109 protein-coding genes, 1 tRNA gene and 1 pseudogene (2 of these 111 cut by a window edge) are annotated in these 111390 nt (G+C 64.5%); 54 read left to right on the top strand and 57 right to left on the bottom strand.

All coding sequences use genetic code 11. The annotated features are described in order from the left end of the window. The 3 genes in view from I2H36_RS11000 to I2H36_RS10990 are tightly spaced (at most 3 nt apart) and all read left to right on the top strand, a layout consistent with a single transcriptional unit that may run on beyond the window. Positions 1–963: the 3' portion of an efflux RND transporter periplasmic adaptor subunit gene (locus tag I2H36_RS11000; RefSeq protein WP_196263916.1), read on the top strand. 33 nt of this gene lie to the left of the window's left edge; only the last 963 of its 996 coding nucleotides appear in the window; its start codon lies beyond the left edge, outside the window; its stop codon occupies positions 961–963. A 3-nt stretch (positions 964–966) separates the two neighbouring features. Further along, positions 967–2214, top strand: coding sequence for an ABC transporter permease (locus I2H36_RS10995; protein WP_196263915.1), 1248 nt, complete (start codon positions 967–969; stop codon positions 2212–2214). Continuing rightward, entirely contained in the window at positions 2211–2912 is a 702-nt protein-coding gene (locus I2H36_RS10990) for an ABC transporter ATP-binding protein (RefSeq protein ID WP_196263914.1), read from the top strand. The genes I2H36_RS10995 and I2H36_RS10990 overlap by 4 nt, the downstream gene beginning before the upstream one ends. A gap of 2 nt (positions 2913–2914) precedes the next feature. Here the strand turns inward: I2H36_RS10990 and trmB are convergent, their stop codons facing one another. The 10 genes from trmB to I2H36_RS10940 all read right to left on the bottom strand — a co-directional run bounded on the left by trmB (position 2915) and on the right by I2H36_RS10940 (position 12310). Beyond that, positions 2915–3598, bottom strand: coding sequence for a tRNA (guanine(46)-N(7))-methyltransferase TrmB (gene trmB / locus I2H36_RS10985; protein WP_196263913.1), 684 nt, complete (start codon positions 3596–3598; stop codon positions 2915–2917). 154 nt (positions 3599–3752) lie between these two features. Then, a complete protein-coding gene (metK, locus tag I2H36_RS10980; protein ID WP_196263912.1) occupies positions 3753–4931 on the bottom strand; it encodes a methionine adenosyltransferase in 1179 nt (392 codons plus the stop codon). Positions 4932–5037: 106 nt separating this feature from the next. Next, positions 5038–5451 carry a helix-turn-helix domain-containing protein gene (locus tag I2H36_RS10975; RefSeq protein ID WP_196263911.1) on the bottom strand — a complete coding sequence of 138 codons (414 nt, stop codon included), beginning with the start codon at positions 5449–5451 and terminating at the stop codon, positions 5038–5040. A gap of 50 nt (positions 5452–5501) precedes the next feature. Next, positions 5502–7100, bottom strand: a complete 1599-nt coding sequence (gene lnt, locus I2H36_RS10970) for an apolipoprotein N-acyltransferase (RefSeq protein ID WP_196263910.1) — start codon at positions 7098–7100, stop codon at positions 5502–5504. Beyond that, positions 7097–8131, bottom strand: a complete 1035-nt coding sequence (locus I2H36_RS10965; RefSeq protein ID WP_196263909.1) for a hemolysin family protein — start codon at positions 8129–8131, stop codon at positions 7097–7099. The genes lnt and I2H36_RS10965 overlap by 4 nt, the downstream gene beginning before the upstream one ends. A 20-nt stretch (positions 8132–8151) precedes the next feature. Next, positions 8152–8610, bottom strand: coding sequence for an rRNA maturation RNase YbeY (gene ybeY / locus I2H36_RS10960; RefSeq protein WP_196263980.1), 459 nt, complete (start codon positions 8608–8610; stop codon positions 8152–8154). 14 nt (positions 8611–8624) lie between these two features. Further along, on the bottom strand, positions 8625–9722 hold the full coding sequence (locus tag I2H36_RS10955; RefSeq protein ID WP_196263908.1) for a PhoH family protein: 1098 nt from the start codon (positions 9720–9722) through the stop codon (positions 8625–8627). A gap of 69 nt (positions 9723–9791) precedes the next feature. Next, positions 9792–11150, bottom strand: a complete 1359-nt coding sequence (miaB, locus tag I2H36_RS10950) for a tRNA (N6-isopentenyl adenosine(37)-C2)-methylthiotransferase MiaB (protein ID WP_196263907.1) — start codon at positions 11148–11150, stop codon at positions 9792–9794. Positions 11151–11365: 215 nt separating this feature from the next. Further along, on the bottom strand, positions 11366–12049 hold the full coding sequence (locus tag I2H36_RS10945; RefSeq protein ID WP_196263906.1) for a glutathione S-transferase family protein: 684 nt from the start codon (positions 12047–12049) through the stop codon (positions 11366–11368). Positions 12050–12070: 21 nt separating this feature from the next. After that, a complete protein-coding gene (locus tag I2H36_RS10940; protein WP_196263905.1) occupies positions 12071–12310 on the bottom strand; it encodes a DUF1127 domain-containing protein in 240 nt (79 codons plus the stop codon). A 124-nt stretch (positions 12311–12434) separates the two neighbouring features. Here I2H36_RS10940 and gcvA point away from each other — a divergent pair, with 124 nt between their 5' ends. After that, positions 12435–13367 (top strand): transcriptional regulator GcvA, encoded by a 933-nt coding sequence (gene gcvA / locus I2H36_RS10935; protein WP_196263904.1) that lies wholly within the window; start codon positions 12435–12437, stop codon positions 13365–13367. 6 nt (positions 13368–13373) lie between these two features. On the opposite strand, the gene I2H36_RS10930 is transcribed toward gcvA, so the two are convergent. The 9 genes from I2H36_RS10930 to I2H36_RS10890 all read right to left on the bottom strand — a co-directional run bounded on the left by I2H36_RS10930 (position 13374) and on the right by I2H36_RS10890 (position 20934). Then, on the bottom strand, positions 13374–14144 hold the full coding sequence (locus I2H36_RS10930; RefSeq protein WP_196263903.1) for a 1-acyl-sn-glycerol-3-phosphate acyltransferase: 771 nt from the start codon (positions 14142–14144) through the stop codon (positions 13374–13376). Next, positions 14141–14515: a Fur family transcriptional regulator gene (locus I2H36_RS10925; protein WP_196263979.1), complete on the bottom strand. Its 375-nt coding sequence runs from the start codon at positions 14513–14515 to the stop codon at positions 14141–14143. The genes I2H36_RS10930 and I2H36_RS10925 overlap by 4 nt, the downstream gene beginning before the upstream one ends. Before the next feature lie 129 nt (positions 14516–14644). After that, positions 14645–15130, bottom strand: coding sequence for a GNAT family N-acetyltransferase (locus I2H36_RS10920; RefSeq protein WP_196263902.1), 486 nt, complete (start codon positions 15128–15130; stop codon positions 14645–14647). Positions 15131–15140: 10 nt separating this feature from the next. Then, the gene (tsaB, locus tag I2H36_RS10915) at positions 15141–15824 is read right to left on the bottom strand and encodes a tRNA (adenosine(37)-N6)-threonylcarbamoyltransferase complex dimerization subunit type 1 TsaB (RefSeq protein WP_196263901.1); all 684 of its coding nucleotides are present in this window, start codon (positions 15822–15824) and stop codon (positions 15141–15143) included. A 167-nt stretch (positions 15825–15991) separates the two neighbouring features. Continuing rightward, positions 15992–16552, bottom strand: a complete 561-nt coding sequence (locus tag I2H36_RS10910) for a NifU family protein (protein ID WP_196263900.1) — start codon at positions 16550–16552, stop codon at positions 15992–15994. 235 nt (positions 16553–16787) lie between these two features. After that, the gene (locus I2H36_RS10905; protein ID WP_196263899.1) at positions 16788–17285 is read right to left on the bottom strand and encodes a universal stress protein; all 498 of its coding nucleotides are present in this window, start codon (positions 17283–17285) and stop codon (positions 16788–16790) included. A gap of 90 nt (positions 17286–17375) precedes the next feature. After that, the gene (gene trpS, locus I2H36_RS10900; protein WP_196263978.1) at positions 17376–18416 is read right to left on the bottom strand and encodes a tryptophan--tRNA ligase; all 1041 of its coding nucleotides are present in this window, start codon (positions 18414–18416) and stop codon (positions 17376–17378) included. Between the two features lie 131 nt (positions 18417–18547). Next, on the bottom strand, positions 18548–20104 hold the full coding sequence (gene murJ, locus I2H36_RS10895) for a murein biosynthesis integral membrane protein MurJ (RefSeq protein WP_196263898.1): 1557 nt from the start codon (positions 20102–20104) through the stop codon (positions 18548–18550). Positions 20105–20307: 203 nt separating this feature from the next. After that, complete coding sequence (locus I2H36_RS10890; RefSeq protein ID WP_196263897.1) at positions 20308–20934, bottom strand: thioredoxin domain-containing protein; 627 nt, start codon at positions 20932–20934, stop codon at positions 20308–20310. 169 nt (positions 20935–21103) lie between these two features. Here I2H36_RS10890 and I2H36_RS10885 point away from each other — a divergent pair, with 169 nt between their 5' ends. Next, positions 21104–22003: a protein-L-isoaspartate O-methyltransferase family protein gene (locus I2H36_RS10885; RefSeq protein ID WP_210331028.1), complete on the top strand. Its 900-nt coding sequence runs from the start codon at positions 21104–21106 to the stop codon at positions 22001–22003. A gap of 64 nt (positions 22004–22067) precedes the next feature. Here the strand turns inward: I2H36_RS10885 and I2H36_RS10880 are convergent, their stop codons facing one another. The 4 genes from I2H36_RS10880 to fabA form a co-directional block, all read right to left on the bottom strand. Continuing rightward, positions 22068–24707 (bottom strand): bifunctional diguanylate cyclase/phosphodiesterase, encoded by a 2640-nt coding sequence (locus I2H36_RS10880; protein ID WP_196263896.1) that lies wholly within the window; start codon positions 24705–24707, stop codon positions 22068–22070. Positions 24708–25008: 301 nt separating this feature from the next. Further along, positions 25009–25839, bottom strand: a complete 831-nt coding sequence (gene fabI / locus I2H36_RS10875) for an enoyl-ACP reductase FabI (protein ID WP_343234438.1) — start codon at positions 25837–25839, stop codon at positions 25009–25011. 159 nt (positions 25840–25998) lie between these two features. Beyond that, positions 25999–27222, bottom strand: a complete 1224-nt coding sequence (fabB, locus tag I2H36_RS10870; RefSeq protein WP_196263895.1) for a beta-ketoacyl-ACP synthase I — start codon at positions 27220–27222, stop codon at positions 25999–26001. A 189-nt stretch (positions 27223–27411) separates the two neighbouring features. Continuing rightward, on the bottom strand, positions 27412–27933 hold the full coding sequence (gene fabA, locus I2H36_RS10865) for a 3-hydroxyacyl-[acyl-carrier-protein] dehydratase FabA (RefSeq protein ID WP_036354479.1): 522 nt from the start codon (positions 27931–27933) through the stop codon (positions 27412–27414). Between the two features lie 262 nt (positions 27934–28195). On the opposite strand from fabA, the gene irrA reads away from it, so the two are divergent. The 3 genes from irrA (at position 28196) to I2H36_RS10850 (ending at position 30250) form a co-directional block, all read left to right on the top strand. Continuing rightward, entirely contained in the window at positions 28196–28666 is a 471-nt protein-coding gene (gene irrA / locus I2H36_RS10860) for an iron response transcriptional regulator IrrA (protein ID WP_246718748.1), read from the top strand. Positions 28667–28834: 168 nt separating this feature from the next. Then, positions 28835–29716, top strand: a complete 882-nt coding sequence (locus tag I2H36_RS10855; protein WP_196263894.1) for an EamA family transporter — start codon at positions 28835–28837, stop codon at positions 29714–29716. Between the two features lie 126 nt (positions 29717–29842). Then, a complete protein-coding gene (locus I2H36_RS10850; protein WP_196263893.1) occupies positions 29843–30250 on the top strand; it encodes a hypothetical protein in 408 nt (135 codons plus the stop codon). A gap of 21 nt (positions 30251–30271) precedes the next feature. Here I2H36_RS10850 and I2H36_RS10845 read toward each other — a convergent pair whose 3' ends face one another. Next, positions 30272–30421 carry a DUF3096 domain-containing protein gene (locus I2H36_RS10845; RefSeq protein ID WP_009490575.1) on the bottom strand — a complete coding sequence of 50 codons (150 nt, stop codon included), beginning with the start codon at positions 30419–30421 and terminating at the stop codon, positions 30272–30274. A gap of 72 nt (positions 30422–30493) precedes the next feature. Beyond that, positions 30494–31042, bottom strand: a complete 549-nt coding sequence (locus I2H36_RS10840) for an SH3 domain-containing protein (protein WP_425523299.1) — start codon at positions 31040–31042, stop codon at positions 30494–30496. A gap of 150 nt (positions 31043–31192) precedes the next feature. Here I2H36_RS10840 and I2H36_RS10835 point away from each other — a divergent pair, with 150 nt between their 5' ends. From I2H36_RS10835 to I2H36_RS10820, 4 genes are all read left to right on the top strand, one after another. Next, entirely contained in the window at positions 31193–32185 is a 993-nt protein-coding gene (locus tag I2H36_RS10835; RefSeq protein ID WP_196263892.1) for a 2-hydroxyacid dehydrogenase, read from the top strand. Positions 32186–32362: 177 nt separating this feature from the next. Continuing rightward, positions 32363–32740, top strand: coding sequence for a response regulator (locus tag I2H36_RS10830; RefSeq protein ID WP_196263891.1), 378 nt, complete (start codon positions 32363–32365; stop codon positions 32738–32740). Positions 32741–32927: 187 nt separating this feature from the next. Then, the gene (locus I2H36_RS10825; protein ID WP_196263890.1) at positions 32928–33647 is read left to right on the top strand and encodes a Crp/Fnr family transcriptional regulator; all 720 of its coding nucleotides are present in this window, start codon (positions 32928–32930) and stop codon (positions 33645–33647) included. A gap of 20 nt (positions 33648–33667) precedes the next feature. Continuing rightward, positions 33668–33946, top strand: coding sequence for a hypothetical protein (locus I2H36_RS10820; protein ID WP_246718747.1), 279 nt, complete (start codon positions 33668–33670; stop codon positions 33944–33946). 3 nt (positions 33947–33949) lie between these two features. Here I2H36_RS10820 and I2H36_RS10815 read toward each other — a convergent pair whose 3' ends face one another. After that, the gene (locus I2H36_RS10815; protein ID WP_196263889.1) at positions 33950–35251 is read right to left on the bottom strand and encodes a flavin monoamine oxidase family protein; all 1302 of its coding nucleotides are present in this window, start codon (positions 35249–35251) and stop codon (positions 33950–33952) included. 60 nt (positions 35252–35311) lie between these two features. Between I2H36_RS10815 and I2H36_RS10810 the strand changes: the two genes are divergently transcribed. Then, on the top strand, positions 35312–36040 hold the full coding sequence (locus tag I2H36_RS10810; protein ID WP_196263888.1) for a sulfate transporter family protein: 729 nt from the start codon (positions 35312–35314) through the stop codon (positions 36038–36040). Positions 36041–36050: 10 nt separating this feature from the next. Here the strand turns inward: I2H36_RS10810 and I2H36_RS10805 are convergent, their stop codons facing one another. Next, positions 36051–37154, bottom strand: coding sequence for a complex I NDUFA9 subunit family protein (locus I2H36_RS10805; RefSeq protein ID WP_196263887.1), 1104 nt, complete (start codon positions 37152–37154; stop codon positions 36051–36053). A 180-nt stretch (positions 37155–37334) separates the two neighbouring features. Here I2H36_RS10805 and I2H36_RS10800 point away from each other — a divergent pair. After that, positions 37335–37419, top strand: a tRNA-Leu gene (locus I2H36_RS10800). 89 nt (positions 37420–37508) lie between these two features. After that, positions 37509–38265: pseudogene (locus I2H36_RS10795) on the top strand (IS5 family transposase). Positions 38266–38436: 171 nt separating this feature from the next. Here the strand turns inward: I2H36_RS10795 and I2H36_RS10790 are convergent. Genes I2H36_RS10790 through hemP form a run of 4 tightly spaced genes read right to left on the bottom strand, consistent with a single transcriptional unit; the run spans position 38437 to position 41366 of the window. Then, positions 38437–39243, bottom strand: coding sequence for a heme ABC transporter ATP-binding protein (locus I2H36_RS10790; RefSeq protein WP_196263886.1), 807 nt, complete (start codon positions 39241–39243; stop codon positions 38437–38439). Then, complete coding sequence (locus I2H36_RS10785) at positions 39240–40322, bottom strand: FecCD family ABC transporter permease (protein WP_196263885.1); 1083 nt, start codon at positions 40320–40322, stop codon at positions 39240–39242. The genes I2H36_RS10790 and I2H36_RS10785 overlap by 4 nt, the downstream gene beginning before the upstream one ends. After that, positions 40319–41182, bottom strand: coding sequence for a heme/hemin ABC transporter substrate-binding protein (locus I2H36_RS10780; RefSeq protein ID WP_196263884.1), 864 nt, complete (start codon positions 41180–41182; stop codon positions 40319–40321). Before I2H36_RS10780 ends, I2H36_RS10785 begins: the two co-directional genes overlap by 4 nt. Positions 41183–41195: 13 nt before the next feature. After that, positions 41196–41366, bottom strand: coding sequence for a hemin uptake protein HemP (hemP, locus tag I2H36_RS20425; protein WP_343234434.1), 171 nt, complete (start codon positions 41364–41366; stop codon positions 41196–41198). A gap of 243 nt (positions 41367–41609) precedes the next feature. Between hemP and I2H36_RS10770 the strand changes: the two genes are divergently transcribed. From I2H36_RS10770 to I2H36_RS10750, 5 genes are all read left to right on the top strand, one after another. Beyond that, positions 41610–43877 carry a TonB-dependent hemoglobin/transferrin/lactoferrin family receptor gene (locus I2H36_RS10770; protein WP_196263883.1) on the top strand — a complete coding sequence of 756 codons (2268 nt, stop codon included), beginning with the start codon at positions 41610–41612 and terminating at the stop codon, positions 43875–43877. Positions 43878–43941: 64 nt separating this feature from the next. Then, on the top strand, positions 43942–44280 hold the full coding sequence (gene hmuQ / locus I2H36_RS10765; protein WP_196263882.1) for a heme-degrading protein HmuQ: 339 nt from the start codon (positions 43942–43944) through the stop codon (positions 44278–44280). A gap of 16 nt (positions 44281–44296) precedes the next feature. Continuing rightward, the gene (hutX, locus tag I2H36_RS10760) at positions 44297–44794 is read left to right on the top strand and encodes a heme utilization cystosolic carrier protein HutX (protein WP_343234433.1); all 498 of its coding nucleotides are present in this window, start codon (positions 44297–44299) and stop codon (positions 44792–44794) included. Between the two features lie 27 nt (positions 44795–44821). Beyond that, on the top strand, positions 44822–45577 hold the full coding sequence (locus tag I2H36_RS10755) for a HugZ family pyridoxamine 5'-phosphate oxidase (protein ID WP_196263880.1): 756 nt from the start codon (positions 44822–44824) through the stop codon (positions 45575–45577). An 82-nt stretch (positions 45578–45659) separates the two neighbouring features. Next, on the top strand, positions 45660–46601 hold the full coding sequence (locus tag I2H36_RS10750) for a YihY/virulence factor BrkB family protein (RefSeq protein WP_246718746.1): 942 nt from the start codon (positions 45660–45662) through the stop codon (positions 46599–46601). Here I2H36_RS10750 and I2H36_RS10745 read toward each other — a convergent pair. After that, complete coding sequence (locus tag I2H36_RS10745; protein WP_196263879.1) at positions 46598–46759, bottom strand: hypothetical protein; 162 nt, start codon at positions 46757–46759, stop codon at positions 46598–46600. The two genes, I2H36_RS10750 and I2H36_RS10745, sit on opposite strands and share 4 nt — an antisense overlap. Before the next feature lie 221 nt (positions 46760–46980). Between I2H36_RS10745 and I2H36_RS10740 the strand changes: the two genes are divergently transcribed. The 9 genes from I2H36_RS10740 (at position 46981) to I2H36_RS10700 (ending at position 55493) form a co-directional block, all read left to right on the top strand. Continuing rightward, positions 46981–47469 (top strand): Hsp20 family protein, encoded by a 489-nt coding sequence (locus I2H36_RS10740; RefSeq protein WP_196263878.1) that lies wholly within the window; start codon positions 46981–46983, stop codon positions 47467–47469. A 201-nt stretch (positions 47470–47670) separates the two neighbouring features. Continuing rightward, a complete protein-coding gene (locus I2H36_RS10735; RefSeq protein WP_196263877.1) occupies positions 47671–48285 on the top strand; it encodes a ribonuclease D in 615 nt (204 codons plus the stop codon). Between the two features lie 103 nt (positions 48286–48388). After that, the gene (lptC, locus tag I2H36_RS10730; RefSeq protein ID WP_196263876.1) at positions 48389–49141 is read left to right on the top strand and encodes an LPS export ABC transporter periplasmic protein LptC; all 753 of its coding nucleotides are present in this window, start codon (positions 48389–48391) and stop codon (positions 49139–49141) included. Then, on the top strand, positions 49138–49779 hold the full coding sequence (locus tag I2H36_RS10725) for an LptA/OstA family protein (protein ID WP_246718745.1): 642 nt from the start codon (positions 49138–49140) through the stop codon (positions 49777–49779). The genes lptC and I2H36_RS10725 overlap by 4 nt, the downstream gene beginning before the upstream one ends. A gap of 102 nt (positions 49780–49881) precedes the next feature. Next, entirely contained in the window at positions 49882–50679 is a 798-nt protein-coding gene (gene lptB, locus I2H36_RS10720; protein ID WP_246718744.1) for an LPS export ABC transporter ATP-binding protein, read from the top strand. A gap of 82 nt (positions 50680–50761) precedes the next feature. Beyond that, positions 50762–52180, top strand: a complete 1419-nt coding sequence (gene rpoN / locus I2H36_RS10715; RefSeq protein WP_196263875.1) for an RNA polymerase factor sigma-54 — start codon at positions 50762–50764, stop codon at positions 52178–52180. Between the two features lie 113 nt (positions 52181–52293). Next, on the top strand, positions 52294–52866 hold the full coding sequence (hpf, locus tag I2H36_RS10710) for a ribosome hibernation-promoting factor, HPF/YfiA family (RefSeq protein WP_196263874.1): 573 nt from the start codon (positions 52294–52296) through the stop codon (positions 52864–52866). An 82-nt stretch (positions 52867–52948) separates the two neighbouring features. After that, positions 52949–53407, top strand: coding sequence for a PTS IIA-like nitrogen regulatory protein PtsN (gene ptsN, locus I2H36_RS10705; RefSeq protein WP_196263873.1), 459 nt, complete (start codon positions 52949–52951; stop codon positions 53405–53407). 94 nt (positions 53408–53501) lie between these two features. Beyond that, positions 53502–55493, top strand: coding sequence for a methyl-accepting chemotaxis protein (locus I2H36_RS10700; protein ID WP_196263872.1), 1992 nt, complete (start codon positions 53502–53504; stop codon positions 55491–55493). 22 nt (positions 55494–55515) lie between these two features. Here I2H36_RS10700 and I2H36_RS10695 read toward each other — a convergent pair whose 3' ends face one another. The 3 genes from I2H36_RS10695 to I2H36_RS10685 all read right to left on the bottom strand — a co-directional run bounded on the left by I2H36_RS10695 (position 55516) and on the right by I2H36_RS10685 (position 58781). Then, positions 55516–56235, bottom strand: coding sequence for an SIMPL domain-containing protein (locus I2H36_RS10695; protein ID WP_196263871.1), 720 nt, complete (start codon positions 56233–56235; stop codon positions 55516–55518). A gap of 202 nt (positions 56236–56437) precedes the next feature. Beyond that, positions 56438–57526, bottom strand: coding sequence for a polyamine ABC transporter substrate-binding protein (locus tag I2H36_RS10690; protein ID WP_196263870.1), 1089 nt, complete (start codon positions 57524–57526; stop codon positions 56438–56440). A gap of 100 nt (positions 57527–57626) precedes the next feature. After that, entirely contained in the window at positions 57627–58781 is a 1155-nt protein-coding gene (locus tag I2H36_RS10685) for an aminotransferase (protein WP_196263869.1), read from the bottom strand. Between the two features lie 1225 nt (positions 58782–60006). Here I2H36_RS10685 and I2H36_RS10680 point away from each other — a divergent pair. The 3 genes from I2H36_RS10680 to I2H36_RS10670 all read left to right on the top strand — a co-directional run bounded on the left by I2H36_RS10680 (position 60007) and on the right by I2H36_RS10670 (position 63848). Further along, a complete protein-coding gene (locus tag I2H36_RS10680; protein ID WP_196263868.1) occupies positions 60007–61011 on the top strand; it encodes a FecCD family ABC transporter permease in 1005 nt (334 codons plus the stop codon). Continuing rightward, positions 61008–61790, top strand: coding sequence for an ABC transporter ATP-binding protein (locus tag I2H36_RS10675; protein ID WP_196263867.1), 783 nt, complete (start codon positions 61008–61010; stop codon positions 61788–61790). Before I2H36_RS10680 ends, I2H36_RS10675 begins: the two co-directional genes overlap by 4 nt. A gap of 93 nt (positions 61791–61883) precedes the next feature. Next, positions 61884–63848 (top strand): nucleoside-diphosphate sugar epimerase/dehydratase, encoded by a 1965-nt coding sequence (locus tag I2H36_RS10670; RefSeq protein ID WP_196263866.1) that lies wholly within the window; start codon positions 61884–61886, stop codon positions 63846–63848. On the opposite strand, the gene I2H36_RS10665 is transcribed toward I2H36_RS10670, so the two are convergent. The 6 genes from I2H36_RS10665 to I2H36_RS10640 all read right to left on the bottom strand — a co-directional run bounded on the left by I2H36_RS10665 (position 63781) and on the right by I2H36_RS10640 (position 72765). Beyond that, positions 63781–64722, bottom strand: a complete 942-nt coding sequence (locus I2H36_RS10665; RefSeq protein WP_196263865.1) for an NAD-dependent epimerase/dehydratase family protein — start codon at positions 64720–64722, stop codon at positions 63781–63783. The genes I2H36_RS10670 and I2H36_RS10665 overlap by 68 nt on opposite strands. After that, positions 64719–65780 (bottom strand): MraY family glycosyltransferase, encoded by a 1062-nt coding sequence (locus I2H36_RS10660; protein ID WP_196263968.1) that lies wholly within the window; start codon positions 65778–65780, stop codon positions 64719–64721. Before I2H36_RS10660 ends, I2H36_RS10665 begins: the two co-directional genes overlap by 4 nt. Positions 65781–65799: 19 nt before the next feature. Then, positions 65800–66807 carry an NAD-dependent epimerase/dehydratase family protein gene (locus I2H36_RS10655; protein WP_196263864.1) on the bottom strand — a complete coding sequence of 336 codons (1008 nt, stop codon included), beginning with the start codon at positions 66805–66807 and terminating at the stop codon, positions 65800–65802. Between the two features lie 105 nt (positions 66808–66912). Then, a complete protein-coding gene (locus I2H36_RS10650) occupies positions 66913–68853 on the bottom strand; it encodes a hypothetical protein (RefSeq protein WP_196263863.1) in 1941 nt (646 codons plus the stop codon). Positions 68854–69097: 244 nt separating this feature from the next. Next, positions 69098–70009, bottom strand: coding sequence for an MBL fold metallo-hydrolase (locus tag I2H36_RS10645; protein WP_196263862.1), 912 nt, complete (start codon positions 70007–70009; stop codon positions 69098–69100). 209 nt (positions 70010–70218) lie between these two features. Further along, positions 70219–72765 (bottom strand): ABC transporter ATP-binding protein, encoded by a 2547-nt coding sequence (locus I2H36_RS10640; protein ID WP_196263861.1) that lies wholly within the window; start codon positions 72763–72765, stop codon positions 70219–70221. A gap of 331 nt (positions 72766–73096) precedes the next feature. On the opposite strand from I2H36_RS10640, the gene I2H36_RS10635 reads away from it, so the two are divergent. The 3 genes from I2H36_RS10635 (at position 73097) to I2H36_RS10625 (ending at position 75264) form a co-directional block, all read left to right on the top strand. Continuing rightward, positions 73097–73663, top strand: a complete 567-nt coding sequence (locus I2H36_RS10635; RefSeq protein ID WP_196263860.1) for a tetratricopeptide repeat protein — start codon at positions 73097–73099, stop codon at positions 73661–73663. 128 nt (positions 73664–73791) lie between these two features. Next, on the top strand, positions 73792–74688 hold the full coding sequence (locus I2H36_RS10630; RefSeq protein ID WP_196263859.1) for a DMT family transporter: 897 nt from the start codon (positions 73792–73794) through the stop codon (positions 74686–74688). 78 nt (positions 74689–74766) lie between these two features. After that, complete coding sequence (locus tag I2H36_RS10625; RefSeq protein ID WP_196263858.1) at positions 74767–75264, top strand: MmcB family DNA repair protein; 498 nt, start codon at positions 74767–74769, stop codon at positions 75262–75264. Positions 75265–75271: 7 nt separating this feature from the next. Here the strand turns inward: I2H36_RS10625 and I2H36_RS10620 are convergent, their stop codons facing one another. Continuing rightward, a complete protein-coding gene (locus I2H36_RS10620) occupies positions 75272–75829 on the bottom strand; it encodes an ActR/PrrA/RegA family redox response regulator transcription factor (protein WP_196263857.1) in 558 nt (185 codons plus the stop codon). An 81-nt stretch (positions 75830–75910) separates the two neighbouring features. Beyond that, a complete protein-coding gene (locus tag I2H36_RS10615) occupies positions 75911–77266 on the bottom strand; it encodes an ActS/PrrB/RegB family redox-sensitive histidine kinase (protein WP_196263856.1) in 1356 nt (451 codons plus the stop codon). Between the two features lie 249 nt (positions 77267–77515). Between I2H36_RS10615 and I2H36_RS10610 the strand changes: the two genes are divergently transcribed. From I2H36_RS10610 to I2H36_RS10600, 3 genes are all read left to right on the top strand, one after another. Continuing rightward, positions 77516–78778 (top strand): polyhydroxyalkanoate depolymerase, encoded by a 1263-nt coding sequence (locus tag I2H36_RS10610; RefSeq protein ID WP_196263855.1) that lies wholly within the window; start codon positions 77516–77518, stop codon positions 78776–78778. 76 nt (positions 78779–78854) lie between these two features. After that, positions 78855–79598, top strand: a complete 744-nt coding sequence (locus I2H36_RS10605; protein WP_196263854.1) for a M48 family metallopeptidase — start codon at positions 78855–78857, stop codon at positions 79596–79598. A 178-nt stretch (positions 79599–79776) separates the two neighbouring features. Next, positions 79777–80976 (top strand): multidrug effflux MFS transporter, encoded by a 1200-nt coding sequence (locus tag I2H36_RS10600; RefSeq protein ID WP_196263853.1) that lies wholly within the window; start codon positions 79777–79779, stop codon positions 80974–80976. On the opposite strand, the gene I2H36_RS10595 is transcribed toward I2H36_RS10600, so the two are convergent. Next, a complete protein-coding gene (locus I2H36_RS10595; RefSeq protein ID WP_196263852.1) occupies positions 80961–81308 on the bottom strand; it encodes a DUF1330 domain-containing protein in 348 nt (115 codons plus the stop codon). The two genes, I2H36_RS10600 and I2H36_RS10595, sit on opposite strands and share 16 nt — an antisense overlap. Before the next feature lie 266 nt (positions 81309–81574). Further along, on the bottom strand, positions 81575–83692 hold the full coding sequence (locus I2H36_RS10590) for a PBP1A family penicillin-binding protein (RefSeq protein ID WP_196263851.1): 2118 nt from the start codon (positions 83690–83692) through the stop codon (positions 81575–81577). A 148-nt stretch (positions 83693–83840) separates the two neighbouring features. Between I2H36_RS10590 and I2H36_RS10585 the strand changes: the two genes are divergently transcribed. After that, a complete protein-coding gene (locus I2H36_RS10585) occupies positions 83841–85082 on the top strand; it encodes a cation:proton antiporter (protein ID WP_196263850.1) in 1242 nt (413 codons plus the stop codon). Between the two features lie 162 nt (positions 85083–85244). Here I2H36_RS10585 and I2H36_RS10580 read toward each other — a convergent pair whose 3' ends face one another. From I2H36_RS10580 to I2H36_RS10570, 3 genes are all read right to left on the bottom strand, one after another. Continuing rightward, positions 85245–85541, bottom strand: coding sequence for a DUF4242 domain-containing protein (locus I2H36_RS10580; protein WP_196263849.1), 297 nt, complete (start codon positions 85539–85541; stop codon positions 85245–85247). Between the two features lie 132 nt (positions 85542–85673). Beyond that, positions 85674–87113 (bottom strand): UdgX family uracil-DNA binding protein, encoded by a 1440-nt coding sequence (locus I2H36_RS10575; protein ID WP_196263848.1) that lies wholly within the window; start codon positions 87111–87113, stop codon positions 85674–85676. 127 nt (positions 87114–87240) lie between these two features. Further along, positions 87241–88455, bottom strand: a complete 1215-nt coding sequence (locus I2H36_RS10570) for a putative DNA modification/repair radical SAM protein (protein WP_196263847.1) — start codon at positions 88453–88455, stop codon at positions 87241–87243. Between the two features lie 253 nt (positions 88456–88708). On the opposite strand from I2H36_RS10570, the gene I2H36_RS10565 reads away from it, so the two are divergent. Beyond that, positions 88709–89080 (top strand): ComEA family DNA-binding protein, encoded by a 372-nt coding sequence (locus I2H36_RS10565; protein WP_196263846.1) that lies wholly within the window; start codon positions 88709–88711, stop codon positions 89078–89080. Between the two features lie 53 nt (positions 89081–89133). Here I2H36_RS10565 and I2H36_RS10560 read toward each other — a convergent pair whose 3' ends face one another. Continuing rightward, on the bottom strand, positions 89134–89715 hold the full coding sequence (locus I2H36_RS10560; protein ID WP_196263845.1) for a PRC-barrel domain-containing protein: 582 nt from the start codon (positions 89713–89715) through the stop codon (positions 89134–89136). 204 nt (positions 89716–89919) lie between these two features. On the opposite strand from I2H36_RS10560, the gene I2H36_RS10555 reads away from it, so the two are divergent. Genes I2H36_RS10555 through I2H36_RS10545 form a run of 3 tightly spaced genes read left to right on the top strand, consistent with a single transcriptional unit; the run spans position 89920 to position 92794 of the window. Further along, positions 89920–90465, top strand: a complete 546-nt coding sequence (locus tag I2H36_RS10555; RefSeq protein ID WP_196263844.1) for a TRAP transporter small permease — start codon at positions 89920–89922, stop codon at positions 90463–90465. Positions 90466–90471: 6 nt separating this feature from the next. Then, positions 90472–91779, top strand: coding sequence for a TRAP transporter large permease (locus I2H36_RS10550; protein ID WP_196263843.1), 1308 nt, complete (start codon positions 90472–90474; stop codon positions 91777–91779). 31 nt (positions 91780–91810) lie between these two features. Beyond that, entirely contained in the window at positions 91811–92794 is a 984-nt protein-coding gene (locus I2H36_RS10545) for a TRAP transporter substrate-binding protein (RefSeq protein WP_196263842.1), read from the top strand. A gap of 222 nt (positions 92795–93016) precedes the next feature. On the opposite strand, the gene I2H36_RS10540 is transcribed toward I2H36_RS10545, so the two are convergent. Then, positions 93017–93439, bottom strand: a complete 423-nt coding sequence (locus I2H36_RS10540; RefSeq protein WP_196263841.1) for an OsmC family protein — start codon at positions 93437–93439, stop codon at positions 93017–93019. A gap of 92 nt (positions 93440–93531) precedes the next feature. Between I2H36_RS10540 and I2H36_RS10535 the strand changes: the two genes are divergently transcribed. From I2H36_RS10535 to I2H36_RS10515, 5 genes are all read left to right on the top strand, one after another. Next, positions 93532–94176: a DUF1345 domain-containing protein gene (locus I2H36_RS10535; protein ID WP_196263840.1), complete on the top strand. Its 645-nt coding sequence runs from the start codon at positions 93532–93534 to the stop codon at positions 94174–94176. A 209-nt stretch (positions 94177–94385) separates the two neighbouring features. Beyond that, on the top strand, positions 94386–95627 hold the full coding sequence (locus I2H36_RS10530; protein ID WP_196263839.1) for a glycosyltransferase family 2 protein: 1242 nt from the start codon (positions 94386–94388) through the stop codon (positions 95625–95627). A 10-nt stretch (positions 95628–95637) separates the two neighbouring features. Further along, on the top strand, positions 95638–96687 hold the full coding sequence (locus I2H36_RS10525; protein WP_196263838.1) for an HlyD family secretion protein: 1050 nt from the start codon (positions 95638–95640) through the stop codon (positions 96685–96687). Between the two features lie 9 nt (positions 96688–96696). Then, positions 96697–96948, top strand: a complete 252-nt coding sequence (locus I2H36_RS10520; RefSeq protein WP_196263837.1) for a TackOD1 domain-containing metal-binding protein — start codon at positions 96697–96699, stop codon at positions 96946–96948. A gap of 22 nt (positions 96949–96970) precedes the next feature. Continuing rightward, positions 96971–97516: a GNAT family N-acetyltransferase gene (locus tag I2H36_RS10515; protein WP_196263836.1), complete on the top strand. Its 546-nt coding sequence runs from the start codon at positions 96971–96973 to the stop codon at positions 97514–97516. A 9-nt stretch (positions 97517–97525) separates the two neighbouring features. On the opposite strand, the gene I2H36_RS10510 is transcribed toward I2H36_RS10515, so the two are convergent. The 5 genes from I2H36_RS10510 to I2H36_RS10490 all read right to left on the bottom strand — a co-directional run bounded on the left by I2H36_RS10510 (position 97526) and on the right by I2H36_RS10490 (position 100720). Further along, positions 97526–98104: a DUF2239 family protein gene (locus I2H36_RS10510; RefSeq protein WP_196263835.1), complete on the bottom strand. Its 579-nt coding sequence runs from the start codon at positions 98102–98104 to the stop codon at positions 97526–97528. Between the two features lie 87 nt (positions 98105–98191). Then, positions 98192–98743 (bottom strand): regulatory protein RecX, encoded by a 552-nt coding sequence (locus I2H36_RS10505; protein WP_196263834.1) that lies wholly within the window; start codon positions 98741–98743, stop codon positions 98192–98194. Beyond that, a complete protein-coding gene (locus I2H36_RS10500) occupies positions 98740–99492 on the bottom strand; it encodes a phosphatase PAP2 family protein (RefSeq protein WP_196263833.1) in 753 nt (250 codons plus the stop codon). Before I2H36_RS10500 ends, I2H36_RS10505 begins: the two co-directional genes overlap by 4 nt. A gap of 44 nt (positions 99493–99536) precedes the next feature. Beyond that, positions 99537–100178 (bottom strand): NrsF family protein, encoded by a 642-nt coding sequence (locus I2H36_RS10495; RefSeq protein ID WP_196263832.1) that lies wholly within the window; start codon positions 100176–100178, stop codon positions 99537–99539. After that, positions 100175–100720: a sigma-70 family RNA polymerase sigma factor gene (locus I2H36_RS10490; RefSeq protein WP_343234432.1), complete on the bottom strand. Its 546-nt coding sequence runs from the start codon at positions 100718–100720 to the stop codon at positions 100175–100177. The genes I2H36_RS10495 and I2H36_RS10490 overlap by 4 nt, the downstream gene beginning before the upstream one ends. 215 nt (positions 100721–100935) lie before the next feature. Between I2H36_RS10490 and I2H36_RS10485 the strand changes: the two genes are divergently transcribed. Further along, on the top strand, positions 100936–101676 hold the full coding sequence (locus tag I2H36_RS10485; protein WP_196263830.1) for a spondin domain-containing protein: 741 nt from the start codon (positions 100936–100938) through the stop codon (positions 101674–101676). A 44-nt stretch (positions 101677–101720) separates the two neighbouring features. Here I2H36_RS10485 and I2H36_RS10480 read toward each other — a convergent pair whose 3' ends face one another. Further along, positions 101721–102911, bottom strand: a complete 1191-nt coding sequence (locus tag I2H36_RS10480) for a winged helix-turn-helix domain-containing protein (protein WP_196263829.1) — start codon at positions 102909–102911, stop codon at positions 101721–101723. Between the two features lie 189 nt (positions 102912–103100). Between I2H36_RS10480 and I2H36_RS10475 the strand changes: the two genes are divergently transcribed. Continuing rightward, on the top strand, positions 103101–104612 hold the full coding sequence (locus I2H36_RS10475; protein ID WP_196263828.1) for an MDR family MFS transporter: 1512 nt from the start codon (positions 103101–103103) through the stop codon (positions 104610–104612). Here I2H36_RS10475 and I2H36_RS10470 read toward each other — a convergent pair whose 3' ends face one another. After that, on the bottom strand, positions 104613–104831 hold the full coding sequence (locus I2H36_RS10470) for a hypothetical protein (protein WP_196263827.1): 219 nt from the start codon (positions 104829–104831) through the stop codon (positions 104613–104615). Between the two features lie 191 nt (positions 104832–105022). On the opposite strand from I2H36_RS10470, the gene I2H36_RS10465 reads away from it, so the two are divergent. The 4 genes from I2H36_RS10465 to I2H36_RS10450 all read left to right on the top strand — a co-directional run. Beyond that, a complete protein-coding gene (locus tag I2H36_RS10465) occupies positions 105023–106567 on the top strand; it encodes a helicase HerA domain-containing protein (protein ID WP_196263826.1) in 1545 nt (514 codons plus the stop codon). A gap of 185 nt (positions 106568–106752) precedes the next feature. Further along, entirely contained in the window at positions 106753–108606 is a 1854-nt protein-coding gene (locus I2H36_RS10460; RefSeq protein WP_196263825.1) for an ABC transporter ATP-binding protein, read from the top strand. Positions 108607–108815: 209 nt separating this feature from the next. Beyond that, positions 108816–110252: a M20 family metallopeptidase gene (locus I2H36_RS10455; RefSeq protein WP_196263824.1), complete on the top strand. Its 1437-nt coding sequence runs from the start codon at positions 108816–108818 to the stop codon at positions 110250–110252. A gap of 243 nt (positions 110253–110495) precedes the next feature. Continuing rightward, positions 110496–111390 carry the 5' portion of a ring-cleaving dioxygenase gene (locus tag I2H36_RS10450; protein WP_196263823.1) on the top strand. 44 nt of this gene lie beyond the right edge of the window, so the window shows 895 of its 939 coding nt (coding positions 1–895); its start codon is at positions 110496–110498; its stop codon lies beyond the right edge, outside the window.

Here is a 111390-nt window from a genome sequence, read left to right as displayed (position 1 = left end):
TTGCTCGTTGCAGCGGGAGCGGCTTATTGGCGCTTCAGCCGGCCGCAGGAGGTCGCTCTCGTGCAGCCTAAGCGCGGCGAGGCCGCCGAGATCGTCTATGCCACGGGCATCGTCGAGCCCCGCACCTGGGCCAAGGTGACGCCCCTGTTGCGGGAGCGGATCGTCGAGCTGTGCAATTGCGAGGGCGAGGCGGTGGAGCGCGGGGCCGTGCTGGCACGCCTCGACAGCCGGCAGCCTGAGGCGACTCTGGCCGAGCTGCGGGCGCGCCAGAAGCTGCATTCCGCCGATTACGAGCGGATTGCCGCTCTTGTGGAGCGCCGCGTCGCCAGCGATCAAGCCCTCGACCGGGCCCGCAGCGAACTCGGGCAGATCCAGGCTCTCATCGCCGGCCAGGAGACACGGCTCGAATCCTATGCCTTGAGGGCGCCGGTGAGCGGCGTCGTCCTGCGCCAGGACGGGGAGGTCGGCGAGGTGGCCGAGCCCGGAACAGTCCTCTTCTGGGTCGGCGAGCCCAAGCCCCTGCAGGTGGAGGCCGAGGTGAACGAGGAGGATATTCCCCGCGTCTCGGTCGGTCAGCGCGCCGTCCTCAAGGCCGACGCCTTTCCCGATCAGGTGCTGGAGGCGAAGGTGGATTCGATCACCCCGAAGGGCGATCCGGTGGCCAAGACCTACCGGATCCATCTGGTCCTCCCGGAGAATACCCCCTTGCGGATCGGCATGACCGTGGAGGTGAACGTGATCGCCCGCGTGGCATCCGACGCTCTCCTCGTCCCGACCAACGCCCTTCGCGGCGGCAGCCTCTTCGTGACGGAGGGCGATGTGGCGCGACGTCGCGACGTGAAGGTGGGCATCCGTGGAACCGGCAACACGCAAATTCTGGAGGGGGTGAGCGAGAGCGACCGGGTCATTGCTCCCTTCCCGGACGATCTCACGGATGGGGCTAAGATTGCGGAGAAGAGGTGAGACATGCGCCTCATCCTTGAGCTCGCCCTCACCCACATTGCCGGACGCGGCCGCCAGACCGTCGTGGCGATCCTCGGCGTGGCGCTGGGCGTCGGCTTCTCCATCGCCATGGCGGCCCTGATGCAGGGTACCGAGAAGGATTTCATCGCCCAGCTCGTCGACACCATGCCGCATGTGCAGATTACCGACGAGCGCCGCACGGCGCGCCGGCAGCCCGCGGAAGACCTGTTCTCCGCCGCCCAGTTCGAGGGCCTGCGGCCGAAGGAGGACCGGCGCGGCATCCTCAACCCGGCCGCCGCTTTCGCCTCGTTGCGGTCCTGGGTGCCGGGCCGCATGGCTCAGAGCCTGCGCACGCAGGGCGTGGTCCGTTATGCAGGACGCGACGTGGGTGTGGCCGTCATCGGCATCGAGCCGGAGACGGAGGCTCGGGTCTCGTCGGTGGCCGGCGACTTCGTCGAGGGCAGCTTCGATTCCCTGCGCGCCGGGGGCAACAACATCGTGGTCGGCGACAGCCTCGCGCGCCGGATCGGCGCCTCGACGGGCACCACGATCCAGGTGGTCGCGCCCACTGGGCAGTCCCGCGGCTTTCGCATCGTCGGGCTCTTCCACACCGGTAACAATGCCAGGGACGAGGGCGAGACCTATGTGCTCTTGAAAAGCGCCCAGATCCTGTCCGAGCGGCCCAACGCCATCAACGATATCCGCCTGCGTCTCGACGACCCGGAGGCAGCGCCCCGCGTTGCCCGTCAGGCGGAGGCCGAGCTCGGCTACAAGGCCGTGCCCTGGCAGGAGGCGAACGAGTCGCTTCTGGAGGCCCTCGTGGTGCGGAACGTGGTCATGTACACGGTGGTGGGCGCGATCCTGCTGGTAGCGGGCTTCGGCATCTTCAACATCATCTCCACCATCACCCACGAGAAGGCGCGCGACATCGCCATCCTCAAATCGCTCGGCTTCACGCAAGGAAACATGCGCCGGCTGTTCCTGATCGAGGGACTGGCTTTAGGGATGGCGGGCTCGCTGGTGGGCTGGCTCATCGGCTTTCTCCTGTGCCTTGCCCTTTCCCAGGTGGATTTCAAGGTTTCGGGTGCCGCCATCGGGCGCGAGATGACGCGCCTACCGCTGTTCTGGAGCCCCTGGCACTATGCCATCGCGTCGGCCTTCGCCCTCATCTCGTCCGGCGTGGCGGGCTATCTCCCGGCCCGCCAGGCGGCGCGGCTCAATCCGGTCGACATCATCCGGGGGGCCACATGAACCTTCTTATCGAAGCCGACCATCTCACCCGCATCCTGCCCGCCACCGTACCGATAACTTTGGTCCGCGATGTGTCGCTCACCGTGGGCGAGCATGAGTTCATCGCCATTACCGGACCTTCCGGCTCCGGCAAGTCATCGCTTTTGTATCTTCTCGGTCTCCTCGACCGGCCGACAAGCGGGACTTTGCGGATTGCCGGTCAGGATACGTCGTCGCTGAACGACGATGCTCTTGCCCGCCTGCGGCTCGAGATGCTGGGCTTCGTGTTCCAGTTCCACTTTCTGCTGCCGGAATTCACGGTGCTGGAAAACGTGAAGCTGCCGATGCGCAAGGCCGGGCGTCTGTCATCGACAGAGATGCGCGGGCGGGCTGCAAGCCTGCTGGAGGAGCTCGGCCTCGCGGGGCATCTCGACAAGCGGCCCGATCAGCTCTCGGGCGGCCAGCGCCAGCGCGTGGCCGTGGCACGGGCGCTTGCCAACGATCCCAGTGTGGTGCTCGCCGACGAGCCGACCGGCAGCCTCGACAGCAAGAGCTCGGAACAGGTTTTTCAGATCCTGCAGGATCTGGTGAAGAAGCGCGGCAAGACGGTGATCGCCGTCACGCACGACATGGACATCGCAGGCCGTGTCGACCGTCGCATTCATCTCGTGGATGGCGCGGTGGTGAGCGACGAGCGTGTGACTCAGCCGGTGGCCTGACGTCAGACCCGCACGAAGGTGAGATAGCTCGGCACGCGGCCTTCGCGGATGGCCTTGGCCTCGTAGCGGGTGCCCGGCCAGCCGTCATAGGGTTTGCGCCAATCGTGGGCGCGGGTGGCCGTCCAGCGGAAGGCCTGAGAGCGCAGCGCGCGGGCAAGCACCCAGCCGATGTAATCGTCGATGTCGCTGGCAAAGCGCAGCTCGGCGCCCGGCTTCATCACGCGCGCGAGCATCTCCAGATTCTCGTCCGAAACGAGGCGGCGCTTGCGCTGCCGGCGCTTGGGCCAGGGATCGGGGTAAAGGATGTAGACCCGGTCGAAAGTGGCATCCGGCAGGGTCGGAAGCAGGTCGGTGACGTCGTCGTCCCAGACCCGGACATTGTCGAGATGCTCTTGTTCGATCACGGCCAAAAGCTTGGCCATGCCGTTCACGAAGGGCTCGCAGCCGACGATGTTGACGTCGCGATGGGTGCGGGCTTGAGCTGCGAGATGTTCGCCGCCGCCGAAGCCGATCTCGAGCCAGGTTTCGCGTGCCTGGCGGTTCGGGAAATGGCCGGGAATATCGCTTCCCGGAATCATACGGATCGCAGGCAGCATGTTCTGGACGAGGTCATCCTGTCCGGCACGAAGCTTCTTGCCTTTCCGGCGTCCGAAGAAGGCACCGGCGCGTTCGGAGGCTTCGCTCATGGGACAGATGCTCCTGAAGTGGGCATGACTGGCTCGAAGAGCCGGTGCTCATCGCGTCGGGTGATGCATTTAGAGCCGGCTCTCCTCGCGGGGAACCGGCTCTGTATGGTGAGGCTCAATGGGGCCGAAGGGCTTCGGCCTGCCGGAACAGCTGTTAGCGGAACGCCGCCTTGAGCCGGTCGGCGAGGTCCGTGCGCTCCCAGGAGAAGCCGCCGTCGGCATCCGGCTTGCGGCCAAAATGGCCATAGGCCGAGGTGCGGGCATAGATCGGCCGGTTCAGGCCGAGATGCGTACGAATGCCGCGGGGCGAGAGGTCCATGGCGTCCATGAGCACCGCCTCGAGCTTGCCTTCGTCTACCTTGCCGGTGCCGTGCAGATCCACATAGATCGACAGGGGCTTGGCCACGCCGATGGCGTAGGAGAGCTGCAGGGTGCAGTTATCGGCAAGACCTGCAGCGACCACGTTCTTGGCGAGATAGCGGGCAGCGTAAGCGGCCGAACGGTCCACCTTGGTCGGGTCCTTGCCGGAGAAGGCGCCGCCGCCGTGCGGGGCCGCACCGCCATAGGTGTCGACGATGATCTTGCGGCCGGTGAGACCGCAATCGCCGTCTGGGCCGCCGATCACGAACTTGCCGGTGGGGTTCACGTGCCAGATGGTATCGGGCGAGATCCAGCCCTCGGGCAGGGTCTGGCGGATATGCGGCTCGACGATGGCGCGCACGTCCTCGGAGGAGAGATTCTCATCGAGGTGCTGGGTCGAAAGAACGATCTGCGTGGCCGTAACCGGCTTGCCGTTCTCGTAACGCAGAGTGACTTGGCTCTTGGCATCGGGGCCGAGCTTGGCGGCGTCGCCAACCTTGCCCTTGCGGGCAGCCGTCAGGTTCTCGAGAATTTTGTGGGCGTAGTAGATCGGCGCCGGCATGAGGTCGGGCGTTTCGGTGCAGGCATAACCGAACATGATGCCCTGGTCGCCCGCGCCTTCGTCCTTGTTGCCGGAGGCATCGACGCCTTGGGCGATGTGGGCCGACTGGGCGTGCAGGTAAACGTCGATCTCGGCATTCCTCCAGTGGAAGCCGTCCTGCTCGTAGCCGATATCCTTGATGGCATCGCGGGCGAGGCCGATCACCGTATCCTTGGTGATGGAATCGGGGCCGCGCACTTCGCCGGCGATAACGACGCGGTTCGTGGTCGCGAGCGTCTCGCAGGCCACGCGGGCCTCGGGCTCGGCGGACAGATAGGCATCGACGACGGCATCGGAGATCCGGTCGCAAACCTTGTCCGGATGCCCCTCGGACACAGATTCACTGGTGAAAAGATAGCTCGAACGCCGCACGACGGAATTCCTTCAGGCAATGGAAAAGCGGGGCCTGCGGATTCCCCGCAGGCTTGAAACCATGCTCATGCCGCAGGCTTGCGGAAAGGTCAAGCGAACGTGTTCGTTATGACGAACGCTCTACCTCTTCTTGGGAGGCAAGCGAGGCGACAAGCTGGACGATGCTTTTGCGGACCTTGGGATTCTTGATGCCGGTGAAGTTCCGGACGAGCTGCAGACCTTCCGGAGTGGACATCATGTCGGCCACGTAAGTGGGCGGTTTCTCTTCCGCAAAACCAGGAGCGGCTTTGGCGCTGGTGACGCCATCGAGAAAGAAGTGAACGTCGACGCCGAGGATCTTGGTGATCTCGATCAGGCGAGCCACGCTGATCCGGTTCATGCCCTTTTCGTATTTCTGAACCTGCTGAAAGGTCAGCCCGAGCATGTCGCCAAGCTTCTCCTGGCTCATGCCGATGGACATGCGACGCATGCGCACGCGGCTTCCGACTTCCTTATCGATAGAGCCCGTCGACTTCTTCATATGGCCCCACTTCCTTACAGGATTTATTGTAACGCAAGGTCATGGATTACTTAAGGAAAAGTTGAGTGTTGCCCACGACGTACAACCAAGAGCATTAAGCAGATTACAAGCGTAACCGTCAAAGAAAACTTGCCCCATTTGCTGTAGAGGGAATCAGGTTCCGCAACTGGAAGAGTTGCATCAATAATAGTCTCAACTGAGAGTGGAGCCCTCTCCACTATACGGCCGAAAGGATCGACAACCGCGGAGATCCCAGTATTAGCGGCCCGCACCAGCGGCAGGCCTTCTTCGACGGCACGCAGCCGCGCCTGCGCGAAATGCTGATAGGGGCCCGGAGTCTCACCGAACCACGCATCGTTGGTCACATTCAGGATGAGATTGGGCCGGGGGCCGTCGCCCACGATCTCGCCTGGAAAGATGGCCTCGTAGCAGATCGTCGCCGCAACCGGCGGCAGGCCCGGAATGGCAAGGGCCATACGACTCTCGGCCGGCTCGAAACCGCCGGGGATATGCACGAACTGGCGCAAGCCCACCGCACGGATCAGGGCATCGAAAAGTTTCGGCACGAATTCGCCGAACGGCACCAGATGAACCTTGTCGTAGGAGCCGAGGATCGTGCCCCGGTCGTCGATGACCTGGATGGCGTTGTAGAACTTGCCGACAGCCTCGCCGGGCAGCGGTTCGTCCATGCGGGCCGCGCCCGTGACCAGGACGGAGCCGGGCTCCAGCAAGGCTGCGATCTGCGCCAGCGATCCCGCATCCCGGTGCAGCAGGAACGGAAAGGCCGATTCGGGCCAGATGATGTGCGTCGGTGCAGCCCCGTTCTGATTCGGTCTGGCGCTCAGAGACAGATAGCGCCGCATGATGGCGTCGCGGTTGCGCGGGTTGAACTTGGCATCCTGGGGCAGATTGGGCTGCATGATGCGCAGGCGCACGTCGGGAACCGTGGCGGATGCTTCCGCCGGCACGCGCCAGAAGCCGAAGCCCGCGAGACCAACAAGTGCCGCCGCCGCTAGAGCCGGCGCGGTCCAACGGGCGCGAGTCGACCGCCCGGTGAGCAGGACGGCCGGTGCGGCGCCGATGCAGAGGCTCAAGAATGTCAGGCCGTAGAGACCGACCAGCGAGGCGGACTGCATCAGCCAGAGATTCTGGCCGAGCGCCATGCCGGGGCTGTTCCAGGGAAAACCAGTGAAAAGGTGGCCCCGCAACCACTCGGCGATGGTGAGCGCAAACGTGAAAGCGAGGATACGCCGGGCGTCAGGGAGCCAGAGCAGGCGGGCGAGCGCAAAGCCGAAGGCCGGGAAGAAGGCAAGGAGCGCCGGCAGGCCCAGAACCCCGAACGGCATGGCCCAGGCGAACTGATCGGCTTCCACCAGGAAAGCGGCGCCAAGCCACCATAGCCCAGCGACGAAATAGCCGAAGCCCCAGAACCAGCCGAGAAAGGCAGCGGTTTTTAGAGGCGCCCAGCGTGAGGCGCCAGCCCCAGTCGTGCCGTCGAGAAGCCAGATCGCCGGTACCAGGGATACGACGAGCGCCGGCAGAAACCCGAAAGGCGGCATAGCGAGGGCGCCGACGGACCCGGCCATGAACGCCGCAAGCCAGCGGCGCCAGCCTCGCAGGAGGCTGGTGCGCTTTGCCAGAAGGATCATTCGGCGGCAGCGCTTTCGGGCCGCGGGGCGGCCGGTTGGCCTTCCGTGATTTCCACTTCTGTCGAGGCCACGGTTCGGCGATGGATGCGAAGCCGCTTCACGCGCCGGGGATCGGCGTCCAGAACCTCGAATTCAAGGCCGGCCGGACCGACGATGACCTCGCTGCGGGACGGCACCCGGCCGGCAAGGGTTACGATGAAGCCGCCGATCGTGTCGATGTCCTCGGCGCCCTCCTCCTCGGTCAGGTCGACGCCGAGCATCTCCTTCACCTCGTCGAGGCTCGCGCGGGCATCGGCGATATACGTGCCGTCGGCCGCCTGCGTGACCGTGAGGGTCGCGTCTTCGTCGTGCTCGTCTTCGATGTCGCCCACCACCATCTCGACGAGATCCTCGATGGACACGAGGCCGTCGGTGCCGCCGTATTCGTCGATCACCAGGGCCATGTGGGTGCGCGTCGCCTGCATCCGCACCAGAAGGTCGATGGCCGGCATGGAGCGCGGCACGAACAGGACGGGGCGCAGGATATTGGCAGAGGCCAGAGTCATCGACAGGTCGATCTGGCCGAGGCTTGGCGGAGACGTCTCGTCGCCAGCGCCTGCTTCGGAAGCGCCGCCATCGGCCCGCATGGCGATGAAGTCGAGGAAGTCCCGGATGTGGACCATGCCTTTTGGATCGTCCAGCGTCTCGCCATAGACCGGCAGACGGGAGTGGCCGGCGGTGCGGAAGAGGTTCAGGAGCTCGCCGAGATTGGTCTCGGCCGCTACCGCCACGATATCCGCGCGCGGCACCATCACGTCCTCCACCCGAATGCGGTGGAAGGAGAGCACGTTCTTGAGCATCGCCCGCTCCTGGGGCGAAAAGTCCGTGTCTTCAACGGTTTCCGCGAGAACGTCCTCCAGATCGTGGCGGATGGATTCGCGGGGTTTCAGGCCGAGACGGGTCAGAACCCGGTCGTACCAGTGGTCGCGTGTATCGTCTGTCTCGGTGAGGGTTCGGACAGGGCGTTCGCTACGACTTCGATCTTCGTTCATTGCCGTGGGTTGTCAGCGCTTCAAGCTGCCATATCGCGATAGGGGTCGGCGATGCCAAGGGTGGCGAGCGCCTTGACCTCGAGAGCTTCCATGATGTCCGCCTCCGCCTCGACCTCGTGGTCGTAGCCGAGGAGATGAAGAACGCCATGAACGATCAAATGGGCGAAATGATGCGCAAGCTCCTTGGATTCCTCCTCGGATTCACGCACCAGCGTTTCGTACGCTAGAGCAATATCTCCCAAATGGCGAGGGCCCTCTACGCCTGGCTGCTCCGGCGCCGGGAAGGACAGCACGTTCGTGGGCTTGTCCTTGTTGCGCCAGGTGCGGTTCAACTCCCGGATCTGGGCATCGTCCGTGAGCATGACGCTCGCCTCGAACGCGCCGTCCGCCTCATAGGTGACAGCCAAGGCTGCCTCAGCGGCCTTCTGGGCCAGGGCCTCTACGTCCTCGAGGCGGCCCCAATCACCCGCCTCGATCATGATGTCGAGGGTGATCACGGCCTGCGGTCCCGGTAATCCTGGCGCGGCGGTTCCGGCGGCGCCTCGCGGGCCGCCTTGTCGTAGGCGGTCACGATGCGGCGCACGAGGTCGTGGCGGACCACGTCCGCTTCCTTGAAGGTCACGCGGGTGATGCCTTCCACGCCGTCGAGGATGCGCACGGCCTCGACAAGGCCCGACTTCTGGCCCGGCGGCAGGTCGATCTGCGACGGGTCTCCGGTGATGATCATCCGCGAGCCCTCGCCGAGACGGGTCAAAAACATCTTCATCTGCATCGTCGTGGTGTTCTGGGCCTCGTCCAGCAGCACCAGGGCATTGGTCAGCGTGCGGCCGCGCATGAAGGCCAGCGGCGCGATCTCGATCATGCCGGTCTGCAGGCCCCGGTCCACGTGCCGGGCCTCCATGAAGTCGTAGAGCGCGTCGTAGATGGGGCGCAGATACGGATCGACCTTCTCGCGCATGTCGCCCGGCAGGAAGCCGAGGCGCTCGCCCGCTTCCACGGCCGGACGGGAGATGATCAGGCGGTCCACCTGTCCGGCCTCCAGCAGAGAGACCGCGTAGCCAACTGCAAGCCAGGTCTTGCCGGTGCCAGCCGGGCCCTCGGCGAAGACGAGCTCGTTGGTTTTCAGCGCCTTGATGTAGGTGTTCTGCGCGGCGTTGCGGGCGCGCACAGCCCCGCGCCGGCGGGTGGAGATCTGGTCGAAGGCGGTCAGCCCCGCAGCCGGCTGCTCCTCGGCGGCCGGGAAGAGGCTGCCCTGGAGGGTGCTCTCCTCGATGGCGCCGTCCACATCGCCGGTTCCGAGGGCTCCGCCCTGGCGGGCGCGCTCGTAGAGGCCCTCCAGCACGCGCCGGGCCATCTCGGAGGCTTCCGGCGTGCCCTTCACGGTGACCCGGTTGCCGTTGGCGATGGCGGTCACGTTGAGACGGCGCTCCAGATGGGCGAGGTTCTGGTCGTATTGTCCGAAAACGAGGCTGGCGAGGCGGTTGTCGTCGAAGGTGAGGATGATTTCGGCCTCTTCGACGACGCCCGGATGCAAGCCGCCGGGGTTCCGTCCCTTTTGTGCACGTGCGGTCGCGTTGTCCGCTGGGCTCAAATGCCTCTCCTCTGAATGTTCGCCGCAGGCATTGCGGCAGACGGATATGGGGTCTTGAGGGGAAAGGATCTAGGCCGCGGCTTGGTTGCCGGGCTCGGATATTTCCCCGAACAGGCTGTTCGATCCTGCGCCAATAATCCGCACCGTCACGATCTCGCCGACGGCATGGCGGTCGCTCTCGAACTGCACGGGCTGCAGATAAGGCGACTTGCCGGCCATCTGGCCCGGGTGACGACCCGGCTTCTCCAAGAGAACGTCGAGGGTCTGCCCGACGGTTCCGTGATTGAAGGCCTGCCGCTGCATCTCGAGCAGGTTCTGCAGCCGCGCCAGACGCTCAGCCTTCACGGCCTCGGAGACCTGGGTTTCGATGTCCGCCGCAGGCGTGCCGGGGCGGGGGCTGTACTTGAACGAGAACGAGCTGGCAAAGCCCACGTCCGACACGAGCCGCATGGTGTCCTCGAACTCCGCATCCGTCTCGCCGGGAAAGCCGACGATGAAATCGGACGAGAGCGCCAGGTTTGGCTGGGCCTTGCGGATGCGCTCGATCAGGCGGCGATACTCGTCGCCCGTATGCCGGCGGTTCATGGCGTCGAGAATGCGGTCGGAACCCGACTGAACCGGCAGGTGCAGGTAGGGCATCACGGCAGGCAGATCGCGATGGGCGGCGATCAGTTCATCGTCCATGTCGCGCGGGTGGCTCGTCATGTAGCGCAGCCGCGCGATGCCGGGGATCTCGGCGAGGCGATGCAGCAGCCGGCCGAGCGACCAGACGGCGCCGTCTGGCCCCTCGCCATGATAGGCATTCACGTTCTGGCCGATCAGGGTCAGCTCGCGCACGCCCGCATCAGCAAGACGCAGGGCTTCATCGAGGATCTTGGCCACCGGACGGGAGACCTCGGCGCCGCGGGTATAGGGCACCACGCAGAAGGTACAGAACTTGTCGCATCCTTCCTGGATGGTGAGGAAGGCCGACACGCCCCGGTTCCGGATCGCCGCCTTCGAGGGCTTCGGCAGATGGTCGAACTTGTCCTCGACCGGGAATTCCGTATCGACGACGCGCTCGGAGCGCGGCTTCTTCAGCAGGCTCGGCAGGTTGTGGTAATTCTGGGGTCCCACCACCACGTCGACGGCGGGCGCCCGGCGCAGGATTTCTTTGCCCTCGGCCTGGGCAACGCAGCCGGCCACCACGACCTTTGTCTCGTAGCCTGCCGCCTCACGCTCGTTCTTCAGCTCGCGCACGCGGCCGAGCTCGGAATAGACCTTCTCGGCGGCCTTCTCGCGGATATGGCAGGTGTTGAGGATGACGAGGTCCGCTTCCTCCATGGCCTTGGTTTCGCTGTAGCCCTCGGACGCCAGCATGTCGGCCATGCGCTCGGCGTCATAGACGTTCATCTGGCAGCCATAGGATTTGACGAAGACTTTTTTCACGAGGTCGGCCTGTTCTGCTTGCAATCGGGCGGGCGAAGATGAGCGCCTTTTAAGCCTTTTATGCGTGCAAGAGAATAGCGGCTGTTTGGCTCAATGATTTATTGCCCTGTGTCATCCCCGGCGAGCGCAGCGAGGGAAGGGGATCCACGATCATGCTCAGCGCTATGATTCCCCTTCCCCTCCGCTACGCTTCGGCTGGGAATGACACTGAGCCTTTACTCCCGGAATGCGCCCTCGACCGGAGCCGATAATTGCGCGTCCTCCGCAAGGATCTCGGACACGACCTTCGCGAAGGCCGGGCGCGCGCTGAGCCGTGCATACCAAGCTGCCAGATTCTCGTGCCCCTTCAAGGAAGGCCCAGCAAGGCGCCGCGTCCAGAACACCGTCATGAACACGGCGATGTCCGCCGCCGAAAACGCTCCACAGAGATAATCCCGGCCCTGGAGCTGACAATCCAGGGTGGCGAAATGGCCGGCCAGCGCAGGCTCGGCCTCCCGGGCCTTCAGCTCCTTGGCCTCCCAGCGCTCCAGATCCTCCGGCTTCGGCTCGGTCCGGTGCATGAGAAAGCGCAAGGGCGCCAGCATGATCTCGTCGGCGAAGACGTCGAGCAGGCGGCAGCGGGCGCGCTCGCGCGGATCGCCAGGGTAGAGCGCGGGCTCGGGATAGGCGTCTTCCAGATACTCGATGATCACGGTGGAATCGTATAGGGACAGGTCCCCGTCGACGAAGACCGGGACCTGTCCCTTGGGGTTGAGCGCCAGCACGTCCGGGTGCTTGGGGGCATAGCCCTTCGTCTGGCTGAAAGTGACGCCGATGCGCTCGAAGGCGAGCCCCTTCTCGTAAAGGGCGATCTCCACTTTACGGGAGAAGAGGCTGACGGGACCGGAATAGAGCTTCATCGGGGGCCTTTCGGGTGGAGGCTAGCGGCTGATCGACGGCGGCAGGTGATCCTGCCAGGAGGCTTCATTCAAGCCCTCCACGTCGGCCCGCGACAACCCGATATCATGCAGCGCGTGATCGTCGAGCTCATACAGGATCTTCGAGGTTCTGCGGCGGTCGAGCCAGGCTTCATAGCGCAAAAGCAGGTTCATGAGCGTGTTCCCATGGTTGCGGTGACTGGTGTGGAACCCAAGATTTGCTGCGGCATATCCGGTCGCCATGACGGTTCTCCTTCGATGGCGTTTCTGTGGATATAAATTTGCTCCTGCGATAGGCTATAAGCAAACGAGAAGTTCTTCAGTTCAGCCCAAGCAAAATTTGGGCAGAGTACCGTAAGGCCCCGTCATGTCTCGCCGTCGTCTTCCGCCCCTCAATGCCCTGCGCGCCTTCGAGGCCGCCGCCCGTCATCTCAGTTTCGAGAAGGCCGGGGACGAGATCGCCGTGACGGCCAGCGCCGTGGGCCAGCAGGTGAAAGCGCTCGAGGCCTGGCTCGGGCGACCGCTCTTCCTGCGCCAGCCGAGCCGGGGCGTGGTGCTGACTCCCTTGGGCGAGCGCTATGCGGTGTCCGTCACCGAGGCGCTCAATCGGCTGGACGAGGCGACCGCGCGCGCCTTAAGGCCGGAGGCGTCCAATGTCATCACCGTCAGCGCCATGCCGAGCCTTGCCTCAAACTGGCTCATCCCGCGGCTCGGCGCCTTTCGGGAGCGTCACCCGGAGCTGGATGTCCGGGTCTCCGTGTCAGGGAACCTCACCGACTTCGATCGCGAGGATGTGGACATCGCGATCCGCTTCGGGCGCGGCCACTATCCGGGCCTGCGCACGGACCTGCTGATGGAGGAGTTCTTCTTCGCCGTGTGCAGCGCGGCCCTCGTCAACAATCCGGAGCGCCCTTTGCGCGAGCCCGCCGATCTCATGCGTCACACCCTGATCTACGAAGCCGTCGATGGCGTTCCGGACTACACCACCTGGGACCGGTGGCTGGCAGAGGTCGGAGTCTCAGGGATCGACACCTCGCGCAGCCCCCGCTTCACCCATACCTATCTATGCCTGCAGGCCGCCGCCTCGGGGCAGGGAGTGGCGCTCGCCACCAACGTGCTCATCGGTGATTACCTGAAGGCCGGCCGTCTGGTCCGCCCCTTCCCGCATCAGGTGAAGGGAGCCTATCAGTATTATATCGTCTGCCCCGAGGCGACGGCGGATCGGCCCGCGCTGGCAGCCTTCCGCGCCTGGCTGCTCGATGAAGCGAGGGCGCAGGCGGCGGAGGCGGTGCAGGAATGATAGCGTTTAGGCCGCCCTCAGCGCCCGCCGCACCTCGGCCTCGGCGAAAGCGGTCGCCTGTTTGCGGCTGCCGTTGAAGGGCATCGGCTCGCCCCAGGTCACCACCACGTCGAGGGGAATGCCCTGGATGAACAGCTTGAGATGAGGTGCCAGATCCATGTCGCCGTACCAGGCGATGAAGGGGCGGTCGCGCCGGGTCACGGGCAGGCCGTGGCGGCGGGTATAGGTGATGGCAAGCGGCTGCAGGAGCACGCGCTCGACGCTGTCATGCATGAGCGCCGTCTGGGCCGCACCCACCAGGGAGGAGCGGAAGGGCAGGAGGCGGTTGCCGTCGCTCGTGGTGCCTTCGGCAAACAGCACGACCACCTCGCCCTTCACCAGCCGGTGGGCCAGCGCGTCGTTGACCTCGGCCGTCGCCTTGCGGCGCTGGCGGTCGATGAAGACGGAGCGCTGGAGCGTCGCCATGAAGCCCACCACGGGCCAGCCCTCGATCTCGGATTTCGCGATGAAGGAGAGCGGGTGCAGGGATCCGATCACCGGAATATCGAGCCAGGACACGTGGTTCGACACCACGATGGTGGGCGCCTTGCCGGGCGGGGTGCCGCGCTCGATCACGCGCACGTTGAAGATTTTCAGGAGCGCCCGGTGAAACCAGAGGGGCAGCACGTGCAGGGTGGCCGACCAGCCGAGTCGCAGGGCCAGCATCTGCAATGGCACGAGCACGAGGCTGCACAGGCCGAGCAGCAGCAGCCTGAAGGCGACCGCGAGTGTCGTCACGCGTCGTCCTTGTCCAGCGGCACCGCGTAGAGTTCGAGCCGGTGATACACCACCTTGTAGCCGAGCCGCCGGGCGATCTCGTTCTGCAGCGCCTCGATCTCCTCGGAGCGGAACTCGATCACGTCGCCGGTTTCGAGATTGATCAGGTGGTCGTGATGCTCGCGGGCGGCTTGCTCGTAGCGCGAGCGTCCGTCACGGAAATCGAGCCGCTCGAGAATGCCCTCCGTCTCGAACAGCTTCACCGTGCGATAGACGGTGGAGAGGGAGATGCGGTCGTCCACTCGCGCCGCACGGCGATGCAGCTCCACCACATCGGGATGATCCTCGGCCGCATCGAGAACCTGCGCGATGATCTTGCGCTGGCCCGTCATGCGCAGGCCCTTGTTCCGGCAGGCGCGCTCGATGGCGTCCGACCGGCGCGTTCTGGCGGATGTGCTGTTGCGTGTGGCCAAGGTCAAACGACTCCTTGGCAGCCTTATAGGATAGGTGAATGAAGCGGGCTATAGGTCGAGTGCCATGGTCAGCGCCGAAGCCTTCGTGCCGTCGGCCTTGTGGTAATAACCCTGCCGCCGCCCGGTTTCGCGAAACCCGGCCCGGCTGTAGAGGGCGATGGCCGGCCCGTTCCCCTCCTCGACCTCCAGATGCACACGGGCGACGCCGCGGCGGGAGAGCGCGTCGAGATGGTGCGCGAGCAGGGCACGCGCATGGCCCTTTCCACGCGCCTCGGCCGCGATGGCCACCGTGATGATCTCCGCCTCGTCGAGCACGATCCGCGACAGGACGAAGCCGGAGGGCTTGGTGGTGCGGCCGAGAAACAGCCCGTCCGCCATGACGCCGCGTTCGCCGAGCATGCGCTCGAACTCGAGGGTGCTCCACGGCCGCGGGAAGGCCGAGGCGTGGATCGCCGCCAGCCGCGCGGCGGCACCGGTGCCGACAGGCTCCACATGGGGCGCAGGCGGATGAAGAAAGCGATCGAGAATGCTCATTGCCAGACGTCTATTGCCTGGCGATCCGCGCCCCGTCCTGCGGCTTGGCATCGGGGTCGCGCAGATAAAGCGGTTTCGGCAGGGCCTGGGCCGGGTCGGCCAGCGCTCCGAGGCGCGCCACCCAGCCGATGTCGGGAAAGGTGGACACGTCGCTGACATGGACATCGACGCCCTGCATCCGGGCCTCGGCCGCCAGCATGACGGCGGCCGACCCTGCCACGACGATCGGTCCCGAGCCGAGAAGCCGGATCGCGTCGCGATAGGTCATCAGACCCGGCGGGATGATGGTGCGCCCACCGGGCGCGATGGCCTGGATGTAGAGATGGCCGTGCTTGGCATCGATGGCGGCGGTATAAAGCCCTCGCTTGTCGCCCACCATGAGCGGCGCCAGGAAGGCCGACAGGGTGGCGACCCCCACGACGGGAATGCCGGCCGCCAAGCCGATGCCGCGGGCCGCGCTGATGCCGACCCTCAGGCCCGTATAGCTGCCGGGCCCGACCGTCACGGCGACCCGATCGAGGCTCTCGAACCCGCCGTCCACCTGGGCGGAGAGCCGGTCGAGAAGCGGCATCAGGGCCTCCGCGTGGCCGCGTTCCATCGGGATGGTGTCGGCGGCCAGCGGCACGGTCTCCCCCGCCTGGATGATGCAGGCCGAGCAGGCGCCGAGGGCGGTATCGATGGCAAGGACGCGCAAGACTCGTCTCCGTGGGATCGTGCCGTTCCTTTAGAGCATGACCGGGACGGGAGGGAACCCGATTTGTCGTCTCCCGGGAATTTTGAAGCGGGCAGCTGTGGCTCGGATCAAACAAAAAGCGCGGCTCCTGTCGCCGCGCTTCATGCATTGAGTTCTGAAAGCTTGGATTAGACAGCCTGAACCTCGCGTACGTCCGGCAGGAAGTGGCGCAGCAGGTTCTGGATGCCGTGGCGGAGCGTAGCGGTCGAAGACGGGCAGCCGGAGCAGGCACCCTTCATGACGAGATAGACCGTGCCGTCCTTGAAGCCCCGGAAGGTGATGTCGCCGCCGTCGCCCGCCACCGCCGGGCGGATGCGGGTTTCGAGCAGCTCCTTGATGGTCTCGACGGTCGCAGCATCCTGTTCGTCGAAGAACTCCTCGCCATCTTCTTGGCTAACGCCGTAGCCGTTGGCGAAGAGCGGCGCGCCGGTCATGAAATGCTCCATGATCGCGCCGAGGATCGCCGGCTTCAGGTGCTGCCACTCGCCATCGGCCTTCGTCACGGTGACGAAGTCGTAGCCGAAGAACACGCCGGTCACGCCCGGCACGGCGAAGAGGCGCTGGGCGAGAGGGGACACTTCGCCCTGGTCGGGATTCTTGGCCTCGAAGGTGCCTTCCGGCATCACGACGCGGCCGGGCAGGAACTTCAGGGTGGCGGGATTCGGAGTTGCTTCGGTCTGGATAAACATCGTCGCTTCGTCCTCTGCGCCGGTTCAAGGCCGGCCGAGTGGTGGATTTAGAATTGTTCTAACAGATTCCTCTCCCAATGTGGATCGAATCGAGTCGGATTCCAAGGGGAGAAGCCATACTTCGCGGTCATCCCGGGGCTGCACAGCAGAACCCGGGAACGTGGGATGAGAACAGAGCTTTGTTCTGTGAGTGGTCCCGGATCTTCGCTGCGCTTCGTCCGGGACGACAGAACCATCACCCCGCCAGCGCGTCGATCTCCTCGTCCGACAGGCCGCCTGGCACGATCACGATGGGGACCGGGAAGGAAGCGGCGGCGCGGCCGCCCAGGGTCGAAACCAGAGGACCGGGGCCTTCCTTGCTGCTGCCGGCGCCGAGCACCAGGAAGGAGATGTCCTCGTCTTCCTGGATCAGCTTCATGATCTCGTCCGCCCGGGTGCCGACGCGGATGATCTGCTCGGGTTCGACGCCCGCAGCGTTGCGCGCCTCGCGGGCCGCCGTGTCGAGGAGCTTCTGGGCTTCCTCGCTCGCCTCCTCGATCATGGCCTCGCCCACACCGATCCATTCGAAATTGTCGGGCGGATCCACGACCGCGAGCATCACCATGCTGGCGCCGGTGCGGGCCGCGCGGCGCGAGGCGAAGTGCACGGCCCGGGCGCATTCCGGGGTCTTGTCGACCACCACCATGAATTTCGGCCTGTGGCCCGATTCGTAGGATCGGCGCTTGTCGCTCACGGAACGCTCTCCTGATGAACCCGGATGCTGCCCTGCCTTTGGGGCAAGGGCAAGCGGCTCGCCTGCCGCTCTTTTAAGCAGCGCATAGCGTCAGCGGGCGCGCACGAATCCCACGATGTCCTTGACCGCATCCATGGTCACGGAGGCGAGCGCCCGCGCCCGCGCGGAGCCGTCCGCCAGCACCGCGTCGATATGGCCGGGATCGCCCATGAGGCGGCGCATCTCGTCGGCGACCGGCGAGAGCTTCGTCACCGCCACGTCGACCAGCGACGCCTTGAAGCCGGAGAACTGCGCGCCGCCGTGCTGGCGCAGCACCTCTTCCGGCGTGGTGTCCATGAGCGCCGCGTAGATCGCCACGAGGTTCTCGGCCTCGGGACGGGTCTTCAGGCCTTCGACCTCGGAGGGCAGGGGCTCGGGGTCGGTCTTCGCCTTGCGCACCTTCTGGGCGATGGTGTCCGCATCGTCCGTGAGGTTGATGCGCGAGTAGTCGGACGGGTCCGACTTCGACATCTTCTTCGAGCCGTCGCGGAGCGACATCACCCGGGTGGCCGGACCCTGGATCATAGGCTCGGTCAACGGGAAGAAGGCTTCGCCGAAGCCGTGGGCTGCGATCGACTCGGCCCAGTCGTTGTTGAACTTCTGGGCGATGTCGCGGGTGAGCTCCAGGTGCTGCTTCTGGTCCTCGCCCACCGGCACATGGGTGGCGCGGTAGACCAGGATGTCGGCCGCCATCAGGCTCGGATAGGCGTAGAGGCCGACGGAAGCGTTCTCGCGGTCCTTACCGGCCTTGTCCTTGAACTGGGTCATGCGGTTGAGCCAGCCGAGACGGGCGACGCAGTTGAACACCCAGGCGAGCTCCGCATGCTGGGGCACCTGGGACTGGTTGAAGACGATGTGGCGCTTCGGGTCGATGCCGGCGGCGAGGAACGCGGCGGTCACCTCCCGGATCTGCCGGGTGAGGTCGGCGGGGTTCTGCGGCACCGTGATCGCGTGCATGTCCACGACGCAATAGATGCAGTCGTAGTTCTCCTGCATGGCCACGAAGCGCTTGATGGCCCCGAGATAATTCCCGAGATGAAGGTTTCCCGTGGGCTGAACGCCCGAGAACACCAGTTCCTTGAACTGCGCCATCGCCTTGAACTCCCGCGGGACGCGTATGCGAGCCAGATAACCCGCGAGCTGCCCCGAACTCTTTTCCAATGCATCGTCCTGACGGAAGGCGAAAGAAACGCCCTCCCGGAACATGCTTCTCTGCGGCGGGGTTACGACAGGCCCGCGTCGGGACGCAAGGGTTCTGACGATTTTTTCGTGAGAGAGGCCCAATCGTCGCGGGTGAGGGCGCCGGTCGCGAGGGCAGCAAGCGCATAGAGTGCCAAGCCGCCGAGGCACATAGCCGCCAGCATGGGTGGCTCCGGGTCGGGAAACAGGCTTCTGGCACCCAGGAGCCCCAGGCTCATGATGAGGACGGACACCCCCGTTCGCGTCAGGCGGCCCAGGCTTCGGCGGTCGAGCGACCAGAGGCCGAATCGGTGCAGTCCCAGGATCACCGCAGCCGTATGGGCAAGGCAGCCGAGGCTCAACCCCACGGCAATCCCGGTCGGGCCGAACGGCCAGGCGAGGAGGAGGGAGGCGGTCACGGTCATGGCGAGGCCCAGGCCGAAGGCTGCAAGCGCCGTTCGCACGGAGTTCAGGGCGAAGAGGGTCTGGCTCAGGACCTTCGCCAAGGTGGCGAAGGGCAGCCCCAGGCTCAGGGCCATGAGCACCAGGGCGGTGCCTTCGGCATCGGTGGACACGAAGGCGCCGCGCTCGAACAGAACCGTGCTGATGGGGCGGGCCAAGATGAACAGGGCGGTGCCGGCCGGCAGGGCGAGGAGCACCGCTACCTCCAGGGCCCGGTTCTGCGCCGTCACGAGCGCTTGGCGCTCGCCGGCCTGATGGCGCCGGGCAAGCTCCGGCAGGAGCAGGCTCGCGCTCAGGCCCGCTATCAGGCCCAGCGGCAGCTGCATCACCCGCTCGGCGTAGTAGAGCCAGGACACGCCCGACGGCCAGAAGGACGCGATCTGGGTGGCGGCGAGAAAGTAGATCTGCACCGCGCCACTCGCCACCAGCACGGGAAACCCTGCCAGCAGCAGGCTCTTCAGGAGAGGCGACCAACGCGGGCGGCGAAAACGAACGAGGCTTCCACCGTCCCGCAGGATCGCTGCGGCCACGATGGCAAGCTGGATCAGACCGGCGAGGCTCGAGGCGGCGGCAAGCCACGCAGCCTTGCGGGCGAGAGGCAGATCAAATGCGCTCTCCAGCACGACGAGCGTCAGAATCAGCCCGCCGTTCACCGCCAGGGGCGCGAGCGCCGTTGCGGTGAAGAATCCGCGCCAGTTGAGAACGGCAGCCGCCACGGAGGCGAGCGTCACGCAGATCACGATCGGGAAGGACAGGCGGGTATAGAGCGCGACCAGCGCCAGCGTCCCGCCGTCGTCATGCAGGCCCGGCGCGAGGAGAAAGGCGATGAGGCCAGCGCCAATTTCCACGAGGCCGGTGAGCGCCAGAAGAACAAGGGCGACGATGCTGAGCGTATCGCCCGCCATCTCGGCTGCCTCGTTCGGCGCCAATCGGCTCAAGGCCGGTACGAGCGCCGGATTGAGCCCACCCTCGCCGAGGATGCGGCGCACGAGGTTCGGCAGGCGCAAAGCGGCGAGAAACGCATCCGCCGCCGGACCGGCGCCCAAGGCCTGCGCGAACAGCACGTCGCGCGCGAAGCCGAGAACGCGCGACGCGACCGAGCCGAGGCCGACGAGAAGGGAGGAGCGGATGAGCGACATGCGCCCTGAGGCTTAGCCGGTTCGGTTCGCCTCGTGCAACTTCCTCTTGTCCCTTACGGAGAAAGTGCTGCGCTGTTTCATCCCCGGCGGCCGCAGGCCGGGAAGGGGATCCACTCACACGGCCCGGTGCTATGGATTCCCTTCCCCTCCGCTGACGCTCCGGTCGGGGATGACACCGGAGCGCGTGTTCGCGAAACAATTAATCAGCCCCTCGCCTGTGCGATGGCCTCGCGCTTCTGGGCCAGCGTCATGCCGCCCGCATAGGATTGCGTGGCGACCAGGAAGGACGGTGTGGCGACGAAGCCGAGGGAGTCGCCGAGTTTGAGCGTGTCCTTCATCCACTGCGTCGTGCGCTCGGCATCGGCGGCTTGTTCCAGGCGCGGGCGGTCGCCGCCGAGGCGTTCGGCCTCCGCGAGCGCCCGGCTGCCATCCACCGTGCCGCGCAGGCGGAACAGAGCGAGGTGCAGGTCGAGGTAGCGCTCGGGGCCATGGAGCTGGAGATAGGCAAGCGCCGCCTTGGTCGCCGTCACCGACGGGATGCCGAGCACGGCGAAATTCACCAGCACGTAGGAGAGATCCGGCTCCGCCTTCAGAAGCTGTGGCAGGTCCCCGGCCGAGCGTTTGCACCAGGGGCAGTTGTAGTCGAAATATTCAATCATGATCACGTCGCCATGCTGGTGACCGAGGCGCACGGCGGATGGCAGGGCCAGCGTATCCTCCACCAGCTCGATAGGGACGAGCTGCGGCTCCGGGGCGGATTGCGCGAAGGCGGGAATGCCGGTGCCGGATGCGGCAAGACCGGCCAGGAGGGTGCGGCGGGACAGGATCATGACAAAGCGACTCGACGGTAGGGAAGCTCCTCGTGCCGCCCGATCATGGCGATGGCAAGGCCAAGGTTGGCAGTCTCTCACACTCGTGAAAGATCCGAGCTGATCAGAGAGTCCGTTGAATTCAGCCTCGTTCTTGCGGACAATCGGTCCAACCTGTGAGGAAATCCCGATGAGTTCCGTTTTCAGCCAGGACGAACTGGCCGTGATCCGACGCGCCTATGCCAAGCAGATTCTCACGCTGTCGAGCGTTGCCGATGATTCCAGACTCGAGGACGCGTTCGGCACCGTTCCGCGCGAGCGCTTTCTCGGCGCGCCGCCCTGGCTGATGTCGCGCGCCACAAGGGGCTACGAGGCCGTCGCGTCGCACGATCCCACCGTGCTCTACCAGGACGCGCTCTTCGCTCTCGCGTCGGAAAACGGCGTCAACAACGGCAGTCCGTCCCTTCATGCCCGCTGCTTGCACGCCCTGTCCCTGCGCGAAGGCGAGCGCGTGGCCCATATCGGCGCGGGAACGGGCTACTACACGGCGCTGCTGGCCCATCTCGTCGGCACGAAAGGGCATGTGCTCGCCGTCGAGTTCGATCCCGTTCTGGCCGAGCGCGCCCGGGACAATCTGGCGGATCGATCCAATGTCACCGTCGTCCAGGGCGACGGCGCAGAATGGCCGCAGGAGGATGTGGATGCGGTTTACGTGAATTTCGCCGTCGAGCGCCCGGCCGAGGCCTGGATCGAGCGTCTGAAGCCCAATGGCAGGCTCATCTTTCCCCTCGGCGTTCCGCGACCAAAGCCGAGCCCGCTGGGCGGGACGCATTCGCTTTATGGCGCAGGCTTGTACGTGACACGCAAGAAGGCCGGCTTTGCAGTGCGATGGCTCGGCCACGTATCCTTCGTCTGTGCGGAGGGCCGTCTGTCCCAGCCAGGTGAGGATAGACGGGAATTGCAAGCTGCCTTCGAGAGCGGCGGGATGGAATTCGTGCGCAGCATGGTCTGGCGGGAGAGTGCCTCGCCCGGACGATGCTGCTTCACTGGAGCGGGCTGGGCTCTGTCCTATGACGCGGTGCCGGAATGATCGAGAGCATCGGATGGAACCCAAAAGTGCAAATCCACTTTTGGGTTCCATCCGATGCTTTAGGCTACATGCCCTGCCATGAGGCGAGGAAGGACGGCACGTCGCCGGCCGGCATCGGGCGCCCGAAATGGTAGCCCTGGACCAGATCGCAGCTCATGCGCTGCAGGAGAGACGACTGGAACGCCGTCTCGACGCCTTCGGCGACGATCTCGATTCCGAGACTGTGCCCGAGGCCCAGCACGGCCTTCACGATGGCCGCATCTCCGGCATCCGCTTCCAGGCCGCTCACGAAGGTGCGGTCGATCTTGAGCGTGTTCACCGGAAAGCGCTTGAGATGCGACAGGGAGGCATAGCCCGTGCCGAAATCGTCGAGCGCGATGGTGACGCCTTCGGCGCTTAAGGTCCGCAGGGCCCGCTCCACGAACTCGGCGCCGGAACCGAGGAACACGCTCTCGGTCACCTCCACCTCCAGGCATCGGGCCGGCACGTCCGCGCGCCTCAGTTCGTCGAGCACGCGCTCGGCGTAATCGCCGCGCCGGAATTCGGCGGCCGACGCATTGACGGCGATGCGCCCGATGGAGAGCCCGGCATCGAGCCAGCGCCGCATGTCGGACAAGACGCAGGCGCGCATGCGGTCGCCGATAGCGGTGCCGAGTTCGGTATCGTTGAAGGCTGGAGCGATCTTTTCAGGCGATTGGATGCCACCGCGCGGATGCTGCCAGCGCAGGAGAGCCTCGAAGCCGCCGATCGCTCCTGAAGCCAGCACCACCTTGGGCTGGTAGAACGGCATGATCCAGCCGGATTGCAACGCTTTCGCCGCCACCTCCAGGGCCGAGGCCGTCCTCTGCGCTTCCTGGCGCAGGGCCGGGACGAACATCTTGAACGCGCCGCGCCCGGAACTCTTGCTGTGATAGAGCGCGAGATCCGCCTGTTTCTGAAGATCCTCGGGGCTTGTCTCGGGCCCGACCGTGATCGCGCCGCCGATGCTGGTGCGGCAGTCCAGCGCCTTCCCGCTGCGCTTGAGCGGCTCCTGCATCCGGCACAGGATCGCCCGCGCGGCCTCGGCAACGTCCGCTTCGCCGGTAATATCGGGCAGGATCACGGCGAACTCATCGCCGCCCAAGCGGGCCACCATATCGGTGGCTTTCACCGCCTGCCGCAGGCGCTGGGCAAACTCTTTCAGAAGATCGTCGCCGGCATCGTGACCGAACCGGTCGTTGATTTGCTTGAGATGGTCGAGATCCATGACCAGGAGGCCGACGGCATGGGATGCGTCGGGGGTCTCGTCCAAAACCTGCTTGAGGCGTTCGCGGAAGAACCGCCGGTTGGCGAGACCGGTGAGATCGTCGTGGTAGGCGGCCCGATGCAGCTGTTCCTGGGCGAGCTTGCGGTCATGAATATCCTCGACCGTCCCGTACCAGCGAACCACCGTGCCGTTCTCGGCAAAGCGCGGGATCGCCCTGCTCCGGAACCAGCGGTAGCTTCCATCCGCAAGGCCCCCGCGGCATTCCACGTCGAGCGGCTGATTCGTGTGGATGGCGTCGATCCATTTCTGTCGAACCAGGGGCAGATCGTCGGGATGCACCACCCTGGCCCAACCGGAGCCTACCGTATCGTCGGGTGAAACTCCCATCAGCTGGTTCCAGCGCGTGGAGGTGCTGAGGATGTTGCCCTGGCTGTCCGCCGTCCAGGGGATCTGAGGATTCAGCTCGACCGAATGGCGGTAATGTTCCTCGCTCTCGCGCAAGGCCGCCTCGCTCCGCTGCCGCTCGATGGCGAGCGCCGCCAGATGCGACACGACATCGATGCTCGCCATCTCGCTCCGGGTCGGGGATCGTGGCTCGGCATAATAGAAGCCGAAGGTGCCGAGCACATCGCCGGTCTGCGAAAGGATCGGCTTCGACCAGCAGGCCCGCAGGTCGTGCTGCGCGGCGAGGTCACGCCATGGGGCCCAGAGCGGATCGCTCGCGATATCCGACACGATCACGGTGCTGCGCCGGTAGGCAGCGGTGCCGCACGAGCCGATGTCCGGTCCGATCGGAAGGGGGTCGATCGCCGCGTTGTAGGTCGGAGGAAGATTGGGGGCCGCTCCATGGCGGAGCATCTGGCCCGCCGGGTCGAAGAGGAGGACCGAGCAGCGCGCTCCGGCAATCTGGTCCTCGGCCAGACCGCAGAGCGCGGTCAGAACATCGCCGAGGGGGTGCCCGGCCACGATCATCTCGAGCACCCTGGTATGGCCCAGATGGGTCAGCTCGGCGAGCTTGCGGTCCTGGATGTCCTGGGTGGTGCCGTACCAGAGGATGACGGCACCGGCCTCGTCCCGGTGTGCGCCAGCGCTGGAGCGGAACCACCGGTAGCTGCCGTCGGCCGTTCTGATCCGGTACTCGCACTCGTAGGATGCACCGGATGTCAGGGTCTCGCGCCGGGCCTGCTTGAGACGCGCCGCGTCATCCGGATGCACGAACTGAATCCAGCCATACCCCAGCAGGTCTTCGAGGGAGTAGCCAAGCATCTCCGCCCAGCCAGGCCCGATATGGAGGATACGGCCTTCTTTATCCGAAACCCATGGGATTTGGTGGCTCAGTTCGATGGCGTAACGGTATAAGCTCTCTTTTTCAGAGAAAGCATTGTAAGCAGCATCGAATACCGTCTCACGATAAAGACTATCTCCTTGAAAGGGAGCGGTGGACTGGCTGCGATGCATTTGACAGACTTGAGAATACTAAAATGTCAGGGAAAAAATCTTGGCCGACATGGCTCCTTCTGTCTATCCGACAAAAGGCACCTTGCGATTGCAAGGGTTAATTAAATCGATAACGGGTTTTTCCTTTAGGGAATTCGAGGGCTGAGAGCCGTTGCTGGCAGAGGGAACCCCGATGCCGCCTGCCAGGGCGCTGCTCTGTTAAGGATATCGGTGGGTCGAACGCAAAAAGGCCGCTCGTCTCGCAACGACCGGCCTCCGCATAGTCAGGCACCGATCCGGGATCGGCGCGAACGATCTCGCTTCAGTCTTCCTCGCCCGTCACGCCGGCGGCATCCTGGGCCTTCAGTACCTCGGGGCGCGGCATGGAAATGATGTTGTAGCCGGAATCCACGTAGTGGATCTCGCCGGTCACACCGCGGGACAGATCCGACAGCATGTAGAGGGCCGCACCCCCCACATCCTCGATGGTGATGTTCTGGCGTAAGGGAGAATGGGCCTTCTGGTAGGTGAACATCAGGCGCGCATCGGCGATGCCCGCGCCGGCGAGCGTCCGCACGGGACCGGCCGAGATGGCATTGCAGCGGATGCCGTCCGGGCCGAGATCATTGGCGATGTAGCGCACGGATGCCTCAAGGGCCGCCTTCGCCACGCCCATCACGTTGTAGTTCGGCATGACCCGGGTCGAGCCGCCATAGGTCAGCGTCAGGAGCGAGCCGCCGTTCCGCATGCGCTTGGCGGCCCGTTGGGCGATCTCCGTGAAGGAGAAGCAGGAGATCACCATGGTGCGGGAAAAGTTCTCCCGGGTGGTGACGTCTACGTAGGGGCCCTTGAGCTGCGACTTGTCGGAAAAGCCGATGGCATGGACCACGAAGTCGAGGCCGTCCCAGGCCTTGTCGAGGGTGTCGAACACCGCATCCACCGAGGCGAGATCCTCCACGTCGCAGGCGATCACGAGGTTGGAGCCGAGCGACTGCGCCAGCGGAGCCACGCGCTTGCCGAGCGCCTCGCCCTGATAGGTGAAGGCGAGCTCCGCCTCATGCTGCGCCAGGGCCTTGGCGATGCCCCAGGCAATGGAGTGGTCGTTCGCGACGCCCATGATGAGGCCGCGCTTTCCTTGCATCAGACCGGTCACGTGGGTTCCCCTCTGCATCGGCTCCAGGGTGCGACGCCAATTGTTATGAAAGTGTGCATCGCGAGCCGGAATTATGGTGTCGGTGAGCATGTCCATGCGTGACCCTCTTGGAATGAGTGGCGCATCGCATGGACCTGTCTCAGGTTGATGACGTCAGTCTTACCCGTTGTGACGGCTGAAGACGAGTGTGGCATTGGTGCCGCCGAAGCCGAAGGAGTTCGACAGGACCGTGTCGATCTTCGCATCGTCGATCCGCTTGCGCACGATGTTCATGTCGGCGAATTCCGGATCGATCTCGTCGATATGGGCGCTCTCGCAGATAAAGCCGTTCTTCATCATCAAGAGCGAATAGATCGCCTCCTGCACGCCGGTCGCGCCCAGCGAGTGGCCGGTGAGGGATTTGGTCGCGGAGATCGGCGGGCACTTGTCGCCCGAGCCGAAGACCGTGCGGATCGCCTCGATCTCCTTCTGGTCGCCCACGGGAGTCGAGGTGGCGTGCGGGTTGATGTAGTCGATCGGGTTGTGCACGCCCGCAAGCGCCATGCGCATGCAGCGGATCGCGCCTTCGCCGGACGGCGCCACCATGTCGTAGCCGTCCGAGGTCATGCCGTAGCCGACGATCTCGCCGTAGATCTTGGCGCCGCGGGCCTTGGCATGCTCCAGCTCCTCCAGCACCAGCACGCCCGCCCCGCCGGCGATGACGAAGCCGTCGCGGTTGACGTCATAGGCGCGGGAGGCTTTCGACGGAGTGTCGTTGTATTTGGTGGACATAGCGCCCATGGCGTCGAAGAGGTTGGACATGCTCCAGTCCAGGTCTTCGCAGCCGCCGGCGAACATCACGTCCTGCTTGCCGTACTGGATCATCTCGTAGGCATTGCCGACGCAATGGTTGGAGGTCGCGCAGGCCGACGAGATCGAATAGTTCACGCCCTTGATCTTGAACCAGGTGGCGAGCGTCGCCGAGGCCGTGGACGACATGGCCTTGGGCACAGCGAACGGTCCGATGCGCTTGGGTCCCTTCTCACGGGTGATGTCGGCGGCTTCCACGATGATGCGGGTGGAGGGACCGCCCGAGCCCATGATGATGCCGGTGCGCTCGTTGGAGATCTCGCTCTCCTCGAGGCCGGAGTCCCGGATCGCCTGGTCCATGGCCACATGATTCCAGGCAGTGCCCTTGGCGTGAAAGCGCATGGCGCGCCGGTCGACGAGCTCCTCCGGGTTGAGGGTCGGGGCGCCCTGCACCTGGCAGCGGAAGCCGTATTTCGCGAAATCCTCGGCCTTGGTGATGCCGGACTTCGCTTCGCGCAGGGAGGCCAGCACCTCCTGCGTGTTGTTGCCGATGGACGACACGATGCCCATTCCGGTGACGACGACGCGCCTCATAGCCTACCTCTTCTCAGGACCTTCACGGCCGATCTTAACGCTTCAACACGTAAGGCCGACGATGCGCATTCTCAACAGTGAGCCATGCGAATGGGATAAAGCGTGATCCCAAGAACGAAGGCCCTGCCGTGGAACGACAGGGCCGGTTCTTTAAAAAAGATTGCGCTTTGTCAACAGTTTGGATCGGAACTACCCGCCGACCGGAGCTTCGGCCTGGAACAGCCCGACGCGCATATCCTTGGCCTCGTAGATCCGGCGACCGTCGGCCTCGAGCCAGCCGTCGGCGATGCCGAGCACCAGCTTCGAGCGGAACACGCGCTTGAGATCGACGCCGTAGACCACCTTCTTGACGGTGGGCAGCACCTGATCGGAGAACTTCACTTCGCCGACGCCGAGCGCCCGGCCGCGGCCCGGGGAGCCGCCCCAGCCGAGGAAGAAGCCGGTCATCTGCCAGAGGGCGTCGAGACCGAGGCAGCCCGGCATCACCGGGTCGCCCTTGAAGTGGCAGGGGAAGAACCAGAGGTCCGGCCGCACGTCGAGTTCCGCCACCACATGACCCTTGCCGTAGGCGCCGCCATCCTCGCCGATGGAGGTGATGCGGTCGAACATCAGCATGGGTGGAAGCGGCAATTGCGCGTTGCCGGGGCCGAACAACTCTCCGCGCCCGCAGGCAAGGAGCTCTTCATAATTAAAGCTGGACTGGCGGGCCATGCCGGGTGCCGATCCTTTCCCTAGGGTCTCAACAAGGGGCCTCAAGAAAGCCTCGGGGCCATGGTGCGGCTCTGGTAGCACAGGCTTGGCCGTCCATCAAAGGGACCCGAGCCGGGATTCTTTCCAGCCTCAACCATCATCCCAAGGACCCTGCCAAGAACCATGCTCCCATGAGCCATCCGGGGGCAGCCTTGCGGCAACCCTCTCGCTTTCTTATTATCGTGATGTTAGAAGCGCGCATTCGTCCATTCAGTTCCGTGACATGACCGATCCTTTGTCCGCCTATATCGCATCCACCACCGCTCCGGCTCACCGGAAGGGCTGCCCCGTGTCCGAATTGCGGGACAAGCTGCGGCGCGTGGGCCTGCGTCCGACCCGTCAGCGCGTGTCCCTGGGCTGGCTTCTGTTCGGCAAGGGCGACCGGCACATCACGGCCGAAATGCTCTTCGACGAGGCGTCCCGCGCCCGCGTGCCGGTGTCGCTGGCGACCGTCTACAACACCCTGCACCAGTTCACCGAGGCCGGCCTCCTGCGCCAGCTCGCTGTGGACGGCGCCAAGGCCTATTTCGACACAAACCCCACCGAGCACCACCACTTCTTCCTGGAGGAAGAGGGCGAGCTCGTGGACATGCCTATCTCAGGCCTGAGCGTCGCCGACCTGCCCCAACCGCCCGACGGCATGGAAGTGGCGGGCGTCGAGGTGATCGTGCGCCTGCGCCGCAAGGGCGCTTAAACTTCCCTCGTTGAGAGCGGCGTCCGGACTCAGCGCATCGGGCGGACCCAGCGGGCCACGCCAGTGAAAAGTGGCCCCGGTTTTCTGCCCTCAACGATGCGCCGCTTAAGGGATTGACCATCGGATCAATCCCAAAAGTGCCTTCCACTTTTGGGTCCGATGCTCCAGATGCCGCTCAGCCATAGCCTTTTCGCTCTTCTCGTCACGGTGATCTGGGGCCTGAGCTTCGTCGTCATCAAGCTCGGGGTCGGCACCACGCCGCCCCTGCTCCTGGCAGCCCTTCGCTTCCTCTTCGCCGCAATCCCAGCGGTCTTCTTCGTTCCGCGTCCGAAGACGAGCTGGACGATCATCGTGGCTTACGGCTTCTTCCTGGGTGTCGCCCAGTTCGGGCTGCTCTTTGCCGCCATCGCGTTCGGCATGCCGGCGAGCCTCGCCTCCGTGGTGATGCAGGCGCAGGTCTTCTTCACGATCCTCTTCGCCGCCCTCCTGATGAACGAACGGCCCGGGCCGCATCAGATCGCAGGCGGACTCGTGGCCGGCCTGGGCCTCGTGCTCATCGCTTGGCCGCGCATGACCGGCGGGGGCGCCGGGCCGTTCGTCATGACGGTAATCGCGGCCGCCGCCTGGGGCGTGGCCAACATCGTGTCCAAGCGGGCCGGCCGGGTCGACATGCTGGGCTTCATCGTCTGGTCGAGCCTGGTCGCGCCGCTGCCGCTTTTCGGCCTCTCGCTCTGGCTCGACGGCCCTGAAGCGGTGATCGCCGCGCTGACCCGCATGGACGGCGGGACGCTCGCGGCGGTGGCCTATCTCGCCTACCCGACCACGATCTTCGCCTTCGGGATCTGGGCCTATCTGCTCTCCCGCCACCCGGCCGCCACGGTGACGCCCTTCGCGCTCTTCGTGCCGGTCGCCGGGATCCTGGGCTCGGTCCTCATCCTGGGCGAGGCGGTGCACCCGATCGAGGCTGTCGGCGGCGCCGTGATTGTGCTGGGCCTCGCCTTTAACGTCTTTGGACCGCGGCTGAAGAAGGCAGTTCGAAAGGTCCTATAAGACCGACGAGGCCCATTTTATCCTTCACTGGTAACTCTATGGTTGAGTAAAGGCAATTATTCGCAATCTAAAGTTGGAGAAACTCATGCTACGCACTTGATCGGGGGGTGAACGAGGAGGCCAATCATGGACTCACGAATTTACAGCGTCGATGAAGTACACGTCGCAAGCTTCGATCTTGTCCCTAAGGCTCCTTTGGCCATCAGCGTCATGGCTCGTGGGAAGGTCAACTCGACGGGCTGGACCAATCCACGACTGAGCCCTTGGATCTATATCGCGCCGCCTGAGGACGGGATTCTGGATCTCGATTTTATCGCAACGGCTCCGACTGGCTATGCTCTCTACGTTATTTCCCCGATCTGTGTCTGCTTCGCCCTCCCTGTCCCGTACTGGGTGCGCGGCGTTCGAATTCACAGCTCGACGAATAAAGAGGAGGCTACGTTCAAGCGGCCCAAAGGAGCCCCGGACAAAGACTTCGAAGGCTTACCCTTACCTTGGCCATTCCCATGGCATGCTCCCTTGGCGACGGCGTAAAAGCAAGCTCGGGCTGCCGTGCTAGCGCAGCAGCCCGAAACCGACCAGGGCATAGGCGATGAGAAAAATCGCCACGAAGATGTTGAGGAAGCGCGGCGCTACGATCGAGGCGATCCCGAGAACCAGAGCCAGGATCGGGAGAATATTCTTGAGGCTGAGCGAAAGCGTCATACAGCAGGCCTTCAGGTGCAGGAACGTGTTACTTCGTTCTAGAACCCAAAAGCTTGATAAATCGGTAAAGGCCTACTCGACCGTCTCGTTGGGATAGACGCCCCACAGCTTCTCCTGCTGGATGTAGCCGTCCACGTCGCGGGCGCCGTCCATGGTGATCATCACTCGGCACCACCGGCCGTCGCAGCCCTTGATATTGGTGATCACCCCCGGCTGGAGATGAGCCGCCACGCCACTCTTCTCATCGGCGCGCTCGAACAGGCTGATCGGCGGCTGGTGGCCCTTGGCCCAGGGCATGGCAAGCGCCGTGCGGCGCCCCGACAGGAGCGAATGGAGAACCCAGCCTTCAGTGCCTTCCGAATCGCGGATGCGCCGCCAGGTCTCGTATTCGGCGATGATCTCCACGGGCAGCCCCGCGCGCTGGAACACCCAGGCGGTCCGGTGGTCCTTGGAGGGGCCCTCGCGCAGGTTGACCCGGTCGGTCTTGAGGCTGACATAGCGGGGCACGGGCAGGCCGGTGCCGAGGCGTCCGCCTGGAGATTGCTGCGCAAGGGCCGCTCCGGTGCTCAGGCTCACGACAGCAAGGGCAAGAACGGTCTTGCGCATGGTTTCCCCGATCATGACTTTGTCTTGGATGGCAGGCTCTGGTAGAGAAGCTTGACGGATGCCGCCACGCGGCGGGTCGTCACCTTTGATCGCCGAACCAGGGTTAAGAGAGCGTGAAACTCTTTCCAATTCGCGGTTTTTTCAGTGCTGAGGGCATTTAGGCCGATGAAAAAAAGACCTTTGGTCGTCGTCACCCGCCGCCTGCCCGACGTGATCGAGACGCGCCTGCGCGAATTGTTCGACACACGCCTCAACCTCGAGGACAAGCCGCTCTCAGCCGAAGAGCTCGCGGAAGCGGTCAAGACCGCCGACGTGTTGGTTCCCACCATCACCGACGAGATCGATGCGGGCATCATCGAGCAGGCCGGGCCGAACCTGAAGCTCATCGCCAATTTCGGCAACGGCGTCGACAACATCGATGTGTCGGCGGCGGTGGCCAAGGGCATCACCGTGACCAACACCCCCGGCGTGCTCACCGAGGACACGGCCGACATGACCATGGCGCTGATCCTGGCGGTGGCCCGTCGCCTCCCGGAGGGCGCCCGCGTGATCCCGGACGGGGACTGGGCCGGCTGGTCGCCCACCTGGATGCTGGGGCGGCGCATCACGGGCAAACGCCTCGGCATCGTCGGCATGGGCCGCATCGGCCAGGCGCTGGCCCGGCGGGCGAAAGCTTTTGGCCTGTCGATCCACTACCACAACCGCCGCCACGTGCCGCCGAAGATCGAGGCGGAGCTTGAGGCGACCTATTGGGAATCCCTCGACCAGATGCTGGCCCGCATGGACATCGTGTCCGTGAATTGCCCGCATACGCCGGCCACCTATCATCTTCTCTCGGCGCGGCGCCTGAAGCTCATGAAGCCCGACGCGATCCTGGTGAACACCGCCCGCGGCGAGATCATCGACGAGGGGGCGCTCACCAAACTCATCGAGGCGGGCGCCATCGCGGGTGCGGGCTTGGACGTGTTCGAGGAGGAGCCTGCCGTCAATCCGCGCCTCGTGCGACTGGCGAAGCAGGGCAAGGTGGTGCTCCTGCCGCATATGGGCTCGGCCACGCATGAGGGGCGTGTGGCCATGGGCGAGAAGGTGATCGTCAACATCCGCGCCTTCGTGGATGGCCACAAGCCACCGGACCGGGTGCTGCCCAGCATGCTCTGAGCACGCCAAGCGACAAGATCAAACCGACAAGATCAGCTCTCAATCAGCGTGGTGATGAGGCGCTCGGGCGGACAGCCCTTGATCCAAAGCCTCTCTAACATATGTTAATGCGCATGATTCGCGTGGGCCGACCCTCGTGATCTCCGACCTTCCTCCTGTCGCGAGCCCGTCTCTCCGATGAACGGCCATTCGATTCCCTCGCGACCTGTTGTCCTTCTCGTGGAGGATGAACTTCTCGTTCGCATGGCGACGGCCGATGCCCTTACGGATGCGGGGTTCGATGTGATCGAGACCGCCCATGCCCAGGCGGCGCTGGAGGCCCTCCAGTATCGGGACGACATTCGGGTGCTGTTCACCGACGTGAAAATGCCGGGGACCATGGATGGGCTCGCACTCGCAGACCTCGTGCGCCGTCGATGGCCTCACATTCTCGTGGTTGTCACATCGGGCCATTTGGATGCGGGCAGCATCCTCTTGCCGGACGATGCTGTCTTCATCGCCAAGCCCTATGGCGAGCAGGCGCCAATCAATCTGATTCAGGCTCTGCTGAGCTGACGGCCTGACGGCGTTCAAACCTCGCGCCTGAATTGATCTGCGTGTCTTGCCCGGTCGCTTCGCTCACGGATTTGTGGGCTGCGTCCTTATGCAACCGAAAACCACCTGCAGCGTAAACATATGTAAGTGCGGCTAAGAATGGAGTTTGGCCAGAACAGGGCTGTTCCTACCTTCTGCAATGACCCGTATGACCAACCCTCTGATCCTCAAGCTCGAACAGCGCGACCACCTCTCCGACGAGGAGAAGAGGGCGCTGGAAAACGCGATATCACGCGTTCGGGTCGTCGAAGCCGATGAGGACATCGTGCGGGAAGGCGACCGCCCTGGCGAAAGCTCCTTGCTCCTGGACGGGTTTGCCGCCCGCTACAAGATCGTCTCGAATGGACGGCGGCAGATCTCGGCCCTTCACGTGGCCGGTGACTTCATTGATCTGCACAGCTTTCTGCTGAAGACGATGGATCACGGGGTTCTGGCACTCACAACCTGCCGCATTGCCAGCGTCCCGCACGCGACGCTTGAGAAGATTACCGACGAGTATCCTCATCTGACCCGGATGCTGTGGCTCGATACCCTGATCGATGGCGCAATTCACCGGGAGTGGCTCACCGCCATGGGGCGCCTTTCGGCGGCCGCCCATATGGCGCATCTGATCTGCGAGCTCTACCTGCGTCTCAAGGTCGTCGGCCGTGCCGAGAGCGACACGGTTCAGCTTCCGATCACTCAGGCGGAGCTCGGCGATACGCTGGGGCTGTCGACGGTCCATGTGAACCGCGTGCTGCAGGAACTGCGCAAGGAGGGACTGATCCGTTTCCAGGGCGATGTATTGACCATCCTCGATTGGGAGCGGCTGAAGAAGGTGGGCGAATTCACCTCCACCTATCTCAGCCTGCAGAACGAGGACCGGTGACCCTGATCCGCGGACGAGACATGCCTGACATCACCTTGCAATCCATCTCCGTTATGATCGATGGCGGCGCCCATGACGGGCAGCTTGTTCTCTCCGACGGGCACTTGGTGGCTGTTCTGTCTCGTGTGACGTCGCAGGAAACAGCCGGTGGGCGCGGACAGGCCGAAGGCTGGTTTCTGGAAGCTGGTTTTGGTCCCTGCGGCCCCGTGATGAGCGTCAGCCCACCGGTCTTTGTCGATGTGGAAGAGGCGATCATGTGGGTCCGCAACCGGCTGGATGCCGGACTTTCCGCACACTGACTTTTATCGGGCGAGGGATCGGACGATCTCGCCGGCGGCCCGCTCGCCTTCCTCCCAGGCGCCTCCCGCCGTGCCCCATTGCGCTCGCGACAGCGCCTCGCCGGCAAACCAGATCCGCTCGCCGACGGGCGCCTTCAGGGTGTCGCGGATGGGATAGAGCCCCGGCGGCACCACCGCCCAGGAGGCGCGAGACCAGGGATCGTTGCGCCAGGCGGTGCTGTGCAGCGCGGTGAGGTTGCGGATCGCCCGGTGGCCGAAATGCTCGGCCAGCACCGCGCGGGCATAGCGATGTGGCGCATGAGCGTCCCGACCGTCGAAGCCAGCGGCGGCGGGCCGGTCGAGTTCGAAGAAATGGAACGGCGTGTTGTCGATGCAGGTGAGAAGCCCTGGCGGCGCCCGGTGCGTTCCGGTGAGGCTCGCCAGCCGATCCGCACCACGGAATGGCGAATCCGGCCAGTGCAGCGCCACATGCTCGTAAACGCCCTGCGTGAAGCCGTGGATCGCTTCTTGGACGGCGTTCGGCAAGGCGGGCATAAATCGGATCATATCCTGCTGCAGCACGGCCATCGGGGTGGTCACGATGACGGCTTTCCCTCGCAGCGTTCCGGCGGCGGTCTCGACCCGCACGCCCAATCCCGACCAGTCGATGGCGCGGACGGGAGCTTCCAGCTGAATTGGCAAGTCCTTCCCGAGCCTTGCCACATAGGCGCCGAGCCCCCCGGCGATGAAGAGGTTGTCGGCATATTCCATGCTCGGGAAATCATGCAGGCTGACCTCCTCGAGGGGCCGGCCTGAGACCAGCCCATGGATGGCTGCCACCCGCCGCCCCTGCGGCCCCATAGGGGGCAGAACCTTCGCGGCCGCCTGGTCCTCGTGAGCTTTTGCAGCTTGAGTCATGGCCCGGTCCGCCATGGCGAAGGCGCGGTCGAGCGCCGCGCTCTCGGCCCGGCTTCCCGGCCGGCCCCGCACGAAAAAGTGCCCGTCCACGGGGGCCCGGCGCAGGGGTTCACGACGCTCGAACCCGAGCTTCACCAGCGGGTTGATCGGACCCGCATGAAGCCAGTGGGCGCCGAGATCGAGCGGATGTCCCTTGAAGCTGCGCGTGAGCGCCCGCCCGCCGATGCGGGCTCGGGCCTCCAGGATCGTGACCGTCAGCCCCTGGGCAATGAGGTGGCGCGCTGCCGCGATGCCGGCGCTGCCCGCGCCGACGATGATCACGTCTGGATCCGCCGCAGGGGCGATCGACGATCCGGTTTTCAACGGCACAGGCTCCCCCACCCCTCGCTTTGCAGCATCGTCGTTCATAAGTAAGCTCCGCACCGCGCATCAAGCGTGGCCCTAAAGTTTCGAGGGGACGAAGGACAGATGCTCATCCAATCGGTTATCGCGGCGGCCCGCGAGGTGTTCTCAGCCCCACTGCGGCGCATCCTCTGGAAGTCGATCGGATTGACCCTGGCGCTGCTCGTCCTGGTCTGGCTCGGCCTGACGAAGCTGTTCGACATCTTTCTCACCAATCACGATCTCAGTGCCAGCTACCCAATCATCGACAGCTTCGCGTTCTTCCTCGCGGGCTTCGGGCTGTTCGTGGCGCTGATCTATCTGCTGCCTGCAGTCTCGGCCATTGTGGCGGGCTATTTTCTCGACGACGTCGCCGAAGTGGTCGAGCACAAGGATTATCCGGCCGATCCGCCAGGCCGGGCTCTGCCCTTCGGCAAGGCCATTCTCTACGGCATCCGCTTCGCCGGCCTGTCGCTGCTGGTGAACCTCGTCGCCCTGCTGCTGTTCTTCATCCCCGGCATCAATATCGGGGCGTTCTTCGTCGCCAATGCCTACCTGTTGGGGCGCGAATATTTCGAGCTGGCGGCGGGCCGATTCTGGCCGGCGGAGGACGTGGCGCACCTGCGGACGGAACACCGGGGCACCGTGCTCGCCGCCGGTGCCGTGCTGGCCGGCCTGGTGCTGGTGCCGGTGGTGAACCTCATCACGCCAGTCTTCGGCGCTGTGATGATGGTTCACCTGCACAAGCGGCTCACCCGCAGCCGGGCCGCGATCCCGGACCGCCGCGAGGGCCAGGCCTCTCTTGGGAACCGCTAGGGCAAGCTTCTCAGCGGCTCGCCTGCTGGCCGACGGCCGGACCGGAGGCCCGCTCCGGGTGGAAGTCGGACGAAGCTCCTCCTGAGCGGGGCGCGAGCAGATCCGGCATCGTCTGCGTCGCGTTGCGCTTGAGGTCGAACTGGCCGGTCTTGCGGAAGCGCACCAGATAGCTCGGCACGATCGCCTCGATGGTGGTGGGCGTGATCCCCAAGCCCTCGAGCGTACGGCCCTCGGCAGTGGCGCTGTCCGAGACCACGTTGTCGCTCTCGAGCAGGATTGCCTGGTCGCGGGTGGTGACGAGCTCGTTCGGGATCAGGCCGAGGGTCAGCCAGTCGAGCGTGCCCATGATGCTACCCATGGCCCGGGCGGCCTTCGCCGGTACCGGCACGATGGCCCGCTTGCGCTCGGTGACCTCGAAGACGAGTTCCATCATCTGTCGCAAGGTGCGGATCTCGGGCCCGCCGAGCTCATAAATGCGCCCGGTCGGCACCCGGCCGTCCACCGCCGCCACGATGGCCGCCGCCACATCGCCCGCATAGATCGGCTGGAAGCGGGTGTCGGCGCCGGGCAGGGGCAGAACGGGCAGCATGCGGGCCAGGGTCGCGAAGCGGCTGAAGGAACCGTCGCCCGGCCCGAACAACAGGGAGGGGCGCAGGATCACCGCATCGGGCCGCTCCCGGAGCAGGGCGGCCTCACCCTCGGCCTTGGAGCGGGCATAGACCGATTCCGAGTTCGCATCGGCCCCGATGGCCGAGATATGGGTAATGGAGACCGCCTTCTTGGCCAGCCGGGCGATCATGGCCGGCGCCTGGGCCTGCAGCGTGTCGAAGCGCTGGCGGCTCGTCTCCTGCAGGATGCCCACTAGGTTGATCACGTGATCGGCCCGGGCCACTGCGTGGATGATCGAATCCTCGTTGCGCAAGTTGGCATGGATCGGGTGGATCTGCCCCACCTTTCCCAAAGGAAGGAAGTTCGCCATGTTCGGCTGCCGGGTCGGCACGAGCACCCGATAGCCGCGCTGGGCGAGAAGGCTCACCACATAGCGGCCCAGGAAGCCCGAGCCGCCGAAGACGGTGACGATTTGCTGCTCAGGCGTGCGAAGGGCACCGATCATGAAACTCTCCTGCCCGGACAATACCGTGGGTCCAGAGCTTGGGTGTGAAATTTGGAATGTCTCTAGTCAAACGCCGCTGCCCTGTGAAGAGGTGCATCGAGAAGAAAGCACATCTGGCGCATTTTCAGCGATTGACGTGCCGCCCGAACCACCGTAAACGAAGCCTTGCCGGACAGGCATGCCCAGGTGGCGGAATTGGTAGACGCACTGCTTTCAGGTAGCAGCGGGTAACACCGTGGAGGTTCGAGTCCTCTCCTGGGCACCATCCCTCTCTAAGAGGCTGACTGAAAAAGGTTGAGTGGCCTCAAGCCCCTTTGATTCCGTCGGATTTGCGAAGATTCGATGGAGGTCACGATGGTTTGGACCGAGGCCACTCGCCGACAGTATCGGCGAGATGGACTGCGCTATGCAAGCAATCTCACGGATGCCGAATGGGCATTGATCGAGCCGGGGTTGAGGCGATCCTGTATCTGGCCTCGACCGGGTGCCAATGGCGCCAACTGCCAAAGGAGTTTCCGACCTATTCGACTGTGCAGAGTTACTTCTATGCGTGGTCACGGGATGGCACCTTTGAGCGGATCAACCATGCTCTCGTGGCCGCCTCGCGCGCGAGGGCCGGGCGCGAGGCGACCCCTTTGCCGGCGTGATCGACAGCCAATCGGTGAAGACAATGGAAAGCGGCGGCCCGCGCGGCTTTGATGCTGGCAAGAAGATCAAGGGGCGCAAGCGCCACATCATCACTGAGACGCAGAGCCATCTCGTCGGGCTGCGCGTTCACACCGCCGACATCCAGGATCGTGGAGGTGCCGACCTCGATCCGGGCCCTTTATCCCTGGTTGCGCCATGTGGTTGCCGATGGGGCTATGCGGGCGACAAGTTGCGCGACGCCATCGCCGCTCTCGGGCACTGGACGATCGAGATCACCAAGCGCTCGGATGCGGCCAAAGGCTTTGCGGTCCTCAAGCGCCGCTGGGTCGTAGAGCGAACCTTCGGTTGGCTTGGACGCTGCCGCCGCCTGGCCAAGGACTTCGAAGCCTCCATTGAGAGTGCGGTGGCCTGGGTCTTCATCGCTCATATCCGGATGCTGACAAGACGGCTCGCAAGACCCTGATAGACCACAAGTCTTTTTGAGTCAGCCTCTAAGGGATCCATGTCAAAGTCCCCGAACATAATTTGAGACCATCTCGCTTCGTCCGAGATGGTTGCAATGTGCTGAGGGGCTCTGGTTCTCTTCTTTTCCATCCCCAATAACGATGATGTTGCTTTCTGCGCCAGTCTCACCTCAGGCTGCAGGGTGCTCTTGGGCTGTGGCAAGTGTCCAGGGGCTCGTTGGGAGCGCGTTTGATCGTAAGGTTACGCCGAAAACCTCGATGAGGGTGACGGGAGTGAGCACAGCCTCTGGTGTTCCACGGGTTACGAGGCGGCCCTGGTGCAGAAGAATCAGGTTGTCGGCGAGGTTTGACGCCAGTTGCAGGTCGTGCAGAACGGCGATGACGGCGAGCCCCTTGCGTGCGAGATCTCGCGTGGTTTCAAGCAGAGCGAGCTGGTGTTTGAGGTCGAGACTCGCGATGGGCTCGTCGAGGAACAGGGCCTGCTGCGTTTCCAGTGTTCGGCCCGCGGCGAGTTGCGCCAGCACGCGGGCGAAATGAACCCGCTGCCGCTCTCCGCCCGAGAGGGTCTGGTAGTTGCGCGGCGCGAGATGGGCGACGTCCGCCTGTTCCAAGGCTTCGAGCGCCAGGCGCTGCCGATCGCTCCGGGACAGGCCGCGGCCGATCCCTTGCGTGCCGAGGCTTGCCACCTCGAAGACCGTGAAGGGGAAATTGAGGTCCGAGGCCTGCGGCATCACCGCCCTGCGATGGGCCAGACGCCAAGCCGGGATCATGTGCAGTTTTTCCCCGTCCCAGCGCACTGCGCCGCGCGCAGGCGCAAGCTCGCCGCACAGGAGACGCAGCAGCGTTGACTTGCCGGCGCCGTTGGGGCCGATGATGATTGTGAAGGAGCCGCTGGCAAATGAGAGATCGATGCAGTCGACCAGCGCCCTGCCTCCGCTGTGATAGGTGAGATCCGTGGCTTCCAAGAACGCGCTCATAGGGCCATGCCTCCCGGGCGGCGCAGCAAGAGCCACAGGAAGAACGGCGCGCCGATGGCTGCGGTGAGGATGCCGATCGGCAGCTCTGCCGGCGCCACCATGGTGCGTGCCACTGTGTCGGCGGCCACAAGCAGAGCCGCGCCCAGCAGCGCGGAAGCGGGCAGCAGCATCCGGTGGTCGGCTCCCGCCAATAGGCGCAGCACATGCGGTACGACAATGCCGACGAAACCGATCATGCCGGCAGCGGCAACCGAAGCGCCGACGGCAACCGCCACGAGCAGGATCGCCAGGGCTTTGACCCGCTGCACCGGCACACCGAGATGGAATGCCTCCGCTTCGCCGAGCGCGAGGGCGTTCAAGCCGCGCGCCAGAAAGGGTGTGGCGAGAAGCGTGGGCAGGATGAAGGGCGCGACCGTCATGGTCTTCGACCAGGTTGCGCCGCTCAATGAGCCGAGGGACCAGAAGGAGAGATCGCGCAGCTGCCGGTCGTCGCTCAGATACGAGAACAGGCCCATGACCGCGCCGGACAGCGCACCGAAGGCGACGCCGGCGAGCAGCATGGTGGCAATCGAGGTGCGGCCGCTGCGCGTCGCCACGAGATAGAGCGCCAGCGTCGTCAGCAACCCGCCGGCGAAGGCGCCGATGGGCAGGGCCGTGAAGGGCAGGGGGCCGATCAGGGGCACCAGCAGCGCGTCCCCGAGCACGATGGTCGTGGCTGCCGCCAGGGCCGCTCCTGCCGAGACGCCGATGAGGCCCGGATCGGCGAGCGGATTGCGAAAAAGACCCTGCATCAGGGCCCCGGATGAGGCGAGCGCCGCGCCGATGAGAAGACCGAGCAGCAGGCGCGGCAGGCGCACCTGCAGAATGATGAGCCCATCGCCTCCGAGCGCTCCTGTGCGGCCCATAGCGGCATCCGTGACGATGGACAGCGTCCGCGACAGCGGAACGCCCGTGGCACCGAGACCAAGCGCCACGAGGCTCACCAGCAGCACCAGCCCTGCAAGTGCGGTCAGCAGCAAAGCCCTGGACTCACGAAACCCTGTGCGGGCGCGACCTTGTTGAAGCGCAACCGACGTCATCGCTTCGCTTGCCCGACCTGATCGGGATGAAGCGCTGCCATCAGGTCACGCGCCGCATCGGGCGTGCGCGGACCGAAGCCGAGGAGATAGAGCGAATCCATCACCACGAGGCGCTTGCTTTTGGCGGCAGGCGTCGCCGCGAAGGCCGGGTAAGCGAAAGGGTCGGAGGCCGCGCCGCCGGGACCGTGGTTCATCATGACGATGGCCTCGGGGGCCGCCGCGATCAGGCCTTCGTCCGACAGGGGCTTCCAGCCGTTTAGCGACGATGCCACGTTGGTGGCGCCCGCGAGCGACAGCATGGCATCGGCCGTGGTGCCCTGCCCGCCGACGAGCGGCCTCCCGTTCTGGAGCGAGAGGACGAAGAGCGTGCGAGTCGCGCGCCCGACCCCGGCTCTGGCCTCGGCAAGCCGTGTAAAGCCAGCCTCGATTTCCTTCACGAGTGCGGAGCCCCGTTCTGTTGCACCGACAGCCTGCGCGATCGTCTCGACACGCTTCACGATGCCGGCCGGGCTCGGCTGGTCCGGGACACGGACAATGGGAACGCCCGCTTGCTCGATCAGCTTCAGGGCATCGGGTGGGCCTGCTCCCTCCGATGCGAGCACGAGGCTCGGGTTGAGCGAGAGCACGCCTTCTGCGCCGAGGGCGCGGACATAGCCCACATTGGCTTTCGTCTTGAGCGCGTCAGCGGGATACAGGCTCGTGGAATCCACACCGACGATCTCGTCGGCACGACCAAGCCGGTAGAGGATCTCCGTCACCGCGCCGCCGACGCTGACGATCCGGCGCGTGGTTTCGGCGCGCAAGGGTGGCGTACAGAACAGGAGCGGCGATGCAAGAAGCAGCATGCGACGTGACAGCATCGAGGACAGCCTTCTACTTGGTGAGGATCAGCTTGCCGCTGGCGGTGACGCGCAGGCGGTAGCGTTCGCCCCGGTGGAGGAGCACCACCTCGCGCGCCGCCCCGATCAGGCTCGCCACATCGATCTCTTTCGCCGGAGGAGCCCTGTCAGGTTTGATGTCCGACGGTGAAGGCGGGTTGTGCACGTTGATCCCCAGATTTTACTTGCTCTAAACTGCATACAGACACTTCAATCATGTATTCGCAGTTTAGAAATATGTAAAACTACGAATATGAGAGTCCATATTGACGCAGTTATTTGATTTGGCTATCGGATGTAAACCCTTATCCGGCAGGATATGGGCCAGTAGCCAGCCAGCGTGAATTCGATTTCTGCGCGAGCCAGCCAGTCCGCAAGAAAAGCACTATGAAAGACTGGAATCGTCAGGATGATTACCTTCCTGCGCGAAGGCCTTCGCGCGTCCACTTCACCCCTCGCCCTTCTCGTTCTCGCCCCTCTCACGGGTGCGGCGCTGGCCACCGGCGCGCAGGCGCAAGTGCAAGCCCCGACGCCGGAAGCACCTCTGTTCACCACGCTCGACGCCATCACGGTCACGGCCGAGCGCGTGCCCACAACCGTCTATGACAGTCCCTCCACGGTGAGCGTCACGCCGCAGCAGGAGATCGATCAGAGGAACATCAACTCTCCGCGCGATCTCGCCCGCGAGGAGCCCGGCGTCTCGGTCGGCAACCAGCCCTCGCGCGGCGGCGCCACCAATTACGTGATCCGCGGCATCGGCGAGAACCGCGTGCGCGTGCAGATCGACGGCGTCAAGATACCGGACTTTCCCGAGACCAATATCGGGGCGGGCACCTATACCCGCGACTTCGTCGATTTCGACAGCCTGAAGCAGGTCGAGATCATCCGCGGTCCGTCCTCGGCCCTCTATGGCAGCGACGCCATCGGCGGCGTGGTCTCCTATGTCACCAAGGATCCATCCGATTATCTCAATCTCGTCGGCAAGGATTGGTACCTCGCGGCCAAGACAGGTTACGACACCGAGGACAGGAGCTTCCTGCAGACCTATACCGGAGCCTGGCGTTTCGGGCCGTGGGAGTCGCTCATCCTCTACACCCATCGCCAAGGCCATGAGGTGAAGCCGAACCTCGACGACAACTCGACGCTGCGGCCCAACCCGCAGGACTTTTCCGCCGACAACGTCCTCGCCAAGCTGCTCTACAATGCAGGCGATTGGGGGCAGGTCAAGCTCACCGGCGAGTTCCTGCGCAAGGAGGTCGGCACGGAGCTTCTCAGCGACCGTTCGAACACTCCCGGCGGTGGCGGCATGCCGTTCAGCCGCGTGTTCGACTCTGACGCGGACGACACCACCACCCGGCCGCGCCTGAGCTTCGACTGGACGCTGCCCGTGACCTGGTCCGTCGCCGACACGGTGCGCACCAGCGTGTACTGGACGAAGGTGAACCGCGAGGAGAAGACGCTGCAGCAGCGCGGCACATCGTTCACGGGCCCACCGGCCGAGCCCAACCGGATCCGCTTCTCGGATTTCGGCTTCAACCAGGAGATCTACGGCGCCGAAATCCAGTTCTCGGGCACCCGCCAATGGGGCGAGTGGGAGCACAGCTTCATCTACGGCGCGTCCATCGATGCGACCTCCACCTCGCGCCCGCGCAACAGGATCGAGCGGAATCTCGACACGGGCGTCGAAACACCCACGATCTCCGGCGAGACCTTCCCCAACAAGAATTTTCCTGACACGGAGACGGTGCAGGCCGGCCTCTATGTGCAGGACACCGCGCGCTATGGAAGGCTCCGGATCATTCCCGCCATCCGCTTCGACACCTACCATCTCGATCCGAACCCGGATGCGGATTTCGACCGCTCGAACCAGCGCGACTTTGCCGTCGAGGAGCAGCACGAGTTCGCCGTCTCGCCCAAGTTCGGCGTCACCTATGATCTCACGGATCAACTGCGCCTGTTCGGTCAATATTCGCGCGGCTTCCGCGCGCCGCCCTACGACACGGCGAATTTCGGCTTCTCGAATCCGATCTTCTTCTATGAGATCCTGCCGAACGGCAATCTCAAGCCGGAGACCAGCGACGGCTTCGAGGTCGGTTTGCGCGGGCGCTTCGACAACGGCTCCAGCTTCCAGGTGTCAGGCTTCTACAATCTCTATAACGACTTCATCGAGACGGTGACCGTCGGAACGTCCCCGGCGGGCCTCACCCAGTTCCAGTATCAGAACCTGTCGAACGTGCGGATCTGGGGCATCGAGGCCAAGGCCGATTGGCGCCTCACGCCGAACTGGTCGATCTTCGGAGCGCTCGCCTATGCGCAGGGTGAGGACGAGGAGACGGGGCTTCCGATCGATTCCGTCGACCCGTTCATGGGTCATGCGGGCATCCGCTACCAGAACGAGGCTGGCTGGGGTGCAGAGGTCAGGGCGCGCGGTGCGGCAGGGAAAAACCGGGTCAGCGACTCGACCTACTTCCGGCCGGTTTCCTATGTGACCATGGATGCCCTGGTCTTCTACGACCCGACGCCGAACCTCTCGCTCAACCTGAGCGCCTACAACCTTCTGGATGCCGAGTACCACAACACCCAGGATGTGGTTGGCGTACTGGCCTCCAACCGCAACCTCGACCTGTTGCGTGCATCGGGCCGCACCTTCGCGCTCAACGCGACGATTCGCTGGTGATTTTTAAGCGCCCGGGAGATCGCAGGTCCCCCGGGCGTCCGCTTTGCTGACAACGGAGACACCCATGTTCATCGCCATGAACCGCTTCAAGGTTTTGAAGGACGCCACGCAGGAATTCGAGCAGCGCTGGCTCACGCGGGAGAGCTACCTGCATGAGCTCGACGGCTTCATCGAGTTCCATATGCTGCGCGGCCCCGAACGCGAGGATCATGTGCTCTATTCCTCGCACACTGTCTGGGCCTCGAAGGCGCAGTTCGAAGCCTGGACACGCTCCGAGCAGTTCCGCACCTCGCATACACGCGCCAGCACAGGCTCCAACAAGCCGCTGACCCTGGGTCACCCGGAATTCGAAGGTTTCGACGTGATTCAAACCATCGGTCTGACGGCGAAATCGGCGGAATAGGCGAATGACTGTGCCCGTGAACGAATTGATCCGCCAGGATCTCGCAGCCAAACCGGATGGCATCCTCGAGCAGGTTGCGGACAAGCACGGCGTGCCCATGCAGGTGGTGCTCGATTGTCTCCCGCCCGAGGCTGCGATGCGCGTGCCTGGCAACCTCTACCAGGAGATCTGGCAGGATCTGACCGAGTGGGGCGTGATCACCCTTGTGGTGCATACCCGCGACGGCGTGTTCGAATGCGAGGGAAGCATCCCGGACGGAACCCTGGGCCACGGCTATTTCAATATCCACGGGGAGACGCCCATCGGCGGGCACTTGAGGATGGAGCGCTGCCGGTCCATCTATTTCATCGACCGGCCCTTTTTTGGGAAGAGGTCCTGCTCGGTGCAGTTCGTCAACGAGGAGGGCGGCGTGATGTTCAAGATCTTTGTGGGCCGCCACGAGGATCGCGCTCTCAGGCCGGAGCAGGTTACCCGGTTCGAGGCGCTGCGCACGCGATACCAACAGACGCCGTGAGCGGCCATGCAGGGAGCAGTAAGGCCAATGGCAAAGGATCCAATCCTGCCTGTCGACGACGAGGCCCGCGGGCTTGCGAAGAAGCTCATGCGCACGGTGCGGTCGGGTGCGCTCGCCACCAACGACGCGGAGAGCGGCATGCCGTTCGCAAGCCTCGTGCAGGTTGGAACGGATCTGGACGGCTCGCCCGTCATCCTCACCTCCCAGCTCTCAGTCCATACTCGGCTGCTGGAGGCCGACCCACGCTGCTCGTTGCTCCTGTCGTCTGTGGGCAAGGGCGACCCGCTGGCTCATCCGCGACTCACCTTGCTGGCCAAGGCTTACAGGCTCGAACGGGACAATTCCGAGACACAGCACATTCGCCGCCGCTACCTGCTGCAGCATCCCAAGGCTGAGCTCTACGTGGACTTTCCCGATTTCGCCTTCTGGCGTCTGGCGGTCGTGTCAGGGAGCCTCAATGGTGGCTTCGGCCGAGCCTATCGCATGGCCAAGGGGGATCTGCTGGCGGATCTCTCCGAATTCTTCGACTTCTACGATTTCGAGGCTCAGGCCGTGGAGCACATGAACGAGGATCATGCCGATGCAGTGGCGCTTTACGCCACCCAGCTCTGCGGCGCCCGTGAGGGCGCTTGGCGCCTGATCGGCATCGATCCTGAGGGGGTTCAAATGGCCCTGGGTGACGAGATCCTGCGCCTAGCCTTCCCGAGAGCGCTTACCGGCCCGCACGAGGTGCGGCCGATGCTCATCCGGCTGGCGAACGAGGCGCGAGGCCGGATTGCATAAGGCAGCCCGGCAGGCCTGTGGCAGAATGGATCTTGCCTTGAGCGCTTAGGGATCGCATCAAGAGGCTGGGTCGCGCACCATCATGGTCGATCTGCCAGTCCAGGATTCCTCCGTCGAGATGCGCCTCTCCTTCGTTCTTCCCCACGCCCGCTTAATCCTCGCGGCCATCGCCGATGCGGGCGTGCGCTTCTCGCGTAACGACGGCCTTGCCATGGCAAGCCACGTGGCGCTTTCCCTGGTGATCGCGCTCTTTCCCTTCCTGATCTGCGTTGCGGCGCTGGCTGCCCTTCTCGGTGCCGGGCGCATCTCCACCCATATCATCCATCTGCTCTTCGACTTCTGGCCCGAGGGCGTCGCGGGTCCGCTGGCGCGGGAGGCCGACAAGGTTCTCATCCCGCGCCGGAATGTGCTGACGATCAGCGTCGTGCTGACGCTGCTGGTCGCGACCAACGGGGTGGAGAGCCTGCGGATCGCCCTGTGCCGGGCCTATGGGGTCGAAAGGTTCCGGCCCTGGTGGCAGGCCCGGCTGATCGGCGTAGGTTTTGTCGTGATCGGGGCGGGTGCGCTGGTTGCCTCCGCGGTTCTGGTAGTGCTGTGGCCGTCCTTTTGGCGTGCCGCCGTATTGTCGATGCCAGACCTGAAGACCCTGGGCCTCACCTACGACGTGGTTCGCTACGGGCTGGCGTCGGTCGTCCTGGTGATGGGCCTCGTCGCCACCCATCTCTGGCTGCCGGATGCCCGGCCCCGCGCACGGAACGTGCTGCCCGGCATCGCCGCGACCCTGATCCTTTGGCTTGCGGGAGCCGGCCTCTACGGCGAGTTCCTGGCGAACGTGACTCACCTGAAGGCGACCTACGCGGGCCTTGCCGGGATCTTGACGGCGCTGATCTTTCTGCAGCTGTCTGCCGCGATCTTCATCTTCGGCGCCGAGCTCAACGCCGCCCTGCGGCGCCAGGCAAATCCGGCCGACGATCGAGTCTCAGCAATCGTGGAGGCCGAGCCTGCTGGTGCGGCTCAGGCCTAGCTCACACCCTCGTCCTGCTTCTTCTCGCAATCCCGCTTTGGAGTCTGCTGCGGAGGGCGCTGATCCTGGGCGATTACGGTGTTCTCGCTGGGCGTCTCCATTGCGAAGGAAGGAGCGGCCAAGATCGTCAGCAAGGCAAGGGAGAAGATGCGAAGCATATCAGTCGTTCCCTGGTCGAAGCAGCCTGATGCTAGGGCCTGAAAGACCTGATGGCCAGCCTGTTTCATGGGGAAGTGATTGAACCGATTTCCCCCTCTTGAAAACTGTAAAAACCGTTCCTAGAATCATGATTGCCAAGGCCTTTCAAAGGCTTGGCCATACGGGCGCCGGCGGGTGTCCGGCGCTCTCGGACCCATGTTGCTCAACGGAGGATATGGCTATGAGATCAGCTTTCGACTTCTCTCCCCTGTACCGCTCGACGGTCGGCTTCGACCGGCTATTCGACATGCTCGACCAGTCTACACAGCTCGAGTCCATGGCCAACTGGCCGCCCTACAACATCGAGAAGCTGGGTGAGGACCAATACCTCATCACTATGGCCGTTGCGGGCTTTTCTCCTGAGGAGATTGAGCTCACGCAGAAGGAGGGCCAACTTCTCGTGATCGGCCAGAAGAAGTGCTCCGACGAAGGCAAGCAGTATCTGCACCGCGGCATCGCGACCCGCGCCTTCAAGCAGATCTTCAACCTCGCGGATCATGTGAAAGTGACGGGTGCAAATCTCGAGAACGGCCTGCTGACGGTCGAGCTCAAGCGCGAGGTGCCCGAGGCCCTGAAGCCGCGCCGGATCGAGATCAATTCCAGCAACGGCATGAAAAATCTGGGGCAGGACAAGAAGTCTGTGCAGATCGAGCACGGCAAGGCCGCATGACCTCGATGCGTTGCATCGTCGGCGCCGGCGGATCGTCGGCGCAGAGCAAATCACGAATGGTCGTGCACCGGATCCAGATCTGCTATTGAGGGCTGGCATCGTCACAGACGACAGAAGCTCCGCAGAAGCGGAGCTTTTCTCATCCGTTGAAGCTGCCGGCCAGACGCGTTACAGCCCGTCTCATCAAATTTTGGATGCTCCATGACCGTACGCTTTCATCGCGGCGATCTGCCCGCGAATTACACCCCCGGCTCTGCCATCGCCATCGATACGGAGACCCTGGGCCTCAACCCGCACCGGGACAGGCTCTGCGTGGTGCAGATCTCCACCGGGGACGGCACGGCGGACGTGGTGCAGATCCTCAAGGACGGCCCTCTGCCTGAGAACCTAATCCGCGTGCTGTCCGACGAGAGCGTGCTCAAGATCTTCCATTACGCCCGCTTCGATCTTGCCGTGCTCTTCCATACCTTCGGGGTCATGCCGCGGCCGGTCTACTGCACCAAGGTGGCCTCGCGGCTCGTGCGCACTTATACGGACCGCCACGGCCTGAAGGATTTGGCGCGGGAGCAGCTTGGCGTGGAGCTGTCGAAGCAGCAGCAATCCTCCGATTGGGGCGCCGACACGCTCACCCCCGCCCAGCTCGACTATGCGGCCTCCGACGTGCTTCACCTGCATGCCTTGAAGGAGAAGCTCGACCGCATGCTGGAGCGGGAGAACCGGCTCGGCATTGCCCACCAATGCTTCGGCTTCCTGCCGACCCGGGCGCAGCTGGACCTTCTCGGGTGGTCCGAGACCGATATTTTCGCCCATTCTTGACGGGCGCTTAAACTTTCCCGCATAAAACCCATATCCGTCATAACATCGCCATGTCCGTCCGGCATGGCGCGGGGCCGATTGTGAGGCGGAAGGGGTTCAAAAAGTGGCGGTAATCCAGGGCACCACGATGCGTGACGGCCCGGCCTTGAGGTCGGCCGGCCGGTCGACGCGCGCCTATACCAAGGCCCGCCGCCATTCCCATTGGGTGCGCTTCGCCAAGATCGCCATTCCTCTCGGATCTCTGATCGGCATGGCCGCCGTGGGCTTCGTGGCCTATTACGATCCGTTCCGGAACATCGAAAACCTGAGTTTCGGCTCCATCGGGGTGAGCGGCAGCAACGTCACCATGGCGAGCCCGAAGCTGACCGGCTTCAAGAACGACAACCGCCCCTACGAGGTAACCGCCACCGAAGCCACGCAGGATGTGCGCAAGCCCGACCTGGTGCAACTCAAGGGTCTCAAGGCGCGCATCGTCACGGATGATCGCGGCAGCGTCGCGCTGCTCCAGGCTGCGAGCGGCACCCTGGATACCAAGCGAGAGCAGATGCGGCTGCGCGACAACATCGTGGTCACCACGGATGCAGGCCACGAGGTCAAGCTCCGGTCGGCCTTCGTCCAGTTCAAGTCCGGCAACGTAACGTCCAACGAACCCGTCGAAGTCTCGTTCGGCAATGGCTCGATTGAGGCCGAGAAGCTCAAGGTCACGGATAACGGCAAGGTCATGAGCTTCGAGGGCCGCGTGCGCACCGTTCTCGACCCGTCCCGCTCCGCCCCATCGTCCAAGGACGCTGCCGGCACAAGCTCCACGATGCCTGCGTCGTCCCCCGCGTCCCAACAGACAAGTACCCGTCCATGATGTGTCTCTCACGCGCCGCCTTCACCGTCGCGCTTCTCGCCTCCGTCCCGATGCAGGCCGCCTGGGCCCAGGCCGGCAAGGAGCGCGCGGTCGGCTTCGGCAATTTCGGCTCCAGCAAGGAGCCGATCAAGATCGATGCCAACAAGCTCGATGTCTTCGACAAGGAGGGACGCGCCGTCTTCACCGGAGAGGTGGTGGCGGTTCAGGGCGAGAGCACCATGAAGTGCACCATCATGACCGTGTTCTACGAGCAGCGGGACCAGAACGGCGGGCAGGCGACACCTGCCGCGCAGGGCGCCGACGACAGCGCGATCAAGAAGATCGACTGCAAGGGCCCGGTCACCATCGTGTCCCGAACCCAGGTTGCGACCGGCGAGAACGCCACCTTCGACCGCGGTTCCAACAAGATCATGCTCACCGGCAATGCCACCTTGAGCGACGGGCCGAACGTCACGAAGGGCGAGCGGGTGCTATACGACATCAATACCGGCGTGGCGAATATCGAAACGACCCCCGGCGGCCGCGTCAGGGCACTGTTCGTGCCCGGCAACGGCGGCCCGGCTCCAACGGGAGCTGGCGGAGCGAATGCGCCGGGCAACGCCAAGCCGAAGCCCCAGCAAAGGCCGGCCACGAACTAAGGCGGGAGGAAACCTTCCCGACATATCCCTTTCACTACCAGCGATGATCCTGTGAAACCGCTTTTCAACCGTTCTCAAACCGGTCCTTCGGACGTGAGCCTCATGGAACCCTATGCGGCCGGGCCGGTTCCGCATGGCTCTTCCCGGATCGAGGGTGAGGGCGCCTTCGGCGGCGCAGGCATTCTGGCTGTGAAAGGCCTGCAGAAGAGCTATCGCGGCCGCACCGTGGTGCAGGACGCGGGCCTTCAGGTGCGGGCGGGCGAGGCCGTCGGACTGCTCGGTCCCAACGGCGCAGGCAAGACCACGATCTTCTACATGATTACCGGTCTCGTCGGGGCGGATCGCGGGGTCATCAGCCTCGACGGCCATGACGTGACGGGCCTGCCTATGTATCGCCGGGCCCGGCTGGGTATCGGCTATCTTCCGCAGGAAGCCTCGATCTTCCGCGGCCTCAACGTGGAAGACAACATCCGCGCCGTTCTCGAGATCGTGGAGCCCAGCCGCAAGGAGCGCGAGCGCAAGCTCGACGCGCTCCTCGAGGAGTTCAACATCACGCGCCTGCGCAAGTCGCCTTCCATCGCGCTCTCGGGCGGCGAGCGCCGCCGATGCGAGATCGCCCGTGCGCTGGCCGGCGAGCCGACCTTCATGCTCCTCGACGAGCCCTTCGCGGGCATCGACCCCATTGCAGTGGGCGACATCCAGAACCTCGTCCGGCACCTGACCCGCCGCGGGATCGGCGTGCTCATTACGGACCATAACGTCCGCGAGACACTGGGCCTCATCGACCGCGCCTACATCATCCATTCCGGCCGCGTGCTCACAGAGGGCACGCCGGACGCCATCGTGGCGAACGAGGAAGTGCGTCGCCTGTATCTCGGCGAGGATTTCCGTCTCTACTAAGACGTATCCGTTTTGACGGATCGCCCCCGATACCTTTAAAAACTGAACGGCATGCAAGGAGCATGCCGTTTCGGGTGCGGTCATGAGTGCGATGCAACGGCTGGAGCTGCGTCAGGGCCAGTCCCTGACCCTGACGCCCCAGCTGGTTCAATCCATCAAGCTGCTGCAGCTCTCCCATGCGGAACTCGCCACCTATGTGGCAGCCGAGCTCGAGCGCAATCCCCTCCTGCAGGAAGGAGAGATCCGGGCCAATGCGCCGAGCCTGAGCCTCGCCGAGTTCCTGCGCGCCAAGCAGAAGGCGCAAGTCTCAGGTGCCAGGATCGTTCCCGGTCCGCCGCCCTTGCGTGGCCAAGCCGCCTCGGGAGTGGCTGGCCCGGCCGGCGCGGCTCACGGGGAGATCAGGCCCGAGCTGGAAGAGACGCTGGCCCGCACGGCCAGCCTGACCGAACACCTGGAGGCGCAGCTCGATCTCGCCACTTCCGATGCCCCCTTGCGCGCCATCGGCGAGCACTTGATCCACAGCCTCGACGAAGCCGGCTATCTCAGGGACGACCCGGCGGAGATCGCCGCACATCTGAGTGTGATGCCCGCCGATGTGGAAACGGCCCTGCAGCTGATCCAGACCTTCGAGCCGGCTGGCGTCGGAGCGCGCGATCTTGCCGAATGCCTCGCGATCCAACTCAAGGAGCGGGGTCGGCTCGATCCGGCCATGCAGACACTGCTCCACAATCTCCATCTCGTGGCCCGGCAGGATTTTGCCGCCCTGCGCAAGCTGTGCGGCGTCGACGGGCAAGATCTCGCCGACATGCTGGCCGAGATCCGCCGCCTGGAGCCGAAACCGGGGCTTGCCTTCACGCCCGCCAGGATCGACGTGCTCGTGCCGGACGTGCTGGTCCGTACCTTGCCGGATGGCAGCCTGGCGGTGGAGCTCAATCCCGAGACCCTGCCCCGCGTCCTGCTCAACCGCACCTATTATGCCGAAGTGGCCAAGGTTCTGCGCACCGACGAGGATAAGACTTTCCTGTCCGACTGCGTCCAGACGGCGAGTTGGCTCACCCGCAGCCTGGAGCAGCGCGCCGGGACCATCCTGAAGGTCGCCACCGAGATCGCCCGCCAGCAGGAGGACTTCTTCCACGAAGGAATCGCGGGGCTGCGCCCCATGACCCTGAAAAGCGTGGCGGAGGCCATCGGCATGCACGAATCCACGATCTCCCGGGTGGCGGCGAACAAGGCCATCGGCAGCGAGCGCGGCACCTATTCCATGAAGTTCTTCTTCGGCGCCGCCACGGGCGAGGGCGAGCATGCCGCCAAGGCGGTCCGCCATCGCATCGGTCAGTTGATCAGCGCGGAGAGGCCGGACGATGTGCTCTCGGATGAGGCAATTGCCCAGAAATTGAAACTCGAAGGAATTCAGGTCGCCCGCCGCACGGTGGCGAAATACCGGGAGGCTCTGCGGATCCCGTCTTCATCCGAGCGCCGCCGACACAGTCGCAAAGCTTGACCGGTTGGCCTCAAGATTTCAAGACTTGCATTGGCCTCTATTCGGATCATCATCTCCAAGCGTCATCCCTGAAGGATCGCGGCAAAGCGAAGGCGCAAGCGGAGGAGAATGCGATGACATTGAGAGTGTCGGGGAAGAATCTCGATATCGGCGAAGCTCTCAGGTCTCAGGTCCAGGCCCGAATGGCCGGCGCATTGGCGAAGTACTTCGATGGCGGCTATTCCGGCCATGTGACCGTCACCCGCGACGGCGGCGGGTTTCGCACCGAGTGCGTGCTGCACCTCACCTCCGGAATGACATTGGAGGCCTCCGGCGCCGCCGGCGATGCCTATGCCAGCTTCGACCAGACTGCCGGCCGGATCGAAAACCGCCTGCGCCGCTACAAGCAGCGGCTCAAGGGCAAGTCAGGTTCCGGTGCGCGCACCGGCGGCATCGAGGTGCCCTATGCGGTGTTCGAGGCGCCGAGCGATGAAGCCGTCGAGGAAGAGGGCTATCATCCTATCGTCGTAGCCGAGACCACCAAGCCGCTTCACACGCTCTCCGTCAGCGACGCCGTGATGCAGCTCGACCTCACGGGAGCGGCCGCTCTTGTGTTCATCCACGCTAGCACCGGACGCTTGAACGTCGTATATCGCCGCGGCGACGGAGCAATCGGTTGGGTTGATCCGCCCCTTGCACAGGCTTGAGGGATCTACCCCTTTTGGCCCGGTTCTTGCGTGGAACGGTGAGAGGCCTTCCAGGCTTCACATCCAGAATGCAGCGTGATCGATGCCCTTGCTGGACTTTCTAGACCCTCAGGCCGTCCTGCCCGCCTTGCGCGTCAACGGCAAGAAGCAGGCTCTTCAGGAACTGGCTTCCCAGGCGGCCCGGCTCACCGGCCTTCCCGAGACGGCCATCTATGAGGCGCTCCTGCAGCGCGAGCGCCTTGGCTCGACCGGAATCGGCGAGGGCATCGCCATTCCCCATGGCAAGCTGCCGGGCCTGACCCGGATCTTCGGCCTCGTCGCGCGCCTCGACAAGCCGGTGAACTTCGAGGCTCTCGACAGCCAGCCGGTGGATGTTCTTTTTCTGCTCCTGGCCCCCGAGGGTGCCGGGGCGGATCACCTGAAGGCCCTGGCGCGGGTTGCCCGTGTGCTGCGCGAGCCTGGCCTGATCGAGCGGGTGCGCGCCACCCGGGATGCCGCCGCCCTCTACGCCATCATGACCGAGCTGCCGAAGGCCGCCTGAAACTGGCAGGAGCCGGCTTCTGACCTAACGTAAAGATATCTTTAAGACGTCCTCCGCAATCTTGCCGCAACGGTACAAGAAGGATTCGGGGGCAATGGCATTTCTGGCTCGGTTGAAGCAGCCGTCTGTGCGGATGCGCGTCGCGACATTGAGCGGCGTGATGGTACTTGGCTTTGCGGTTATCGGTGCGGTATTCCAGACGGGTCGGTCCGAGGTGGAGCAGGCGCTCTCGGCGCAGCAGACCTACTCGGCGCTCGCCGAGAAGGCCAACGGGTTCCGCGGCCGGGCCGATGGCCTGAAGGTCGTGGCCGGGGAGTGGACCACGAGCCGCCTCAGCCATCACGGCCAGTCCTTCATCGAGCAACACAAGGCTCTGGCGGCCCAACTCGACGAGATGAGCGCGGCACCGGGCTCAGGCCTGATCGAGCCCGAGATCGCCGCCCTGAAGCAGCACGCGTCAGCCCTGCTGGGCCAGGGCAAGTCTCTCGATAAGCTCTATACCGGCATCGGCACCAAGCCGGACGAGGGCGCGCAGGGGCGCCTGCTCAAGGCCGAAGCGAACTTGGAGAAGTTGGTACGGCCCCTGACGAGCAGCGGCGAGACTATTGCCTGGCGCCTGTGGGCCGCCATGCTCGGCATGTTCAACCAGGAGGCCCGCGCCCGGATCCTGCTCGAGGAGAGCATCCTGGGAGCCTTCGAGGTCGAGCAGGGACGTTTTACCCGCGCCCTGGCCCAGCTTTCGGGTGATCTTGCCAAGGAAAAGGCCGCCATCGAGAGCGCTGGCGTGTCGTTCCAGGAGGCTTTCACTGCCTGGGGCGAGCTGGAGCGGGAGGTCTCGGGCCAGAGCGAGAAGCTGATGGGGCAGTTCGACCTGCTCGTGCCGGTGCTCGATCAGCTGCTCGCCAAGGTCCGCACCGAAGCCCACAAGACCGAAGCGCAGCTCACCGCCTCGCAGCATCGCACCTTCACTCTGATCCTCTGGGCCATGGGCGCGACGCTTCTGTTCGGCCTTATCCTGAATTTCATTGTCGGGCGCTCGATCTCCCTGCCGCTCACCCGCCTGCAGCAGGCCATGCGCCGGCTCGCCGACGGCGATGCCTCCGTCGAGATCCCCTCCACCAAGGGGACCGACGAGATCGGCGCCATGGCCCGCACCGTTCTGGTCTTCCGCGACAATGCCCGCGAGCGCGAGCGGCTTACCCACGAGCGCGAGGGCATGGCGGCGCTCGACGCGGAGCGCGCTCATGCGATCTCCAATGCGATCATGGCGTTCGACGCCACGGTCGAGCAGATCCTGGCGGAGGTTCGCGAGGTCACGGGCGATCTCGCCAAGGCCTCGGGCCAGCTGGAGGGTTCGGCGAACCACGTGACCCAGCAGGCGCAGATCGCAGGCAGCGCTTCCTTACGGACGGCGCACAATATGTCGGCGGTGGCGAGCGCCGCCGAAGAGCTCGATGCTTCCCTGTCCGAGGTCGCCGCTCAGACGAATGCCTCGGCAAAAGCCTCCGAGCGCGCCGTGGCCGAGGCCCGGGGCGCTTCGAGCAGCATGACGACCTTGTCCGCTGCGACGTCCCAAATCGGCGAAGTGGCGGGCCTCATCCGCACCATTGCCGCGCAGACCAACCTGCTGGCGCTCAATGCCACCATCGAGGCGGCCCGCGCCGGCGAGGCCGGCAAGGGCTTTGCCGTCGTGGCCAATGAGGTAAAGGACCTGGCCGGCCAGACCGCCAAGGCCACCGAGGAGATCGCCCGGCAGATCGAGGCGGTGCAGGCCGCCTCACGGGAGACCCTGGTGGCGCTCGGCACCGTGCAGGCCTCCGTGGAGGATCTGGCAGGTGTGGTATCAACGGTGGCCGGAACCGTGAGCCAGCAGACGGCTGCGGTGTCGGAGATCGCCCAGTCGGTGGCTCAGGTCTCCAGCGAGGCACAGGCCGGCACCTCCGCCATCGAGACCACGCAGGGTGTCGCCGTGCAGTCTCTCGAGGCGGCCCGCACCGTGGCGGACCTCTCGGTGGCCCTGGAGCACCAGGCGAAGCGACTGGGGGCGGAGATCGGCCAGTTCCTCAACAGCGTCAAGGCTGCCTAGCGACCTGTCGGCCGGGGGCGCCTTAAGGCTGCCCGGCCATTTCCCAGACGAGCTGGACATTGGCCGTGTAGCGGATCGTCGCCGGCGGCACGATCGGCACCGATTCGGCTCCCTTGGCCATCGCCATGGACATGCGCATGTCGGGCTGCGGCTCGAAGGGCTGGGCGGAGCCGTCCCGGATCTCCAGCAAGCGGCCGAGCGAGACGCCCGCGGCGGCGGCATAGACATCGGCCTGCCGCTTGGCGTCGCGCACGGCGGCTTCGCGCGCCTTATCCGCGCCCTGCTCCTGCCGGTCGAGGCCGAAGGAGACCGACTGGAACGTCATGTCGCCGCTCGCCAGGATCTCGCCGGCCAGGCGCCCGACGCCGTCGAGATCGCGGGTGGTGATCTGGAGCCTGTGATGAGCCGAGAATTTCGGCGTCTTCATTTCCTTGCCATCCGGGCCGACCTGCTGCGGCGTCTGGAAGACCTGGAAGTTCGCGGTGCGGATGTCCTCCCGCTTGATGCCGAGCCCCTGGATGCGGGCGAGCACCCGCTCCGTGGCCGTATTGTTGGCGGTGCTCGCCTGCGCCACCGTGTCGGCCTGCGTCGCCACCGTCACGTGGATGCGCGCGAAATCGGGCTTCAGCTCCGCCTCGCCGGTGCCCATGACGCTGATCGTGGGCTGGCGCGGCGCGGAAGTTTGAGCCAGGGCCGGAGTGGCGAGACTCAGGGCGAGGAGTACGACGGCGACGGAACGCATGACGGATAAGTCCTCTTCAAAAGAAAAGCTCCGCCTAAAGCATCGGACCCAAAAGTGGCTTCCACTTTTGGGCCTACTCCGATGCTTCGTTTTCAAGGAGCGCATCGTTTGAGCTGAAAACCGGGTCCACTTTTCCGCACGATGCGCTTGGGCGGAGCTTTGCGGGCACCGGGACGATGCACAAACGAACCTGAGCGCCGGATTAACGGCCGGTCTTCACGCGGGTCCAGAGCCGCGTGACGGTGCGCTGGGAGCGCTCGTCATAGGCCGTGTTGGTGAAGAGCCGCTTCATGGTGGCGTCGTCCGGATAGATGCCCGGATTGTCGAGGATCGCCTTGTCGATGTTCTGCTTCGCGGCAAGGTTGCCGGAGGCATAGGACACGAAGTTCGTGTTCATGGCGGCGATCTCGGGGCGGAGCATGAAGTTGATGAACTCATGCGCTTCCGTAACGTTCTTCGCGTCCGCCGGGATCACGAAGCTGTCGAACCACATCAGCGCGCCCTCGCGCGGAATGACATAGCCGACCTCGACGCCATTCTTGGCTTCCTCGGCGCGGCTCTTGGCCTGGATCATGTCGCCCGAATAGCCCACCGCGACGCAGATGTCGCCATTGGCGAGCGCGTTGATGTACTCGGAGGAGTGGAACTTCTGGATGTTGCCGCGCACGCGGAACAGGGCATCGCCCGCCTTGTTCAGGTCCTCGACGCGCTTGGAATCGGGATTGAGACCGAGATAGGCGAGCACGCCGGGAAAGAGGTCCTCGGGTGAGTCCAGCATGTAGATGCCGCAGGCCTTCAGCTTCGCCGAAATCTCCGGCTTCAGCACGAGGTCCCAGGTGTTGAGCGGCACGTCCCCAAGAATCTCCTTCACCTTCTTGACATTCACGCCGATGCCCGTGGTGCCCCACATGTAGTTGACGGCAAACTGGTTGCCGGGATCGAACACGGCCAGGCGCTGCGTCACCTCGGGCCATTGGTTGGCGAGGTTCGGCAGCTTCGCCTTGTCGAGCTTCTGGAACACTTTGGCGCCGATCAGGCGCTGCACGAAGGGGCCCGACGGCACGACGATGTCGTAGCCGGACTTGCCGGCCAAGAGTTTGGTCTCGACGATCTCGTTGTTGTCGTAGGTGTCGTAGACCACCTTGATGCCGGTCTGCTTCGTGAACTCGTCCAGCGCCTTCGGATCCACGTAGTCGGACCAGTTGTAGACGTTGACCACACGCTGCTGCTGCGCAGCGGCGCCGGTCACAAGCCCTAAGGTGAGGGCAACGGAAGCGAGAAGACGGAACATCAGGGGTGGGAACTCCTCAAGATGAGAGTGACGACCGGAGCAGGCTAGGAAATTCTGAGCAAAGAAACAATGTCCAAGTTGCTGGCGGGGCCGCCGGTTTTCAGGCAGCCCGCTTGATCGCCTTCGCCAGCCGCTCCAGGCCGGCATCCAGCGTCGAGTCCTTCTTGGCGAAGCAGAAGCGCACCACGTTTTTCACGGCGCCCTCCGCGTAAAAGGCCGAGACCGGAATCGCCGCGACGCCGTGCTCCATGACGAGCCGGCGGCAGAACGCGACGTCGTCGGTCTCGCCTAAGGGGGCGATGTCGATGTTGACGAAATAGGTGCCCTGGCTCGGGATCACGTCGAAGCCCAGCGTCCTCAGGCCGTCCGTGAAACGGTCGCGGCTGCGGGCGAAGTTTTTGCGCATGTCCTCGAAATAGGCATCGTCCTTGGCGAGCCCGTAGGCCACGGCGTGCTGCAGGTTCGGCGCCGTGGTGAAGGTGAGGAACTGGTGCGATTTCGCCAGCACCTTCATGATGGGGGGCGCCGCGCACACGAAGCCGACCTTCCAGCCCGTGAGGCTGAAGATCTTTCCCGCCGAGCCGATCTTCACCGAGCGCTCGCGCAGGCCGTCAAGCGCCAGGATCGGCCGGTGCTGCCGGCCGTCGAACACCACGTGCTCCCAGACCTCGTCCGAGATCGCAATCGCATCGAAGCGGCGGCAGAAATCGGCCAGCAGGTTCAGGTCCTCGTCGGAGAACGTTGTGGCTGTTGGGTTGAGCGGGTTGTTGAACACAACCGCCTTGGTCTTTGGCGAGAAGGCCTGCGCCAGCGCTTCCTCCGTCAGGCGGAAATGCGGCGGCTGCAGGGTGACGAATTTCGGCACGCCGCCGGCAAGGCGCACGAGGGGCAGATAGGCGTCGTACATGGGCTCGAACAGCACCACCTCGTCGCCCGGCTCCACGATGCCGAGGATCGCGCCCGCGAGCGCCTCCGTGGCGCCCGAGGTCACCATGACTTCGGTGTTCGCATCGAGATCGACGCCCTGCCAATGCTTGTAATGAGCGGCAATCGCGGAGCGCAGCTCCGGAATGCCCATCATCGAGGGGTATTGGTTGTAGCCGTTGAGCACCGCATCCGCCGCTGCCCGCCGCACGTCCTCCGGCCCCGGATCGTCCGGAAAGCCCTGGCCGAGATTGATGGCGCCGGTCTCCCGGGCGAGGCTCGACATCACTTCGAAGATTGTGGTGGGCAGGTTGGCGAACAGTCGGTTCATGCCGCTCTCTCGATAAGTGTTTCCTGAGGTGCTGACCTGTTTCGTAGCATGGAGATGCGGGAGATCGAACCCGCATTCTCATGACCGTCACAGCCAGCGCCTTGGGGCCCGCAGCGTGAGCTGCGAGCCTGTGCGGTGATCGAGGGTGGCGCGAATGGCAGCCCGGCTCGATGATGGGTGGTGAGAAGGAAGAGCCAGGATGCCTCTTCGCGCACGGCTTCTTTAGGCGGACAGGTGAGGCCAGCCCGGTGACCGCTCAAGGCGTGGCCCGTCTGCTCGACGGGGGCCTTGAACCGATTCCGACCACCGGCCCACAACCTGGGCCTCCCGCCAGACCCACTTGCGAGGCGAGCCTGCGAGACCGTGCCTGCCTCCACACTGCGACGCCTCGCGAGCGCGCCCCTCGATAGAGGCAGGTCTAAGGAAACTGTATAGCTTAGCTTGCAGCACCTGTCAAGAACAAAGTAAGAACATTGACCCTGCTGACGGTCGTTCCCGGAAAGACGTGTAGCGAAGGGGTAGGAAACCCATAACGCCACGCCTGCTCGTGGATCCCCTTCCCGCACTTCGTGCGCCGGGGATGACACCGCACCTCGTCATCACCGGCCTTGTGCCGGTGATCCCGATGGCTTGAAGCGCAGCGCCTCACCGCATCGGGATGGCCGGGACAGGCCCGGCCATGACGGAGAGGATGTAGGAACCGGAAGGGTCTTCACTGGAGGGTGTCATCCTGGGGCTGCGAAGCAGAACCCGTGATCGTTGGACGAGTATAGCGCTGGTTTACCTCTCCTTATGGGAGAGGTCGGACCGGAGGTCGGGGTGAGGGGTTAGTGTCCTGTCCGGATAAGCCTGTAACCCCTCACCCCAGCCCTCTCACTCAGGGAGAGGGGGACCCGCCTTTCATCCTGCCGACGATCCCGGATCTGCGCTGTGCTCCGTCCGGGATGACCAGATGGGGATGAGTGAAGCGTGACGGGTGACGTGTCATTCCCGGAAGGGTGCGTAGCGGAGGAGAACTCATCAGCCGAAGCGCGCGTGAGTGGATGCCCTTCCCTCGCTGACGCTCGCCGGGGATGACACGGAGGCATCTCGAAATGCTCGACTCCCAGGATTACGCAAGGAGGAAGCCGCGACCGAAATCTCCGGCATGAGGCCGGTAATGACGGGTGCGCTTTGTCCTCGCCGCGTTTCATGCTCTATCGAGGGAGCAACGAAAACGCCTCTCATGTCCCTCGCCCGGTCGCCCCTCATCCCAGGCCTCATCGTCCTCGTCGCAGGCTTGTGCCTCGCCTCTCTGGTGGTCGGCCCGGCGCCGATCGCGATCCTCACAGCGCTGAAAGCCCTCGTGTCGGATCAGGGCGCGGCCAGCATCGTCGTGCGGGAGATCCGCCTGCCGCGCACGCTGCTTGCCCTCATGATCGGCTGGGTCTTCGGCCTGTCCGGCGCGGGGTTGCAGGGTTTGCTGCGCAATCCGCTTGCCGACACGGCGGTGTTCGGCGCGCCGCAGGCGGCGGCCTTCGGGGCGGTGCTCGTGATCTATTCCGGCCTCATCGGCACCCTGTCCTGGGCCCTGCCCTTCGCGGCCATCGCCGGGGCGCTGCTCTCGATCGCCCTCGTGGTGGCGGTTGCGGGGAAAAACGCCACCATCGTGGTGCTGGTTCTCGCCGGCCTTGCAGTCGGGAGCCTCGCGGGCGCCGGCACCTCGCTCGCCATCAGCCTGTCGCCCAATCCCTTCGCGGTCACGGAGATCGTGTTCTGGCTGCTGGGCTCCTTCGAGGATCGGTCCATGGTCCATGTGCTGTTGGCCGCCCCGTTCATTCTCTTCGCCTCGCTCCTGATCCTGAAAGCCTCTTCGGGCCTGCGCGCCCTGGCGCTCGGAGAGGAAACGGCGCGCAGCCTCGGGACCGACGTGGCCCGGCTCCGGGGGCTGATCGTTGCGGGTGCCGCCATCGGCACGGGCGCCTCGGTGGCGGTCGCCGGGTCCATCGGCTTCGTGGGCCTCGTGGCGCCCCATCTGGTGCGGCCATTCGTGGGTTACGATCCCGCCCGCACGCTTGTGCCCGCAGGCCTTGCGGGAGCAGCCCTGCTGCTGGCCGCAGACTGCACGGTGCGCCTCATCCCGTCCGGGGCCGAGGTCAAGGTCGGCGTGCTCACGGCGCTGATCGGCGTGCCGTTCTTTCTCTGGGTGATCGCCCGCCGCAAGGCGGAGCTGGTGGAGACGCCCGCATGAAGCGCCTTGAGGTCCGCTCCCTTGCGGTCGATCTCGGGCCAAGCCGCGCGCTCCAGGGCATCGACCTGTCCCTGGAGCCCGGGTGCCTGACGGCGCTGATCGGCCCCAACGGCGCCGGAAAGACGACCCTGCTGCGCGCCATGGCCGGGCTGGTGCGGCCCTCGGCCGGAGAGGTTGCCTTGAACGGAACACCCATCGCCCGGATGCCGGCCTCCGAGCGGGCGCGGGCCATTGCCTACCTGCCGCAGGGCGGTGGGGTGGCCTGGCCCCTGCCGGTCGCGAAAGTCGTCGCGCTCGGCCGCCTGCCTTTCGGGGAGAGGCCGGAGGAGCTTCCGGCAAAAGGCCGGGAGGCCGTTGAGGCGGCGCTCCGGGCCGTCGCGCTTGAGGGCTTCGAGAGCCGTCCCGCCACCTCCCTGTCAGGCGGTGAGCGCGCCCGGATGCTGCTGGCCCGCGCTCTCGCGACGCAGGCGCCGGTTCTCCTGGCCGACGAGCCCGTCGCGGCGCTCGATCCGCGCCATCAGCTCATCGTGCTCGAAGTCCTCAAGGCCCGTGCCCGAGCCGGCGCTACCGTGGTGGCGATCCTGCACGATCTGAACCTCGCGGCCCGGTTCGCCGACCGGATCGTCCTGCTGGATCAAGGAAAAGTCGAGGTTTCCGGCCTACCGGAAACGGTTCTGACCGAAGCCCATCTTGGCTCCAGCTTCGGCATTCGGGCACGGGTCACCCGGGAGGAGGCAGGCCTTCTGGTGCTGGCCCAGGGCCCTCTGCCCGATCCGTGAGAGGCCTGCGTTCGAGGCATCTTTGGAAGGACAACGTTACATTGACAAAGAGGTGAGCCCATCCGATACCCCGGGGCAGCAGACGGCAGGGCCATGAATCGGCAGGACTTCAAGAAAACTCTCATCGTTATGCATGATCTCGTGATGACGGGCGTGGCCGTCCTCGCGACGTTCTTCGTGCGCTTCGAGGGGCCGCTTTTGAACGAGCGTCTCGTTCATCTGCCGCTTTTCCTGCCGCCCTTCATCGCCTTCGCCGGCGTGGTCTACTGGTTCTCCCAGCTCTACCGCTCCAAGTGGCGCTTCGCCTCCCTGCCGGACCTGTTCAACATCTTCCGGGCTTCCACCATCCTGGCCCTGACCCTGCTGGTGGTCGACTACATCCTCGTCTCGCCGCAATTCCTGGGAACGTTCTATTTCGGCAAGATCACGATTGCCCTCTACTGGCTGATCCAGATGTTCCTGCTGGGCGGCCCGCGGCTCGCCTTCCGATACCTGAAATACGCCCGGTCCCGGAACAGCCTGCAGCGGGATTCCAGCACGCCGACCCTGCTGCTCGGGCGTGTCGCAGATGTGGAGGTGATCCTGCGGGCCATCGAAGCGGGCACGGTCGGGAAGATTCAGCCCCGGGGCATTCTCTCCTACCGCAGCGACGATCTCGGCCAGTCCATGCGCGGCGTCCCGGTGCTGGGCACATTCGCGGACATGGACCAGGTGGTGCAGGACTTCCAGGAGCGGGGCGTGCCGATCCGCCGGCTGGTCGCGACCCCGAGCGCCCTGACGCCGGAAGCGAACCCGGACATGCTGCTCGCCCGCGCGCGCCGTCTCGGCCTTCCTCTGGTGCGGGTGACGAGCCTGGGCGAGGGCATGCGCAATGCCGAGCTCGCGCCGCTCGAAATCGAGGACCTGCTCCTGCGCCCCACCGTGCAGATCGACCGGCAGCGGCTGGAAAATTTCATCCGCGGCAAGCGCGTGCTCGTCACCGGAGGCGGCGGCTCCATCGGGTCCGAGATCTGCACCCGCGCAGTCGCCTTCGGGGCGAGCGATCTTCTGATCCTGGAGAGTTCCGAGCCGTCTCTGCACCACATTCTCGAAAACCCGACGCTCCTGTCGAGCGACACCAATGTGGACGGCGTGATCGCCGACGTGCGCGACCGGGAGCGGGTGCGCGAGGTCATGAACGAATTCAAGCCGGAGGTGGTCTTCCACGCGGCCGCCCTCAAGCATGTGCCCTATCTCGAGAAGAACTGGACGGAAGGCATCAAGACCAATGTCTTCGGCTCGGTGAACGTGGCCGATGCGGCGGTCGAGGCCGGCGCCGATACCATCGTGATGATCTCCACCGACAAGGCCATCGATCCGGTCTCCATGCTCGGCGCCACCAAGCGCTTCGCCGAGATGTACGGGCAGGCGCTCGATGCCGAGTTCATGGGCCGCAACGGTGCCACCCGCACCATCGCGGTGCGCTTCGGCAACGTGCTGGGCTCGGTCGGCTCCGTGGTGCCGAAGTTCAAGGCGCAGATCGCCCGCGGCGGGCCCGTCACGGTCACCCATCCGGACATGGTGCGCTACTTCATGACCACCCGCGAGGCGGCCGACCTGGTGCTCACCTCCGCGTCCCATGCGGAGGAAAGCCGGTCCCTGACCGAGCGCTCCAACGGCGACGAGCGCGCCTCGGTCTATGTGCTGAAGATGGGCCAGCCGGTTCGCATCTACGAGCTCGCCGAGCGCATGATCCGGCTCGCCGGCTACGAGCCGGGCGAAGATATCGAGATCGCCGTCACCGGAGCCCGTGCGGGCGAGCGCCTGCACGAAATCCTGTTCGCCCGCGAGGAGCCCCGCGCGGAAATCGGCATCGACGGCGTCATGGCGGCAAAGCCCATCTTCGCCGATCGCGAGCGGGTCGAGCAATGGCTCAAGATTCTGGACCGTGCCCTTGTCGATGGCGACCGGGGGCTGGCCGAGCGGGTGTTCGAGGAAGCGATCCCGGAATTCAAGCGCCGGGCGCCGGCGCCCCCGCTTGCCGCGCCAGCGCCGCAAGCGCGTCTCGCGTCGAACTGACCGGCTGCCACCCTAAGCGCCGCAAGGCCTCCGGGCTCGCCACCAGCGAGCCCGCCAGCCGCTGATAGGCCTCGCCTTTTCCCGCCAGAGCCGCCGCCCCTTTGAGGACGAAGGACGGAACCGGAATCAGTCCCGGCCCGTGTCCAAAACCCTCACGCAGGGCACTCACCATCTCGGGGATCGTGACCGGATCAGGATCGGCCACGATGAACGGGCGCCTCAGAGGCCCGTCCGCCTTCAGGACCGTGTCCACGGCCGCCGTCAGGTTGTCGAGGGAGACAACGGACCGCTTGGCCTTGAGGCCGCCGAGCGGCAGGGGCCAGGGCGATTGTGCGAGGCCGAGCAGGGCGGCCATGTTGCCCTTCACGCCGGGGCCATAGACGAGGACTGGGCGCAGGGCCACCCAGTCTAATTTAAGTTCAGCCAAGCCGCGCTCGGCGTCGAGCTTCGAGCGGCCATAGGCGTCCGTGGGGTGAGGCTCCATCTCCTCCGTCAGCACGCGATCAGTGGAAGGACCGCTCTGCGCCCGGATCGAGGAGAGGAAGACGAAGCGCTTCACGCCGGCGCGCTCGGCCGATTGGGCGAGCTTCACCGTCGCGTCCGTGTTGATGCTGCGGTAATCGTCCTCGGGCCGTCCCGACATGGCATGCGCCAGGCCGGCCGAGTGGATCACCATGTCCACGTCGCGCAAGGCCGCGGCCATGTTGTGCGGCGAGGCGATGTCGCCGATCACGGCGCTTGCGGCTCCCGCCGGCACCTCGGACGGGCGGCGCAGCAGCACCCGGACCCGATAGCCGCGCTTGGGCAGCTCAGTGAGGAGGTGTCGTCCGATGAAGCCCGTTGCGCCGGTGAGGGCAATCAGGGGTGCGTTCATCGGGAAACCTCCAAGGGAATTGTCTGGCGTGGGGTGGAAAAGCGCCTGAGGACCAGGCCGACGAGGACGGCGCCTAAGACAAGCGCCACGATCTGCACGGCGCCCGAGGGCCAGACCAATGTCATAGCGGCGAGGCCGGCGAGGACAAGGTTGAGCCCGAACACATGGGCGCTGACGTCGAGCGCCGAGAAGCCGTTGTCGGTGGCCTGCTGGTAGAAATGGCTGCGATGCGCCTCCCACACCTTTTCACGGCGGCGTAAGCGGCGCAGCAGGGTGATGGTGGCGTCCATGAGATAATAGAGCGGCAGCAGGAGAGCGGCCGTGAGCGCGCCGGTTCCGGCAAGCTCCAGCAGCATCCAGCCGACGAGGAGGCCGATGGGAAGCGAGCCCACATCGCCGAGGAAGAGGCGGGCGACGGGCTTGTTGAAGGGCGCGAAGCCGAGGAGGGCGCCGCAGAGGGCAAGAGAGGTCCAAACGACCAGCGGATTGAATAGTTGATAGAACCAATGATCCGATGGCGCGAGAGCCGTTGCCACAAGAGCGACCAACGGAAAAAACGCGGTAATCGGGATCATCTCCGCCACAGTGATCCAGTCGATGCCATCCATGAAGTTGACGAGGTTTACGAACCAGACGCCGCCGATCACCAGAACGATCCGCTCGACGATCAATGGAACTGTGTCTGGAAATACCCGCACATTGCTGATCAACACCACTGCCATTACGGCCATGACCTGCAACAGCAGACGAGGCGCAGGGTGCAGCGGCCGGATGTCGTCCACGGCTCCGACGATCGCAAGCATCACGGCCGCTGCAGCAACACCGAGAAATGTCCCGGCAGGCACGTCCGTGTTCAGAAGAATTGCGCATGCCATAATGAGGCCCGCACCGACGACGGCGATGCCGCCGCCTTGCGGTGTCGGCACTTTGTGGCTCGACCGAGCATTGGGGCGTGCCAATGCATAGCGGATGAGCAAGGGCTTCAGGCCAAGGATCAAAAAGGAGGACACGAGAGCGGTCCCGATCAGGACGCCGAGAAAAGCAAAGGACACAATCATCCAGGAAGGACCAATCATGTCAGGCCTTATGATATTCACGGTACCACGCAACGAAGCGCCGGATGCCTTCCTCCAATGACGTCGCGGGCGCAAAGCCCACGTCGCGGCGCAGGTCCGTCACATCCGCGCGGGTCTCCAGCACGTCGCCCGGCGGTAGGGGCACGTCGACGCGGTTCGCTTTCTTGCCGAGAGCTTCCTCGATGAGGGCGATCAGCCGGTTGACCTCCTCAGGGCTATCGTTGCCGATGTTGTAGACCCGGTGCGGCGCAGCACTCGTGGCCGGATCGGGATTTTCCGCGTCCCAAGCCGGATCGCCCGAGGGCGCGCGCTCGACCAGGCGCACGATGCCCTCCACGATGTCGTCCACATACGTGAAGTCGCGCCAAACCTTGCCGGCATGGGCCACCAGGATCTCGCGCTCTTGCGCGATGGCATGGGTGAACTTGTACACCGCCATGTCGGGCCGGCCCCAGGGACCGTAGACGGTGAAGAAGCGCAGGCCCGTTGAGGGAAGGCCGAACAGGGACGCGTAGGAATGGGCCATCATCTCGTTCGCCTTTTTGGTGGCGGCATAGAGGCTGATCGGATGATCCGTGGTGTCGTGCTCGGAAAACGGCAGCTTGCGGTTGGCGCCGTAGACCGAGCTCGACGAGGCATAGACGAGGTGCTGGACCGCTCCATGACGGCAGGCCTCGAGCATGCTCATGAAGCCCATGAGGTTGGAGGCCGTGTAGGGCTGCGGATCGACAAAGCGTACGCCCGGCTGCGCGGCCAGATGGATGACCCGCTCGAAGCGGTGGTGCTGGAACAGGTCGCGGGTGGCCTGCGGGTCGGCGAGATCCAGGCGCTCGCCCAGAAAGGTGTTATGCGGGGCGAGCCGAGCGAAGCGGGCCTCTTTGAGGCTGATGTCGTAGTAAGGCGTGAAGCTGTCGACGCCCACCACATGATGGCCATCAGCCAGAAGCCGCTGCACCACATGAAAGCCAATGAACCCGGCCGCACCGGTCACAAGAATAGGAGAGGTCATGATGGGCCCGCCTGATGAATTGACAGGCACCATAGTGGATTTTCCCGTAAATGGGAGAGCTTCGATGTAAGAGAGCTGCCAATGCCGTCTGTTCAATCCTCTGGCTTAAATGACGAATAGATCTTTGTAGGTAAGGCTGAGTTTCTTGGAGACGGTGGCAATCTCCACCTGCTTGCCTTTGCCCGAGCCGTCGGCATCGTAGTAGAGCACGCCCTTCGTCTTATCGTAGACGATGTAGTCGTTCTTGTCCTTGGCTTTGGAGCCGATGGTGAAGAAGTCCTTCTTCATCTGCACGGGCTTTGCCTCCGAGCCGGCCTTGCCGAGCTTGGCGAAGACCTTATTGTCGAGCCAGATCGCATCATCCTTCACGGAGAAGTCGGTGATCCTGTCGAGATTGCTCTTCTTGTTCGGCTTGGTGTCGAACACGAAGATGTCCTTGCCTGTGTCACCGGTGAGAATGTCGTTACCCAGACCACCCCAAAATTTGTCATCACCAGAGCCGCCCTTGAACGTGTCCTTGCCCATGTTTCCCTTGATAACATCGGAGTTGGTGCTCCCGGTTACGGTTTCAGAGGCAACATCGCCGACGTCGACCCTGATCCAAGACCGATATTCAGCGCCGAGCGTGTCCTTTACCGCGACGAGAATTTGGTGCGACCGGGCCTGCTCGTAGTCGAGCTTCGCACCATCTTTGACCGTCAATATTCCGCTCGAACTCAGCGCGAAGCGACCATCCGCATCGTCAAGCAGGGTGAAGGTGAAGGGCTGATCGGTGGCAAACGCCTTAACGAGAACCTGGGCTGTCTGAGAGCCACCGGACACACCCTCCGTGAAGGGATTACCGACCAGGCTGAGACCGGTAGGGGTTGTCGGCCCGACCTGTTGTCCATCTGCCGTGTAACGCTGCTGGTAAATCCCGTAGCTGTCACCATCCTGGCCGGACGAACCCCAGGATACGACCCAGCCTCCGTCCGCTAGCGTCGTGACTGAGGCCAACCATTGGTCTCCCTCGGTAAAGGTGTTCACCCTGTTTTCACCACCAACCTTCTGGCCGTTTGCGGCATAGCGCTGCTGGTAGATATCCCGGTTCGCATCTTGAACTGCGGGACCCGATGCCCAGGTGATCAGCCAACCACCATCTGGCAAAGCTGTAACTGAAGAATCGAACTGGTCGCTGGCTGCGATGGCGTTCACCTGGACTTCCGGACCGATCTTCTCGCCATTGGTGGCAAAGCGTTGTTGGCGAACACTGGTAGTGGACTCATCCCCAGTTCTTGAGGTCCATGTCACGACCCATCCGCCATCCTTCAGTGCAGTGACTGTCGGCAGTGTTTGCCATGTGTTTTCCATGACAGCGTTGACTTGGATCGGATAATCAACCGTCCATCCATCGGCATCATAGCGCTGTTGATAGATGTACTCATCACCTGTGGATCCGGGATCTTGTCCCCGATAGGTGACAATCCATCCTCCGTCGGCGAGTGCCGTAACGGACGGGCGGTAAGCGCCATAACGCCAACTATCGACCATCGTTTCAGTGCCGATCGGAAAGCCGTTGGCCCCATACCGTTGCTGATGAATGGCGGTGCCGTATCCGGCTGTGTTGGAGGTCCAGGTGACAACCCATCCTCCGCCTACGAGAGCCGTTATGGTTGGCTCAGCTTGGAGACTGTCCGTCGTCGTGTTGACTCTGGTTTCATGTCCAACTCTCAGGCCGTAAGCGTTGAAACGCTGCTGAAAGATGCCGTCGCTATTCCCATCCTGCCCTATCCAGGTGACCACCCAGCCGCCATCGGAGAGGCCCGTGGTAGATACTTCGCTTTGTTTGTTGAACGGTGACTGACTGACCCTGACTTCGGCTCCGACCGCCACGCCCGTGGCATCGTAACGCTGTTGGTAGATTCTCTGGAAGGTGTCTCCGGCTACATTGGATTCCCACGTAACAATCCACCCTCCATCCTTGAGCGACGCGACTGAGGACCACTCTTGTCTGCCACTGGTCGTGGTGTTGACGCGGGTTTCGCCGAAATGCGTGACAATGCTCATGCAAACCTCTCTTTACTCGAGGGGGGCCCGGATGCAGTCATATATTATGTAATAACATATCATAAATAAGAGCATATTGAAACTTCTAGATGGCTCCCCCGATCCGGCATCTTCATTAAATTTAACGACAGCAGGGCGCGATGCTCTGCTATTCGCTCATCTCCGCGGGGTGTGGGATGGTAGAAATGCTCAGCACTTCAATGCACAGATGCTGGCACAGGCAGGCATTTTTGATGACCTCGAGTCAATCCTGCCCAGCTTGAGCCAAAGCAGGCTCGGAACAATCAGTCTCCAGCTCTTCATTCACCGGCTCAAACGTCAGGCTCTGCCGCTCGCGCGCCATGAAGGCGGTGGGCATCACGGCCTGCATCTCGGCCTCGGCGTTCTTCAGGAAGGCGTCGTCGTGGCCGGGATAGAGGTGGAAGATGGCGAGCGCCTTGACGCCGGCGGCCTTCGAGAGCTCGACGCCCTTCTGCCAAGTGGAATGGCCCCAGCCTCGGCAATAAGAGTATTCGGCATCCGAGAACATGCCGTCGAAGATCATCAGGTCGGTATCGCGCACGAAGGCGGCGAGATCCGGATCGGGCCAGGGATCGCTGTGCTCCACGTCGCTGATGTAGCAGACGCTGCGGCCGCTATGACTGAGGCGGTAGCCGGTGGCGCCGCCGGGATGGTTGAGAAGGTGGGTTTCGATCCGGGTTCCGTCGTCGAAGGTAATTGGCTCGCCGGCCCTGAAGCCGTGATACTCGAACCGGGCCGGAAGCTGGCCGAGGCGGACCGGGAACAGGGGCGGGGCGAAGAGACGGCCGAGGGGCTCCATGGCGCTCTCGCCCTCCAGATGTCCGCAATAGGTGCGGATCACGCGCTCCTTCGCGAGCAGGGCCGGCTTGAAGAAGGGCAGGCCGCTGATGTGGTCGAGGTGGAGGTGGCTGAGGAGGATGTCAATCTTCTCGGGAGCGGTCTGGCCGAGTTCCATGCCCAGTGCCGAGAGGCCGGTGCCCGCATCGAGGATGAAGAGACGCTCGCCGCATCGGACCTCGACGCAGGGGGTATGCGATCCGAACTCGACGAACTGAGGCCCGGATGCGCAGGTGGAGCCGCGTGTGCCCCAGAACCGGACCTGCAATGCGTCAGAGGATGCAACACGCCTTACCATGGCAGGATCATGATGTAACGAAAACCCCTCTTATGTGCGCTGGCGCACATGGACTGCGGTAAGCTGCCCCCGAGACGGACGATGGGTCAAGAGCACCGGACCTAAAAGTGGAAGCCACTTTTGGGATGCATTCGATGCTCCTGATCTTGGCTGGTGCAACCTCTGGACAAGCGGATGGCTTGTCCAGAGGTTGCACAGGGCGAAAGATGTCACGCACTTAACGCCTCCAGACGCCGGGTGCGGCGCTCCATCACGGGCTCGCCCCGCTCGAAATGGATAACAGCATCGAAGGGCGGTTGATCCATGGCCGGCGAGATCTCGGGCGTCACGAGGATCAGGCCGCGGCCGACGAGGGCCCGACGCAGGTTCATCACCAGCTTGTCGGCCGCCGGTCCCGGCAGGCCATCGAGCGCCCGCTGAACCACCAGGACGCTCGGTCGGCGCACGAGACCGCGCACGAGATCGACCGCCGCCAACTCGGTGAGGGTTAGGTCGTCCCCTTGCGGATCGATCGGCGTGTCGAGCCCGATGCGCGACACCTCGCCGTCGAGGCCGCGCTGGGTCAGCACCCGGCGGGTCACCTCCTGCACCGCGTCGAGGGCGCCCGCCTGGTCGGCCGCGATCCGGCCGAAGAGCAGGTTGTCCTGGATGCTCGCCGCCGCGCAGAACCGCGCCTCGTCGTAGAACTCGATGGCGGATTTCAGGCTCACCGGCAGCATGCGGGCGAAATCGGCGCGGGCGACCAGGATGCGCTCCTCCAGGCCCGGTTCGAGCAACCCTAAGCGGTGCCGGCTCTCGTTGTAGCGAAGCGCGAGACCGATCAGGCGCTCCTGATCGCGGGAGGTCTTGTCGCTGCGGCGCTGCTCGTTGCGGCGGTCGACGAGATCCTGGAAGTAGGGCCGGTCCGCCGCCGAGAAGAAGGAGAAGCGGTCGAACAGCGGAGAGCCGTCCGGGATCTCCGAAAAGATCTCGATCATGCTGGTGGCGATCGACAATCCCATGCGGGCGAGCGGCTTGGTCAGCTCGTTGGCCTCCAGGATCGCCCGCACGAAGGGGTGACCGGACAGGCTATCCTCCCGGAAGGCGTCGCCGATGGGCTTTCCGAAAAGCAGGTTCTCGCCGATCGTGGCATAGCGGTTGTAGCGCGTGGCGCTGAACGGATCGACGAAGCGGTCGAGGTTCTCGGCCGTGAGCGCCGCCTCGACGAAACGGCGCGCCTCCACCACGGCATCGGCAAATTTCGGCTCCCGGGCCGGATCGATGGTGCCGGACAGGCCGCGGGCATGGGTCAGGCGGTCGAGACCGGCGATGGCGATGGCCTCGGACAGGCGGTGGCCGAGTTCGCCCGCCGGTGCCGAGCAGCCATAGAGCAGGTTGTCCTTCAGGCTGCCCTCGATCAGCACCGTCTGCCCCGTAAACGCGATGCGCTGGCTGCGCTCAACGGGGCTGGCGGCGGCAAGGTCCACCCCGCCATAAGTCAGGCGGCCCATGGACGGCGGCAGCTGGCCGCTCATCAGGGCGGCGAGAAGCCTCGGGCCCGCATCGCCGTCGCCCACCAGGGCCACATGGGACGGGAAGGCGAGGGAGAGGTTGACGGACGCAACGCGCGCGCCGCTTGCAGGATCGTAGGCCGAAACACCTTGTGCCACGAGGGCGCCGTTCTCCGGCAGGCTCGCCTTGCCTTTGAGCGCGGCGCGCAGCTTCAGCGGCGCCAGGCCCTTACCGAGATCGACGAGCAGCGCCCTGGCCCGCATGATCAGCCGGTGCCACTGCACCACCTCGCGGGTGCCGTAGGCGGCGAGGGCCGCGGCCAGCACGCTGGCCGCAACCGTTCCGGCCGTCAGCGGGCGAGACTGCGAGAACCAGGCCCCGAGGGCCAGGACCGCCAGGGGGGCGATCATGAGTACGGCCGCGGAAGCCGCCTCCATGACGGCCAGACGGTATTCCTCCCGCATCACCGGGCGATGGCCGCTCATGAGAGTGCGCTGCACCCGGTCGCGCTCGAAAGGCGCGGTGCCATGGGCGCGCAGGGCCGGCAGGCGCTGCTCGAGGTCCGCGAACACCCCTTCGGCCTCGTCGCCCTCCCGGTGGCGGGCCGCGGCGGCGTCGAAACGCAGGAGCGCCCGGCGCGCGCTCACGACCATGGCGAGAGCGAGGACCACAGCCAGAACGGCACCCAGATGCCAATCCATGACGAACACATAGGCACAGGCCAGCCCGATCATGCCACCGAGCTTCACCGGAATCAGGAGGCTCGCTCCCAGCACGCCGTTCTCGCGGGCCAGCCCCCGGGCGGCGAGCGTCGAGATCATGGCGATCTCGTCATGCGACGCGGAGGGCACTTTCAGGATGATGTCGAGGGCCGCCGACTGGGCCCGCATGAGCATGCGCACGCCGATCCCGACCGCCACCCATTCGAGCGCCACCAGGATCAGCCCGATAAGGATAGGGATAGCCAGCACGCCGATGACGGCTGCAAGCGCAAAGGTCTCGGGATCGAGGGCAAAGCCATGAAACAGCACCAGGGACCCCGGCCACAGGTTGGCCGGCGGCGTGAGGGCGATCCGCAGGAAGCTGGCGGGCGCATTCCAGGCCTCAGCGCCTCCGGTCGCCCGGTCGACCATCTGCCGGACCAGATCGAAGCCGATCAGGATCAGGAAGCCCGCCAGCAAGAGCAGGCCGAAACCGGCCAGATGCCGGACGGGCGAGGTTTTCCAGGCCAGGCGCAACGGGTCGCGCTCGATGACGGCTCCCAAGGGCAGCTCCAATGATTATTCAGGTTCAGTGACGTTAGCAGAGCCTAGAGCATCGGGCCGAAAAGTGGAAACCACTTTTGGGATCCGCCGATGCTCAATTCGATAATGACTGCATCGTGTTGAGCCTGAAACCAGGGCCGGTTTTCACGCGATGCGCGAAGCCTTCTTCGCCTCAATAGTGGGGAACCGCGGCCAGAAATGCGTCTGGATACAATCGGGCCGTTGCTTGTTTCGGCAGCGGCAGCCATTTGCCCTCTCGCCGTGCCGCACTTCGACTCTATGTCACCTGCCTTGGCTGACTGCCTGCCATGGAGGATCGGTGAGCCCGCCCATGACGTCCCCTTTGCCGTCCCCCCTGCCGATTGATCCGGTTTTCCAGCTCGTTCTCGAGGTTCCGGCGCACACCCCATGCCCCGATCTGCCGCGCCGCCTGACCGCCCTCTTCCAGGAACTCGCCATGGAGGATCCGCCCCGGCCGGTGGAGGAGATCGAGGATCAGATCTGGGCTCTCTGGAGCTCGCACGAGGACCGCCTCGCCGAAGAGACCATGGCGGCGGCCGTCGAGGCCATGGGCTCGGGATCGCTGAAGAAGGCCGGGCCGCTGCTCGACCATCTGGTCGCCCTGTATCCGGACTGGCCGGAGGCCTGGAACAAGCGCGCGACGCTTGCCTCCATCGAGAAGCGCGATGCGGACAGCCTGCTCGACATCGCCCAGACCCTGCGCCTCGAGCCGCGCCATTTCGGTGCGATTGCCGGGTTCGGCAATATCTGCCTGCGCCACGGCCATCTCAACGAAGCGCGCGCCGCTTTCCAGATCGCGCTCGGCATCAATCCGCACATGGAGGACCTGCGCGACATGCTGGAGAATCTGTCGCCGCATCACCTCATGCTGCATTAGGAATTCTTCATTCCTCTTTGCGATCCTGCCGCAGAATTGTCGGTGCGAGGCACAGTCCTCCCCACGATCATGCCAGCCCCCCGCTCTCAACATTTGCACCCGGCAAGACGGCCGAGCTATCCAACACCATGGCCCTTCGCGATCTCTTCCTGATGTTTCTCGTCTGCTTCCTGTGGGCGGCCCATACCATCGTCAGCAAGATCGTCGTGTCGGGCATGGAAATCCCGCCCCTGTTCTATGCGGCCGTGCGCTTCGGCATCGTGGCGGTGCTCGCTCTTCCGTGGCTGCTGCCGGCACCGCGGCCGCGATGGCGCATCCTCCTGGTCGGGTTCCTGATGGGTGGCGGTGGCTTCGCGTTGTTCTTCCTCGGCATCAGAAGCGCGAGCCCGTCGAGTGCCGCGGTGGTCAGTCAGCTCGGAATCCCGATCACGGCGCTTCTCTCTCTTTTGGTGCTCAGAGAGCGGATCGATGGCAGGCGGGCGCTCGGCATCGTGCTGACCTTCGCCGGCGGTGTGCTCGTGATGTGGGATCCGGACGGCGGCTTTCCGCTCTCCGCGGGCCTTCTCCTGGTTCTGGCCTCCACGGCCGTCGGGTCGCTGGCCGCCGTGATGATGAAGCAGATCGAGGGCGTGAAGCCGCTGCAGTTTCAGGCCTGGATCGGGCTCGCCTCGGTGATGCCCATGATCCTCCTGACAACGACGCTCGAGTCGGGGCAGGCGGACAAGGTGATGGCGGGCGGCTGGAATTTCGTGGCAGCCCTGTTGTTTTCGGCCCTTGTCGTGTCGCTGATCGCTCACACGATCTACTATGGCCTGATCCGCAAATACCCCGCCAACATCATTGCCCCTCTGCTGATCATGAACCCTCTGCTGACGGTGGCTTTGGGCATTCTCGTCACGGGCGACCGGTTCGACGCACGAATGGCCGTCGGGACGGGGCTTGCCCTGTGCGGCGTGCTGATCATCGTGCTCAGGCGCAACCACCTCATGCGGCTGACCTCGGTGCTGCGAGGGCGCTTTCGGTAGCGGCCGGAATTTTTCCGGAGCAAGCGCGACAACGGGGCCGTTGCAGGACGGCGGCGAGGGAATGATACCTTAGGCCCCATGTCCGATTCGCCTGCACTCATGTCCCGTCCCATCATCCTGCCTGTCGACGGGCGCCAGTCGCCCGTGGCGGCCGGAATCCAGCGCGGCGTGCGCCGCCTGTTCTCACAGCTCGGGCACGTGACCCTGCCGGAATTCACCCTCGCCAATGGACGCCGCGCCGATCTCATCGCGCTCGCACCCGACGGGGCGCTCACCATCATCGAGATCAAGTCGAGCGTGGCGGATTTCCGGGCCGACCAGAAATGGCCCGACTACGAGGATTTCTGCGATCGGTTCTATTTCGCCGTGCCGGAGACGGTGCCGTTCGACATCCTGCCGGAGGATCGCGGCCTGATCATCGCCGACAGCTTCGGGGCGGCGATCCTGCGCGAGGCGTCGCATCACCCGCTGGCAGGCGCGCGCCGCAAGGCCGTGACCCTGCGCTTCGCGCACGCGGCCGCATCCCTGCTGCACACGCTGGCTGATCCCGACAGGATTGCGGACGGACGGCTTTGAGAACGGCTTAGCGCGGCGCGCGCTTGGCGAGGATGCGTTGCAGGGTCCGGCGGTGCATGTTGAGGCGGCGGGCCGTCTCCGAGACGTTGCGGCCGCACAGCTCGTAGACGCGCTGGATGTGCTCCCAGCGCACCCGGTCGGCCGACATGGGGTTTTCCGGCGGAAGCGCCCGCTCGCCCGGCTGGGCCATGAGGGCCGCGTGGATCTCGTCCGCGTCGGCGGGCTTCGCGAGATAGTCGAAGGCCCCCATCTTCACCGCCGTCACGGCCGTGGCGATGTTGCCGTAGCCGGTGAGGACGACGCCACGGGCGTCCGGGCGGCGGTGCTTCAGGCGCTCGATCACGTCGAGTCCGTTGCCGTCGCCGAGGCGCATGTCGATCACCGCAAAGGCCGGCGGTTCGCTTTCGACAGCCGCAATGCCATCCGCCACGCTCTCGGCCACGCGAACCTGGTAGCCGCGGCCTTCCATGGCGCGGGCCAGACGGGTCGAGAACGGCCGGTCGTCGTCGACGATCAAGAGACTCTTGTCGGCGCGATCCTCGAATGCGGCAGGCGCATCGGCCATCAGACTATCTCCTTGCATCTTAAGGGTATTCCTTCATGAGGCGAGCTTGATCAGCTCCTTTCTCATATGGGAATTCATCCCCTAATCTTTGAGAGGCTCCAGGGAACCTCCCTGCGGCGAAATTGCCGCACCTCGTTCAAACGCCTGACGCGGCCAAACGATCCGCGCCATGGCGCCCGAGGCTGGCGGGGCGGCGTTCGTCAGGGTCAGTTCGGCCCCCGATCTCTCGACCAGGGTCTTAGCGATGAACAATCCTAACCCCAGTCCTCCGCCCTCCTCGCTGTCCTCCGAACGCTCGGCGGCGCTGCGGGTCGTGACATAGGGCTCGCCGACCCTGAGCAGGATATCGGGCGCGTAACCGGGGCCGTCATCCCGGATCTCGATGAAAACCTCGTGAGGAGACCAGCAGGCTTCGATTGTCACCTGGCTTTCGGCAAAGTCCGTGGCGTTGTCGAGGATGTTGGACAAGCCGTAGACCACCCCCGGATTGCGGCGGCACATGGGTTCGGGTCCGTCGCCTTTGGTGATCACCTTCACGTCGAAGCCGACCGCCCGCTGCGGCTCGACGATGTCCTCCACCAGATGGCTGAGCGTGACGGTCTCCAGGAACTCTCCCCCGTCGTCCTCGTCCATGGAGGTGAGCTTCGTCAGGATCGTGCGGCAGCGCTCCACCTGCTCCTGCAGGAGCCGCAGGTCCTCGCCCACCGGACCGTCCTTGGGCATGGCATGGCTGAGCTCCTTGGTGACCAGCGCGATGGTGGCGAGCGGTGTGCCGAGTTCGTGGGCCGCCGCTGCCGCCAGTCCGTCGAGCTGGGACAGGTGCTGCTCGCGGGCGAGCACCAGCTCGGTGGCGGCGAGCGCCTGGGAGAGCTGGCGGGCCTCCTCGGCCACGCGCCAAGCATAGATGCCGGTAAACGCCGTGCCAAGCAGGATCGCGGTCCAGATCCCTGTCACATAGAGAAAGGGGAGCGAGAATGTCTGCCCGGGAAACCAAGGCAGGGGCCGGTGGGCGAGCACCAGAAAGGTCGCGCAGCCCACGGCCAGGAGGCCCAGCCCCAAGGTCCGCTCCGGCGTGAGCGCCGTGGCCGAGATGAGCACGGGCGCTAGGAACAGCATGGCGAAGGGGTTTTCCAGCCCGCCGGTCAGATACAGGAGGCCGGCGAGCTGCAGGATGTCGAAGGCGAGCAGCGCCGTGGCCACGTTGTCGCTGAGCCGGTGGCTCGCCGGGTACTGGATGCGCAGCAGCAGGTTGACCCAGACCGAGGCGACGATCACCAGAAGGCACAGGGCGAAGGGCAGGGGGAATCCGAGGCCGAAGCGGACCCCGATCACCGCCGCGGATTGCCCTGCGACCGCGAGCCAGCGCAGGCGGACCAAGGTGTCCAGGCGCAGGTGCCGGGCATGGTGCGTCAGGTTCTTCGGCTCGATTTTGAACATCACCGAACAGAATAGGGCCGCCCCCCTGTTCGCCAAGCAGCAGGCTTTAGCCTATTTTCCTACCCATGACTTGGGATATGGCCTGCAAGCCCCGGGCAATGCCCTGAAACCAAAGTATGGTGCCCGTTTTTGCAGTGGATGGACAAGGTTGTTGCAATAGTCTCAAGGAACTTTAATCTTAAAATTACGGTTGAGGATAAAGCCTACCGCATTGGGCGAGAACCAGGCACCCGGCCTTTGGGGATACAGATGAACTTTTCTTATGTTTGGTACGACACGGCGCATTGGCTCTTGAGCCCCGCCCGTGCGGCCTCCGATTTGACGAAGCATTTTTTCGATTTTCCTGGTAATCCGCTCAACAATACTCCTTACGGCCGCACCGTTTCCGCCGCCTGCGAATTGTTCGAACGCACCACCCGCCGCTACGGCAAGCCCGCCTTCGACCTGCCCACCACCGTGATCGACGGCGCAGAGGTGGGGGTCATGGAGCGGATCGTGTGGGAGCGCCCGTTCTGCCGAATCATCTCCTTCGAGCGGGATCACCCCGCGGCCAAAAGCCAGCCGAAGCTCCTGATCGTGGCGCCCATGTCCGGCCACTACGCCACGCTCCTGCGCGGTACCGTCGAGACCTTCCTGCCCACGCACCAAGTCATGATCACCGACTGGATCGATGCCCGCATGGTACCCCTGGCCGAAGGGCGGTTCGATCTCGACGACTACATCGACTACATCAAGGACCTGTGCCGGGAGTTCGGCCCCGATCTCCACCTGATGGCCGTGTGCCAGCCGGCCGTGCCAGTGATCGCCGCAGTGGCCCGCCTCGAGGCCGAGAACGATCCCTGCATCCCCCGGTCCATGACCCTCATGGGCGGCCCCATCGACACCCGCCGCTCCCCCACGGCCGTGAACCGGCTCGCTGAAGAGCGCGGCATCGACTGGTTCGAGCGCCATTGCATCACCAAGGTGCCGCCGTCCCATCCGGGCTTCTGGCGCGATGTCTATCCGGGCTTCCAGCAGCTCTCCGGCTTCATGGCCATGAATATCGACCGGCACCTGACCGCCCATTACGACATGTTCAACCACCTGGTGGAGGGCGACGGCGATTCGGCCGAGAAGCACCGGGAGTTCTACGACGAGTACCTCGCCGTCATGGACCTGACCGCCGAGTTCTACCTTCAGACGGTCGAAAAGGTGTTCGTGAACCACGAGCTGCCCAAGGGCGAGATGATGCACCGGGACCAGCCGGTGGACCTCATGGACATCCGGCGCTGCGCCATCATGGCGGTCGAAGGCGAGCGGGACGACATCTCGGGCGTCGGCCAGACCCTGGCCGCCCTCGAGCTGACCCCAAACCTGTCCTCCGACAAGAAACTCTATCATCTGCAGGCCGGGGTCGGTCACTATGGCGTCTTCAACGGTTCTCGGTTCCGGTCTCAGATCGCTCCTCGAATCGCTAAATTCACTGAGACTCACTCCCGAGAGCCAGCCCGGAAGAAGGCGTCAAGGGCCTGAACCTGTTCCTGATGCGTTCTTAGGAGCGGCAAACGGCTGCGCTGACAGAATCGGCGTGACAGGGCAGATTGCGGACATGAAATCCGCCCTGTTCCGCCGCGTCCCAGCGGACCCGCCTCACCTCAAGGTTCTGCATGAGGGCCAAGCCTTCAAGGTGGCCCTCAAGCGCCGTCCCACGGCCAAACGCATCACGCTGCGCGTCTCCACCGCGACCGGCGAGGTCGTGCTGTCGATCCCTGAGCGCACCGAGGTGGGCCTCGCCCAGAAATTCGCCGACAGCCACAGCCAGTGGATCGCCACCCGCCTCGCCAAGGTGCCCGAGCGGGTGGTCTTCGAGCCTGGCGCGCTGGTGCCCGTTCGCGGCGTCCTCCACCGGATCGTCCATTGGTCCTCGATCCGGGGCGTGACCCAAGTCGCGAAGAGCGGTGCTGGCGAGCCGATCATCGCGGTGGCCGGGGAGGCGGCCCACGTGGCCCGCCGGGTGCGGGATTTCCTCGAGGCGGAGGCCAAGAAGGATTTTACCGCCGCCGTGAGGAAGCATACAGCCCAGCTCGGGGTTTCGGCCAAGCGCATCACCGTGCGCGACACCAAGAGCCGCTGGGGCTCCTGCTCGGCCAATGGGGCGCTCAATTTCTCCTGGCGGCTGATTATGGCCCCGCCCTTCGTGCTCGACTACCTCGCAGCCCACGAAGTGGCGCACCTGCGCGAGCTCAACCATTCCCACCGCTTCTGGAAGATCACGCACCAGCTCTGCCCCCGCACCGACGAGGCGGAGGCCTGGCTCAAGACCTACGGCAGCGCCCTGCATCGAATCGGGTGATATTCCACATCGTCATGGCCGGGCTTGTCCCGGCCAACTCTTTAAGGAGAAATGCCGCGCCTCTCGCATCGGGATCACCGGCACGAGGCCGGTGATGACATGGAAGGTCTCTTAGTGAGTGACAGGTCTTCCGTTTCGTCTTAGTCGGAGCCTCCCGTCACCGCTGCGTCCCAAAACAATGCTCAAGCCCGACACCCTGGCCCTTACCGTCATCCTGGCGCTGCTCACCGCGCTCGGGCCGCTCTCGACGGACATGTATCTTCCGTCGCTGCCAGCAATTGCGGCAGGGCTCAATGCAACCACGGGCCAGACGCAGCTGACGCTGTCCGCCTTCCTCCTCGGCTTTGCCGCCGGCCAGTTCTTCTACGGGCCAATCTCCGACCGGATCGGCAGGAAGCCCGTGCTGCTCTTCGGGCTCGCGCTGTTCACGCTGGCGAGCCTGATCTGCGCCTTCGCGCCCAATATCGAGACGCTGATCGGCGCGCGCTTCCTCCAGGCTTTGGGCGCGTCGGGTCCCATCGTGCTCGGGCGCGCCATCGTGCGCGATTTTTACGAGGGACCGCGCGCGGGCCGCGAATTGTCGCGCATGGGCACGATCATGGGCGTCGTGCCCGCTGCGGCCCCGATCCTCGGTGGGGTCATCGAGCGCGTCTCGGGCTGGCGCGTGACGTTCGGGTTCATGATCCTGTTCGGCATCGCCATGGCGGCCATCATCAGCCTGCGCATGCCTGAGAGCATTCGGAAGAAATCGGACGTGCCGATCTCCTTCGGGGCAATCCTGCGCGGCTTCAAGCTGCTGCTTGGACACGCCGGCTATCGCACTTATGTGGGCCTCTCCATGCTCACCTATGGCGGGCTCTTCGCCTTCATCTCCGGCTCGTCCTTCGTGCTGCAGAAGATCTACGGGCTGGACGAGCTGGCTTTTGCCTTTTCCTTCACCTTCGTGGTGGTGGGCTTCATGAGCGGCACCTTTCTCGCGCAGCATCTCGTGGGACGGCGCGGGCTCGACGGCACCATCCAGCTCGGCGTGATGTGCCTTGCCATTGGTGGTGCCACCATGCTGGCCCTGGTTCTGTTAAGCGTGCCCTCGTCGCTGAGCATCAGCGCCCCGATGGCGATCTACGGCATCGGCGTCGGCCTCACCATGCCGCAATCCATGGCCTCGGCCCTGATGCCTTTCCCGGAGCGGGCCGGCGCGGCCTCGTCGCTGCTCGGCATCTGCCAGATGACCTTCGCGGCCATCGTGGGCATCGCCCTCGGGCGCAACCTCGACGCCTCGGCGATTCCGCTGCCCGCGACCATCGCCACAACCGGCATGCTGGCCCTTGTGCTGTTCCTCATGACGAGCCGCGCACGCGGGCATCAGCCTAAGGGCTGATCCGCCGCCACTCCGGCGAGGACGTCCGCGGCCTTGTGGTCGGCATCGACGCCCTCAATGAGGAAGACGTCGCCTCGCGAGTTCCCGGTACGCAGGGGCAGGATCTGCTGATAGGCGGGAGATGCGTACCATGCGCGGGCGCTGTCCCGGTCCGGGAACGCAATCACGATCAGGTCTCCCGACCAGGACCCTTCGAGAAGAGCCACCGGCCCTCCGTGAATGATGAACCGGCCACCGAAAGGTTTAAGCGTTGCATCGATGCGCTTGAGATACTCGACGATGTCGTGACCGACATTCACATCGTGCAGATGACCGACAGCATAAGCAGGCATGACAGGCTCCTTCTTGTGATGAAGGGAACATGCCGCGTGGAGAGAGCGCTGGCGATTACGTGCGAGGTAATGGTTTGAAGGTTTGTCTGAACGCACACGCTGCCATTCCGGGGCAAGCGTTAGCGAGAGCCCGGAACCCACAAACACGACGCTTCAGAAAGTGCGAGCCGCGTCACGCTTCTTTCTGCATTGCTAGCGGTGATGGATTCCGGGCTCCGCTTACGCGGCGCCGGAATGACAGTGTCAGAACTATGTATACTGCCGTCTCAAAGCCCGAACAGCTTCTCGAAGAAGTTCTTCTCGCGGCTTGCGCGCCGCTGGGGCGCGGGCGCAACCCAGCTGCTCTCGCCGTCCGCATTGGCGTAGCGCGGCGTGCCTCCGACGCCGGCGACGGGAACATCCGACGGCGCGCGCATGCGCTCGAGACCGGGCAGAGGCACGGGCTGCTGATCTTTTAGGGCAGCCGTCATGAAGTTGTGCCAGACTTCCGTGGGCAGGTTGCCACCAGTCACGCGCTTGGTGAGCGCGCCGTCGTCGTTGCCGAGCCACACACCGGCCACGAGATTGCCGGAGAAGCCCACGAACCAGGCATCCTTGTAGTCGTCGGTGGTTCCGGTCTTGCCGGCAAGAGTCCAGCCCGGAATCTGCGCCTTCTGGGCGGTGCCGACGACGAAGACGTTGTGCATCATGTCGTTCATCTGGGCCACGACGCCCGGATCGATCACGCGCCCGAGGCCGCCCGAGCTCGGGCGCTTGTAGATGAGTTTGCCGTCGGTGGTCTTCACCTGGGTAATCACGTAGGGCGTCACACCCATGCCACCATTGGCGAAGGCCGCGTAGGCACTCACCAGTTCCAGCGGCGTCACCTCCGAGGTGCCAAGCGCCAGCGAGCCGTTGGCCTGAAGCGGAGAGGAGATGCCGAGGCGCTGCGCAGTCTGCGCCACGGCCTTGGGCCCGACCTCCATGTTGAGCTTCACCGCGATGGTGTTGAGCGAAAGCGCCAGCGCATCGCGGATCGTGATCGGACCGCGATATTTGCGGTCGTAGTTCTTGGGCGCCCAGCCCTTGTAGGCCACGGGCGCATCGTCCACGACCATGTCGGGGGTGTAGCCCCGCTCCATGGCGGCGAGATAGACGAAGGGCTTGAAGGACGAGCCCGGCTGCCGACGGGCCGCGATAGCCCGGTTGAACTGGCTCGTCTCATAGTTGCGGCCGCCGACCAGGGCTTTGACGGCCCCGTCCGGCTGCATGGCCACGACGGCGCCCTGGCTCACGTTGAACTTCTGGCCCTTGGCGTTGAGCTCTTCCACCAGTACGCGCTCGGCCGCGGATTGCAGTGCGGGCTCGACGGTGGTCGAGACCACGATGTCGGATTCGACCGTGCCGACGAAATCGTCGAGCACATCCATCACGTAATCGGCCGCGTAATTGGCCGATCCCGCGCCGTTCGCGCGCACGGGCTCGGCCGGATCGCCCAGAGCCGTCTTGGTCATGCCCGGCGTGATGAAACCGAGGTCGTTCATGGCCGCAATCACGAGCTGCGCCCGGGCCTGTGCCCGCTCCGGATAGCGGTTGGGGGCCAGACGCGACGGCGACTGAACAAGGCCTGCCAGCACGGCGGCCTCCGAGAGCGATACGCTGCGGGCCGACTTGCCGTAATAGCGCTGGGCGGCGGCCTCGACGCCATAGGCGCCGGCGCCGAAATAGACTCGGTTGAGATAGAGCTCGAGGAGCTGGTCCTTCGAGTAGTTACGCTCGAGCCAGAGCGCCAGGATCGCCTCCTGGATCTTGCGCGACGCGGTGCGCTCCTGGGTCAGGAAGAGGTTCTTGGCGAGCTGCTGCGTCAGGGTCGAGCCGCCCTGCAGGCCACCGCTATTGGCGAGATTGCGGTAGACCGCGCGGGCGATGCCGATCGGGTCGATGCCGTAATGGTCGTAGAAGCGCCGGTCCTCGATGGCGATGAACGCCTTCGGCAGATAGGGTGGCAGCTCCTTCAGAGTCATCGTTCGCCCGCCCGTCTCGCCGCGATTGGCGAGAAACGAGCCGTCGCTCGCCAGGATGGCGATGTTCGGCGGGCGCTTGGGCACCGCAAGCTGGTCGATGGGCGGAAGCTGCGAGGCATAATAGGCGACGATGCCGCCGACGCCGATCACGCCCCACAGGCACAGCACGAGCCCGGCATAGATCAGCTTGCTGAAGAGGGAGCGGCCGCCGCGGCGCTTGGTCTTCCTGGGGCGCGAAGGTCCGCCGCCCTGTCGAGATGCTCGCCTGCGCGTCATCGTTCCCCCTGCCCGATCCTCGGGCGAGAGGTGAAAATCCAGCTCCCCCGCCTGCCCAGCGGGCGCATCGAACACCGGCTCGCGCCGATCACGTCCGTTCGCCACGTCTTTAATGACCCCGCATTCATAGAGCCGGTGGGACCCGGCCTTTCATGCTCTGAGGCACCCTAATTGTGGCGGTTTAAGGGGCGGTTAACAGGGATTAACGGCTTCCCGGCCGGAACTGCCGAGTCTGGCGCGCGTTCGCTGCCTTATGAGCGCTTACATCGTCGTGCTGGCAGGCTTCGGGGTGGTGGTCCTTTTGACCGCCTGGCTTCCCATGGTCCTGAAGGAACTGCCCCTGTCCCTGCCGATCTTCTGCGTGGCCTTGGGCGCGCTCGTTTTCGCGTTTCCCGATCTGCCCGGCGTGATGCCTCATCCCAACGAGGAACTCGCCATCGTCGAACGCCTGAGCGAGTTCGTAGTCATCATCTCGCTCATGGGGGCAGGCCTGAAGATTGACCGGCCCTTCGGCTGGAAGCGGTGGCGGCTCACCTGGCGGCTCCTCGGCATCGTCATGCCGCTCACGATCTTCGGTCTCGCTTGGCTTGGGACCAGCCTTTTAGGTTTAAGCCTCGCGGCAGCCCTGCTGCTCGGAGCCGCGCTGGCTCCGACGGATCCGGTGCTCGCCAGCGACGTGCAGGTGGGGCCGCCGGGCGACAGCGAGGAGGACGAGGTGCGCTTCACCCTCACCTCCGAGGCAGGCCTCAACGACGGCCTCGCCTTCCCGTTCGTTCTGCTGGCCATCGCGTTCGCCCAAGAGGGGAGCCTCGCCAATGTGACCGAATGGTTTGCCTATGCGGTCGTCTGGAAGATCGCAGCCGGCATCGGCATGGGCTATGGGATCGGGCGGGCTCTCGGCTGGCTGACCTTCCATCTGCCGAACCGGGCAAAGCTTTCGCGCACCGGTGCCGGATTCGTGGTTCTCGGCATCACTTGCATCGCCTATGGCCTGACCGAGATGGTCAGAGGCTACGGATTTCTCGCCGTCTTCGTGGCGGCTCTGGCCCTGCGGGCGACCAAGCCCGAACATGATTATCACACCAAGCTGCACGACTTCGCGGAAGAGCTCGAGCGCCTCATGATGATGGTGCTCCTCGTCCTGCTCGGCGGCGCCATGACGGGCGGGGACTTGTTCAATGCCCTCACATGGCAGGCTGCCGTCTTCGGCTTGCTGGCGCTGTTCGTGGTTAGGCCGCTCGCCGGATGGATCGGGTTGATCGGCACCGATCCACCATTGGGCGAGAAAGCGGCGATCAGCTTCTTCGGCATCCGCGGGCTCGGTTCGATCTATTATCTCGCCTATGCCCTGCACCACGCGAAGTTCGACAATGCCGACCTTCTCTGGAGCACGGCCGGCTTCATCATCCTCGTATCCATCGTATTGCATGGCATCACGGTGACGCCGGCCATGCGGCACCTCGATCAACGCCGAAAGCTCGCTGCGAGAGCCTAGCGCATCCTGCGGACTCGGAGGGCCGCGTCAGCGAAAAGTGGTCCCGGTTTTCCGCTTCGAAAGATGCGCTGTTTAAAATGTTGAGCATCGGATGGATCCCAAAAGTGCAAATCCACTTTTGGGTCCGATGCTCCAGGCCCTCGCAGCATCACAGCGTGACCGTCATGGGTACATGGATGTACCGTCCATCTCGGCCGTCGTCGGGTCGATGACTCTTCTCACCTTCGCAATGCTGTTCGCCGGAAGCCCAGCCTTCTGGGCATGTTCGCGGATCATGCCTTCATCCGGTGCCCGGTAGACGCAGTAGATCTTGTCGTCGGTGACATAGCTGTGAACCCATTGGATTTCGGGCCCGAGTTCACGCAGGACATTGCATGAGTTCTGTGAGGCCTGCTGCATGTCTGCGGCAGATGAATTGCCGACACCCGTCATGTTCCGCTCGATCACGAATTCTGGCATGGCCTGTCGCCGGTGGCCCGGCGCCTCCTTCGCCGGGCCAAATCAGCTCCGGCGTCGGTCAAGGTCTGCTCATCCTGGCGAGCTGGCAATGCCTCAAACGGGGGAGCGGTTTGCTCCTGTGCGATGCCGCACCTACTCCGCCGCAAGCGGCAGCTCGCCCGTCTCCAGATTGGCTTGAGCCAGATCGTGAATGCGGTGCAGGTCGCTGAGAAACGCCTGGTAAGCCTCGCGCTTCGTCGCCTCGTCCGGCAGGCGCAGCAGGTAACTCGGATGCACGGTGATGTAGCCCTGGTAAGGGCCGAAGGTCGCGCGTCCGCGCGAGCGCGTGATCGGCGTCGCCTTGCCGGAGAGCGCGAGAACGGCCGTGGCGCCCAAAGCCACCACGAGCTTGGGCCGCATCAGCTCCAGTTCCTTCATCAGCCAGGGCCGGTAGTGTTTCACCTCGCCGGCGGTGGGCTTCGAGTGGATGCGCCGGTGGCCGCGCTGCTCGAACTTGAAGTGCTTGACCGCATTGGTGAGATAGGCCTGTTCGCGCTCGATCCCGGCCTCTCTCATGGCCTTGGTCAGGAGCTTGCCGGCCGGGCCGACGAAGGGCCGCCCTTGCAGGTCCTCCTGGTCGCCCGGCTGCTCGCCGACGAAGACGATCTCGGCATGATGCGGGCCTTCGCCGAACACTGCCTGCGTGGCGCCGGGCACCAGCGGGCCTGCCTTCGCGATGATGGCATTGAGCTCTTCCAGGGTCTTCGGTTCCTGATCCCACATGGCTTGAATCGCGCGTTCGGGCGTGCGTTTGGCGGGCATCGTCGCCTCCTGTTCGATCATCCGTTCAACGCGCTGGGCGGCGGTTTGGATCAGTCCGGGGATGGCGGCGGTCTCCGGCATGTTGCGCCAGTATTTTTTGGGCATCTCCGCCCGCATGGCGGTAGGGTTCACTCGCGCCGGGTTGAACACGCTCTCGTAATAGCCGCGCCAGCCCTCCTCGAAGCTGTCCTCGTCGGGTGCATCCTCGCGGGAGGCGGGTGGGCCGAAGGTCAGCTCATGCCGGTCCCATCTTGCGGAGCCAATGGGTGTGAGAATGGTCCAGTCCATCGAGCGGAAGCGGTCGACGAAGAAGGGCGCTGCCGCCTCAAGAATGAAATGCTCCGGCTCGAACCAGGCGGCGAAGCGTTCAAGCTCTCCTGGCATTCGGCGAAAGCGCACGAAAGCGTGCATCTTGTGCAGGTCGCGGCGCACGGAGCGGGCCATTAGGTCGATGCGGTGCACCAGCGGATCGCTCGCGACCTCCAACAGATCCCGCTCGCCGTTCAGCACGCGCCAGACGAGCCCGTAGAGCAGGGCGTAGCGCTCGGGATCGCTGTGGCAGACCACCTGCTCGATCAGCCGCGACACGCCTTTCGGGATCGCGACCGGCGGCGCTTCACTGACTGTCTCGTCGCCGAAGAGGCCCGGCGCATCGTCGATGGCGAACATCACATGCTGCGGCGCCAACTCCTCGGCGATCAGCCAGCGCACTGCCTTGCGGAAGGTGTGCAGATCCGCGCCGGTCTCGAGGGTGATGCGGTGGAGGGTCATGACTGGTCTCCCGTGTCATTCCCGGCCGGAGCGCAGCGGAGGGGAAGGGGATCCATAGCGCTGTGCGTGCGGGTGGATCCCCTTGCCGGTCCTGCGGACCGCCGGGGATGACACGCTGTGTTTCTGCTCATACGAACAAGCTCAGCTGTTCCGGCTTCTCGATCAGCCGCTCGCGCAGGTCGAGCTTGTCGAGCCTCGCCTTCGGGTGATGATCGGCCGTGATGAGGAAGGGCTTGGCGCGTTTTAGCCCGGAGGTGAGGCGTGCGACGTCCTCCAGGCGCAGCGTCGTGTGCTTGCGCGCCACCACGATCTTGTCGACGGCCCGTGCGCCGAGGCCCGGCACGCGCAGGAGCATCTCGCGATCGGCCCGGTTCACGTCGACGGGGAAGCGGTGGCGGTTCTTGAGCGCCCAGGCAAGCTTGGGGTCGATGTCGAGATCGAGCATGCCCTTCTCAGACGATGAGGCGATCTCGTCCACGTCGAAGCCGTAATAGCGCAGCAGCCAATCGGCCTGGTAGAGCCTGTTCTCGCGCATGAGCGGCGGCGATTTAAGCGGCAGGATCGCGCTCGAATCCGGAATCGGGCTGAAGGCGGAATAGTACACGCGTTTCATGGCGTAATGCCCGTAGAGCGTGGCCGATTTGCGCAAGACATCCGTATCCGTCGTCTCGTCGGCGCCGACGATCATCTGCGTGGTTTGGCCAGCGGGCGAGAAGTGGCGCCGCTCCTCTCGCGCCTCCTCGATGCGCTCGAACATCTGCGCCATGGCGGTCTCGATGGAGGCGCCGTCCTTCTCGGGCGCCAGCTGCTCGAGACTCTGCTCCGTCGGCAGTTCGAGGTTGATCGACAGGCGGTCGGCCCACAATCCCGCCTCCTCGATGAGCCACGGGCTCGCCTCGGGGATGGTCTTCAGATGGATATAGCCGCGAAAGCCGTGGTCGCGCCGCAGCTTCTTCGCCACCAGGATCATCTGCTCCATGGTGTAGTCGGGCGAGCGGATGATGCCGGAGGACAGGAACAGGCCCTCGATATAGTTGCGCTTGTAGAACTCGACCGTGAGCGTCACCACCTCGTCGACCGAGAACTTGGCCCGCTTCACGTTGGACGAGCGCCGGTTCACGCAATAGGCGCAGTTGAACAGGCAGTAGTTCGTCAGCAGGATCTTGAGCAGCGACACGCAGCGCCCGTCCGGCGTATAGGCGTGGCAGATGCCGGTTCCCACCGTGGAGCCCAGGCCATCGGGGTCCGACTTGCGCTTGGGCGCCCCAGAGGAGGAGCAGGAGGCGTCATACTTGGCCGCGTCCGCAAGGATGCGCAGCTTCTTCGAAAGCTTCTCGTCCATGGATCTTTCGCCGAATTGTTCGTGTTTTGTTCTAGCATGGAGATAGGGTGTTGGCGAGGGCTTCAGGGGAGGGCGGGAGGTCGCATCGTCATATATCGCCTGGTGCGAATATGGATCCGTCTTGATCCGCTGCCCCAAAAGCTGAATGCAAGAAAACGGATCGTTCAGGGCTCAAACGGCGTTGATCGTGTAATCTGCCATGAAGTCGGGCCGGAGACGTTCATTCCAGGCCCGGCGATCGAAGGAGGTTACGATGCGCCTGTCCCATCTTGAAGCGCTAGTCGCTCTTGGTTCGCTGCTCGCCTCGCCGGCTTTCGCCCAGACGGCGGCTCCGGCCACCTCTCCCGCCCCGGCGGCGAAGCCGCCGATGACCACCACGGCTCCGGCGATGCCGGCGGCCAAGGCCGCACCCGGCACGACATCCTCCACGAGCGCCCTGATCGATATCAACACGGCGCCCAAGGACCAACTCGATAAGCTGCCCCAGATCGGGGAAGCCCGGGCCGATGCCATCATCAAAGGACGCCCCTACAAGGCCAAGAACGAGCTCGTGGATAAGCATATTATCCCGCAGAATGCCTATGACGCGATCAAGGATCGCATCATCGCGCACCAGAAATCGTAGATCCGTAAAAAGAAAGGGGCCTTCATCGGCCCCTTTCTCTTCAAAGCACCGGCCTAGCGGCTGTACTTGAACTCAGGCGCGGCCTTCAGCTGATCCTTGGTCATGTTCAACAGAGCATGATCAGGGGCCGAGCGGGCCGTGGTGTTCGACGACGTAGTTGGGTTCGTCGAGCCGGTCGTGACCGGGGCCGCTCCAGTGTTGCCTGCCGTCGTTCCGGTTGTACCGGCGCCGCTCATGCCAGCCGTGCCGGTCGTGGTGGTATTCGCGGCCGTCGCACCCGCACGGGGCTCGGTCATCAGCTTGATCTGGTCGAATGGGACGGCGACGTCATGCTCGCCCATGCCGAGGAAGCCCCCGACGCCGATGACCACGGCTTGGATCTTGCCGCTCTGATCCACGAGCAGTTCGCTGATGTCGCCGATCTTCTCATTGTTGTTATTATAGACGTCCAGCCCTTCGAGCTTGGACGCACGCCATTGTCCCGGCTGCTCCTGGGTCATCCAGTTGCCCGAAGGCATGGACGAAGAAGAGGCGCTCGGGCTCGCGGATGAACCAGAGGGCTGCGTCTGGGCGAGGGCGGGCATTGTAACCAAAGCCGTGCCGAGAAGCGCCACCGCAAGATGCTTGGAATGCATATATTCCTCCTGGGTCTGTAAGACGCGAAGTACGTCTCGCGATTCAACGGTGAGGTTATGCAGTTGGTTCTGGCCAAGGATTAGGCATCCGCGCGCAGGATAGGCCTCATGCCTGTGCAATCGAGGCCAAGGAAGCGCTTGCTCCCGTCGTGAATGCCCCTAAACTCGGTTAAGCTTTCCCGTCGAACGCCCGAAACGGACCGCATGATCCGCACCTTCCTCGATGGCCTCTATCTCTTCGCGGGTTACCTCGCAGGCCTGTTTCTCATCGTCATCTTCCTGCTCATGATGGGTCTCTCACTAGGGCGGGGCATCGGGGTCAACATTCCGGCCGGCGACGATCTCGCCTCCTGGTCCATGGCCGCGATGGCGTTCCTGGGGCTGGCCCATACTTTCCGGTCCGGCGAGATGATCCGGGTCGGCCTCGTGACGGATCGCCTGCGGGGACGGACCCGCTGGTGGTTCGAGATGTTCTCCCTGGTGATCGGTCTTGGCTTCGTCGGCTTCTTCGCCTGGCATGCGGTGGTGCTCACCTACGACAGCTGGCGCTTCGACGACATGGCCCAAGGCGTGCTCGCGATCCCGCTCTGGATCCCGCAGATCGGCTATGCCACCGGCCTCGTGATCCTGTTCATCGCCTTTCTGGACGAGTTCATCCACGTGCTGCGCGGCGGCGACCCGCGCTACGAGAAGCCGCCCGCCACCACGGCCGAAGAGGTGGTGGAGCGCGCAATCCAGAGCGGAGTGTAAGGCGCCATGGAACTCATCGAGATTTCCGGCCTGCTGCTCCTGCTGCTGGCGGTGCTTCTCGCCGGCGGCGTGTGGATCGCCATCGCGCTCATGGCCTGCGGCTGGGTCGGCATGCAGTTCGTGGGCGGGGGCATTCCGGCGGGCTCGGTGCTCGCCACTACGATCTGGGGCAATTCCGCCTCCTGGACGCTCGCGGCGCTCCCGCTCTTCATCTGGATGGGCGAGATCCTGTTCCGCACGCGGCTGTCGGAGGAGATGTTCCGCGGCCTTGCCCCCTGGCTCAACTGGCTCCCCGGCCGGCTGATGCACGTCAACGTGCTGGCCTGCGGCATCTTCGGCTCCGTCTCCGGCTCGTCGGCCGCCACCTGCGCGACGGTGGCCAAGATCGCCCTGCCGGAGCTGAAAAAGCGCGGCTACGACGACATGGTGAGCCTCGGTTCGCTGGCCGGCGCCGGGACGCTGGGCATTCTCATCCCGCCCTCGATCACCATGGTGGTCTATGCGGTGGCGGCAAACGTTTCGATCATCCAGATCTTCCTCGCCGGTTTCCTGCCGGGTCTTCTGGTGATGGCGCTCTATTCCGGCTACATCGCCGTGTGGTCGCTGCTCAACCCGGCGAAGTCGCCGCCGCCCGAACCGGCCATGAGCTTCCGCGAGAAGCTGCGGGAATCGACCAACCTCATCCCGGTTGCGCTTCTGATCGCGTTGGTCTTCCTCACGCTTCTGCTGGGCTGGGCCACGGCCACCGAATGTGCCGCCTGGGGCGTGCTCGGCTCTCTGGCCATCGCCTGGTGGTCAGGCTCCCTGTCGTGGGACTCGTTCTGGAAGAGCGTCATGGGCACGACGCGGATCACCTGCATGATCATGCTGATCCTGGCCGGTGCCTCCTTCATGTCGACATCGATGGCCTATACGGGCATTCCGCAGGCGCTCGCCGCCTGGGTGGATAGCCTGCACCTGTCTCCTTATGCGCTCATCGCGGCGCTCACGATCATGTATATCCTGCTCGGCACTGCGCTCGACGGCATCTCCATGATCGTGCTCACCACCGCGGTGGTGATCCCCATGGTGAAGACCGCGGGCTTCGACCTGATCTGGTTCGGCATCTTCCTCATTCTCGTGGTCGAGATGGCGGAGGTCTCGCCGCCGGTCGGCTTCAACCTCTTCGTGCTCCAGACCATGTCAGGCAAGGATTCGAACACGGTGGCGCTCGCCTCGCTGCCGTTCTTCTTCCTGCTCGTCGTGGCGGTGGCCATCATCACGGTGTTCCCGAGCATCGTCATGCTGCTGCCCCAGATGGCCTTTCCGGATTAAGCTCGTTCACAACACCAGAGGAAGACAGATAATGAAACACATGACGCGCTTCTCTTTAAGCCTCGCCGGTGTGCTGCTGATGGCAGCGCCCGCGCTGGCGCAGACCAAATGGAACCTGCCCGCCGCTTATCCGCCGGACAACTTCCACACCGAGAACCTGAACGCCTTCTCCAAGGACGTGGCTGACGCCACCGGGGGCAAGCTGCAGATCACGGTCCATGGCAATGCCTCGCTCTTCAAGGCGCCGGAGATCAAGCGCGCGGTGCAGACCGGCCAGGCCCAGGCCGGCGAGGTTCTGATGTCGCTGCACGAGAACGAGGATCCGGTCTACGGCCTCGACGTGGTGCCTTTCCTCGCCACCTCGTTCGACCAGGCGAAGAAACTCTGGGACGTGCAGCGCCCGGCGCTCGAGAAGAAGCTGTCCAGCCAGGGCCTGATGCTGCTGTTCGCGGTGCCGTGGCCGCCGCAGGGCATCTTCGCCAAGAAGGACATCAACACCGTCGAGGATCTGAAGGGCGTGAAGTGGCGCTCCTACAATCCCGGCACCGCCCGCATCGCGGAAATCGTCGGCGCGCAGCCGGTGACGGTGCAGGCCGCCGACCTGCCGCAGGCGCTCGCCACCGGCGTGGTCAACACCTTCATGACCTCGGGCGCGACAGGCTACGATTCGAAGGTGTGGGAATCGCTCACGCACTTCTACGACACGCAGGCCTGGATCCCGAAGAACATCACCTTCGTCAACAAGGCGGCTTTCGACGCCCTCGACAAGCCGACCCAGGAGGCTGTGCTGAAATCCGCCAAGACGGCCGAGGAGCGCGGCTGGAAAACCGCGCAGGAGAAGACGAAATGGTACGTGGAGCAGATGACCGCGAAGGGCATGAAGGTGCAGCCTCCAGGTCCCGAGCTGAAGGCAGGCCTGCTGAAGGTCGGTGAGCAGCTGACGCAGGATTGGCTGAAGAAGGCCGGCCCCGACGGGCAGGCCATCGTCGATGCCTACAAGAAGGCGGGATCGTAGAACTAAAGACGCTCCGTGTCATTCCCGGCCGGAGCGCCAGCGGAGGGGAAGGGAATCCATAGCGCTGAGCGTGATCATGGATCCCCTTCCCGGCCTGCGGCCGCCGGGGATGACACCCACCACGTCATGGCCGGGCTTGTCCCGGCCATCTCGATTCTGAGGAACGTCACGCCTCATGCAATCGGGATCACCGGCACAAGGCCGGTGATGACTACGTGAGACTTACGCCAGCGTGAAATCCATCGTGATCTCGGCGTTGAGCACCTTCGAAACCGGGCAGTTCTTCTCCGCCGCGCGGGCGAGTTCCTCGAACTTGGCGCGGTCGATGCCGGGCACGTTGGCGTTCAGCGTCAGGGCCGATTTCTTGATCGCAAATCCGCTGCCTTCCTGTTCGAGGGAGACCACCGCTTCCGTGGTGAGCTCGGTCGGTGTGAAGCCCGCGCCCTGAAGCTGGAAAGCGAGCGCCATGGTGAAGCAACCCGCATGAGCAGCGGCGATCAGCTCTTCCGGGTTCGTGCCCTTCTCGTTCTCGAAGCGGGTTTTGAATGAGTACGGCGTCGACGACAGAACGCCGGAATCCGAGGTGAGGTGGCCGGTGCCTTCCTTGCCCGTGCCCTGCCAGACGGCTCTTGCCTTGCGGTTCATCCTGATCTCTCCTTTGTGCGTGAGGGTGGTGATCTAGGACAGGAGGCGTCGGCCTCCAGAGGCCATCATCCGTTCCGGTTTGCGAGTTTTTGATGATCGTCCCCGTAAAGGCCCGCCTGCGTCCGCGGCTCCTCGGCTCGGCTGTCGTGGCCTGCCTGGCCTTCGCGGCTCTGCCGTCGTCCTGGGCGGTAAATTCGCGCCTGCTTGTCGCCTGGGACATCGGTGTTGCATGTTACTTGGGGCTTACCTGGATGATGGCCTTGCGCTCCTCCACGGCCAAGATGCAGGAACGGGCGGAGCAGGAGGACGAGAGTGCCGTCGTGGTCCTCGTCCTGACATTGGGTGCTTCGGTCGCGAGCCTTGCCGCGATTGCCGTCGAGCTGACCGGTATTCATGACGACCAGACCGGGCATCAAGCCTTCAGCCTCGGAATGGCCGCCGTCACCATTCTCTGCTCCTGGTTCTTCGTGCACACCATCTACGCCATCCATTACGCTCACGAATATTACCGCGATGGCGGCGAGCGTCGTGGTCTGGTGTTCCCGCATGAAAGCCGACCCGATTATTGGGACTTTCTCTACTTCTCATTCAACCTCGGTGCCGCGGCGCAGACCTCCGACGTGGCCATCGTCTCCCGGCGCATGCGCCGCCTGGCGCTCGCACACACGATCCTATCCTTTCTCTTCAACACCACGGTTCTGGCGCTGGCCGTGAATGTTGGGGCAGGGCTTCTGTAGCCATTTGAAAGCTCGACTCGCCCATTGGTTGTCGAGGATCACAGGACAGTTCTTGTGAGTTGCAATGTTATCGCGGAACAATTCTTGGCCGTTTGGAATTAACCAGAGCCCGCGAAGCGAAGTGGTTGTCGGAATGTGGGGTGAAGAGTGGTGATGGCACGGCATCACCGAAACGGCACGAAGAGAAGCGGGCTTCCGTATTGAGTGACATGTTTCTCTTATTGGGTCAGGCGGACTGGGTTCTGCTGGTTCTTGCGGTCTTCGTCCTCGACATCCCCCGCTATACGATTTCCCTCGTTTCGCTCGTTGCCCTGCGCTGGTTGCGAAGACCTGCGATCGTTGAGGCTACGGGAGGCCTGACGATCAGCATCATCCTGCCGGCCTTCAACGGCGGTGAGGGTCTTCTTCATTCCCTTCGGTCACTACACGAGCAGACGCTGAAGCCCCTGGAGATCATCGTGGTGGACGATGGTTCCACTGACGGGACGCTCGCAATTGCGGAAGAAGCGCGCGCCGCCGGCGTCGTCCGTATGGTGATCCATCACGGAACCCGCTGCGGGAGGAGCCCGGCGGTGAACGAGGGCGCCCGCTACGCCCGCGGCGATCTGATCCTGGCCATGGATCCCGACACCGTTTTCACACCCACGACGCTGGCGCGACTCACTGCCGCTTTCCGCGACCCGCGCGTAGCGGCGGCCTGCTGCAATCTCGGCGTCAGCAACGAGGATGCTTCGCTCACCACGGCCCTTCAGGCAATCGAGTACCTGATGTCGATCAGCGCCGGAAAATCCTTTCTCAATATGATCAACGCGATCTCCTGCTGCTCGGGCGCGTGCTCCATGTACCGGCGCGATATCTTTCTCGAGCGCGGCGGTCTCGATCCAGGTCCAGGCGAGGATCTCGAGATGACCCTGCGCCTGCGCCGCTACGGCTACCGCGTACGCTTCGTACCGGAAGCCTGGGGTGAAACGGCGGTGCCCGACAATCCCGCTAGCCTCATTCGCCAGCGACAGCGCTGGGACAGGGATTCCTTACGCATCAGGCTCATCGAATACCGTGAGATGGAAATCTTCAAGCCCGAGCGGCTGGCAGACACGCTGCAGCGTCTCGACTTTATCGTCTTCGACCTCGTGCCGACTCTCTCGTTTCCGTTCTACCTCGTCTATTGCACGCTGCTTTTCGGACCGCAGACCCTGCTTTTTCTCACGGCCGTCTATCTGTTCCTGCTCGGCATCGCGTTGTTCAACATTGCGCTCGCCAGCCTCCTGTTCGTCCGCTCCCCCACGCTCTTCAGCCTCGCCGCCGCCCTGATCTTCCCGCTCTATCAGGGCGTCGTGATGAAGGTGGCGCGTTTTGTGGCGTTCTCGTGCGAGATCCTGTTCTCCGCCTCGCACCACGACGACTACGTTCCGCCTCGCGTCCGGCGAGCCGTGACCGGTCAACGTGCCTGAAGGATCATGCATGAACATCCAACTCCGTCGCCTCGATCCCAACGTGCCCGATCCCGTCGAGAGCCGCCGCTCGGCGACGGGGCGCCTCGTGCGCCTGATCTATGCCGTGGGGGTGATCGGCGTGCTCAGCTTTTTCGTGTTGCGCTTCAGCATGCCCCTCGTGTTCCTGAGCGGTCCCGGCATCGTCTCGGCGCCCCGAGAGATCGTCTCGCTGCCCTACATCGTCCAGGTGCATAGAATGGATGTGACACCCGGCGCCAAGGTTCAGGCGGGCCAGCTGATTGCCCTCATCCGCTCCCCTCAGGTCAGTGAAACCCTGTCGAACCTCACCCGGGCGCTGGCCGATGTAACGAGCCGCGAGGCGGAGCTGCGCGTCAAGGCGCGCCTTGCCCGCGATTCCCTCGGTTCCGCCCGCTCGCGCCTGCGCATCGCCGATGAGAGTCTGCGCCGGCTTGAGGGCAACGCGAACAGCGCCAGCCTCGCCTACCGCACTACGGTTTATCGCGAGCGTGCGGAAGCCGTGCAGAACGTGGTGGAACTCGAAGCTGCGGCCGAAGAGGCCTCCACCCAGCTTCTGCGCCTGGCCGAGACTCGGGAGCTGATCGAGAGCCAGCTGGAGCGCACCGGACGGGAGTTCGACGGCGGCCGCGTGTTCTCGCCCGTGACCGGCATCGTTGCTGCGCAGCCGGCCCGGGCAGGCGAGACCATTCTGGCGGGTTCATCGATCGCGGAGATCTTCCAGGACAGGGATGTTCATATCGATTGGTACATTCCGGATTTCCGGCTTGCCGACCCGCAGCCGGGCTACAGGGTCGTGGTCGGCATCGGCCGCACGAGGGTTCTGGGAACCGTGAGTGAGATCCTGCCGATCTCCGAGACGTTCGAGGGGCGTCGGAACTCGATCCTGCGGGAACCGCAACGCGGTCAGGTCGCGCGCATCCGCCTCGATCCCGATGTGGCCGTCCCTGCCCTCAATTCGACGGTCAGAGTCTACATGTATTACACGGATCTCGCGAGCTGGATCGCGGAGGCGTTTATCCGCTCCTTCGATCTCGGTTGAGAGGTGTTGATGAAGCGCCATGTCTCATGTCCGGTCTGCCAGGCCGAGGAGGCCGAGACTCACGACATCGTCCACCACCTGATCTGTGCCTATGTGGGACCGGATTACGATTTCGAAGACGGGGAGGGATACCGCTGCCCGAAATGCCTCCGCGCCCTGCACGACCATGATGCCTATGCAGAAATTGTCGGGGTCGGCGCCCGCTGCACACTATGCGGAACAGAGTTCGTCATGCCTGATGGCATCGTTCAAGACATGTGATTCGAACCGCAAGACGAAACCGATGCCTTCTGCCCCATCATCTCCCATTTCCATCGCCGTTCCCATCATCGAAACGGAGCGCCTTGCCTTGCGCGGCCATCGCGTCGATGACTTCAACGACTATCTCGCTTTATGGACCGACCCGGAGGTAACGCGCTTCATTGGCGGCAGGCCTTCGACTCGCGAAGAGGTGTGGGGACGGCTGTTGCGCAATGTCGGGCATTGGGCGGCTCTTGGGTTCGGCTACTGGGTCATCGTCGAGAAGGAGACGGGGCGCTTCCTCGGAGAGGTCGGATTCGCGGACTTCCGGCGCGAGATCGAGCCCTCCATCGACCATATGCCGGAGATTGGCTGGGCGCTTGCGCCTCATGCCCATGGCAAAGGCTATGCGACGGAAGCCGCCCGCGCCGCCATCGCGTGGGGCGACGCGCATTTCGGATCCCGGCGCACGGCCTGCATCATCGCCCCCGATAACGAGCCGTCGATCCGTGTTGCGGGGAAATGCGGCTACCGCGAGCTCTGCCGCACCACCTACAAGGACAAGCCGACGATCATGTTCGTGCGCTAGTGCGCGGCCTCACGACTCAGGTGTGAAGGCGGAGATGGCCAGTCGCTCGGCATGGTCGCGAATATCCTTGGGCCATAGCCGGGTCAGAGCCATGAACAGCTTTCGGTCTCCGGCAAAGAGCGCGCGCGACGCTTCCTCGAACCCCGCCTCGTCGCCGGCGAGCGTCGACATAAAACGGTAGAGCGTCTCCTGGGCCTGCCGCACGCGGTCTTTGGACTCGTTGCTGCGCCGCGCCTCCTCGACCAGCTTGCGCAGGGCCACGGAGGCACCGCCCGGTTGCGCGTTGAGCCATTCCCAGTGCCGCGGGAGCAGCGTGACCTCGCGGGCCACCACACCGAGCTTGGGTCGGCCTGGGCCTCGCGGCTCCGGCTTGGTTGCGGCCAGCTCCAGCCGCTGCACCACATCGTCAGCCGTTCCACGGAAATCGACCTCGACGACACGGCAGGTCTCGTCGTCGAGGATCAGGATGGATGCTGACTCGCCTTGGTCGAGGAAGGCTTTGGCCTTTGTCGCAACGGTTGCGAGATCGCCCATGGCGACCCGGTGAGACCCCGCGAAGGCCGTATATGTTTGGTTGTCGTGAGCCATGATCATCCCCTGCAGTAACAAGCATGGCAGGTTTTTATCCGGGTTAAATCATGATGTCAATTATACCCGGACAAAATTGGATGGATGCTAAAGCCTGTCCTGCTCCTCGTCCCGCTCGCCTTCGATGATGGTCCGCGCCACGTCGAAGCGAAAACCGGCACGGGCCATGGCGGCAAGATCCTTGTCGCGGTAGGGCACCCGCTCGCCGGGGCGAAAGGGTCCGAGCTTGCGCCGGCGAGCGAAGGCGCGGGCCGCCTGCTCCTCGTCGCCGTCTTCTCCCTCAAGTGCCGCCGCGATGGTGCTGCGGTCGACCCCCTTGGCGGAGAGCTTCGCCTGAATGGCCCTGGCCGAGCCGCCCCGGCGGCGTAAGGATGCGACGCGTGCCTCCGCATAGCGGGTGTCGTCGATGAGGCCGATCTTCAGGCTTTTTGCCACCACCTCGTCGATCATGTCGTGAAACTCCGCCGGATTCTCGCCGCGCAGGCGGCAGCGCTTGTCGACCTTGCGCCGCAGCACCCGGCGCAGGTTCTCGGCCGAGGAGGCATAGCGTTCGAGATAGGACATGGCCGCCCGCTGCAGGTAGGCCTCCGTCACCTTGCGCGGCGGCTTGCGGACGGGCTTTCCGGTCTCGTCCGTCATTCCGGCTTGTCGTCGGATGAGCGCGAGGTTTCGCCCGGCTTCTCCACCTGCCCGCGCCGCTGCAGCTGGATAGCCACGAACCAGCACAGGGCCGCCCAGGCCGCGCCCACCGACCAGCCCGCGACCACGTCGCTTGGCCAGTGGACGCCGAGATAGACGCGGCTCACGCCGACCAGCACGGTCATGATGATGGCAAGCCCCATGATGAAGGCGCTGGCGCGCCGACTCTTCTCCACACGAGCAAGCAGGGCGCCGAGCGTCAGGTAGGTGATAGCCGACATCATGGCATGGCCGCTGGGGAAGCTTGCAGTGTAAATCCGGGTGGCATGAGGCACCAGGTCCGGCCGGGGCCGCTCGAAGCCCATCTTGAGGCCGGTGGAGATCAACGTGCCGCCGACGATCGCGACGATCACGAGAAGCGCCGCGCCATGCCGTCGGGTCATCATCAGATAGACCCATGTGGCCAGGGTGATGATGGTCAGGATGGCGTAGCCGCCGAGCCCTGTGATGTCCCTGGCAGATTCCTCGAGCCAGGAGGGACCGAGGGGATTGGCTGGATTCTGCGGATCGCGCAGGGCCAGCAGAAGCCGGCTGTCGAGCGCATGAGTATCCCCCTCCTGCACCTCGCCGGCGAGTTCGATGAAGGCCCAGGCAAAGAAACCACAGGCGGAGAGCGACAGTAGCGGGCCAATCTCGTTGAGCCGCAGGCGGGACAACAGGCGTGTGGCAGAGGTGAGAAACGTCTTCATGGCCTCATGAAATAGGAAAGTTTGAGGCGTCTGACGAGGGTCAGCTACCAGCGCAGCCAGCGACCTCCCAGTTTTGCGCCAATGAAACTTACCACCAGAACCGCCGGCACGTGCCATGCCGCAATGTAAAGAAGAGAGGGTTCTGGGCAGTGCAGCACGTACAGCATGGAGGTGACGCCGCCGGAGAGCAGCCCTGCCATGGCACCCTGAAGGCCGGGCTCCACCGGGGCACCCTGCCTCAGCACTCCGAGAGCCGCGATCAGAATCGGGACGGACAGACCCGAAACCAGCAGGAAGCAGCCCAAGGGATTCTCGCCGATCAGGCGTCCTGTCCAGGTCGATGCGGGGTGCAGCGTCAATTCGATAGCGACCCCCACCAAGAGCAACAGAATAGGCCATGCAAGGATGCCTAACCTGATCCGGGCGTCGGGCCGCTGCATCAGAAGTGACAGGCGGAACGCGCAGATCGTGAGGGCCAGAGCCGCCATCAAAGTCACGGCAGTGGTGAGATTGGGGCCATGGGCGAGATGAGGACTTGGAGCGAGGAAGAAAAGAATCATCGCAGTCACAAACAGGCCGGACAACAGGAGCGCCGCCACGAGCCGTGCCGCCGACAGCCGGCCTTCGGTCTGAGGTCCGTCCGGCAGGTCCTTGGTAAGGGCGTGAATGAGATGGTCCGTCTTCACTCCGATCCTCCAAATTTTGCGGCCAGGGCCGCAAGACCTCGATGCAAGGCAACGCGCACGGCTCCCTCGCTCATCTTAAGCCGCTGGGCGGCCTCGCGGATACTGGCACCATCAAGCGCCAGCGCCTCCACAACCTCCCGCTGCCGGCGAGGGAGCATCTCAAGAAATCGTCCTGTCGACGCCGGAAGACCAGGCTCCGGCTGTGGCGTCGGGATGATCTCGGCCACGCTCTCCACAGGAACAGTGACCCGGCGCCTGCTCCTGCGGGCGTGATCGAGAACCTTGTAATGGGCGATCGCCCGCAGCCAGGGCACGATGGGCCGGGCCTCGTCCCAGGTGTGCCGCTTCAGATGGATCGCCAGCAAGGCATCCTGCAAGACATCCTCCACGTCGCTGCTGCCCAAATTCAACCGGACGGAATCGGAGGCGATGACACGACGAAGCACGCGCGCGACATCGCTCAGCAGGCGCGCATAAGCATCTGCGTCGCCGCGGTTTGCCGACCGCATGGCGCTCGCCCAGGCTTCTTCGTGTTCCGTCACACGATCCCCTTTCCGGCTCATTCGCGGCGGACGGTCCGATTGTTACGGTCCCGATATCTATAACATTTCACTTCACAAGAATGTGAATGAAGTAACGTCAGCGAATACGGGGCGAATAAGGTGTTGGACGGCGGTTCGGGGCAGGGCTTCGGACGGCGAAAAGATCCAAAACAACGCGGGGCTGGACCTTCACCTTAAGGACAAAGGATCTCAGCATGTATCGCTCCTATACTCTCGTGGCCGCTCTCGCCCTCGGCCTCGTTTCCACATCGGCTGCTTTCGCACAGTCGCGGCCCACATCGGATTCCATGAATGCTAAGGGCGAAGGCAAGCGCATCCGCCTCACCATCGAGAATCTGACAACCAGCCAGACCCTGTCGCCGCCGGTCTTCGTCAGCCATAATTCCAAGGCTCCACCGCTGTTCAAAGTAGGTGAGGAGGCTTCTTTCGGCCTGATGCGCATTGCCGAGGAAGGCAATGCGGGACCGTTGCTCTCGGCCGTGGTGACGAAGAACATTGGCGAGGAGTTCGGCGCCGTCGGATCCGCAACCTCGATCCTGCCCGGCCAGAGCCGCGTGGTGGAACTGGAGGTCACCCGCGAGTTTCCGATGGTGTCCGGCGCAGCCATGCTCGTCATGACCAATGACGGCTTCACGGGAATCAACGGCCTGAACGCCTACGAACTGTCGTCACCACGCCGCATCGAGGCAATGGCCTATGACGCCGGCACAGAGAAGAACAACGAGCGCAAGTCGGCGCTGATCGCCATGATGGGCACCGACCGCGATCCGGAAAACGGCAAGGTCCAAATGCATACAGGCATCCGGGGCGATGCCGATGCGCCGGCGGACTGGAAGTTCGATCCGTCCAAGCCCGTGGCCCGCATCACCGTCACGCCGGTCACCGGCATGGAGGCAACCGGTTCCGTGAACAGCGACGGCATGATGAAACGCTGACGCACGATCTTGGCCCCTTGCTTCGGCAAGGGGCCTGATTGGTCCTACACCTCAAGCCGCTTCCGCCACGCCTTCGGCGCGGTGATGGAGCCGAGATTGAGCCACTCGGCCATGAGGCGCAGCTCGTCCCCCAGGGCGGGGGCGATTTCCTCCGCCGGAACAGACGCTTCCGGGTGGACGGAGTGGACGATGAGATTGCCCGCGGCGCGGTCGGCCTTGAGGTCGACGCGGGCAACGATTTTTTCTCCCAGCACGAAGGGCAGGCAGTAATAGCCGAATTCCCGCTTCTCGGCCGGGGTGTAGATCTCGATGCGATAGTGGAAGTCGAACAGCCGCTCCGTGCGCGTGCGCTCCCAGACGATGGGGTCGAAGGGCGACACGAGCGCCCGCGCTTCGATCCGGCGCGGAATTTTGGCCTGCGGGTCGAGATAGACTAGGCCCCAGCCTTCCACGGTGACGGGGATGAGGTCGCCGGCTTCCACCAGTTCGGGGATGCGCGCCTTGGCATCCTTTGGCTCCAGGCGGAAATAGTCGCGCAGGCAGCGTTCCGAGGCGATGCCGAGCGCCCGGATGGATAGCCGCAGGAGCTCCCGCTGCGCCTCCTCGGCCGAGGGTGTCGGCACATTCAGGATGTCAGAGGGGAGCACCCGCTCAGGCAGGTCGTAGACCCGCTCGAAGCCGCGCCGCGTCGCGGTGGTGACTCGGCCGGCCCAGAACAGCCACTCGAGCGCCCGCTTGCCGTCGCTCCAGCCCCACCAGGAGCCCTGGCCCTTGCCGCCGATCGAAAGCTCGCCCGCACCGATCGGCCCGCGCGTTTCGATCTCGCGGCGGACCTCCTCGATGAAGGTGCGCTTCTCGCGCCCGAACCGGGCAAGGCCGCCATAGGTGCCCTCGCCCCGTGCGGCGCGCTCCATGCGCCAACGGAACAGCGGCTGCAGGTCGAGCCGGATCAGCGAGGCCTCATGGCCCCAATACTCGAAGGTTTCGCGCTTCTTAGGGTGGTAGCCCATCGTTTCGAGCAGGCCTCGATCATAGGCGCCGAGCCGCGAAAACAGCGGCATGTAATGGGCGCGCACCAGCACGTTGACCGAATCGATCTGGAGCACGTGCGCGCGCTGCAGCGCGCGGCTCATATGGCGCCTGGTGACGCCGGCTGGACGGCCCTCGTGAAAACCCTGGGCGGCCAGCGCGATCCGCCGGGCCTGGGCGAGGGTAATATGGGTGCGGGACGGCATGGCGCGAACAATAGAGGAACATGATCGTTCCCTGCCAGAGGCAGGACTCCGAAATCCGTCAGCGAAAAGTCGGAACTTGTGGATGGAGCTGCCACTTAGCCCAGTCTTGAGCCGGAACGCATACCAGCCCTGCAGGTAGGGGTTCGACACAGCCCCGGCTTGTCCCCTAGATGAGCCTGCCGGAACACGATGGACACGATGGACCAATCAACCCCTGCACAGATTCACGGCGGCCCGAGCAAGGCTCTGAGCCAGGCTGAAATTCGTACCATCATCATGGGTGTCATGCTGGCCATGTTCCTGGCGGCGCTCGACCAGACCATCATCGCAACGGCCCTGCCGACCATCGGCCGCGAACTCGGCGACCTGGAGCACCTGTCCTGGATCGTGACGGTCTATCTCCTGACCTCAACGGCCGTGACGCCGCTCTACGGCAAGCTCAGCGACTCTTACGGCCGGCGCACCATCATGCTGATCGGCATCGTCGTCTTCATCATCGGCTCCATTGCCTGCGCGTTGGCGCCTAGCATGCTCTTCCTCATCCTGGCCCGTGGCCTGCAGGGCATCGGCGGCGGCGGGCTGATCGCCGTGGCGCAGACCATCATCGCCGACATCGTGCCGCCGAAGGAGCGGGGGCGCTATCAGGTCTATTTCGCCAGCGTCTTCATGACCTCGAGTCTGCTGGGGCCCATTCTGGGAGGCTTCTTCGCCGATCACCTGCACTGGTCGGCGATCTTCTGGATCAACCTGCCCTTGGGCTTTGTGGCCTTCATCATCGCGTTCCGAAGCCTCAGAAAGCTACCCCGGTTCGAGCGCCCGCATCGGCTCGACCTGCTCGGCGCAATCCTTCTGGTCTCGGCCACGGTCGCGTTGCTTCTGGCCCTGAGTTGGGGCGGCATCCGCTTCCCCTGGAACTCGTTCCCGGTCCTCGGGCTCTTCGCCGGCTCCCTCCTTCTCTGGGGCCTTTTCGCATTGCGCATGCGCATGGCTCCCGAGCCCCTGATTCCCTCCGGAGTGCTGCACAATCCCGTGGTGCGGATGAGCGTGCTTGCGGCCTGCTTCGGCATGGGCACCTATATCGGACTGACCATCTACCTGCCGGTCTATTTCGAGGCCGTGCGGGGCCTCTCGGCGAGTCTGTCGGGGCTGGCCCTTATTCCCCTCATGGCCGGCACAGTCGTCGGTGCCACGCTCTCCGGGCGCACGATGGCGAAGGTCAAGCATTACAAGCGGCTGCCTACGATTGGCCTCCTGGTGGCCATGGCCGCCACGGGCGTTCTCGTTCTTTACGGCGAGGCCCTATCGGTCTTGCTGGTCGAGATCCTGCTCGGCATCATCAGCATCGGGCTGGGCACGCTCCTGCCCGTCACTATGGTGACAACCCAGAACGCCGTAGCGCCGCACCAAATGGGAACCGCCACGGGCACGGCCAATTTCTTCCGCTCGCTTGGTGGCGCCTTCATCGTGGCGATCTTCGGGGCCATCGTGCTCAGCGGCTCAGGGGTGACGGGGGCTGCGAGCTTCGAAGCCCTTGGCGACGTCGCGGCTAAGAGCGGGGTCAATCTCTCCGATGTGTTCAGCTATGTGTTCCTGGCCGCCATGGTGGGCTTCGGGCTGGCACTCGCCTTCCTGCTTGCCCTGGAGGAGCGGCCCTTGCGCGGCAGCGCCGCCAAGGCCGCAGAAGCCGCAATCGCCGATTGATCAGCGGCGGTTTCGCGAACGCAGGTAGAGCAGCACGATGGCGAAGATGATGATCAGCCCCGAGATCATCATCCCGAGGACGCCGAACGCCCCCTCCGTCTCCGCCGCGCCTGGCGGCGTGGTCTGCGATCCTGGCGTCTCCGTGCCAGGGGTCGTGCTCTGGACCCGGATCACCTTGGTGTCATTCGTGATTCGGTAGGTATGGGTAGGGATCGGCATCGTCCATCCTTGGTGGAGCTGTGGCCCGGATTAATGATCCTTGAGCCCAAGTGTTTCCTTGATCCTGCGGCGTCGTGGCTGGGGATAGGGCATCTCGCCTGTGGAGAGCTGCCACTCGCCCGGCACTTCCTTAAGCCTTGCCGTGTTAGGACCGAGCCGGATCATTTTCGAGCATCGCACGAGGGAGGCTGATGAAGGCTGGCATCGACATGGGAGTGGCGTCCTCCGCCCCCGGGGGACAATCGGCCTTGCTCGATCTCGAGGAGCTCCTGGCGACGCGTCTGCTCGTCCAGGGCAATTCGGGCTCCGGCAAGTCGCATCTCCTGCGCCGTCTTCTCGAGCAGAGCGCCAATCTCGTCCAGCAGGCCATCATCGACCCCGAGGGCGATTTCGTCACGCTCGCCGACAAGTTCGGCCATGTGGTGGTGGATGCCTCGCGCAGTGAGGGCGACCTGCAGCGGATCGCCGCCCGCGTGCGCCAGCACCGGGTCTCCGTGGTGCTGAGCCTAGAGGGCCTCGACACGGAGGCGCAGATGCGCTGCGCGGCCGCCTTCCTCGGCGGACTCTTCGATGCGGAGCGCGACTACTGGTACCCGATGCTGGTGGTGGTGGACGAAGCGCAGCTCTTTGCGCCCGCCGCAGCCGGCGAGGTGTCGGACGAGGCGAGAAAAGTCTCTCTCGGGGCCATGACCAACCTCATGTGCCGCGGCCGCAAGAGGGGGTTGGCCGGCATCATCGCCACGCAACGCCTCGCCAAGCTCGCCAAGAACGTGGCGGCCGAAGCCTCCAACTTTCTCATGGGCCGCACCTTCCTCGACATCGACATGGCGCGTGCCGCCGACCTGTTGGGCATGGAGCGTCGGCAGGCCGAGATGTTCCGCGACCTCGAGCGCGGGCATTTCGTGGCTTTGGGTCCTGCCCTGTCGCGCCGTCCGCTGCCGATCCGCATCGGCGCGGTGAAAACCTCCACCCGCACGGGCACCTTCCAGCTCATGCCGCTGCCTGAGCAGCCCAAGGAAGATGCCCGCGACCTCATCTTCAAGGCGGGCGAGGACGAGGTGGCGGCCCGTCCGGTGATGCCGCGCCGTGCGCCTCCACCCCCGCCCGCTCCCTCCACCAACGATCTTCTCGCCCAGCTCGCCCGCACCCGGCCTGCCGCTGCGCCGGAGCCTCAAGCGGAAGAAACCGAGCAGTCCAAGGCCGAGCGCGAGGCCGCCCTCGACGCGATCCTGCGCGAGATCCTCGACGACCGGGAGGCCGCCTTCCGCTCCGTGGCTGTTCTGTATCAGGATTTTCTCGTCCGCTGCCGCATCCGTCGCATCGCCGGCGAGCCGTTGAACCTCAACGCCTTCCGCCGCCGCCTCGCGGTGGCCCGCGCCGGCGTCAACATGGCCACTGCCGAGGGCACCGAATGGGACCGCGCCGTGACGTTTGCGGCCGATCTCACGGAGGACATCCAGGGCATCTACCTGCTCATCGCCCGCGCGGCCATGGAGGCCTCGCCCTGCCCGCCCGACGGCGAGATTGCGCGGGCCTGCGGCAGCCGCTCGCCCGGCCGCGCGCGGCGCCTCATCGCCTATATGGAAACCCGGAACATCGTGGTGACCCGCAACGACCCGCGGGGGCTTCGCATTATCGCGCTGCCCGATCTCGGCTGGGAAACCGCCCCCGGCGACCCGAACGCTTTCGAAGAGCCGCAAGGGCCCGAGCCGCGGGATCTGTTTGCGGTGGGGTAGGAGTGTCGGTCACGAACGTTTGAAGTGAACTGGATCCTCACCCATACAGGCTTTTCAAGCGCCAGAAGATGATTGATAGCTTCCATCAATTAATTTGTAGAGCGCTCGTCACCCCTTCGACAAAGAGTGTTGCATCATTGCGCCCCTTCGCCCGTTGATTCGGGTTGAAACGTATGCAGGCCCTGATGTTCCGCTTTTTCGAAACCCGCATCGATTTCAGGAAGAAGCCGCCGGAGGAATCGCCTCCGGATACCTTGTGGGGCTTCTACTGGCACTTCATCCGGCAGGCGAAGGGCCTGTTCATCGCGCTCTTCGCGCTGGGCTTCGTGCTGGCCGTATTCGAAGCGCTGATTCCCTGGCTCATTGGCCGCCTGGTGAATGCGCTCTCGCATACCTCGCCTGAGGGCATTTTCGACGAGGCCGGACCGCTGCTGATCGCCATGGCGGCGATCATCCTGCTCGTGCGGCCTGTGGGCACGATCCTGTTCCGGCTGCTGGTTAACCATTCGCTCGCGGTCTCCTTCACCGCCATGGTGCATTGGCAGAATTACTGGCACGTGGTGCGCCAGCCCCTCGGCTTCTTCCAGGAGGATTTTGCCGGGCGCATCGCCAACCGGGTGCTGCAGACGGGCCGTCCCTTGCGCGAGACGGTTCTCTCCGTCGCCCGCGCGGTCTGGCAGATCCTGATCTTCGGGGCGGCCTCCATCGGTCTCCTCGGCACGCAGGATTGGCGCCTCGCCATCCCCATGACCGGATGGTTCGTGCTCTATGCCACGCTGCTCGGCTTGTCCGTGCCGCGCATCCAGAAGCGCTCGCGTCTCTCAAGCGAGGCACGCTCCGCCGTCACCGGCAAGGTGGTGGACAGCTTCACCAACATCATGACGGTAAAACTGTTCGGGCGCCGCAAGGACGAGGACGAATACATCAGCGAGGGCTACAGCCGGCTCAACGACGCCTTCATGAGCCAGCAGCGCATCAACACGCTCTACGTGGCTGGGCTGACCTTCCTGAACGCGATCTTCCTGGTCGCCACCGGCGCCGTTGCGGTCTGGCTGTTCAGCGAAAACCGGGTCGATGCCGGCACCATGACCACGGCGCTGCTGCTCTCCACGCAGATCGTCTCCATGTCCGGCTGGGTGGCCTTCGAGGTGATGGGTATCTTCGAGAACGTGGGCACGGTGCAGGAGGGCATGAAAACTATCTCGCGCCCGCTCACCATGCAGGACAAGCCGACCGCCAAGCCCCTGCACGTGCCGCGCGGCGAAATCCGCTTCGAGAATGTCAGCTTCTCCTACGGCGAGGGCGACACGGTGATCGACCGGCTCGATCTGACCTTAAGGCCCGGCGAGAAGATCGGGCTCGTGGGCCGCTCTGGCGTCGGCAAGACGACGTTGGTCAATCTTCTGCTGCGCTTCTTCGAGCCTCAAGGCGGCCACATCCTGATCGACGGGCAGGACATCGCCGACGCGCAGGAGGAGAGCCTGCGCGCGCAGATCTCTGTGGTGACGCAGGACACCTCGCTGTTGCACCGCTCCATCCGCGAAAACATCCTCTACGGTCGGCCCGATGCCAGTGAGGAGGCGATGCGCGAGGCCGCGCGCCAGGCTCACGCCACCGACTTCATCGAGCGCCTCGTGGACGGACGCGGACGGCGCGGCTTCGATGCCCATGTGGGCGAACGTGGCGTGAAACTCTCCGGCGGCCAGCGCCAGCGCATCGCCATCGCCCGCGTGATCCTGAAGGATGCGCCGATCCTGGTGCTGGACGAAGCCACTTCGGCGCTCGATTCCGAGGTCGAGGCCGCAATCCAGGAATCGCTCGCGACGCTGATGGAGGGCAAGACGGTGATCGCCATCGCGCACCGCCTCTCGACCCTGCAACTCATGGACCGCCTGATCGTCATGGACGAGGCGCGCATCGTCGAAGAGGGCACCCACGAGGAGCTTCTCGAGAATGGCGGCCTCTATGCCGGCCTCTGGTCGCGCCAATCCGGCGGTTTTCTCGCGCCGCGCAAGAATGTGCGGGACGAGGCGATCTAGAAAAGTTCGGTAAACACAAACCTCATCATGAGGAGCCGCTGAAAGCGGCGTCTCGAGGGAGGGTTCAGAGAGCACTGGAGACGCCTCGTCCTTCGAGACGGTCACGGACGTGACTTCCTCAGGATGAGGGCTGCGGTAGAGGTCTTTCGCGCCAGCCCAATCCTGGGTAAGGTCGCGCCATTACCATCATCTCGAGAATCCATCACATCATGCACAACGACCGACTGAGCCTTGATTCCGTCGCCCGTCATGTCGATGCCAAGGCCGAGGATTACTGCGCCCTGAGCGACCGCATCTGGGCAACACCCGAGCTCGCCTTCGAGGAGCATCGTTCGGTTGCCGAGCAGATCGCCATGCTGGAGCGCGAGGGCTTTCGCATCACACCGAATGTCGGGAGCATGGCAACGGCCTTCGTGGCTGAGTGGGGTTCGGACGGTCCTGTCGTCGGGATCCTTGGCGAATTCGATGCCCTGCCCGATCTGGCGCAGGTCTCCGGCCTCGCCGAGCACAAGCCGACGGTGCGAGGGGCGCCCGGCCATGGCTGCGGCCATAACCTGCTCGGAGCCGGATCGGCTCTTGCCGCCGTGGCTCTCAAGGATGCGCTGGAGGCGGAAGGCATCGCCGGCAGAGTGCGCTATTACGGCTGCCCGGCCGAGGAGAGCGGATCCGGAAAAACCTTCATGGCCCGTGCCGGCCTGTTCGACGATCTCGATGCGGCCTTCTGCTGGCACCCGAGCGTAGTCAACGAAGTGCAGACCACCTCGTCGCTCGCCTGCATCCAGGCCTATTTCCGCTTCAGGGGCCGGGCGGCGCACGCAGCCGCGGCGCCTCATGTAGGCCGCTCGGCGCTCGATGCGGTGGAGTTGATGAATGTCGGCGTGAACTACATGCGCGAGCATATGCCCTCCGATGCGCGCGTCCATTACGCCATCACCAACACCGGCGGCGACGCGCCCAATGTGGTGCAGGCCTACGCGGAATCGCTCTATCTGGTGCGCTCGCCGCACCTACCCGACGCGGAGCGGCTGTTCGAGCGCGTGAAGAAGATCGCCGAGGGTGCGGCGCTGATGACGGAAACCTCAGTGTCCGTGCAGATCACGGATGCGACCTCGAATGTCGTGCCCAACAAGGCGCTGCAGGAGGCCATGTATGAGAACATGCGCCGCCTTGGCCCGCCCGAGTTCGACAAGACTGATTTCGCATTCGCTGAGAAGCTTCAGAAATCAGCGCTGACGGAGGAGGAGATTCTCGCGAGTGTGAAGCCGCATGACATGTCCCTGAAAACGAAAGTGCTGCACGACGGCGTTCTGGCCATGCCGACCCGCGAGGAGGTGATGATGGGCACCACCGATGTGGGGGATGTCAGCTGGATCGTGCCGACGGTGCAGTGCCACACGGCCTGTTTCGCCATCGGCACCCCGTTCCACACCTGGCAGCTCGTCACGCAAGGCAACCTGCCGGCAGCCCACAAGGGCATGGTGCTCGCCGCCAAGGCCATGGCGGCTACCGCCGCCGATTGCCTGCGCAATCCCGACCTCGTCGTCCGTGCCAAGGCGGAGCTGCGGGAGCGCACCGGCGGCCGGGCCTATCGCTGCCCGATTCCAGACGAGGTAACGCCGGATGATCTGCGCGCCAAGGCGGCCTGAACACTCTTTCCGTCATCACCGGCCTTGTGCCAGTGATCCCGATATGGTGAGGCGCTGCGCCTATCCAGCATCGGGATGGCTGGGACAAGCCCAGCCATGACGTATCGGGTTTGATGTCTGACCTTGGAGCGAGCGCAGGTTGAGTCCTCACGCTTGCATTTGAGCAATGTCAGCTTGGCAGCCGCCGGACTCGTCGCGGCAGGAATGGCGGCCTATCTACGATTCATACGAATGGAGAGCGTCATGAAGCTGACCGGAATTCATCATCTCACCGCCGTCACGGCGGATGCGAGGGGCAATCACGCCTTCTACACCCAGACGCTCGGCCTGCGGCTCGTGAAGAAGACGGTCAACCAGGACGATGTGAGCGCCTACCACCTGTTCTATGCGGACGCGAAGGCCTCTCCCGGGACGGACATCACCTTCTTTGACTGGCCTGTAGACCGCGAGCGGCGCGGCACCCACAGCATTGCCCAGACGGCCTTGCGGGTGAACGGCGAGAAGGCTCTCGCTTGGTGGAAGGATCGCTTCGACAGCCTCAACGTCCGCAGCGACGAAATCGTCGAGCGTGACGGCCGCCTCTCCCTCGATTTCGAGGATTTCGAAGGCCAGCGCCTGAGCCTCGTCGACGACGGCGGGCAGGGAGAGGCTCACCCCTGGGAGCGCAGCCCCGTGCCTGCAGAGCACCAGATCCGTGGCCTGGGGCCGATCCGGATCAGCGTGCCGAAGCTGGAGCGCACGGCCCGTGTCCTAACTGAAGCCATGGATATGCGGGCAGTCCGGGAGTATCGCGTTGGCGATACCCCGGTTCACGTGTTCGAGATGGGTGAAGGTGGTGCCGGGGCGGAGCTGCATGTGGCCGTGGAGCCGGGTCTTGCGCCGGCCCGTCAGGGTGCGGGGGGCGTGCACCACGTGGCCTTCCGCACGCCGGACGAGCGCACCTACCGGGAGTGCTGGGAGCGCCTGCAAGCCTTGAGGGCGCCGTCCAGCGGGCCGGTGGACCGCTACTACTTCCAGAGCCTCTACTTCCGCGAGCCTAACGGGATCCTGTTTGAGATCGCCACCGACGGTCCGGGCTTCGCCACCGACGAGCCCATGGACAGGCTCGGCGAGCGCCTCGCCCTGCCGCCCTTCCTGG

Origin of the sequence: Microvirga terrestris (assembly GCF_015694425.1) — a bacterium.
In the GTDB taxonomy this organism is placed as follows: Bacteria; Pseudomonadota; Alphaproteobacteria; order Rhizobiales; family Beijerinckiaceae; genus Microvirga; species Microvirga terrestris.
This window is presented reverse-complemented; position numbering and strand designations above follow the sequence as displayed.

What these genes read in the sequence shown, in the direction of transcription:
- irrA (WP_246718748.1), top strand. Translation starts at nt 28,196, where the DNA reads ATGACCGATCCTTTGTCCGCCTATATCGCATCCACCACCGCTCCGGCT.
- I2H36_RS10785 (WP_196263885.1), bottom strand. Translation starts at nt 40,322, where the DNA reads ATGACGTCGGTTGCGCTTCAACAAGGTCGCGCCCGCACAGGGTTTCGT.
- I2H36_RS10695 (WP_196263871.1), bottom strand. Translation starts at nt 56,235, where the DNA reads ATGCGTTCCGTCGCCGTCGTACTCCTCGCCCTGAGTCTCGCCACTCCG.
- I2H36_RS10680 (WP_196263868.1), top strand. Translation starts at nt 60,007, where the DNA reads ATGTCCCTCGCCCGGTCGCCCCTCATCCCAGGCCTCATCGTCCTCGTC.
- fabB (WP_196263895.1), bottom strand. Translation starts at nt 27,222, where the DNA reads ATGAGGCGCGTCGTCGTCACCGGAATGGGCATCGTGTCGTCCATCGGC.
- I2H36_RS10600 (WP_196263853.1), top strand. Translation starts at nt 79,777, where the DNA reads ATGCTCAAGCCCGACACCCTGGCCCTTACCGTCATCCTGGCGCTGCTC.
- I2H36_RS10880 (WP_196263896.1), bottom strand. Translation starts at nt 24,707, where the DNA reads ATGCATCGCAGCCAGTCCACCGCTCCCTTTCAAGGAGATAGTCTTTAT.
- hpf (WP_196263874.1), top strand. Translation starts at nt 52,294, where the DNA reads ATGACATTGAGAGTGTCGGGGAAGAATCTCGATATCGGCGAAGCTCTC.
- lptB (WP_246718744.1), top strand. Translation starts at nt 49,882, where the DNA reads ATGGAACCCTATGCGGCCGGGCCGGTTCCGCATGGCTCTTCCCGGATC.
- I2H36_RS10550 (WP_196263843.1), top strand. Translation starts at nt 90,472, where the DNA reads ATGGAACTCATCGAGATTTCCGGCCTGCTGCTCCTGCTGCTGGCGGTG.
- I2H36_RS10750 (WP_246718746.1), top strand. Translation starts at nt 45,660, where the DNA reads ATGGTCGATCTGCCAGTCCAGGATTCCTCCGTCGAGATGCGCCTCTCC.
- I2H36_RS10925 (WP_196263979.1), bottom strand. Translation starts at nt 14,515, where the DNA reads ATGACGGGCCAGCGCAAGATCATCGCGCAGGTTCTCGATGCGGCCGAG.
- lnt (WP_196263910.1), bottom strand. Translation starts at nt 7,100, where the DNA reads ATGATCCTTCTGGCAAAGCGCACCAGCCTCCTGCGAGGCTGGCGCCGC.
- I2H36_RS10655 (WP_196263864.1), bottom strand. Translation starts at nt 66,807, where the DNA reads ATGACCTCTCCTATTCTTGTGACCGGTGCGGCCGGGTTCATTGGCTTT.
- I2H36_RS10855 (WP_196263894.1), top strand. Translation starts at nt 28,835, where the DNA reads ATGCCGCTCAGCCATAGCCTTTTCGCTCTTCTCGTCACGGTGATCTGG.
- I2H36_RS10815 (WP_196263889.1), bottom strand. Translation starts at nt 35,251, where the DNA reads ATGAACGACGATGCTGCAAAGCGAGGGGTGGGGGAGCCTGTGCCGTTG.
- I2H36_RS10830 (WP_196263891.1), top strand. Translation starts at nt 32,363, where the DNA reads ATGAACGGCCATTCGATTCCCTCGCGACCTGTTGTCCTTCTCGTGGAG.
- I2H36_RS10910 (WP_196263900.1), bottom strand. Translation starts at nt 16,552, where the DNA reads ATGTTTATCCAGACCGAAGCAACTCCGAATCCCGCCACCCTGAAGTTC.
- I2H36_RS10585 (WP_196263850.1), top strand. Translation starts at nt 83,841, where the DNA reads ATGAGCGCTTACATCGTCGTGCTGGCAGGCTTCGGGGTGGTGGTCCTT.
- I2H36_RS10555 (WP_196263844.1), top strand. Translation starts at nt 89,920, where the DNA reads ATGATCCGCACCTTCCTCGATGGCCTCTATCTCTTCGCGGGTTACCTC.
- I2H36_RS10510 (WP_196263835.1), bottom strand. Translation starts at nt 98,104, where the DNA reads ATGGCTCACGACAACCAAACATATACGGCCTTCGCGGGGTCTCACCGG.
- trpS (WP_196263978.1), bottom strand. Translation starts at nt 18,416, where the DNA reads ATGGCGCAGTTCAAGGAACTGGTGTTCTCGGGCGTTCAGCCCACGGGA.
- gcvA (WP_196263904.1), top strand. Translation starts at nt 12,435, where the DNA reads ATGTCTCGCCGTCGTCTTCCGCCCCTCAATGCCCTGCGCGCCTTCGAG.
- I2H36_RS10535 (WP_196263840.1), top strand. Translation starts at nt 93,532, where the DNA reads ATGATCGTCCCCGTAAAGGCCCGCCTGCGTCCGCGGCTCCTCGGCTCG.
- I2H36_RS10515 (WP_196263836.1), top strand. Translation starts at nt 96,971, where the DNA reads ATGCCTTCTGCCCCATCATCTCCCATTTCCATCGCCGTTCCCATCATC.
- I2H36_RS10780 (WP_196263884.1), bottom strand. Translation starts at nt 41,182, where the DNA reads ATGCTGTCACGTCGCATGCTGCTTCTTGCATCGCCGCTCCTGTTCTGT.
- I2H36_RS10725 (WP_246718745.1), top strand. Translation starts at nt 49,138, where the DNA reads ATGATGTGTCTCTCACGCGCCGCCTTCACCGTCGCGCTTCTCGCCTCC.
- fabA (WP_036354479.1), bottom strand. Translation starts at nt 27,933, where the DNA reads ATGGCCCGCCAGTCCAGCTTTAATTATGAAGAGCTCCTTGCCTGCGGG.
- I2H36_RS10460 (WP_196263825.1), top strand. Translation starts at nt 106,753, where the DNA reads ATGTTCCGCTTTTTCGAAACCCGCATCGATTTCAGGAAGAAGCCGCCG.
- I2H36_RS10740 (WP_196263878.1), top strand. Translation starts at nt 46,981, where the DNA reads ATGAGATCAGCTTTCGACTTCTCTCCCCTGTACCGCTCGACGGTCGGC.
- I2H36_RS10530 (WP_196263839.1), top strand. Translation starts at nt 94,386, where the DNA reads ATGTTTCTCTTATTGGGTCAGGCGGACTGGGTTCTGCTGGTTCTTGCG.
- I2H36_RS10735 (WP_196263877.1), top strand. Translation starts at nt 47,671, where the DNA reads ATGACCGTACGCTTTCATCGCGGCGATCTGCCCGCGAATTACACCCCC.
- I2H36_RS10835 (WP_196263892.1), top strand. Translation starts at nt 31,193, where the DNA reads ATGAAAAAAAGACCTTTGGTCGTCGTCACCCGCCGCCTGCCCGACGTG.
- I2H36_RS10580 (WP_196263849.1), bottom strand. Translation starts at nt 85,541, where the DNA reads ATGCCAGAATTCGTGATCGAGCGGAACATGACGGGTGTCGGCAATTCA.
- I2H36_RS10675 (WP_196263867.1), top strand. Translation starts at nt 61,008, where the DNA reads ATGAAGCGCCTTGAGGTCCGCTCCCTTGCGGTCGATCTCGGGCCAAGC.
- I2H36_RS10455 (WP_196263824.1), top strand. Translation starts at nt 108,816, where the DNA reads ATGCACAACGACCGACTGAGCCTTGATTCCGTCGCCCGTCATGTCGAT.
- I2H36_RS10660 (WP_196263968.1), bottom strand. Translation starts at nt 65,780, where the DNA reads ATGATTGTGTCCTTTGCTTTTCTCGGCGTCCTGATCGGGACCGCTCTC.
- I2H36_RS10755 (WP_196263880.1), top strand. Translation starts at nt 44,822, where the DNA reads ATGGCAAAGGATCCAATCCTGCCTGTCGACGACGAGGCCCGCGGGCTT.
- I2H36_RS10610 (WP_196263855.1), top strand. Translation starts at nt 77,516, where the DNA reads ATGAACTTTTCTTATGTTTGGTACGACACGGCGCATTGGCTCTTGAGC.
- murJ (WP_196263898.1), bottom strand. Translation starts at nt 20,104, where the DNA reads ATGTCGCTCATCCGCTCCTCCCTTCTCGTCGGCCTCGGCTCGGTCGCG.
- I2H36_RS10820 (WP_246718747.1), top strand. Translation starts at nt 33,668, where the DNA reads ATGCCTGACATCACCTTGCAATCCATCTCCGTTATGATCGATGGCGGC.
- I2H36_RS10625 (WP_196263858.1), top strand. Translation starts at nt 74,767, where the DNA reads ATGTCCGATTCGCCTGCACTCATGTCCCGTCCCATCATCCTGCCTGTC.
- I2H36_RS10615 (WP_196263856.1), bottom strand. Translation starts at nt 77,266, where the DNA reads ATGTTCAAAATCGAGCCGAAGAACCTGACGCACCATGCCCGGCACCTG.
- I2H36_RS10685 (WP_196263869.1), bottom strand. Translation starts at nt 58,781, where the DNA reads ATGAACCGACTGTTCGCCAACCTGCCCACCACAATCTTCGAAGTGATG.
- I2H36_RS10505 (WP_196263834.1), bottom strand. Translation starts at nt 98,743, where the DNA reads ATGACGGACGAGACCGGAAAGCCCGTCCGCAAGCCGCCGCGCAAGGTG.
- I2H36_RS10630 (WP_196263859.1), top strand. Translation starts at nt 73,792, where the DNA reads ATGGCCCTTCGCGATCTCTTCCTGATGTTTCTCGTCTGCTTCCTGTGG.
- I2H36_RS10650 (WP_196263863.1), bottom strand. Translation starts at nt 68,853, where the DNA reads ATGAGCATTGTCACGCATTTCGGCGAAACCCGCGTCAACACCACGACC.
- I2H36_RS10825 (WP_196263890.1), top strand. Translation starts at nt 32,928, where the DNA reads ATGACCAACCCTCTGATCCTCAAGCTCGAACAGCGCGACCACCTCTCC.
- I2H36_RS10480 (WP_196263829.1), bottom strand. Translation starts at nt 102,911, where the DNA reads ATGCCGTCCCGCACCCATATTACCCTCGCCCAGGCCCGGCGGATCGCG.
- I2H36_RS10975 (WP_196263911.1), bottom strand. Translation starts at nt 5,451, where the DNA reads ATGAAGAAGTCGACGGGCTCTATCGATAAGGAAGTCGGAAGCCGCGTG.
- I2H36_RS10810 (WP_196263888.1), top strand. Translation starts at nt 35,312, where the DNA reads ATGCTCATCCAATCGGTTATCGCGGCGGCCCGCGAGGTGTTCTCAGCC.
- hmuQ (WP_196263882.1), top strand. Translation starts at nt 43,942, where the DNA reads ATGTTCATCGCCATGAACCGCTTCAAGGTTTTGAAGGACGCCACGCAG.
- I2H36_RS10465 (WP_196263826.1), top strand. Translation starts at nt 105,023, where the DNA reads ATGAAGGCTGGCATCGACATGGGAGTGGCGTCCTCCGCCCCCGGGGGA.
- I2H36_RS10540 (WP_196263841.1), bottom strand. Translation starts at nt 93,439, where the DNA reads ATGAACCGCAAGGCAAGAGCCGTCTGGCAGGGCACGGGCAAGGAAGGC.
- I2H36_RS10940 (WP_196263905.1), bottom strand. Translation starts at nt 12,310, where the DNA reads ATGGCGACCGGATATGCCGCAGCAAATCTTGGGTTCCACACCAGTCAC.
- I2H36_RS10805 (WP_196263887.1), bottom strand. Translation starts at nt 37,154, where the DNA reads ATGATCGGTGCCCTTCGCACGCCTGAGCAGCAAATCGTCACCGTCTTC.
- I2H36_RS10645 (WP_196263862.1), bottom strand. Translation starts at nt 70,009, where the DNA reads ATGGTAAGGCGTGTTGCATCCTCTGACGCATTGCAGGTCCGGTTCTGG.
- I2H36_RS10520 (WP_196263837.1), top strand. Translation starts at nt 96,697, where the DNA reads ATGAAGCGCCATGTCTCATGTCCGGTCTGCCAGGCCGAGGAGGCCGAG.
- I2H36_RS10620 (WP_196263857.1), bottom strand. Translation starts at nt 75,829, where the DNA reads ATGGCCGATGCGCCTGCCGCATTCGAGGATCGCGCCGACAAGAGTCTC.
- I2H36_RS10790 (WP_196263886.1), bottom strand. Translation starts at nt 39,243, where the DNA reads ATGAGCGCGTTCTTGGAAGCCACGGATCTCACCTATCACAGCGGAGGC.
- I2H36_RS10525 (WP_196263838.1), top strand. Translation starts at nt 95,638, where the DNA reads ATGAACATCCAACTCCGTCGCCTCGATCCCAACGTGCCCGATCCCGTC.
- I2H36_RS10850 (WP_196263893.1), top strand. Translation starts at nt 29,843, where the DNA reads ATGGACTCACGAATTTACAGCGTCGATGAAGTACACGTCGCAAGCTTC.
- rpoN (WP_196263875.1), top strand. Translation starts at nt 50,762, where the DNA reads ATGAGTGCGATGCAACGGCTGGAGCTGCGTCAGGGCCAGTCCCTGACC.
- I2H36_RS10700 (WP_196263872.1), top strand. Translation starts at nt 53,502, where the DNA reads ATGGCATTTCTGGCTCGGTTGAAGCAGCCGTCTGTGCGGATGCGCGTC.
- I2H36_RS10570 (WP_196263847.1), bottom strand. Translation starts at nt 88,455, where the DNA reads ATGGACGAGAAGCTTTCGAAGAAGCTGCGCATCCTTGCGGACGCGGCC.
- trmB (WP_196263913.1), bottom strand. Translation starts at nt 3,598, where the DNA reads ATGAGCGAAGCCTCCGAACGCGCCGGTGCCTTCTTCGGACGCCGGAAA.
- I2H36_RS10665 (WP_196263865.1), bottom strand. Translation starts at nt 64,722, where the DNA reads ATGAACGCACCCCTGATTGCCCTCACCGGCGCAACGGGCTTCATCGGA.
- I2H36_RS10920 (WP_196263902.1), bottom strand. Translation starts at nt 15,130, where the DNA reads ATGAGCATTCTCGATCGCTTTCTTCATCCGCCTGCGCCCCATGTGGAG.
- I2H36_RS10485 (WP_196263830.1), top strand. Translation starts at nt 100,936, where the DNA reads ATGTATCGCTCCTATACTCTCGTGGCCGCTCTCGCCCTCGGCCTCGTT.
- I2H36_RS10965 (WP_196263909.1), bottom strand. Translation starts at nt 8,131, where the DNA reads ATGAACGAAGATCGAAGTCGTAGCGAACGCCCTGTCCGAACCCTCACC.
- I2H36_RS10745 (WP_196263879.1), bottom strand. Translation starts at nt 46,759, where the DNA reads ATGCTTCGCATCTTCTCCCTTGCCTTGCTGACGATCTTGGCCGCTCCT.
- I2H36_RS10575 (WP_196263848.1), bottom strand. Translation starts at nt 87,113, where the DNA reads ATGACCCTCCACCGCATCACCCTCGAGACCGGCGCGGATCTGCACACC.
- I2H36_RS10670 (WP_196263866.1), top strand. Translation starts at nt 61,884, where the DNA reads ATGAATCGGCAGGACTTCAAGAAAACTCTCATCGTTATGCATGATCTC.
- I2H36_RS10565 (WP_196263846.1), top strand. Translation starts at nt 88,709, where the DNA reads ATGCGCCTGTCCCATCTTGAAGCGCTAGTCGCTCTTGGTTCGCTGCTC.
- I2H36_RS10845 (WP_009490575.1), bottom strand. Translation starts at nt 30,421, where the DNA reads ATGACGCTTTCGCTCAGCCTCAAGAATATTCTCCCGATCCTGGCTCTG.
- I2H36_RS10945 (WP_196263906.1), bottom strand. Translation starts at nt 12,049, where the DNA reads ATGAAGCTCTATTCCGGTCCCGTCAGCCTCTTCTCCCGTAAAGTGGAG.
- I2H36_RS10635 (WP_196263860.1), top strand. Translation starts at nt 73,097, where the DNA reads ATGACGTCCCCTTTGCCGTCCCCCCTGCCGATTGATCCGGTTTTCCAG.
- I2H36_RS10475 (WP_196263828.1), top strand. Translation starts at nt 103,101, where the DNA reads ATGGACACGATGGACCAATCAACCCCTGCACAGATTCACGGCGGCCCG.
- I2H36_RS10605 (WP_196263854.1), top strand. Translation starts at nt 78,855, where the DNA reads ATGAAATCCGCCCTGTTCCGCCGCGTCCCAGCGGACCCGCCTCACCTC.
- I2H36_RS10595 (WP_196263852.1), bottom strand. Translation starts at nt 81,308, where the DNA reads ATGCCTGCTTATGCTGTCGGTCATCTGCACGATGTGAATGTCGGTCAC.
- I2H36_RS10990 (WP_196263914.1), top strand. Translation starts at nt 2,211, where the DNA reads ATGAACCTTCTTATCGAAGCCGACCATCTCACCCGCATCCTGCCCGCC.
- I2H36_RS10890 (WP_196263897.1), bottom strand. Translation starts at nt 20,934, where the DNA reads ATGATCCTGTCCCGCCGCACCCTCCTGGCCGGTCTTGCCGCATCCGGC.
- I2H36_RS10840 (WP_425523299.1), bottom strand. Translation starts at nt 31,042, where the DNA reads ATGATCGGGGAAACCATGCGCAAGACCGTTCTTGCCCTTGCTGTCGTG.
- I2H36_RS10995 (WP_196263915.1), top strand. Translation starts at nt 967, where the DNA reads ATGCGCCTCATCCTTGAGCTCGCCCTCACCCACATTGCCGGACGCGGC.
- I2H36_RS10690 (WP_196263870.1), bottom strand. Translation starts at nt 57,526, where the DNA reads ATGTTCCGTCTTCTCGCTTCCGTTGCCCTCACCTTAGGGCTTGTGACC.
- ptsN (WP_196263873.1), top strand. Translation starts at nt 52,949, where the DNA reads ATGCCCTTGCTGGACTTTCTAGACCCTCAGGCCGTCCTGCCCGCCTTG.
- I2H36_RS10885 (WP_210331028.1), top strand. Translation starts at nt 21,104, where the DNA reads ATGAGTTCCGTTTTCAGCCAGGACGAACTGGCCGTGATCCGACGCGCC.
- I2H36_RS10470 (WP_196263827.1), bottom strand. Translation starts at nt 104,831, where the DNA reads ATGCCGATCCCTACCCATACCTACCGAATCACGAATGACACCAAGGTG.
- I2H36_RS10500 (WP_196263833.1), bottom strand. Translation starts at nt 99,492, where the DNA reads ATGAAGACGTTTCTCACCTCTGCCACACGCCTGTTGTCCCGCCTGCGG.
- I2H36_RS10560 (WP_196263845.1), bottom strand. Translation starts at nt 89,715, where the DNA reads ATGCATTCCAAGCATCTTGCGGTGGCGCTTCTCGGCACGGCTTTGGTT.
- ybeY (WP_196263980.1), bottom strand. Translation starts at nt 8,610, where the DNA reads ATGATCGAGGCGGGTGATTGGGGCCGCCTCGAGGACGTAGAGGCCCTG.
- I2H36_RS10770 (WP_196263883.1), top strand. Translation starts at nt 41,610, where the DNA reads ATGATTACCTTCCTGCGCGAAGGCCTTCGCGCGTCCACTTCACCCCTC.
- I2H36_RS10545 (WP_196263842.1), top strand. Translation starts at nt 91,811, where the DNA reads ATGAAACACATGACGCGCTTCTCTTTAAGCCTCGCCGGTGTGCTGCTG.